The sequence below is a fragment of the Tamlana sp. I1 genome, assembly GCF_015355625.1.
In the GTDB taxonomy this organism is placed as follows: Bacteria; Bacteroidota; Bacteroidia; order Flavobacteriales; family Flavobacteriaceae; genus Pseudotamlana.
Genome location: NZ_JACLAF010000005.1, coordinates 1 through 115343 on the forward strand (window position 1 = coordinate 1; position 115343 = coordinate 115343).

Sequence of the window (115343 nt, forward strand, 5' to 3'; positions counted from 1 at the left end):
AAAATACTTAATAAGTATTTCTGGAAGTAATAAATTGGCTATGGCTAATAATGAATCTGATGGCATTAAAAATTTTTATTCAAAGGTCTTGCTTTTTTAGATGCTCCACAACTTTTGAGATTGACCCAAAAGAACACAACTTGACTTAAAACCTAAGCTCATTCTCTGGTTTTTCTTTTTTTGCAGACTTAAAATATAAAAAAATTGTACTTTTCGGTTTCAGTTGTAATTCATGAAACAGGCTATTGTTTTTCTATTTATTTTAACGCTCTCATCATGCGAGTACTTCAATGTAAAAAAAACATCTTCAGAAGCTATTTTAGATGAAGAGTTGAAGACTTTTAATTGGAATGATGTGGATGAATATCCTAGTTTTTCTAATTGCGATACATCCAACTCAAAGGATGAACGCAAATTGTGTTTTCAAATTACATTAACCAATCATATCACCAATTTTCTAAAAAAAGAAGTCATTATTGTGTCTCAAGACATTAACGATACCCTTTTGTTAGATTTTCAAGTTTCTAGAGCAGGTCATTTATCTTTAATGAAGACCAGTATTGATTCTTTAACGGTACATGAAATTCCGAATATCGAAGCCTTGCTTAGTGAAAGTTTAAAGGATCTGCCTAAAATTTTTCCGGCTATTAAACGCGGCCAACAAGTTACTTCTCAATTTCAACTGCCTTTAATTATAAGCGTAAATTAGTTAGCGTTTAAACGTTCGTCCTTTCCAACTGTAGTTTGAAAAAATCGCTAATGAAGCCACATAAACACTAAAAAAAGGATAAATAACACATCCTAAAATATAACTTTTTAAAGCGTGAACTTGGTTGAAAAAGTGAGCCGTTTTAAAAATTATATAAAAGTCGATGCTACATTTTATTATTAAAAGATAAAGGGCTGTTTTAAAAGGAAACAAACTAAAAATACTCAGAATTAATGCAGTAACAATCCAAAAATTCATAAGGAAAACTAGGACGCCTGCAAGTTTTCCGAAGACGTTTTTATAAGCCGTCGTTTTAGCTGCCCAACGCACGCGTTGTGACATAAGTTGCTTCCAACTGGGCTCGGCGTTTGTTTTAACAATGGCTTGGTCGCTTTTTAAATAGTGAACTTTTTCGGGATGGTTTTTTATTACTTTTTCCAAGAAAAAAAGGTCGTCGCCACTAGCGATATTGGTGTTGCCTTCAAAACCAGACAATTCAAGAAAGAGGTCTTTTTTATAAGCAAAATTGGCACCGTTACATAAAAATGGTTTTTTAATGCCAAATCCGCCAATGGTAGCGCCTTGTAAACTTAGGATATCCAACCACTGAAAACGATTTAAAAAGTTAGTTTCTAAATGGTAGGTTACGGGTGCTGCAATACAAAACGTTTGGTTTTGTTGAATAAAGGCATCGAAAGTATTTAACCAATATTTAGGCAATATACAATCGGCATCAGTGGTGATAATCCAATCGTTTTTTGCTTCTTTTATGGCCGTTGTTAGGGCGTCTTTTTTAGGCGAATTCGAGCTTCTTTGGTTTTGAATGATGCGGATTTTGGTATTCGAATTTTGATGCCATGATGAAATGATTTCAACGGAATGATCATCAGATTCATCATTAACTAAAATAATTTCAAAAAGTGATTTCGGGTAATTTAAATTTTCAATAGATTTTAATAAGTTCGGAATGTTTTCTGCTTCATTCCGAAAGGGGATAATCACAGAAAAAACTGTTTTTACGGGGATGTCTCGTAATTTAAAAGTTTCAATTTTATCGAAGCCATATACAAAACTTCCAATTAAAAACAGATACGTAAGCGTTATGGTAATACCAATCAAAACCATGATTAAACGATGCTGTTTTTAGAATTAAAGCGGAGCACGTAATAACTACCTAAAATGCTTGGTAGTACAAAATTTAGCAACCACATGAGGGTAATTATCGATAAAATAATAAGCTCGTTTACACCAGTTAACGCAAATAAATACACCGCAATACTGCCTTTTACAAGCACATCTAAAATAAATATAGATGGTATTATGGATGCTAACAAATACATTGAGGTTATTAGCGGTATGGCTTCAAAATAAGTCATGTTAATTTTATAAAGCTTCAGAAGAACATAAAATTGAAATGAAAATATAATGTAGCGTAACCCTGAAAAACCAAAAGCAGTCCAGAGGTTTGCTTTAGGGAATGTGCTTAAAAAATGTTTAATTTTTTCAAACGAAAACCCTTTAAAACTAAATTTACTTTTAAAAACTGTTACTACTATAAGGATTATTAATAGAACAAGGGTAGCCAAGTAAATTGAAAGTTTGTAAATATTAAAATCATTATTGTAGCGTTGTAATACGTAGAAAAGTCCAAAAAGACCTAAAATAATAGTGACTAACAATTGTAAAAGGTTACTAATTAGGTTTATTAAAACGATTTTTTTACGAAAATCAGATCTATAAAACAGAGCTTTTGCACCATATTCGCCAATTCTATTTGGTGTAAATAAAGAAGCGGTTAAGGCGCCTAAAGTTTGTTCGGAGGCTTGTTTTAAGCTTATGTTTTTGAAGGGGTTTATTAAGGTTTTCCACTTCAAAATCTCAAAAAACCAGTTGGAAATCGATAAAACTAGTAGAAAACTAACTGTTTTGTATGAAAAAATGTTATTTTCAGACAAAATAATTAAGAAGTCAGGGAAATCTAACGTAATATTGTTAGCTAATTTCTGGTATATAAAGTAAAAAGCAGCGCCTACTATGCTTAATTTAAGAAGCAAAAATAAGAAGTGTTTAGTTTTATATGGTAGGGTCTGTGCTTTGATGGTGCAAATTAAATCAATAATACGGAATGATTAGTTATTTTAAAAGTTTTAAGCGTTTATGGGTGGCAATCGTCCTAATTTTTAGCAGTGCTTTGTCTCAATCTCAAGGTGATCCTAAAACGTTTAAATTACAGTTTGCTACGGGTATTAATAGTCCCAGTAATGGTGGTTTTGTTGAGGATTTTAAAGCGAAACCTATTAACTTTCCAACCATTAACTTGGGCTTACAATATATGTTTTCTCACCAATACGGGGCCAAATTAGATTTTGGATATAACCGTTTTTCAAATAAAAAAGATACTCCAGAATTTGCCACTAATTATACACGAATCAATGCGCAATTGGTTTATGATGCTTCTAGTTTTGCGAGTTTAGGAGATAGAATGGGGACTTTTTTTCATGCAGGCCCAGGTATCTCTATGATAACGCCTTTAGGGAATTACGGCGCGAATAAAACAAATTTCATGAATGCCATGGCTGGCGTAGAATTTCATTACGGTATTAACGATGCTTTAACCATTTATATGGACGGTTCTTATATCTTTGGCTTCGGAAAAAGCTTTAACCCAATAACAGAAGGTTATGGTGCTTTTAACGGCAATTTGCTAACCGTAACAATTGGAGCGTCCATTTCGCTTTCTGGCTGTTATTATTGTGACTAATTCATGCAGGAAAAAATAATTTTAGGAATTGATCCAGGAACTACCATTATGGGGTTCGGACTCATAAAAGTGGTGGGTAAAAACATGCACTTTTTACAAATGAATGAGTTGGATTTGAAAAAATATAGCGATCACTACCTGAAACTGAAACTTATTTTTGAACGAACCGTCGAACTTATTGATACTTACAATCCCGACGAAATTGCCATTGAAGCCCCTTTTTTTGGTAAAAACGTACAAAGTATGCTAAAACTTGGTCGTGCTCAAGGTGTGGCTATGGCTGCAGGTTTAAGTCGAGAAATACCCATTACTGAATATTTGCCAAAAAAAATAAAAATGGCCATTACAGGAAATGGAAGCGCCAGCAAAGAGCAGGTTGCAAAAATGCTTCAAAGTTTATTGGGCTTAAAAACCTTGCCTAAAAATCTCGATTCTACCGATGGTTTGGCGGCTGCGGTTTGTCATTTTTACAATTCAGGAAAAGTAAGTGTAGGGAAAAGTTATTCGGGCTGGGATGCTTTTGTAAAGCAGAATCCTAACAAAATAGGTTAATCTCTAAAAATAATGGCTGGTATTTATATCCACATTCCGTTTTGCAAACAGGCCTGTTTCTATTGCGACTTTCATTTTTCAACCTCTTTAAAAAAAAAGAATGAACTTATTCAGGCTTTAATTGAAGAGTTGATGCTTCGGAAGGATGAATTACAAACCGAAACCATTGACACTATTTATTTTGGAGGCGGAACACCAAGTTTGTTGTCAAGTAAAGAATTGAATGATTTAATTGAAGCCGTGTATGCAAACTATAAAGTTTCTGATAATCCTGAAATTTCTTTAGAGGCTAATCCCGACGATTTAACAAGTTCCAAAATAAAAGAATTAGCAAATTCGCCCATTAACCGACTCAGTATTGGCATTCAATCCTTTTTTGAAGACGATTTAAAAAGTATGAATCGCGCCCATAATGCTAATGAAGCTAAAGCTTGTTTAGAAGAAGCTACACGTTACTTCGATAATATTACCATCGATTTAATTTACGGTATTCCTAATATGAGTATAGAAAAATGGCAGGCGAATTTAGAGCAAGCTTTTAGTTTTGGCGTGCAGCATATTTCAAGCTATGCCTTAACTATTGAACCCAAAACAGCCTTAGATACCTTTGTAAAAAAGGGCGTTTATCCACCTATTGATGAAGATTTAGCTTTACAGCATTTTAATCACTTAATTAAAAGCACTGTCGAAGCTGGCTTTGTACACTACGAAATTTCAAATTTTGGAAAACCCAACTATTTTTCAAAACACAATATGAGTTATTGGCAAGGGAAATCGTATTTGGGTATAGGGCCTTCGGCGCATTCTTTTAAAGGGAAACAGCGTAGTTGGAATGTTTCAAATAATAGTAAATACATTCAGAGCATTCAAAATAAAATCTTGCCAAACACTTCCGAAGTACTTTCAAAAGAAGATCAATTTAACGAATACATAATGACGGGGTTACGAACCATTTGGGGTGTTTCTTTAGAACGTATTCAAGCAGAATTTGGAGGAGATGTTCTTCAGCATTTAAAAACAGCTTCAAAACCATTTATTGATCAAGAGTTATTGGTTGTTTTATCCGAAGTAAATGAAAATCATACTCAAATCAATAAACTAGTCGCCACTCAAAAAGGAAAGTTTTTAATTGACGGGATTGCTTCCGAACTATTTATGATTTGATTATATTTGGGTATGATCGCTACAATTCAATACAAATCAAGAAATCGTCAAATCGATTTAACCCAGCCAATCGATATTTCTATCCCGCTTCGTGCGTCTAAAAACAATGTGAATGCTTGGTATGTTGATCCGCCAACAATTGCTCCTGTAAAAGACGGCGAATTTATGATTGCGGTAAAACACGGGGCTTGCATAAATTTTAATACCGTAAACTTTAATCCGCATGCCCACGGCACGCATACCGAATGTGTGGGGCATATTACCGAAGATGTACATTCTATAAACACCCATTTAAAGCAGTTTTTCTTTTTGGCTGAAGTTATTACAGTGGCACCAGAACGATTAAATGGCGACTCGGTGATTTCTAAAAAACAAATTCAGTTTGCCTTAGGGAACAAAAAACGCGATGCTGTGGTTATTAGAACCATACCCAATACTACCGAAAAACTCTCGGCGCAATATTCTAATACAAATCCTACCTATATGTTAGAGGAGGCCGCACTATATTTAAAGGAAAAAGGTATAAAGCATCTATTGGTTGATTTACCAAGTTTAGATAAAGAAAAGGACGAATGTATGCTTTTGGCTCATAATGCGTTCTGGAATACTAGCGGAAAGTTGCGTTTTGATGCCACCATAACCGAGTTTATTTATGTGCCAAATCACGTTGAAGACGGTACTTATTTTTTAAACTTACAAATTGCGCCATTTGAAAACGATGCTTCGCCAAGCAAACCTATTTTATATAAAATATTAGAATAATTTAAAGTGTCTTTTTCATTTTAACTTTTGAAAATACAAAGTAAAAATCATGGATATAGAGCAAATTAGAAGCTATTGTTTGAATAAAAAGGGTGTAACTGAAGATTTTCCTTTTGATGAACACACGCTTGTTTTTAAAGTTCTTGGGAAAATGTATGCCTTAATTTCTTTAAGCAAATGGGAAGCAGGTGAAGCTGCTATAAACTTAAAAGCAGATCCCGATTATGCTTTAGAGCTTCGTGAAACTTATTCTAGCATCCGCCCGGGATATCATATGAGTAAAAAACATTGGAATACCCTTTATCTTCATGAAGGCGAATTGCAAGCAGAACTTGTAAAAGCTCTCATCGATCATTCTTACGAGATGGTAGTAAAAGGCATGACTAAAAAAATGCAAGCCGAATTGAAGCAATTATAGCAAAAGTTATTACTTTTTTTCCTATCTTTAACATGCACTATCCCAAGGAGTTATTAATAGCATAATCACCGCCCTAAAATCTTAAAGTCATATTTACCTAATATTTTAACTTTAAAATTTTAACAGATTATGAAAACAACTAACTCATTATTTACAGCATTTGCGGTTCTGCTAATGTTGTTCAGTTCCGTTTCCGTTTTAGCACAAATGAAGCCCATTCCGAAGTACATGACTTCAACAACTTTACATTGGAATTCAGATATTGATATGGAGGCTTGGAAAGCCGTAGAAAAGGAATATCTAGAAAAGGTTACCAAAAAGAATCAGTACATTTTAAGTTCCTCGTATTATTTTCATCAATTAGAACCAGATAATCACGTAGTTATCTTAGTAAATGTGTACGATTCTTGGGAAGCTATTGAAAAAGCTGCAGAACGCAATACCGAATTAGAAAAAGAAGGCTGGTCCAACGAAAAGCACCTTAAAGATTTTAAGAAAAAAAAGCGTTCGTTTTTTGAGCGCAATCATTCCGATGAAATTTATTCTGTTTTACCCTTTACAAAGCCCTTAGAATCTGCCTCTAAAAACATGGTTTGTTATGTACGAACCAATCATATGGTGTTTCCTGAAGACGGCGATCTTAAGGAAGTTAAAGAATTGCTTGATGAAAATGTAGACAAATTGGTTAATCAAACCAATCTTATTAAAGGGTATTATACCTACCGCCACGCTTGGGGAGCCGATGGCAGTGAAATGAAAGAGGCTTTCTTTTTAGATTCAATGGACGATTTAGAAAAAATGCAACAAGGCTATGACGATTTGTTTAACAAAGCATGGCCTCAAGGGCATTTACGTAAAAAGCATATGGCTTTAAAGGATAAGTATTTCTCTAAAACGCGCGAAGATGCGATTTATGAGTTTATTGCTGAACTCTCCAAATATTAACAATTTTCTATTTTTAAAAAGTGACCTAAACCGTGAGTTTTTACAGTTTAGGTCACTTTTTTTGTTTCATAATGAAAGTTGTAAAAGGTTTTAATTAACTGTATTTTTGCAACATAAAATTTCACACCCATGAGCGTTTTACAAACACTAAAAGAGCGAAGCAATAATACTTGCGAATTATGTTCGGCAACCAACGATTTATCGCAGTACACCATTCCGCCGTCTTTAAATGAAAATGTTGCAAACGATATTTTGGTTTGTAAAACCTGTTTAGATCAAATTGAAGAAAATACCGAAATGGATGTAAACCACTGGCGTTGTTTAAACGACAGTATGTGGAGCGAGCATGTCGCAGTTCAAATTATGGCTTGGCGTATGTTACAGCGTTTGCGTAACGAAGGCTGGCCAAAAGATTTGCTAGACATGATGTTTTTAGACGATGAAGCTCTGGCTTTAGCACGGGCCACTGGCGAACATGAAGATGCCGCTAATAAAATTATTCATCGCGATGTAAATGGTGTAATTCTAGATAATGGCGATGCTGTTGTACTTATAAAAGACTTAAAAGTGAAAGGTTCTAGTATGGTGGCCAAACAAGGTACAGCTGTTAGAAATATTCGCTTGGATAGAGAAAATGATAAATATATTGAAGGCAAAGTAGGGGCGCAACAAATAGTTATCATCACAGATTATGTGAAGAAACTATAATTTTTTAAGTTGAAGTATCTGCAATAATTTTCCATTCGCCGTTTATTTTTTTGAAAACTAACATGAAAATACCATCGGCGTTTCCTAAATCTCGCTTTATATGATATTCGCCTAAAACAAAATACGCACCATCGCTTATTTTAGAAACATCATTTATTTTGAAGCTTAATTTCCCTGTATGTTTTTCGGTAGGATAAGCTTTTAAGTAGCGGTCTAAAGTCGCTTCCCAACCTTTGGTAATTCCATTTGGCCCATAAAATTTAAGCGCATCATTTTTCCAGTAGCCTTCCATGTAGCCCTCAATATCATTATCAGACCATGCAAGGCGTTGTTTTTTTAAAACTTTATGAATTGCTTTAATATCGGCTTCTTCATCAGACTGTGCGAATCCGGAAACAGAAGTGAGTATGCAAAGTAGAAGAATTAATTTTTTCATAAGATGAATTAAATGGTGCTTAAAACAGAATTAGTAGAAGTAAATGTAATAAAAACTTGTAATTAATTGGTTGTTCGTCGATAAAATTGAACCCTTCTAGTCGTTTAACAGAAGTTCAAATCTGTTAGTCGAATAAATAATAGACAAGATGGTTTTGTTTTCTATTTTTACCTCCCAATCGGGTGATTGGCTTCCTTATATTGATTGATAGTTTAACCATTTAAAAACATTTACTATGGATTTGAAAATTACCAACTGTAACAATTTTTTTAAAGTTAAAGGCAACTTAAACAAAAGTAACGTTAACATTTTTATGAATGAGTTTAACAACATTTTTGAAACTGTAAGCGATCTTACAATCAGTATCATGGATATTGAAAGTATGGATAAGCACGGTGTAGAGGCCATATCAAAATTACACAACGAAGCTTTAGTTAAAAACAAACGATTTTCTATTGTTGGATACGGTTGTAAAGAGCTTTACGATCATTTTAAAACTGAAGTAGCTGCTTAAATTAGTTTACTTTTAGTTTTAAACTTCTTAGAAAAACCACATGAAGCATTGTTAATTACAAGTTTTATGTGGTTTTTTTGTGCAATATTTTAGCAACAAGTTTAATAAAACAAACGTGCTTCTTGTATTCGCTCGAAGCCCGTAAAATTAAACCTATTCTTGTTAAACAGAGGGACAAGAAATTCTACATCTAATGTAGAAAGAAAATAAAAGGAACTGCCATTGAAAACATGGCATCTTGACTGTTTTCTTTTGTTTGAAATATATCAATCTTTTTTAGATCGAATACTTTCAATAATAACGGTTGCTAAAATTAGCGAACCTCCAATGAAGGTGTTTAGTGCGGGTCTTTCATTTAGGAAAATGAATGCGATTATAATTCCGAAAACGGGTTGGCTACTGCCTATAATACTTGCTGTGCTTACCGAAAAATGTTTTAAACTAGAAATAAATAAGGAATGTCCAATGGCAGTGGTAACCAAACCTAGTATAATAAGGTAGGGGAGCTGCGAGGGCATATTACTGCTGTCTAGAAAAAATAGAGTTGGTAATAAAATAACACTCGCAATAAAGGTTTGCTGCATCATTAGTACGGAACCTTCATATTTATGAACATGTCTTTTTAAAATAAGATTTCTTAAAGCATAACAAAAAGCAGATAACACACCAAAAAGAATGCCTTTTAAGTGGGTGTTTTCAAAACTAAAATCAGGAGCTAAAATATAAATGCCTAGTAAAACAATAAAGGCTAAAATAATATGAACGGGGTTAAGTTTTGTTTTAGTGAAAAAAGGTTCTAATAAAGCCGTGATAACTGGAAATGTAAACATAGACAGCATGCCTAGAGCTACGTTAGAAAGCTTTAAAGCATAAAAATAAGTTAGCCAATGTGCTGTTAAAAGCACGCCTCCAAGAATTATAGTTGGAAGGTCTTCTTTTGATTTTAATTTTATGTTTAGCTTTTTATACTTACAAAAAAGAAATAGAAAGATCGCTCCTAACACACCACGACTCCAAATAATTAAAGGGGTTGGTAAATCTATAAATCTCCCTAAGGATCCCGATGTACTTATTAATATGGTAGCTAGGGTGAGTAGTAAAAGTTGCTTGTTGTGTAGGTTTTTCATGGGAGCAGCTAATCTGTGTTAGCGATAGTAGTGGTTAGCTTTTGGCGAGCGGCCGCTTCGAGCCAAAACTAGTAACGGATAGCGCGACCACCTTTTACTCCTTAAAAGTAAAAGGTGGTAACACCCTAATTACTGTGTTCAATTAATTTTATTATTTTGATAGTTCGGTGAAATGTTTATAAAATAAAGGAATGGTTTCGATGCCTTTTAGGTAATTCCAAACGCCAAAATGTTCGTTTGGGGAATGAATGGCATCGCTGTCTAAACCAAAGCCCATTAAAATGGTTTTGCTTTTTAACTCTTTTTCAAAAAGGGATACAATAGGGATGCTGCCGCCGCTACGTTGTGGTAACGGGGTTTTGCCAAAAGTATGTTGGTAGGCTTTGCTTGCTGCTTGGTAACCAATACTGTCTATTGGAGTAACGTAACCTTGTCCGCCGTGATGTGGTGTCACTTTTACTTTCACGCCTTTTGGTGCGATGTTTTCGAAATGTGTTTTAAACAGTTTGGTGATGTTTTCCCAGTCTTGATTTGGTACTAAACGCATCGATATTTTAGCATAAGCTTTGCTAGCGATAACGGTTTTAGCGCCTTCGCCGGTATAACCTCCCCAAATGCCGTTAACATCTAAAGTTGGTCTAATGGAATTTCTTTCGTTGGTGCTGTATCCCGATTCGCCATACACGGCATCGATATCCAAGGCTTTTTTATAGTTTTCTAAGCTGAATGGTGCTTTTGCCATTTCGGCGCGTTCTGCTTCGGAAAGTTCTTCAACTTGATCATAAAAACCAGGAATGGTAATATGATTATTTTCGTCGTGAAGCGAAGCAATCATTTTACTTAAAATATTGATGGGGTTTGCTACGGCACCGCCATATAAACCAGAGTGTAAATCGCGATTAGGTCCTGTAACTTCAACTTCAACATAGCTTAAACCACGTAAGCCTGTTGTTATTGATGGTACATCGTTGGCAATCATGCCTGTATCGGAAATTAAAATCACATCGTTTTTAAGTTTTTCGTGATTGTTTTTCACGAAAGTGCCCAGGTTTACACTGCCTACTTCCTCTTCGCCTTCAATCATAAATTTTACATTACAAGGCAATTGGTTTGTGCTGGACATAAATTCCATAGCTTTTACGTGCATGTACATTTGGCCTTTGTCATCGCAAGCACCACGGGCAAAAATGGCGCCTTCGGGATGCTTTTCGGTGTTTTTAATTACGGGTTCAAACGGTGGTGAATGCCATAAATTTATTGGGTCTGGCGGTTGCACATCGTAATGTCCGTAAACTAATATAGTTGGAAGCTTTTTGTTGATAATTTTTTCGCCATACACAATGGGGTAGCCATCGGTTTGACAGATTTCAACCTTGTCGCAACCTGCTTTTTCTAAACGGGTTTTAACGGCATCGGCTGTTTTTAAAACATCGGTTTTGTATGCTGAATCGGCACTAATAGAAGGGATTTTAAGCAGCTCGATAAGTTCGTCTAAAAATCGATCTTTATGCTGACTAATGTATTGTGTAAGCTTTTCCATAGAAGTCATTGTTGTGTGTTTACAAATTTACAACTAATGTGCTGCATAAAAAAGAGTGTCGTGCAGGGAAAGGCTTTAAAATGTTATAAGTTTTGTAGCATATTTATGAAACTTTTGTTATGCTGATGGTGTAGAAATTCCATATCTAAAAGGAGTAGGGTTTGCTTTTTAGAAATGGAAATTTTAATGCTTTTAATTTCTTTGAACATTTTTAAAAAAAAGTAAAAAATATTAAAACTAATTTTTATATTTGCAGTCCTTTAGCGGGCGTGGTGGAATTGGTAGACACGCTAGACTTAGGATCTAGTGCCGCGAGGTGTGGGAGTTCGAGTCTCCCCGCCCGCACTAATAAAGGAAAAGCCAACTTAATTTTTTAAGTTGGCTTTTTTATTTGGTGAAATATTTGTGGATTTATTTGATTTTCAATTTAGTCCTAAACATAGCTTGCCATGGATCAAGAGCAAAAGTTGTGGGATTTTAGAATTAAGCAAAAATAGTCGTTAATCTATAAAGGAAAAACTCTACGTTCCTCACACCTCTAAATTGCGATCTAAAAGCTTTAATTTTAGCATTGAAAGATTCTGCTGAAGCGTTGGTACTTCTATTATCAAAATAGTTTAGAATGTTTTGATAGTGAATAGACATGGTTCTGGATATAGTATTAAAGCTTTTAAAGGCTGCTTGTCTAACTTTTTCATCCCATTTAGCTAATCGTGTTAGTGCGGAAGTTTTATCCTGAGTATTGTTAAAAATCCAAGATAAGTTCTGGCATAGTTTATATGCTTTTTCTATATCAGGATAGTGTTTAAATAGTATTACTGATCTTTTAGCTTGGTTTTCAGTCCACTTGTTGCTTGGCTTATAGAGTAAATACCTTCCTCTTGCCAGTAGTTGTTTTAATGTATCTCCGTTTGGAAGTATTTCAGGTATGTATTTTAAAGATTTACTTCTAGCGTCTTCTATGGCATCATTTTCTGCGTCAATGGCTTCCCATCTGTGTTTGATTCTTATTTCTTGCAAAGCGTCCAATGCTAATTTCTGCACATGAAAACGGTCTATCACTAAGGAGGCATTGGGGAATGATTTTTTAACAATAAGCCCCATATTTCCTGCCATATCTAGAGTCACTTCTTTAACTTTATTTCTTTGTTTTAAAGGAATTTTATGAAGTATTTTTATCACTGTTTCAGCTTTAGTTCCTTTAACCATAGCTACTATAGCGCCTTTCTTTCCTTTGGCATCTTTATTGGTTAAGATGGTGTAGAGTTCGCCATTGCAAAAAGCGGTTTCGTCAAGCGACAGGTAGCTTCCTAGATTCTCAGGGTACAATAGCCAATCTTTTGCATGGGCTTTTTGATCCCACGATTTAAAATCACTTAGGTAATCTTTGTACTGGCGTTGCAATTTCTTGCCGTTAACACCGTAGAAAAACCCAATGGTGTGGCAATCGGTAGCTTTAGTGTTGACTAATTTCTTTTAAAAAATCAGCAAACTCGGCGGTCATCCGTGTTCCCTGTGCTACTAAATTCCAATCTCTATGAACCACTTCATTAGTTTGCTTATTCAGCCATCTGCGGCGTTTTATATGAAGGTAAACATTTTTACCTCGTATAGGGAAGTCTTGAACGGTAGCCTCAGGAAAGAAGCCTTTAGAATGAAGTTTAGTTTCATTAAATTCTTCGGGAATCGTGTTTAGTTCTGTAAAATAAAAATGTAGTGCTTCTCCTTTAATTTCGTACTTGTCCAAATCAAAATACTTAATAAGTATTTCTGGAAGTAATAAATTGGCTATGGCTAATAATGAATCTGATGACATTAAAAATTTTTATTCAAAGGTCTTGCTTTTTTAGATGCTCCACAACTTTTTGACTTGACCCCTTGCCATATCTAGGACTACGTTTTTGAAACTTAATATTTCACAAATTTAATACTTGTGACTTGTTTTTGGTTTTTCGATTTTATTTTTAATACATAAACACCATCAGTTAATTGCGAAACATTAATAGCATTAGATTTAGGTTGTTTTAATGTTAAAACCTCTTGACCTAAAGTGCTATAAATTTGGATGTATTCTGAAGATTCCACAGCTTCTTTTGGGTGTAATGTTAATGTTTTAGTCGATGCGTTGTATGAAGTGTGTGCATTAGCTTCATTTTTTATTTCGGTATCTAGTGTGCTATCCTTTTGAAAAACAATCGAGAATTGATTAGCATCTGTATTAGCATCTAAAGTTAGTGCTACCTCTTTTTCTTTTAAATTGTAATAGGTGTTTTGGATGTTGTCTTTTAAATAGATATCCAGTGTGCTAGGAATATTATGCATATCTCTTATTGAAAACGCATAAGACCCAGCATGAGTCACTTTAACTTCTAAAGGTAGTTCATCTTGGATGTTAATTTCTGGCAAGGCTTGAATAACTAATTTTTCATTATTTGAAACCCAATACCAGTCATTATCTAAATTGTCGTAAGATTTGGCATCATAACCTTTATCAAAATTATGAGTTGCTTGGCTGTCGTAGCCCAAACCAATAGTTTTATGACGACCATTGGGTTCTGTAAGCTTAAACCATAGTTTCGGGCGATTATCTGCGTTTTGAGTTTGTTGAGTTTTAGATTTTGAGTTTGTTTTGAAAAACACTGTACCATTGGCTGAAGCTGTAGCAAAAGCACGTTGCGCATTGTTAAATATTAATGTGCCGGAATTTATTACGGTAACAAAAAAGCCTTGTCCTATAGGAATAAATTGTGTTGGCGCACCTTTATCAGGACTTCCAGAGCCATTATGCGGTACAGCTGCATTAGATACTGCAGGTGTCCCCATCATTTTAGTATAGGTAGCATATCCGCCTTCGTAGTCGGCTAATAAATGACTGTTAACCTCGCCGAATTGTTCCCAAAAATAGAGGGTTCCGTCAATAACAGATAAGTTATCTTCAATAAATTGATTGGCATCTAGCGCAGAAGGGTATGGGTTTCCTATTAAAATATCATTACCAGCAGTTGCAGAAAGGCTGTAGTTTCCATCATTTGCTGTGCCTCTAAAAGTATAACTTTGCAAGCTGGAACTGGCTCCAGATCCTTTCATAGTATAACCATATCCGGGTGGTAAAGCACTTGTTGGGCTTATTTGGTTCCAGTGCGAATAATTGTCTGAAAGGCCATTAAAACTATGCAACCAGTAGCTGCTTAAAGTTAATGGAGAGCCATAAACGGCGTCGTGGCTAGTTGTAAAATTTACAACAATACCATACTCGTCTTCTAAATTTTCGAGATGCCAATTGCCAGCTGTGTTTACAGGAGCCGACCAAAGGTTATAATTGTGCAAGTTGGCTGTGCCTTGCTGGGATACCGTTAAATTACCGCTGCCTGAGCTTTTTGATGTTTGATTGTGTTTTTGAATAAGTTGAGCTTCACCCAACAAATTAAGAGTTCCATCAATGGTAATTCTAGTTTCTGCTGTTATAAAAATACCGCTGGCTATATTTAAAATGGCACCAGGTTTTACTTCAATTTTGTCTACATGCGCATTTTCGGTAAGTGTTACTTCACCAGATTCGATAATTAATTTTTTACAAGTATCATTTATGTTATCTGGGGCGTTGTTAGTTCCAGATCCACCTGTAAAGTTTGCACCATCCCAAATAATTTCGTCTTGTTTCGCGTAGCGAAGCGTAAAATACCTTTTAGAGGAGACTTTAATTCCTGTTGCAATTGCCGTATTTCCTGTAATAGTTAAATCGAATATCTCGCTGCCAAGGATTGTGGAGAAATCTTCGTCGTTATCGTAAACTAATTGTAAAGTAGCACAACTAGGCATTTCAGATAAATCGATGCCTTTACTACCGTTTACACTAATATCGAATGAAATATCGATGTCTCCTACGCTTTTTTCTTCATCAAATCGCCAAGTTGAATTTAATTGTTCGTAATTATTGTCTGTGGTTGTAACAAATTGATAATTTGAACTGTTAGTTTTTTCACCCCAAAACAAAAATTCATCGTCGCCAGGGTCTAAATCGGTAGGGTTATTTATTCTCACAATCCCAGAACCTTGAGAATCGGTATGCGAAGAACCATCGGCAGCTTGTCCAATTCCTGCGACGTTAAAATCGAACTCACCATTTCCAAAATCATCCATTTTATAATAATCCTCTGAAGCCAATGCAATATTGTATTTAGCCGATAAATAATTGTTTACTATAATACGTTCTGCAGCATTAAGCGCATAGTTGTAATGAATAATCTCAGACATATCTGCTCCAAGATAGGTGTTGTAATTTAGGTTTAAAGCGCCTAGAACCAGGTTGGAATTACTGTTAATAAGCATTGTAGAAGTCTCTTTGCCTTCAGAAGTCATTGTTTGCCCGCTAAATGTTTTTAATCTTTGTGAAGCTGTTAAACTCCCATCAAAATGCATTTGCATGATGTAATTTGTATCATTTGAAAAGTTTATAGGCAGACTTTTAAGTCGGTCATTTTGGGTGTTAATATCTACATTAATGCCTTGCTGGTTATGAAAAAACCAAGTATAGGCATAATCTGTTGAAGTTGTGTAACTTATTCGTTTACCTAAAATACCACGAGGTGCATTGTCTAAATTGTTTGGTCTTATTACTGCAAAATAAGTCATGCCTTCCGTTCCATCTAATATATCGGCATCTAGTATAGACATTTGGTCGTTGGTGCCATCAAAACGCACAGTTGGCATACCGTTTAAATCACTAGAAGATTGAAAATTGGGCTGTTGTCCAGAAGTTGCAGTAGCGTTGTTGTTATTTCCAGATGCATCTAACCATGTGGGGATTGCAGCACCATCACTAAGATTAACATTTTCAGCTTTTAACCATAATCCATTAGAAGAGGTATTACCTACACCTCCAGGACCGGTTTGTGAGTAGGAAAAGTTAAGGCATAGTGATACCACAAGAATTAATAGAGATTTGGGGAAATCCATAATTTTGAGAGTTTGGTTTTATTTGAACTATTTACAAATGTATAAATTTTAAAGAAGCTTTAACTTAAATTTAAGAAAGATGCTAGACGCTATTTGTCTATACGTTTTAATAAATAGTGTAGTCGTGTATTTAGTTATCTGTTACACAGTGATTTAAATGATTTTTGGAATATCTTTAAATATTTAAAAGTATTATGTTTTTTTAAGCAAAGCTGTTTTAAAACTGAGAAAAGTACTGGTATACAATAAATTACCAATCATTGAAGTACACAAGATTAAAACACAATGCATATTTTAGAGTAGGATTATTTTTATGAAATTAATCAGGTGTTTTATATCTTTAATAGCGAAGAACAACTGTTTATAAATTTAAAATAAAATGTCATGTATACGTTTCAAGAGCAATTAGATAGAATAAGAAAAGGTAAAGGGTTTATTGCTGCATTAGACCAGAGTGGCGGTAGTACACCAAAAGCACTTTTAGGCTATGGTATTGATGAAAATCAATATAAAAATGAATCTGAAATGTTTCAACTCATTCATGACATGAGAACGCGTGTGATAACAAATAAATATTTTACAGCCGATAAAATATTAGGTGTTATTCTTTTTGAAAGAACAATGAAAGGTTTTGTTGATAAAAAACCAGTGCCGTCTTATTTATTAGAAAAACATATTGTTCCTTTTTTGAAAGTTGATGTAGGATTGGAAGCACTTCGCAATGGAGTAAAATTAATGAAACCGATTCCGAATTTAAAGTCACGATTAAATGACGCCAAACAATTAGGGATTTTTGGCACAAAAATGCGTTCGGTAATTTATGAAAATAATGCTGAAGGCATTTCTGAAATTGTAAAGCAACAGTTTGCTTTTGGTTCAGCTATTTTAGCCTGCGGATTAATTCCTATTTTAGAACCTGAAGTCGATATCCATGCCGAAAGCAAAGCTGAAATTGAAGTCGTACTAAAGAAAAATATATTACAGGAGTTAGATAAACTTTCTGATGACCAGTCGATCATTTTAAAATTAACTTTACCAACAGTAACCAACTTTTATGAAGATTTGGTAAATCATCCTAAAGTTGTTCGTGTTTTTGCGCTTTCAGGAGGTTATGATATGGAAACAGCAAATGCTTTATTGGCTGAAAATAATGGGGTTATTGCAAGTTTTTCTAGAGCACTTTTAAGCGATTTAAAACTTCAACAAAGTGATGTTGAGTTTTCTTCGGTTTTAAATACCGCGATCGATAGTATTTATGAAGCTTCTATAACTTAATATTTCATGAATTTGATGGGTGCAAATAGGTGTGTCTTTTAAAGTTAAATTCTGCTTATTAATACAATGATAAGAAAACATCTAATAACGAAGCTATAAATTTAATTTAGCACTACTACTGCGTTTGGTGTTGGAACGGCATCCATCCAAATTATTAAATCAATATAATCTTGAGTGAAGACTAGCTAAGTTTATAAAATAAAAAACCCGCAAACTTAAAGAAGTCGCGGGTTTTTTTTGGTTATTTAATTTGATTACCATCTTTATCGAAAAAGTGGTATTCTAGGTATGTGTAAGCATCTCTAGGTAATATTTTCACCCATTTTTTATGTTCAAAAAACCATTTTGAACGTATTGATGGAAAACCTTGTGTTAAGAAGGCTGCTATGAAAGGATGTGTGTTTAGGGTCACCTTTTTATAGTCTTTTTTAAATAGTTTTTCAAGATCGTGATTTATTTTTTGCACTATGCCGATAGGTGCTTCCACTTCGGCGCCATTAATAATCGCGTCGGGATTTTCCTCGCGCGTTTTAATGTTCATTTCTGGGCGTACACGTTGTCTTGTAATTTGTATTAATCCAAATTTACTTGGAGGCAGTATTTTGTGTTTGGCTCTGTCGTCCTTCATTTCATCACGAAGATGGTTGAAAAGTTTCTGCCTGTTTTCAGCATTCGTCATATCTATAAAATCGACTACAATGATGCCGCCCATATCACGCAAGCGTAATTGGCGCGCCATTTCTGTTGCGGCGATAAGATTAACTTCAAGTGCTGTGTCTTCTTGACTGTTGGCTTTGTTAGAACGGTTTCCGCTGTTTACATCTATAACATGCAGGGCTTCGGTATGTTCGATAACCAAATAGGCGCCTTTTGCCATAGAAACGGTTTTGCCAAACGAGGTTTTAATCTGTCTTTCAATTCCAAATTTCTCGAATATGGGAATGTTTGAATTATACAATTTAACTATGGATTCTTTTTTTGGTGCAATTTCTTGCACGTAATCTTTTATTTGATAATAAAGCGTTTCATCGTCCACATGTATGCTAGTAAAGGTGTCGTTAAATATGTCTCTTAATATTGAAGAGGCTTTATTCATTTCACCTAAAACTTTACTGGGGTGATGCGCTTTGTGTAGCTTTTTACACATTGCCGTCCAACGACTAAGCAAATTTTGTAAATCTTTATCTAGTTCTGCTACTTTTTTGCCTTGTGCTACCGTACGAACAATTACCCCAAAACCTGGAGGCGTAATGCTTTTTACCAGGCGTTTTAATCGGTCTTTTTCTTCGCGATCTTCTATTTTTTGTGAAATAGAAATGCGACTAGAAAAAGGGACTAAAACAATATATCTTCCGGCAATAGAAAGCTCTGAGCTTATTCTAGGGCCTTTGGTTGATATGGGTTCTTTTACAATTTGTACTAATAGCGACTGATTCGATTTTAAGGCGTCGGCAATTTTGCCGTCTTTCTCAATATCTTTTTCAAATGGGAAATTTTTTAAAGAAAAATCTTTTAGTTTACCTGTGCTTACACGTTTTGTGAATTTTAAAAGTGATGGTAGTTTTGGCCCTAAATCGTGATAATGCAAAAATGCATCTTTCTCGTAGCCCACATTAACAAATGCAGCATTTAGTCCAGGAACAGCTTTTCTTATTTTGGCTATAAACACATCGCCAACAGAAAAGTCGTTACTATCTTCATCCTTTTGTAATTCAATAAGTTTTCCATCTTTTAATAAGGCAAAATCAACATTGTCGGAACTAGATCGAATGATCAATTCTTTATCCATGGTGTTAATTTTTATCCATACAGTCTGGTAAGAAGTTAAAAGTTAGAAGTTAAAAGTTAAAAGTCAATAGTTTGAGGTTAGAAGTATAAGGTTAAAAGTAAATTAATATTTCACTTTAAAACCATTTACTAAAAACCAATAACTATTAACCAGTAACTAATAACTAGAAACCAATAACCATCAACCAAATGGTATAGATGGATTATACATTATTTTTATCTGATGTTTGCACACCAGACCACAGGATTTTTAAATCCGTGGAGTTCTATTGATTTTAAAATATGATTAAAAAATCGATGAACTCATTTCAAAGAACTCGTTGTTTTTTAAAACCAAAAAAAGTAGCTAATCTAACTACTTTTTTGATTTATTTTTTCTTCTTGTGACGGTTAGCGCGTCTACGTTTCTTACGTTTGTGCGTCGCTACCTTATGTCTTTTACGTTTTTTACCACTTGGCATAAATAGTGTCTTTTAAGATTAATAATTCGTTTTAATGCTGAAACAAGTTCAGCTTATGTATTCTTATTTTACGTCTACATTCGTTTTAACGCCTTCAACAAATACTTTTGCAGGCTTAAATGCAGGAATATTGTGAGCAGGTATTTTGATAGTTGTATTCTTTGAAATATTTCTACCAGTTTTTTCAGCTCTTGTTTTAATAATAAAGCTTCCAAAACCTCTTAAGTAAACATTATCACCAGCTTCTAAAGAAGTTTTTACTTCTTCCATAAATGTTTCAACAGTTGCTTGAACATCACCTTTTTCAATTCCTAATTTCTCAGAAATCTTTGCTACTAAATCAGCCTTCGTCATTTTTAATATTTTATTTTGGGTTACTATAAATTCTAAAAGGGATGCAAATATAGGAATTAAATATTCAATATTTCAAACCTAATTCACTAAAATTTAATATTATAAACGTTTATTTTTACGCCCTCTATTTAATTAATGAATGATATTTTCTAAAAAGCTAATCCATTGGTACTCAATTAACAAACGAAGCTTGCCGTGGCGAGAAACTAAAAATCCGTACCATATTTGGTTGTCGGAAATTATTTTACAGCAAACACAAGTGAATCAAGGGTTACCATTTTATGATGCTTTTATTAATAAATTTCCTTCGGTTTTCGATTTGGCCGCCGCAAAAGAGAGCGCTGTTTTAAAATTATGGCAAGGTTTGGGGTATTATTCTAGAGCCCGAAATTTACATGCTTCGGCAAAATATGTCGCTAACGAGCTTCAAGGAGTTTTTCCAGATACATATAAGGACTTGCTAAAGTTAAAAGGTGTTGGCGATTATACGGCAAGCGCCATTGCTTCCATTTGTTTTAATGAACCCGCTGCTGTGGTTGATGGGAATGTATATCGTGTTTTGTCGCGTTATTTTGGTATAGATACACCTATCAATTCTTCAAAAGGAGCAAAGGAATTTAAAGCTTTAGCTCAAGAATTAATTGATAAAAAAAATCCTTCCGATTTTAATCAGGCCATTATGGAATTTGGCGCCATACAATGCAAACCTAAAAATCCAGACTGTTCGGTTTGCCCGTTTCAGGAGCCTTGTGTGGCTTTCAATAAAAATAAAATAGCCGATTTACCAGTTAAAATTAAATCCGCGAAAGCGAAAAAGAAATATTTTAACTTCTTGGTATTTATATCGGAAGACGGTAAAACTATCTTGGAGAAACGCGAAGGCAAAGGTATTTGGCAAAACTTGTATCAGTTTCCGTTAATTGAAACCAGTAAAAACTGCGATGCGTCTCAATTAAAAGCTTTGTTAAAAACCCATGATTTACTAAAATCACATTCCTATACATTGAGTCTATACAATAAGACGCCCTTGGTGCATAAATTATCGCACCAACATTTGTACACCACATTTTGGATTGTTAATATAAAGGACTTGCCTATTGAAGGTGTTTTGTTTGATGATGTTAGAAATTATGCCGTACCTATTTTAATAGGAAATTTTATTGAAAGCTTTGATTTTTAAAATGTTTTATTGAAAATCAGGTATAGAAATGGTGGTTGGCATAGAATTTCTTATTTTCGAAGCCTATGGTTAAAACAATCATATTTTTTTATTAATTTTAAAATCATGTGAAGCATTTAAACTAATTTTGCTTTCTAATTTTTTAAGGAATTATGTCGGGAACTTTAAATAAAGTAATGCTTATTGGGCATTTAGGTGATGAGATTAAAATGCACTATTTTGAAGGTGGTAATTGTATTGGTCGTTTTCCTTTGGCAACAAACGAAACGTATACCAACAAGCAAACCAACGAGCGTGTAACCAACACCGAATGGCATAATATTGTAGTTAGAAATAAAGCTGCCGAAATTTGCGAAAAGTATTTAAGCAAAGGCGATAAAGTTTATATTGAAGGGCGTTTAAAAACCAGAAAATGGATGGACGATAAAGGCTTAGAGCGTTATTCTACCGAAATTCATTGCAACGATTTCACTTTTTTAACCACTAAAAAAGATAGTAGTTCGAACACCAATACGCCAGCGTCGCAAAAAACTGAAACGCCAACAAAACCAGAAAACATTTCGAGCCAAGAAGCCGAAGATGATCTTCCTTTTTAATATGAAATTCACGATGTTTCAAGATTTAAGTTTAACCAAACCAATAGCCATTGGATCCTGACCCTGCCAGTTTAGTCTCGTTAATATTTGCTATAGACCTACCTGTGGTTTTTAGCTTTGTCTTATTATTTGTGCTGCTTTTATGTTCGGCGCTAATTTCTGGAGCCGAAGTGGCTTTATTTTCATTAAATAGAAGTGATGTTGAAGCAGGTTTAGAGAACAAATCCAGACGCATACAAATTATTTCTAGACTTCTAGAGCGCCCTAAAAAACTATTGGCTACCATATTGGTAACCAATAATTTTATAAATATTGCCGTAGTTATTTTGTTCGCTTTTTTAGGCGACTTTATGTTTGGAAACCTGTCAAACCCAAAGATTAAATTTGTAATTGAAGTTGTAGTTGTTACTTTTTTAATTTTATTATTTGGTGAAATATTACCAAAAATTTACGCCAGCAGAAACAATTTAAAATTTGCCATTTTTATGGCTTATCCTTTAAAGGTTTTAGATTTTTTACTGTCGCCCATAAGTTTGCCTATGCGTAGTGTTACTTTAGGAATTCATAACCGTTTGGGGAAACAGAAATCTAATTTTAATGTCGATCAATTATCCCAGGCTTTAGAGCTTACTAGCGAAGAAGACACCACCAAAGAAGAGCATAAAATATTAAAAGGCATTGTGTCTTTTGGAAACACTGATACCAAACAGGTTATGCGTCCGCGAATCGATATTTTTGCATTAAATATCGACCAAAAATACGCCGATATTATGCCTGTAATTATTGCTAATGGTTATTCTAGAATTCCGGTTTATCGCGATAGTATCGATACCATTGAAGGGATTTTATACGTAAAAGATTTGTTGCCTTATATTGATAGAAAGCAATTTGATTGGACCAGTTTATTACGCGAACCGTTTTTTGTTCCAGAGAATAAAAAGTTGGATGATTTAATGACCGAGTTTCAAGATAAAAAAGTGCATTTAGCGGTTGTAGTTGATGAGTATGGCGGTACTTCTGGATTGATTTCTTTAGAAGATATTATTGAAGAAATTGTAGGTGATATTAGCGATGAGTTTGATGATGAAGATTTAACCTACTCGAAATTAGACGAACATAATTATGTGTTTGAAGGCAAAACAGCTTTAAAAGATTTTTATAAAATTATAAAGCTTGAAGACGATACGGTTTTCGAATCTAAAAAAGGCGAAGCTGAAACCGTTGCAGGTTTTGTTTTAGAAATTTCTAAAAGCTTCCCTAAGTTGAACAGTAAAATAAATTTTGAAAATTACGTTTTTACTATTGAAGCTTTAGATAAAAAACGCATCAAGCTTGTAAAATTCACCATAACCTAATGACGAAATTTGTTTACGTTTTAGTAGTGCTTGCCTTATGTTTTTCTTGTAAAGAAGATGTGGTGCCGAAACCCAATGCTTTTTTAAGGTTAGAATATCCAGAACCCAATTATAAAGAAATTAATTTCGATTTACCTTTCACTTTCGAAATTAACAAGCTTGCCACAAAAGTTAGTGTTAACGAAGTTAAAGCACCAACAAAAAGTTATGGGGTTAATTTAGAGTATCCAAGTTTAAGAGGGACGCTGTTTTTAACTTATAAATCTATTGATAACAGCGAAAAAAATCTGAATGATTTTTTAAGAGACGCCCAAAATTTCACTCAAAAACATACTATTAAGGCTGATGAAATTCCTGTTACAGCTTACTTAAATAAACAGCGAAAAGTGTATGGCGCTTTCGCGGAAGTTAAAGGTAATGTTGCTTCTCCGGCGCAGTTTTATGTAACCGATAGTGTACAGCATTTTTTAACAGGCTCTTTGTATTTCTACGCCAAACCAAATTACGATTCTATTCTTCCTGCAGCACAGTATATTGAAAAGGATATCAAGCACATTATGGAAACTGTAACTTGGAAATAATATCAATTACTAAATAATTGATACGAAAAAGGCTGTCTGAAAAGCTAATTACTTTGATGTATCAGGTTGAGCTTGTCGAAACCGGTTTTGATTAGCAATCAGATAAAAATATTTCGAGAGGCTGTTAGGACATCTCGTATGCTTTTCAGGCAGCCTCTTAAATTAAAGAATCTTATTTTAAATTTTAAGCTTCTTTCTTAGCGCAACAAGCTTCTTTACAGCCTGGTTTGCAAGTCATTTTTTCACCACCTTTACAGCAGTCTTTTTTACATCCTGGTTCGCAAGTTGTTTTCGTCGAAGTTGGAAAATCTTCAACAGTTTTCATATCGTGAACAGAATAGGTGTTCGATACTTTTACAACGGTTTCTTCTAAAGAAGTTGGTGTAACTTTTGCTTCATCATATTCAACCATGGCTAATTTTTTATCAAAATCTACTTTGGCCGATTTTACACCGTCCATTCTAGATATTTTCTTCTGGATTTGAGCCGCACAACCCATAGCACAAGTCATGCCTTCAATAGTAAATTCAGCTTTAGCATAAGTGGCATTAGGGTCAAGTTGAGTTGCTGTTTCTGTAGCAGTTTCTACTTCAACAGTTTTAACTTCTGGTGTTTTATTTTTACAGCTAAACGCAAATGAAACGATTAATGTAAGGACTAAAATATGTTTTATAGTTTTCATAATAATAGGTATGAGTTTCGTGTAGCAAAACTACTAAATAAAGTGGTTTATTGTGTTAAAAAACATGATTTTGTCTTTTATATACAAGCCAATAAATGAGGTGAATTACATTTAGATTATTTTAAATGATTATCGAAATATTTTAAAGTGCATTCCTGTATTAAAACGTATTGTCTATGGGTTTTAAGAATAATTAAAGGTTGCCTTATTTATTGATAATTAAGCGTTTGTAATTTTGTTTTTTGACTTGAAATTATTTTTATTCATAAATTTTCACGAAATTTAAGTGAATTAATTCCAAGTAAACATGAAAAAGACATCCGTTTCCATTCGTTTTGGCCTCGTTATTAGTGCCGTTTTAGTGGCTTATTTTTTAGTGTTAGCTCTAGTTGAAAAGCATACCAATCCGGCATTTAGTTTTGCCAATGCTATTATTACAGGGCTGGGAATTTATGAAGCTGTTCGATTAAGTAAACTAGAAGATCCCGATGGGTTTTCCTATGGTCAAGGCTTTAAAATAGGATTGGTTACAGGGTTTATAGCTACTTTAATATTTACTGTTTTCTTTCTGTTTTATACCACCGAAATTGATCCCGCATTCTTGCACAATATGCTTCTAAATATGCATGGTGGTTTTAATGCCGATATAGGTATGGTTACTTTTGTGGTAGCCGTAATGGGTATAGCAACAACGGTAGTTTCTTCGCTTACCGTAATGCAATTGTTTAAAAAAACAGGAAATATTCCGCAATAATATATAAAACATTTGTAGTTTAATTATTTAGCAGTATATTTGCACTCATTTTTGAACAAAATTAATAAATAAAAACGTTACGCTATGTACGCAATTGTAGAGATAGCAGGGCATCAATTTAAAGTTGAAAAAGACCAAAGAGTTTTTGTTAACCGTTTACAAACTGAAGAAGGTAAGGAAGTTTCTTTCGATAATGTTCTTTTAGTTGGTGATGGTGACAATGTAACTGTAGGCGCCCCGGCTATAGACGGAGCTCAAGTAGGAGCAAAAGTCTTAAAACACCTTAAAGGTGATAAAGTTATAGTTTTCAAAAAGAAAAGACGTAAAGGATACCGTGTTAAAAACGGTCACCGTCAATCTTTAACTGAAATTGTAATTGAAAGTATTACTGCTTCTGGAGCTAAGAAAGCTGCCCCAGCAAAAGCAGAGAAAAAAGCAGAGCCTAAGGCTGAAGCACCAAAAGTTGATGAATCTCAAGATTTGAGTAAATTAACTGTTTCTGAGTTGAAAACTTTAGCAAAAGAAAAAGGTGTTGAAGGAATTTCTTCAATGAAGAAAGCTGAATTAATCGCTGCTTTAAGTTAATTTTAAAATCTAAAATCGAAATAAAATGGCACATAAAAAAGGAGTCGGAAGTTCGAAGAATGGTAGAGAATCAGAATCGAAACGTTTAGGCGTTAAGATTTTTGGTGGTCAAGCTGCATTAGCTGGGAACATTATCATAAGACAACGTGGTAACACACATCACCCAGGTGAAAATGTGTACCAAGGAAAAGATCATACTTTACATGCCTATGTTGATGGTGTTGTAAAGTTTACTAAGAAAAAAGATAACAAATCTTACGTTTCTATCGAACCTTTCGAGGTTTAAGAAACAGTTCTTAAAGTACTAATTAAAGCCCTTTCTGTTTTCAGAAAGGGCTTTTCTCGTTTACATACTTCACGTTTTTTTAATCTAAACATGTTATTAAAATGATGTTTTATTAATGTTTGGCGCTTTATTTTACAGCTTTTTGTAATTTAAAAAAGCATTGTGAAATTTAATAAATACCTACTTTTAATTGTCTGCCTTGCTGTTGTGAAATTTGTTTATCCCCAAAAACAGACTTCAACTTCTCATAAAAACACAATCAATAAGATTAAAGAAGAACTTGCTAAAGCAGCGCATAAAAACGATTCTGTTAAAATGGCTGATGGCTATTTGCATCTCGCCGATTTTTATAAAAACTTAGGGTTAGATAGTGAAGCCTTAAAAAACTATAAAACTGCCCAGGAGCTTCACGTTAAAAAAGACACTTTTTTTATTTATGCTAATAATAACATGGCAGCTATTCATCATAAATTAAAGGATTTTGATGAAGCCAAGGGGTACCTAAATGAAAGTGTTATGGCTTCAGAAAAAATAAATTTTAAAAAAGGTTTAGCTACAGCCAATACCTTATTAGGTGGTGTTTCCGAAAAACTTGGCGACTACGATAAAGCTTTGTCTTATCAATATTTAAGCTTAGATATTTTTAAAACGCTTAATGATAGTACTGGTCTTGCCATTACCAATGAAAATATTGGTAGTATTTATGAAGATTTAGAAGACTATGATAAAGCCTATACTTACTTCAAAAAGGCATATGATTATGAGTCTAAAGAATCTTCAGACTTAAAAATTAATATTTTAAATAATTTAGGTGATGTTAATCGTAAACAAGGGCTTTACAAAAAATCTTTGGACTACACACAAGACGCGTTAAAACGAGCAAGGCGTACCCAAAATATCGAGCAGGAGGAAAGTGCGCTTAAAGATATGGCCAGAACCTATGCCGAAATGAAGGACTACCAAGAGGCTTATGGGTATTTATTTAAACAAAATGTTTTAAATGATGAAGCTTTTAAACGAAGAAATGCCGATTTGGTTAGTGCCATGCAAGTTTTGTACCATGTTAAAGAAAGGGAAGCCGAACTGAGCTTGCTTAATAAGCAAAATCAAATAAATAAAACACGCCAGATTGCCATTTTAATAGCAAGCTTTGCTATGTTTTTAGTTTTTGTTGTTTGGTTAGTGTATCTAAAAAAACGAAAAAGACAAGAGCAAAAAATCTTAAAATACGAACAGCAAATTCTTCAAGCCGATTTAGAGATTAAAATTGCTGAAGAAGCTTCCTTAAAAAGAGAAATTGATACAAAAATTTCAGCACTTACAAATTACAGTTTAAATATTGCTCATAAAAACAAAATGCTCGCCAGTGTTTCTAAAACCCTTAGCCATTTAAAAAGTAGAAACGGAGAATTTGTAAAGGCCAAAATTGAAGATTTGGCTAAAGAAATAGATTTTGATCTTGCTAGAGGAGATGAATGGACCGAACTTATGGGCTTTTTTGGTAAAATTCATCCCGATTATTTCGAAAATTTAAAAGCGCAAGTTAACACCGAGTTGTCGGCATCAGAATTAAGACTTTGTATGTTATTACGCCTTAATTTGTCTTCAAAAGAAATTGCTTCCATACTTCATATTACACCCGATAGTGTTCGTATTGCTCGTTATAGACTTCGAAAAAAATTACCGCTTGATGCAAAGGCCGATTTGCAAGCCTATTTACTCAATTTATAGTGGTGTTTATTTATTGTCACGCCAATGTTATCGACGTGTTAATGTTGCTATTCAATAACGCCATTTTTAGGGGCTAAGTTACCTTTTGTTAATACACATTTTAAAAATAAACCACCCTTGAAAATTAGTTTTGTCTCAAACAATAAATAATAAAATGATGAAAAAACAGTACGCATTATTATTAACTATAATATGCTTTTCATTTTGGGGTTTTGCTCAAAATGGAAATATTCAAGGAAAAGTGATCGACGAAAATGGTTTGTCTGTTCCTTTTAGTAACATAATTATTGAAGATTTAAACAAAGGAAGTTTATCTGATGCCGACGGAAAATTTACCATTTTAGATGTGCCAGAAGGTAAACAAGCTGTAAAAGTAACTTACATTGGGTATACAACAGGAGAAACTATGGTTAATGTTGTAGCCGGAAAAACAGTTGAAACTATAATTGTAATTAGACCTACATCGGTTACTTTAGATGATGTTCTAATTACAGGCTACAACAGCGGGCAAGCCAAAGCTTTAAGCGCTCAAAAAAATAAAGCAAACATTACTAATATTGTGTCTACAGACCAAATTGGTAAATTCCCAGACTCTAATATTGGCGATGCCGTAAAGCGTATTCCTGGTATTACCATGCAGGTCGATCAAGGAGAAGCTAGAAACATTATTGTACGTGGTTTAGCACCACAATTAAACTCGGTAACTTTAAATGGAAGTCGTATTCCATCGGCAGAAGGTGATAACCGTAATGTACAAATGGATTTAATTCCTGCCGACATGATTCAACTTATCGAGGTGAGTAAAGCAGTTACTCCAGATATGGATGCCGATGCTTTAGGTGGTTCTGTAAACTTAGTTACAAGAACATCACCAGAAGGTTTCAGATTATCTGCAACTGCTGGTTCTGGTGTTAACTTTATTTCTGGGAAAAGAATTTTAAACGGGTCATTTTTATTAGGTGATCGTAGTAAAAATGATAAATTCGGATGGATGCTTTCTGCCTCTATCAACGATAACGATTTTGGTTCTGATGATGTGGAAGCAGAATGGTCGAATGAATTTGAATATTTCAACGGAACTGATGTTGAAGCAGTTGATGTAGATCCTTACACTAACGTTTTTGAGCAACGAGACTACATCGTACAACGTATTCGTAGAAGTTTCTCAGCAAACTTTGATTACGATTTTGATGCTAATAACAGCATGTATTTAAAAACCATTTATAACTGGAGAGACGACCGTGAAAACCGTTATGTTCTAGAACATGGTATTTTAGATGGTGAAGATATCGAAATAGGTGATTTTGATATTGTTAACAATGTGCCTACACGTTTTCCAGTTGAAGTAAAAAGAGAAACTAAGGGTGGTATTGATAATAACCGTAACAAAAACACACGTTTAGAGGACCAACGTATGCAAAACTACAGTTTAGGTGGTGATCACTTAGTTGGTAAGTTAAAAGTGGATTGGATGGCGTCGTATGCTAAGGCTTCAGAAGAGCGTTTAAACGAGCGTTATGCGGTATTTCAGTCGGAGTATATTATTAATAATGATGATTCTGATTCAAGATATCCGATTTTCACAGCAGCAAACCCTGCCGATGCCGATGATTTATCTAATTTCGAATATGATGAAATCACCGAAGAAAATCAATACACCGAAGAGCAAGACTTCAATACCTTTTTAAATTTTGAATTGCCCGTAGATTTATTCGGTCAAGGTGACGGAACCATTAAATTTGGAGGTCGTGGTCGTTTTAAAAATAAAAGCAGAGATAACAGCTTTTTTGAGAATGATTTAGAAGCACTGTACCCAACACTTGCCGATGTGCCTACACAAAATTTAACAGATCCAGATTATTTAGCGGGTAGTAAGTATAAAGCAGGTTATTTTGCTTCAAATGAATGGTTAGGGAGCTTAAATTTAAATGGAGGAGACCCTGTTCCAGATGAATATTTACGTGAGAATTTTGATGTAAGAGAAGATGTTTATGCTGCCTACATTATGGCACATCAAAAGTTAACTGAAAAATTAAGCGTTATTTTAGGGGTAAGAGTTGAAAACACCAACTTAACGGCAACAGGTAACGAAATTGAAGATGAAGATACGTTTATTAGCGAAGTAACTAGAAAAAATTCATACACCAATGTGCTTCCTGGTGTGCATTTTAAATATGATGCTTCAGAGTCTACTGTATTGCGTTTTGCCTGGACGAACACTTTAGCGAGACCTAATTATGTGGATATTGTTCCTACGGTAGATATTGTTCATGGCGATTCTGAAATTTTCATTGGAAATCCAGACTTAAATCCAACAACTTCTATGAACTTCGATATCATGGCCGAACACTATTTTAAAAGTGTGGGTATCATCTCTGCAGGGGTGTTCTATAAAGACATTCATGATTTCATATATACTTCACAATATGAAACTGAAGATGATAACTTCGGAAATGGAACTACAGGTTATGATGTGTACCAACCTTTAAACGGCGATAAAGCTTCTGTTTTTGGAGTGGAATTCTCTATCCAACGTCAGTTAGACTTCTTGCCTGGTTTTGCTAAAAACTTTAGTGTTTATGCAAATTATACTCATGTGTCATCAGATGCTGAAGGGATTAAAAATGAAGATGGGGATGAGCGTTCAGATTTGGATTTACCAAACACGTCACCAAATTTAGTTAATGGTTCTTTAGGGTATAGCGACAAAAAGTTTAGCGCCAGATTATCGGCAAACTTCTCTGATGCTTATATCGATGAAATTGGAGGAAATGCTTTTGAAGATAGATACTACGATCAGCAGTTTTTCTTAGACTTCAACGTTGGTTTTAACATCAATAAAAACTTAAGTGTTTATGCCGATTTAAATAACATAACTAACCAACCTTTGCGTTATTTCCAAGGGCAAAAAGATAGAACTATGCAAGCCGAGTTTTATGGAAGACGTTTCACTTTTGGTATTAAATACGATTTATTTAAAAGAAAAAAATAATATATAAATAAGCCTAACCTTATTTTAAGAGATAAGGTTAGCTATTTAAAAATAAAATAATGAAGAAATTACTTTTTATAGGATTACTAGCTACAGCATATGCATGCGATAAAAAATTACCAGAAATTGCTCCAGATGTTATTACAGAACATACGTTGCACGATTCTGACGATCCAGCCATTTGGGTAAACCCGAACGACGCAGCAAAAAGCATTGTTTTTGGAACCGATAAAGATACCGATGGGGCTATTTATGCCTTTGATTTAGATGGAAAAATTATAGAAGACAAAACAATTAGAGGATTGAAACGCCCTAATAATGTCGATTTAGAATATGGGTTTAAACTTAACGATTCTACCCAAACGGCTATAATTGCTTTTACAGAACGTGAACGTCAAAAATTACGTTTGTATTCAGTGCCAGATATGAAACCTTTAGATAATGGAGGGTATTCTGTTTTTACTGATGCTAAAGAGCCTGAGGCAAATTTGCCAATGGGTGTGGCACTTTATAAATCGGCTAAAACTCAAAAAATATATGCTATAGTTGGACGAAAAAATGGTCCTGCCGATGGGTATTTACATCAATATGAATTGTCTAGCGATAGTTTAGGTGTGCAAGCAAAATTGGTAAGAGCATTTGGTAAGTTTAGCGGAAAAAAGGAAATAGAAGCTATTGCTGTTGATAATAAAAATGGTTTCATTTATTATTCTGATGAAATGCATTGCATTCGAAAATATCATGCCGATCCAGAAAAAGGTAATGAAGAGGTTTCATGTTTTGGTGGCGTAACCTTTAAGAAAGATATTGAAGGTATTGCTATTGCCCAGTATGAAAATAAAGGATTCCTTATTGTGTCAAATCAGCAAGCCCATACGTTTAATATTTTCGATTTAGAAACCAACGCCTTTATTAAAGAACTTAATTTAGGAACCAAAGAAACCGATGGTTGCGATGTCACTACCGTAGCTTTAGGTGATAAATTTCCAAACGGATTATTTGTTTCTATGAATGATGAAAAGAATTTCTATTTTCATGATTTAGCCAAATTGAAATTATTAGAATAAAGAACTCAGAGTAAACACGTTTAGTTTTTGTACCACATGATTTCACACCAATGTGGTTGAGTTTAGCCGAATAGTAACGGAATAACCTTTCGTTTTATTCGGCTTTTTTTATGATAAAAGGCTGTTAAAAGGGATAACCAATGGCAAAGTTTAAAACCGATTCCTGTGTTTCAAAGGTATAACGTTCTCCTTTTGGTAAAGAAGGGTCGTGAAATGGCGTTGCCAAATCAAAGCGAATAACAAAACCTTGAACATCTACACGTACGCCAACACCAACTCCCATACCTAATTCTTGAATAAAGGATTTTGAGAAAGTTCCGCCTGGTAGTGAAGGATTATCTTCAGAATTCCAAATGTTTCCAGCATCTACAAAGGCAGCGCCTTTAAAGAAAGAATAAATAGGGAAGCGGTATTCTACGTTAGCTTCTAATCGAATATTTCCTGTTTGATCATGGTAGGAGCCGTCGTTGCTAGTTCCGTTATAAGTTCCAGGGCCTAGCGATCTAATTCTAAAAGCACGTACACTATACGGGCCGCCAGAAAAGTATTGTTTTATGTTGGGTAATAAAACCGAGTTGCCATAGGGGATGCCGTAACCACCAAAGAGTCGTGAGGCTATAACATGCTCTTCATTAAATTTGTGATGAAAATAGACGTCTAAATCTAATTTAGCAAACTGAGCATATTCTAAACCTAGCACTTTGTTGGGCGTACCATCTTCATTTTTTTTGTTAAACAAACTAAGCAAATTTCCTGCTACCTCGAATTTTGTGTTCACATAAATTTGATTTGTTTTACGAGTTTCTAATAAACCATTATAGGTATAGCCAAAGGTGAGGCCGCTTATAAATTCTTGTTCAAAACTGTCGGCCAGATAAGGGTTGTTATCTAGAATAAGCTGAAAATCATCAGAGATATTAGATGGTTTTGTATAGCTTAAAGATATGGGGTTAATGTCGTAGGTTATAAATTTATTTGCATTCCAAGTGTAGCCAAAAAGTGCTGTATAAGATAATAAATCGTAGTAGCCTTTTCGGTTTAAATAATCTAAACTTAAAGAGGTTCTTGTTTTCGGAATGTCGTATTTAAAAAAATGAGAGCCTACTTTTATAGGGAAAATAATGCGCGGAAAAGCAACTTCGCCACTAATAGAAAATTGTGTACTGCTTAATTTGGGCTCATCGCTGCCCCTTGTAAACTGCGATTCATAAGAAAATTTGGTGCTTAGTTTTAAAACTTCCCCACCTTTAAATAAATTTCGATTAAGAAAAGAAACAGCAACCGCTGGACCTGTAAAGTTATTCGATTTGGTTACCGCCTGGAATTCAGTTTGTATGGCTCTTTTATTAAGCGGCGATAAGTAAATGTTTGCTTCAAGTTCCCCGATACTGTCCGTAAGCGCAGAATCTATTTCTTTGTACTGTATGTTTACAAATTTATAGGTTCCTATTTGAGATAAGCGTCTGGCTGTATTTTTAGAGGTTTCAGCGTTGTAATATTGTCCTTTGGATAAGGTTATAAAGGGGTCAAGATATTTTAGCTTGAAAAACAATTCATCTTGGTAATAGTTTTTATCCTCGTATATTTCGGCTTGAGTTGTATCTGTTTTTATATTGTAATGCGGGTAAACATTTACTTTAGATATTTTATAAGGAACAATAGCTTGTTTAGGGGTTTCTTCCTTAAGTTTTAAATATAAATCGAATCGTTTGTTTTTATATTTATTGGTATCGGCTTCAAATAAAATATAACGTTCATTAAAGTTATAATACCCTTTTTTCTTTAAATACACATCAATGCGTTTACGCTCTATTTGCATTAGTGGCAAATCAAAACGAATGTCTTTTTTTAAAACAGTATTTTTAACGCTTTCTTCTATTTTTTTAGAAATAGGATTAGGTAAGCTATCTAAAGTGAAAGTTTCCATGCGGTAGGGGCTGTCAACTTTTACTTTATACGCTACGGAAACTTCATCATCTTTTTCAATGAATTCCGATGAGGCAGAACTGTAAAAATAACCTCTATTGTCAAGTCTATTTAGAAATAAATTTTCAACGTCGTATGGCTTTACATCACTTTGGTAAACAGGTTCTTCACCAAACTTTTTATTAAGCCATGTATAAATAAAACTCGGGTGTATTTTTTGACTTTGATAGTAATAATAAAGTCCGAAATATGCACCTAATATTTTGGTGTTAGGTTTGGGAGCAATTACAGATTCCAGATTCTCTTTAATTAGTTTTTTTTCTTTTATTAAAGAGTCAGTTTCAATTTCAAGGGTGGCACCAGTGTACAGCCTTTCACCCTCCGGAAAGTGTTTTGCAACATTACACGCAAGTAATATTGCCATTAAAAGTAATAAGACTAATATATTTTTAAACGACATATTTAAGTTGATTCAATTTTTTGTTAGTCTTCAGTTTTAATAGTATCATCTTTTGAATCTTTCTCCTTTGCTTCAGTATCTTCTGTTTTTTCTTGATGTTCTTCTTGTGTTTCTCTAAACATAGCATCCCATAACTCTCTAAATTTATTAAACTCTCGTGTAAACAAGAGTGAAATTCCTGTAGTAATGGTTTGGCCATCTATAACATTTTCATATTCGTTTTTTCTAAAACCTTTTAATGTATAGCGTCCATCTTTGGTTAATAGATATTCTAAACTTACATTTCCAATTAAAGGGGCTGCTTCGTGGCTGCTATCTGATTTTCCTTCTACAGAAACCTCGCTACCAACTTTTACAATTAAGCGGTCGCTAAATAGTTTTTGCTGTGCAGCAACATTTAATTCTGTTCGGTCCATTGGGCTGTCACCTTGGTAATCTGTGAAACTATTCAGTTTAAAATCAAGGTTGAATCCAGAGCTATTTAATAGTTTATCTGAAAAGACATTAAGTTGGTCTGACAGGGCGCTATTTAAGTTGTCTCTGGCAATAGTATTAAAGCCACCTGCACTACCATCGCTATTAGAATCTGGATAAAAGCGGTTTAAAACTAAAAGCGAGAACACTTGTTTATTTAAGGCATCTGGTTCTTGATTAATTTGTTGTACACGCCCATAAACTTGTCCGTTGGCAATTCCACGATCGCTTTCTGGCATATCTAAACTAAAGGATATTTTTGGGGCGGAGAGTTCGCCGTCTATATTCAAATACACGTAGAAAGGAACGACTTGTTGAAATTTACTTTTATCAGAAATATTAGCACCCGAAGATGAAGATGCCATTAATCCAGTAGCTGAGGTTTCCAAATTGTAAATTGCTTTAATGTCCATTTCGGCATCAAAAGGATTTCCAGACCACGTTACTCGGCTTTCTGGAGCCAATTCAAAACGTCTGTTAACCAAGTGGTATAGGCTCATTTCGTAGTGCCCTCCAGAAACGTTATAAACCCCAGCAAGGTTCATTTGTCCATTTGGTTTCATTGTGAAATTAAATTCACCTTTACCGAAAACATTAAAATTATCGTTGGTTTTATCATTTAAAACCACGGTTAAAGTGGCATTATCGCCAATCTGTAAGAAGGTATTAACGTCTAATCCTGTAAATGTAGAAGTTTGTTCCTCCTCTTGAGTTAAAATATCATCTGGATGTTCGCGATTCACAAAAATGACAATACCGTCTCGTTTTTCTATATCAACTGATGCTGAAGGTAAAACATAGGTGACATCGGTTTCCGAATCGACATTAAGTTTCATGTCAATTTTAGGAATTTCTAAATCACCTGAAACATGTGCTTCTGCATCAAAAACAAGTTTGCCATAAATCAATTCGTTGTCATCTTTAGTCGCGTTTAAAACTTGGAAATTTTCTGCTTTTAAATTTAAATCGAAAGTTGGGTTAATATAAGATTCGGTGCCTATTTTACCCGAGACATCAAAGGTGTTACTTTTTTCATCGCGTATGGTGAAATTTGTAAAATACACTCCTTTGTTATCTACTTTTATAGATTCGTTACTTAAGGTAAAGGCGTTGTTTAATTTTGAGACATTAAATTTGGCGTTATTAAAGTTAAGGTTGCCATTATAATTGGGTTTTGAAGTGGTTCCTTTAATTTTAAAAACACCACTAAAGTCACCTTCTGTGTCCTTAACTTCTCCACCAGTAAAGCCTTCTAGGGCATGCATGTTAAATTTTTCAATATTAATATCAATATCCAAAAGAGCTAAGTCATTTTCACTTTTGTATTTTCCTTTAAGATTTAGCGTTACATCGCCACCTCCTAAATCGCTTTGAACGGCGTAATTATTCGAACCAAGTGATTTGCCATGAAGATTTAAGGTCCCCATATCGATGCCTTTTACTTTAAATTGAGAAACATCTAAATCGGCAATAATTCCGGGCTTATTAAGAGGGTCTTGCACTATAAAATCACCGTTTAAAATTCCTTCAGCCAAGGGGGTTTCTGGATTGAAATAATCTAAAATTTCATTTATTTTGAAGTTTTTATATTCAACAGCGATATGGTCTGTATGGACTTTGGGTAATTTGGCTGTGAGTTCGACCGATTGTTCGTCTTTGGTAATTTTAAAGTTGTTAAATGAAATTTTATCCTTTGTAAAAAGGATGGCGTTGTCTTCAGGAATATTCCAATTTTCTTTATTTAGTTTTAAACCTTCAGGAAAAACATGAAATTTTATATTGTTTTCAACGCCTGTAACAACAGCCCTAACATCTGAAATTTCGGTGTCCTTATAGGTGGCATTAAAATCCAGTTGCAATTCATTATTTTTTTGTACGCCAGTGATAAAGGTTTTGGGAAGTAACAGTGGCCCTGCGTTAATTTCATTAAATCCTAAATTAAAAAGAAATTCATCTTTATAGGTGTTAATTAATAGCGATAAACTGTCAATAGTATTGTTGCTGTAGTTTATATGAGGCGCGTCGACAATGGCCACTAACTGTCTATCAAGTTCTTTAAATTCGACATCTATTTTTACGGTATCAATCTCTTTTAAGTTTACTAAAAACACGTTATTTATAACGGGCGATTTCGAGAGTTGAGCATGTAATTTTAGTTCTACAGGGTTTTGAAGCGTATCGAAAGTCGCGCTTCTGTCTTTTCTGTAAAAGTAACTTAATACGTGGTGTTTTAAGGCTTTGCTAAATACGAGAGGTGTGGCATTAGATTGTAAATCCAGATTTAGTATTTTGTTTTCAACTTGTACTGATGTAGTGTCTTCTCTAACATGTGCATTGGCTTTTAGATCGCCTAATAAATAGGTTTTACTTTCGTAAACTACTACACCATCGCTTAACGTGGCGCCGGCGTCGTAATTTTTAGAGTCCCCTTTAAAATTTCCGCTTAGCGTAAAACCTGTTTTAATACTTTGTTCTGTTAACCCAAGCGCTTGGAGATTGGCTCCAGCTAAATGAAGGTCCATATCTAATTCTGGAGCTATAGAATCTAGAATAACAAAAGCATCTAAGTCGATATCAATATTTTGGTCTTTATAAACGGATGTAATTTCACCTTGTCCTTTTTTAATGTCGCCATCTATTTCCAGATTTTCAATTGGGTACTCATTATAGCTAAAATTATTAACCACAGCTTTAATTTTAGCATCTAAATCGTTGATGGTTTTTCCGCCGCCTTCGGCATCAACTGTAGCGGTTAATTTTCCTAGCTTTTCAATATTTAAAAGCTTGTTTAATTCGTATTCTTCAACCTTAATTTGAGTTTTAAATTGGATGTCGTTAAGGTTTTTAAAATTCCCGTCAACGGTTGCAATCCCTTGATTAGTTGTTAATGTACTGTTTGTTGAAATAGCATTAAGGCTACCTTGAAGGCGTCCTGATAAATTAATGTTATTTGGAAGGGTAACTGTTGAATCTTGAAGCGTTACAAAACGTGCGATATCCGATTTTTGAGTGATGAAAGTGTATTCCGGAATATCATATTTTATCGAGTCTGGCTTGGTCGCATTTTTAATGGTGCCATGAGCTGAAATTTTGGTTGAATCGCCCCAATAGACACTCAAATTAGGGATGTTAATATTAGAAACATAACCCGTAGCTTTTCCGTTTCCTGTAAGCTTTCTTTTGCTTAAAGCAAGCAGGTATTCATTGGTTTTTAAATCGGGTTGAAACAAAAACAAATCGTTTAAATCTAAACTGAAATTAGATAACATTAAGTCCATTTTAGATTTCTCTGGAGCCGACATTAGGGCATCCAATTCGGGATATGTCATCTCTAAATGCCCAGCAATTTTATCATGATTTAATGCTGCATCTAAGTTTTCAAGGGTTAAATTTTTATCTGTAATTTTTAATTGAAGCATTAAATGTTTCAAATTAAGCCCCGAGCCTTCTTGAAATTGTGCTTCTTCAACATTTAAACCCACACCGCTTTTATTCATGTAAATGCTATTTCCACTGAGGCTTAAATTTTCAAAAGCTAAAGCGTTAGGATTGAAACTTCCTTTTTTAACGGTATTGCCGTTTACAAAATAGTTAATCGTATTATTCTCTAAATGAGCTTCATTAAAATTAAAGGTAAAATCTGGCCATTCAAATTTTTCTGAAGGGTTGCTTGGAGCGCTTATAACTTGATTTCGAGCTATAGCAATTAGCGAATTATTAAGTGTGAATTCTTCGAAGGTGTAGGTGTTTGTGGCTATGTTTATAATGGATTCTTCGGCATTAAAATCGGCAATATTGGTGTTTAAATCTAAATGTTGTGTATTCGATTTAAAATGAAATTCCACTTCTTTTAAAATGAATGATTTTACCGATAAGGCCGGAAGTGTACTGCTTGTAGTATCGGCGCTTTTTGAAGGATTTTGAATCACGTTTATTCTGGCCTTTGTGATGCTTGCATCTGTTGCATCGAAAGCCATATTTTCAAGGTCGATGTTTTTTAAATCTAACAGAAGTTCGTCAAATTTTGCTGCTGTATCAATGCCGGTTACGTCATCGACATAAGTGATTTCAAAATCTTTTAAATCGAGATTTCTTAAAATTAAATTGATGCTGCTCGAAGTGGTGTCAACCGATGTTTCAGCAGGTTCATCGGAAGCAAAAGCATCAGCTAAAAAACCAAAATTATATCCTTGAATGGAATCTTTTCGCCAAATATGTGCACGAACACCTTCCCAGTCTAAACCATCAACGCCAAAGCTTTTTCCTGTAATTAAAGGTAAAAGTGCCAGATTGGCTTCTAATGATTTTGAATAAATAAGGGTGTCTTGTTGTTTGTCTTCTAAATAAACGCCAGTTATTTTTATATCGCCATCAAAAGTTAGAAACAGCGATTCTATACTAATTTTAGTTTCTGTTTTGTTGGACACATAATTAACCAACTTATTTTTTACGAAGTTTTGTACCCAAGGCGTTCTTATTAGTAAAACGATGGTTACAAATAGAAGAATAAATCCAATAAAAACCCGGCCAAGGCGTCTTAATCCTCGGTATTTCCTTTTCTTAGATGGACTTGGGACGCTATTTGTTGTTTCTTCTTTTTCTTTCAGGGTGAGGGCATTTTGGTTTTAAAGATTAAAAGTAATATTTTTTAACATTATTTTAAGGCTTGTAGCTTAATAAAATAGCGTTTATAATTTTAAAATGATGTTTTGTGTGTAGTTCTAAAAAATGAATGGTTTGATTTCTGGTTAATTTTCCGAAAATATGATGCTTAAAAAAGGCATGTTTATCTGCTTTTTCAATAAGTTCTAGTCCTGTTTTTGCCTGATTTAATTGTTCAATCAAGTTTGCTTTTGAAATATCTGGGGATTGTGAAACTACACTTTTTGGCGCTTTTACTTTACCTTTTGGAAAGCGGCCTATTGCAAATATAACGAGTCTTGTGGTGTTGAAATTCCAATGATAATCTTCGGGATTCGATTTTATTAAAGCGCTGCAAACCGCATGAATGACTTTTAAGGAATGATCGATTTGCCAACCAATGGTTGCCTTGGATATTTTAGGATTTATCAAGTCTTTTTGATCAACAAGGTCTTCTAATTTTGAAAGTAGTTGATGAAGTGATTTTAACCGTTTATTAGTCATGTTTAGAATTTAGTTTAAAAGGTATTCATTTAATCCTTAACTTTAAGCTATTGCAGTTGCAATTGACAAATTTTGTTTCATTTAAAATTAAACATTATGCTTCCATTTAGATCTGAAATACGAAACTCGCCATCGCACCCTACTATTAAAATATTTTTAAGTGATGAAACTTTAGTGCCTAGAATTAAAAAGCACTTAGATCATTTTAGTGATATTGAATTGACTGAAATTAGAGAAAGTCATGGGCAAAATAGGGAAGTTGAAAACATTACCATTTATTTAAAAGACCATGTGGATATTGATAAAATGAAATCGTCTATAGATTCCAGTTTATGGTGGTATTTTGAAGAGGACTTGGTAGATGAATAACAAGTGTTAAGAGTTAGAATATCAAGGTGTTCGAGCGGAGTCGAGAACAAAAAAATCTTATTAAAATCTCACTTCTCGACTTCGCTCGAAGATCCTTCTGAATAGCTGATTTTTGCTATTATAAAGATTACTTTTTTGGAGATATTTTAATTGAATTAGGTAGATGAATAGAGTTCTACATTTGCGTTAGGGTTTGAACGGCCTGTTTGAGCTCCCCGACCTTAGGAGGGAGCGAGTAGTGAAAGCCCGACCCCTTTTCGGGGTAACGCCCAACTTATTGATATTGTTTTTCTTGATTCGGAATTGAAATGATAAAAAAAATCCCAAACATGGCTGCTTGGGATTTTGTTTTATAAACCTATTTCTATTCTTGAGATTTCCGTCTACGCGGAAATGCAATATTAGTATCTGTAGTGTTCTGGTTTGTAAGGACCATCAACAGTTACGCCAATATAGCTCGCTTGCTCTTCGCGTAATTCGGTTAATTCTACACCAATTTTAGCTAAGTGTAATTTCGCCACTTTTTCGTCTAAAGCTTTAGGTAACATGTAAACCTTGTTTTCGTAAGCATCGGCGTTTGTCCAAAGTTCGATTTGTGCTAACGTTTGGTTGGTGAATGAGTTACTCATTACAAAACTTGGGTGACCTGTAGCACAACCTAAGTTTACTAAACGCCCTTCGGCAAGAATGATAACATCTTTTCCGTCGATTGTGTATTTGTCAACTTGAGGTTTAATGGTGTTTTTGGTATGTCCGTGGTTTTGGTTTAACCAAGCCATGTCAATTTCATTATCGAAATGTCCAATGTTACAAACGATCGCTTTGTCTTTTAAAGCTTCGAAATGACGCGCTTGAACGATGTCTTTATTTCCTGTAGTAGTGATAACAATATCAGTATTTCCAATAACAGTTTCTAGTTTTTTAACTTCAAAACCATCCATTGCTGCTTGAAGCGCACAAATTGGGTCGATTTCAGTTACTGTTACAATACTTCCAGCACCTTTAAAAGAGGCAGCTGTACCTTTACCAACATCGCCATAACCACAAACGGTTACACGTTTTCCGGCAAGCATGATATCTGTAGCACGACGAATGGCATCTACAGCAGATTCTTTACAGCCGTATTTGTTATCGAATTTCGATTTTGTTACCGAATCGTTTACGTTTATAGCTGGCATTGGTAAAGTTCCGTTTTTTACACGCTCGTAAAGTCTGTGAACACCAGTTGTTGTTTCTTCAGAAAGACCGTTAATTCCAGCAGCTAACTCTGGGTATTTATCTAATACCATGTTAGTTAAATCGCCACCATCATCAAGAATCATGTTAAGTGGTTTTCTGTCTTCACCAAAAAACAAAGTTTGCTCGATACACCAATCAAATTCTTCTTCGGTCATATCTTTCCAAGCGTAAACCGCAGTTCCAGCAGCAGCAATAGCAGCAGCAGCTTGATCTTGTGTAGAAAATATGTTACAAGAACTCCAAGTTACTTCAGCTCCTAAAGCTTGTAAAGTTTCAATTAACACGGCCGTTTGAATGGTCATGTGCAAACAACCAGCAATTCTTGCACCTTTTAAAGGTTGCGAGTTGCCGTATTCTTCGCGTAAACTCATTAGTCCTGGCATTTCAGCTTCGGCTAATTCGATTTCTTTTCTACCCCAATCGGCAAGCGTGATATCTTTAACCTTATTTGCTACGTATGGAATTGTTTTTGTACTCATATCAATTTTTCTTTTTGTTTAAAACCCAAACATCATTGTGAATAGTGCTTAAAATACTTAAATTCGCCTAAGAAAAAGCACTAAAATATTTAGGAGCTGCAAAGGTAATCAATAAGTTTTAGATTTTAAATGCCTCTTTATAAAACCATAACACCAAATTCGCAAACTACTGTTAAAATCTGGAAGATTGAAGAGTCTTACGATGATTTAATGCAAAATATGAGCCTGAAGCCAGAAACTTTAAAGCGTGTTTTGGGAATGAAAAGCGAATTACACCAGCGCGGTTTTCTTAGTGTACGTAAGTTGTTAGCCGAATTTGGGTATGATGATTTCGATTTGTATTACGATGAAAATGGGAAACCGCATTTAAAAGACGGTAAACAGATTTCGATAACCCATTCCTTTATTTTTTCGGCTGTGATTATCTCCGATGGTATTGTTGGTATTGATATTGAAAAGCAACGCGATAAAATAACGGTTATTGCTCATAAATTTATAGATTATGAGTTTAACTACCTTGATAAAAGAGCCGACGATTACATTAAAAAACTTACCACCATTTGGTGCGTGAAAGAGTCTTTGTATAAATTATTTGCCACGCCAGGATTGAGTTTTAAAGACTACTTTTTAGTAATTCCTTTTGAACTTAAAGATGAAGAAACCAAGGCTTGGATTGATTATAAAGACAAGAAGCATCCTTATAATATTCACTTTTTAGAGTTTGAAGGTTTTACCTGTGCTTATGCTGTTAATAGTTAAATTGTTATAAAGTTATAAAGTTAAAAGGTTGAATAGTTAGGGAGTTAAAAGGTAGTTAAGACTTTAGAGAAACATTTGTGGTGAATAACATATACCAAGACATATTGAAATCGGTTTTAGAACAAAAAAAGCTATTAGCGGTTTTAATCGATCCTGATAAATTTTTAGTTGAAAACACGGCTGCATTTTTCGGAAAAGTAAATGCTTCGGTGGCAACCCATATTTTTGTTGGCGGCAGCACGGTTGATGATTTTGCAACCGAAATTCTGGTTACTGAAATTAAAAAATACAGTCATTTACCCGTAGTTTTATTTCCTGGCGATGTGACACAAATCACTAATAAAGCAGATGGAATATTGTTTTTGTCTTTAATTTCTGGACGCAATCCAGAGTATTTAATTGGAAAGCATGTGCAAGCGGTTTCAAAATTAAAAAACTCGAATTTGGAAGTCATTCCAACAGGTTACCTTTTAATTGAAGGTGGAAAAATAACCGCAGTCGAAAAAGTTACTGGCGAAAAACCACTAGCACGTGAAAACCTTCAAGAAGTTATAGATACTGCAAGTGCCGGACAGTTGCTTGGCATGAAATTGATTTATTTGGAAGCTGGCAGTGGGGCAAAAGCACCCTTAACTCAAGACATGATTTTAAAAGTGAAACAGGCTATAAACATTCCGCTAATTGTGGGAGGTGGAATTCGCAGCAAAAAGCAACTTGATGCTGTTTACGAAGCTGGTGCCGATATCGCCGTTATTGGAACTGCTTTTGAAGAAAACGAACTGTTTTTTGAGGAACTAAAAGCAACATTAGCTTTAGGGAATTTGGCTTAATAGGTAAAAAAAATCAAGCGTTAATAAAATAAATCACGAATCAAGATGATAGCCTAGAAACAAAGCGTTTCGCTTTTTTTAGTCTATTTTCTGTTATATAGAAATTATGAAAATATCTGTAGAATTAACATTATCACCATTACAGGATGAATTTGAACTAGCCATCATTCATTTTATAAAGAAGTTAAGAGCTTCAAAATTAACCGTCCTTGAAAATCCGTTAAGCACGCAAGTTTATGGTGATTATGACGACGTGATGCATGTACTTACCGTAGAAATTAAAGAAGCTTTTGAGTTAATTGAACGCGGATTACTTTTTATGAAAATTGTAAAATCCGATCGCCACGATTATGAGCCCCATTTTTAATTGGTTTTTTTCGCAATACTACGATGTGCCAACACACCTTGTTGTTTTAGAACTTATAGGCGTGTTTTTTGGCTTTTTAAGCGTGTGGTTTTCTAAACAGGAAAATATTTTAGTCTACCCAACAGGCATTATAAGTACCGCAATTTTCGTGTATATTTTGTTTGTTTATAGTCTTTTAGGAGACATGCTAATAAACGCTTATTATTTTATAATGAGTATTTATGGCTGGTATTATTGGACACGAAAAGATGCCAATAATCACGAAGTTCCTGTTTCGGTTACCACAAAAAAAGAGCAGGTTTGGAGTCTAATCATCTTTTTGTTAACTATTGTGTTTATCGTTATTTTTTACAAGTTGAACGATAAATTTAATGGATGGACTGCTTATGTCGATACCTTTACTACTGCCATATTTTTTGTGGGCATGTGGCTCATGGCAAAAAAGAAACTTGAAAATTGGGTGTATTGGATAATTGGCGATATTATTTCGGTGCCTTTGTATTTTTATAAAGGATTAATTTTCACCTCGTTTCAGTATTTAATTTTTACAATCATAGCTATTTATGGCTATAAAGCATGGAAGAAAAGTATAAACAAGAACCCTCAAATTGCGTAAAAGTGGTGTTGTTTGGTCCTGAATCTACAGGAAAAACAACTTTATCTAAGCAATTAGCTCGCCATTATAATTCGGTTTGGGTGCCTGAGTATGCGCGAGAGTATCTTCAAAATAAATGGAATAACGAGCGCAAAACTTGCGAGCCAAAGGATATTTTACCAATTGCCGAAGGGCAAATAAAATTAGAAAATGAATTGGCTAAAAAAACAGATACGGTTCTATTTTGCGATACCGATTTGTTGGAAACCAAAGTCTATTCGGAAGTGTATTACATAGGAAGTTGCGACCCCATGCTTAAAAAATATGCCTTAAAGAATACCTATAGTTTGTATTTTTTAACTTACATTGATACGCCTTGGGAGGCAGACGATTTAAGGGATAAGCCTAATGAACGCGAGACGATGTTTGAAGCCTTTCAGAATGAATTAATAAAACATAAAAAACCGTACGTTTTACTTAAAGGAACCAAGCAAGAACGCCTTGAAACCGCCGTAAAACACGTTGATAAACTATTAAATGAAAACAATGTTTGTAGATAAAGATATTCAGCAGATCTATAAAAAGGGTATTACAATCGAGCAAATTAAAGCTCAAATAACACGCTTAAAAGATGGGATGACACACTCTAAATTAGTAGGTGCGGCAACCATTGGCAAAGGTATTGAAGCTTACGATGATGAAGAAACCAAGGCTTTAATTCAGTATTACGAAACGCATAAAAAAGACTTGTCTATTTTAAAATTTGTGCCTGCTTCGGGAGCGGCTACACGCATGTTTAAGTTTTTGTTTCTGTTTTTAAAAAACTATAATCCTTCAAAGGAAAATATTAACGATTTTATTAATAGACAAAACAATACCTTAATTGAAACTTTTATTTTAAATTTTGAAAAGTTTCCATTTTATAAGGAAGTACTTTCCAAAGCTAAAACAAGCATTTCTGGTTTTGAAGATTTATCTGAAGGTGAAAAATACGTGCATTTTGTAAAAATCATGTTAGATGAAGAAGGCCTTAATTATAGCTTTTTACCAAAAGGTTTACTGCCATTTCATCAATATGAAGATGAGAATGTTACGGCTTTTCAAGAGCATTTGTTAGAGTCTACTTTATATGCGTCTTCAAACGGGAATTCCAACCTTCATTTTACAGTTTCAGAAAAACATCACAGCCTTTTTAATGATGAATTAAGTAAAGTAAAGCCATTTTTAGAAGCCGAAACAGGGACTAAGTTTAATGTTACATTTTCATATCAGAAGGAAGAAACCGAAACCATTGCACTCACTGCAAAGGATGAGGTTTTTAGAAATGAAGACGATTCCATTTTGTTCCGACCAGCAGGACATGGCGCTTTATTAGAGAATTTAAACGATTTAGATCACGATATCATTTTTATTAAAAACATCGATAATATTGTTGTTGCCGATAAGAATATTGAAGTGTCTAATTATAAAAAATTGTTAGCTGGCGTTTTATTAGAAGCTCAAGAAAAAGTATTTGATTATTTACGCAAACTGGACTCGGGAAATCTAACTGAAGCAGATTTCAATTTAATGATATTATTTCTACGTTATCGACTTAATGTACCCATGAATGTTGAGTTTGATACCTTTTCAACTCTCGAAAAAATAGCCTATTTAAAAGATAAATTTAACCGTCCAATTCGTGTTTGCGGCATGGTTAAAAACGAAGGCGAACCTGGCGGTGGCCCGTTTTGGGTAAAAGGGAAAGACGGCGATGTATCCTTACAAATTGTAGAGTTTGCTCAAATAGATTTTAGTAAAACAGGACAGCAAGGCATTGTGTATAAAGCCACGCATTTTAATCCTACCGATTTAGTTTGTGGTGTAAAAAATTATAAAGGCGAGAAGTTTAACCTAAAAGAATTTGTCGATCACGATGCTGCTTTTATCACTATAAAAACGCATAATGGCATTGACATAAAAGCCTTGGAGCTTCCAGGTTTATGGAACGGTAGCATGGCTTATTGGAATTCTATTTTTGTTGCCGTGCCTTTAGAGACGTTTAATCCTGTAAAAATGGTTAACGATTTATTAAAACCTGCGCACCAAGTTTCTTAATGTTTGATAAGGAGAATGTCATAAAAGAATTAAGTTTTAAGGCTATTAGAAGCTCGGGTAGCGGCGGACAACATGTGAATAAAGTAGCTTCTAAAATTGAATTGACTTTTAATTTAAAAGAGTCTTCAGTGTTTTCCGAAGCTAAAAAAGAAAGACTTCTAGAGAAGCTTGAAAACCGCCTGACTAATGATGGTGTTCTAATTCTAACATGCGATGAAAGTAGAAGTCAGCATAAAAATAAAACCCTGGTCATCGAGCGCTTGTTTTCGCTTATTGAAGGCGCTTTAAAAGTAAGAAAACGCCGAATCCCTACTAAAATCCCGAAATCGGTTATTAGAAAACGTCTAAAAAGTAAAAAGCAACAGGCTGATAAAAAGGCAAATAGACGAAAACCAGACGTCGATTAAAAAAGCTAAATTAATGATTGGCAATTAGGAATTGCTTAGTACTTTTGCAGCGTTCTCATAAAAGGGGTGCTTTTTCAGTAACTCATTATCAGTTAAGAATATATGTTGTTTGTTCAGCAACTTAACTTTTAATTTTTTACTGCCAAATGCTGAGATCATACCCATCGAACCTAGAACAGATAATGCTGTTTAGGGATTGTAAAAAGAGTTGTAATTTATAATATTTTAAGCAGCTCCAAAAACAAACAAACCAATAACCACAAAGAATAATTCCCCTTTTTTATTCGATTATAATGATTAATCGACATGAAATCGACTTCAACAAAAAGTATCCTATCTCTAGTAATATTACTGTTTTCAATTAGCTTTTATGCTCAAGAAAACGATAAAGTAGTAGATTCAACAGTCACAGAAAAACTAGAAGAAGTTTTGGTAAAAGCGGTGCGTGTAAATGCCGATTCGCCAATCACACATTCCAATGTTTCTAAAGAAGAATTGGCAAAACGTAATTTGGGTCAAGATATTCCAACTTTAATAAATTATTTACCTTCTGTAGTTACAACTAGCGATGCTGGTGCAGGGATTGGCTATTCTGGAATTCGTGTGCGTGGTACCGATGCAACCCGAGTAAACGTAACCATTAACGGAATTCCTTATAACGACCCAGAAAGTCAGGGGACATTTTGGGTGAATTTAGGTGATTTTGCATCGTCTACACAGAGTTTGCAATTGCAGCGTGGTGTGGGGACGTCAACCAATGGTTCTGGTGCTTTTGGTGCGAGTTTAAATTTATTAACCGATAATGCTTCCGATATCGCTTCCGCGGAAGTTGCCAATAGTTTTGGAAGTTATAATACAAGTAAACACACGGTTAAAATGAGTACAGGACTGTTGAATGATCATTTTGAAATCTCCGGAAGGTTTTCTAAAATTCATTCCGATGGTTATGTTGATCGAGCTTCAACCGATTTAAAATCCTATTTTTTACAAGCGGTTTATAAAGATGATAATACCTTAATTAAAGCCTTAACTTTTGGAAACCAGGAGCGCACTTATCAAGCGTGGTATGGGTTAACAAAAGAACAGTTGAATGAAGATCGACGTCAGAATCCCTATACCTACGATAATGAAATTGATGCCTATTGGCAAGACCACTACCAACTGCACTGGAATGAACGTTTAGATAACAATTGGTCTACAACCCTAGGTTTAAACTATACCAAAGGGAAGGGGTATTTTGAACAATATGAAGGCGATACCGACGAAATTGATTTGTACAACGGTATTGTAGTTGCAACGGGTGTAAATGACGATGGTGAACCTATAACCGATGTGATTCGTAGACGTTGGTTGGATAACGATTTTTATGTAGTCAATGCCAATATTACCTATAAGAAGAATGCTTTGGAAATTATTTCAGGCATTTCGTTTAACACTTATTCTGGCGATCACTACGGAGAAGTGATTTGGGCAAGAGAATTTGCTCCAGATGCAGCAATTCGAGATCGTTATTATGAAGGCGATGCAACTAAAAATGATTTCAGTGTGTTTTCTAAAGCCACTTTTAAATTGGCTGAAAAATTTACAGGATTTCTAGATATGCAAGGGCGTTTTGTGCATTATAAAACAAACGGTTTAGAATCCGATCGTGCGCCGTTTGTCACCGATGCCCAATTTAATTTTTTCAATCCGAAAGTAGGATTAACCTACAAACACAGTAATTCGTCAAGTATTTACGCGTCGTATGCAAGAGCCAATAGAGAGCCTAATAGAGATGATTTTCAAGCCGGAGTTACCGAAAATGAAACCCTTAACGATATCGAAATTGGTTGGCGATATAACCGAGAAAAATTACACCTAAGTACCAATTTGTATTATATGTTTTATGAAAACCAACTGGTGTTAACTGGCGAGTTGGACGATGTTGGAAGCCCTGTTAGAGCAACTAGTGGCGATAGTTATAGATTAGGTTTAGAGGTAGATGCTAATGTGATATTTACCAACAAATTTAATATGAATACTAATGTTACGGTAAGCCGAAATAAAAACCGTGATTTCACCTCGTCTATAAATGGTGAACTGGTGAATTTAGGTGAAACAAATATTTCGTTTTCTCCAGATTTGGTGGTTGGAAACAGCTTTAATTTCTCGCCAATCCATAATTTGCAACTGTCTTGGTTAAGTAAATTTGTCGGGGAACAGTATATGGGGAATACCGATAATGAAGAATCAATATTACCAGATTATTTCGTAAACGATTTAAGTATAACCTATGAGATACAGCCCAAAAAACTATTTAGAGCCATTGTTTTCTCAGCTTTAGCAAATAACTTCCTAAATAAAAAATATGTTTCTAATGGGTATTTTGGTTCTTATGATTATGATGACCCAACAAGTCCTACAGGAATTACAACGGGTTATTATGCGGGCTATTATCCGCAGGCAACAGCCAATTTTTTATTGGGACTTAATTTGATGTTTTAGTGTTTGTCAGGTCTTGTCGAAACCCGTGTTGAAAATCACAACGTTTAATAGTATAAAAACCGTTTGTCAGACCTTTCAGGTTTTAAAAACATAAGTGTTCGGAACACAAAATTTTAATTAAAATAGATTAATTAGATTTAGTTTGTTCTATAAAACATTAATAAAACTGGCTCCTCCCTTCGTTTTGAAGGGAGGAAAATTTCGATGAAATCGAAATGAGGAGGGTTAAAACTATAAAAAAAACATATGAGCTTTCAACTTCCGAACACTTATGTTTAAAAAAAACTGAAAGGTCTTTTTTTAGCTATTTGCAATAAATAACCTAATTCGAAATATAAATAATATTTCCACTTCTATTGGCAGGGTAGAATTTTAGCGAACAGGTTAACGCATCGTTATTATCGGCTGCACCTGTTATAAAATTATAGCGGTTACCGTCATCACATCCGCATGCTCCAAAAAGACCATCTGGAATTATGGCAGAACAATCGTTTGGTGTGTGGTTAGGGTCGCTAGCATCCCAAGCTAAAATACTCGAGCCAGCATTGGCGACAATCACTCCTTTGTTACCAATATTAGGGATGTAAATGGAGTTGCCAACATTATTTAAAATGGAGTACTGCGGCAAGCTTAAATCAATGCTGTAATTAACCGTAACATCAAGAAGGTAATTACAGTTATTATCGGCGTCAGAATTGTTGCTGCAAGCGTATAATAAAGCGAAAAGAATAATGGTGTATATCGATTTCATAGGGTCTTAAAATATAACGGCAATTTACAACAAAAAGTAAATTGACTTAAATATTTTGTATATTTGTGTGACAATCTCGTGCAAACGGGATTTTTTTGTTTGCTGAATCCTTTAACATCATTTTGTTAAAGTTTGTCAGCATCTTTTATTAAGTAAAATAATGAAGTTATGAGTAAAGCATCGTACTATACACCAGAGGGGTTAAAAAAATTAAGAGACGAGTTAAGACAACTTAAAGATGTAGAGCGTGTAAAAGCGTCGAAAGCCATTGCTGAAGCACGAGATAAAGGAGATTTAAGTGAAAATGCCGAATATGATGCTGCTAAAGAAGCACAAGGGATGTTAGAAATGCGTATTTCTAAATTAGAAGATGCTTTGGCAGGAGCGCGTGTTATTGATGAATCACAGATGGATACTTCTAAAATTTTAGTATTATCGAAAGTGAAAATAAAAAATCAAACCAATGGTATGGAAATGAACTATACTTTGGTTGCCGATGGTGAAGCTAATTTAGCGGCAGGAAAAATTTCTGTAAACTCACCTATTGGTAAAGGTTTGTTAGGGAAAACGGTTGGCGATGTTGCTGAAATACAAGTGCCTAACGGGGTTATGAAATTTGATATTATTGAAATTTCAAGATAGATTTTATTAAAATAAAAATTAAGATTTCAATTTTAAGAATCTTCTAAAAGTTGAACGATTACAAGCGATAATTAAGGTTCCTGTTTCTAGTAAGCAGGAATCTTTTTATATTTACAAAGGCTCTCACAATTTAAAAAAGATATTATGGCATCAATTTTCACGAAAATAGTAAATGGCGAAATTCCTTGTTACAAGGTCGCCGAAACCGATGATTTTTTAGCTTTTTTAGATGTTAATCCCAATGCTAAAGGACATACGCTTTGTATTCCGAAGCAAGAAGTAGATAAAATTTTCGATTTGGATGAAGCTACTTATACGGGTTTAATGGCCTTTTCTAGAACGGTTGCCTTAGCGCTAAAAAAAGCCGTGCCGTGTAAGCGTATTGGCGTGAGTGTGATTGGTTTAGAAGTACCCCATGCCCATGTGCATTTAATTCCGTTGCAAACCATGGACGATGCACGATTTATTCAAAAAGTAAGTATGTTGCCAGATGAGTTTCAAGCTTTAGCCAAAGCCATTCATGCCGAATTATAGATTGAGATAAACGGCCAAAAATAGTGAAGCACTAATTAATGTGGTTGCTCCAATAATAAGCATCCAAGCCAACTTTTTTAGTTTTCTAAAAGCTGGTTTAGGCACGAAAGCCTTATTTTGGTAGTCTACCACACGATCAATATCGGTTGTCCATTGCCCCGGATAAATGGTCGTATTACAAGTTTTACAATTTAATTCATGGTTAATTTCCGAAGTTAAACCTTTGTATAACGAGGTTTCAACCGCTTTTTGTTTAAATAATAAATGCAATCCGTTTGTGTTATAACATTCCGGACAGTTGTTATTTAAAGGCACTTCTTTAATGTCTAGATATTTAAAAGGCATAATTAATTGGCGCGTTTTAATGTGATTTGAAAGGTGGTTCCTTTGTCTATTTCAGATTGTAAAACTTTAATTTTTCCATCGTGAAAATCTTCAATAATACGTTTTGTTAACGATAAACCCAAGCCCCATCCGCGTTTTTTTGTCGTATAACCGGGTTCGAAAATTTTAGTAAAATTCTTCTTAAGCAAGCCTTTTCCCGTATCAGAAACACAAATTTTAACCATATTTTCTAATTGTGAAATTTCAACAGTTAGTTTACCACGGCCTTTCATGGCATCAATGGCGTTTTTAACTAGATTTTCTATGGTCCAACTGTAAAGCTGTTTGTTTAAATTCACAAAAATTTCCCCTTTTGGGACATTAATTTCAAAGTCGATTAGGTTTGAAGACCGTGCTTTAAGATAGTCGTAAGACTCTAAAGTTTCTTTAATAATGTCTGCTTTTTCCAAGGTTGGCAACGATCCTATTTTACTGAAACGTTCGGTAATGGTTTTTAAGCGGTCAACATCTTTTTCAATTTCAACAATATAATCAGGGTTGGTGTTTTCGGCTTTTAAAATTTCTGTCCATCCAATTAAAGAAGATAAGGGCGTGCCAATTTGGTGAGCGGTTTCTTTTGCCATTCCCGACCATAACTTGTTTTGTGTGGCGTTTTTATTGCTTCGGTAGAAAAAGAAAATAACAGCTCCAAACAGAAAAACAATCAGTAATAAGGCTAATGGATAATATTTTAATTTGTTTAATAAAGGCGAATTTCCGTAGTAAATAATACTGTTAAGCTTGTTGTCGAAAATAACTTCAATAGGTTTATTTTCACTTTTAAAAGTGGCTACTAAATTGGCTACATATTTTTTATCCGAAAAATGTTTGTCATCAATATTCAGGTAACTTCCAATGCTGCCATCTTTGTTGATTTCAATAACGGGAGTGCTTTTATTACTATTTAATATTTTAAGTGTAAGGTCGAGATTTGTATTATCATCAGAGTTTATTAAATCGGTTTGTGCAAAGGACCAAATTTCCATTTTAGCACGTTCTTCATCTTTAAAATGCTGAAAAAACTCGTAGGTTTTCCATAAAATAAGCGTAACAATCGCAAATGAAGCGATGATAATTCCCCAACGAAATGTGTTACTGTATTTTGTGAAAATCATGACCATTAAAATTTTGATTGGTAATATAATGCAAATCTGTTTAAATTATTGCCATGCTTTGGTAAAATGATTTTTTAGCATGCTGTAGCAGAAGTGATTTTTAATTCATGAATCGATTTATGTATTTTTTAAAAACGGGTGTTAATGTTAATAACTAGCATTCGGTTTTAATGTTTTTTTGGTTAGTTTTGTAAATCCTGAAAATAGGAAACGCTGGCATACCTTTAAAAAGTTGTATTGTTCAGTAAATTAAGTGGTTATTGGTGGTATTTTTGTAATTTCAGCCAGACTAAGTAGCCAAAAATCACACGTTTTAAATTCAGCTTAGCTGAAAATAAATGCTGTGGTGCATATATTATTAAGATAAAGTAAAACTAATTAAATACTAGTACATGGAAGTTCAAGGAAGAATTAAGATGGTTGGAGAAACACAATCATTTGGAAGCAATGGATTTAGAAAAAGAGAAGTTGTTGTAACTACAGACGAGCAGTACCCACAACATATTATGGTGGAGTTTGTTCAAGATAAAACCGATTTGTTAAACAACTATCAAGTAGGACAACAAGTAAAAGTTAGTATTAATTTACGCGGTAGAGAGTGGGTTAATCCTCAAGGTGAAACTAAATATTTTAACTCGATTCAAGGATGGCGTATTGAGGCTTTACAAGCTGATGCCGGAGGAGCAAACATGCCTCCAGTTCCACCAGCTGATGCTTTCGAGCCTGCTGGAAATTTAAAAGAAGAAGATCACGACGATTTACCTTTTTAATTAGCAATTTTGATTTTCCGCGAAAGCGAAAACCTTATAAAAATAACCTCAATGTTGTATCTAACGTTGAGGTTGTTTGTTTTTATTACTTTTCTTTATGTACTACCTAAATGAAGATTTGTGGTTTCCCGAAGTTGAAGCAGCTACCCAAGATGGCTTACTAGCTGTTGGCGGAGATTTGTCTGTGCCCCGCTTGTTGTTAGCCTATAAAAGCGGCATATTTCCTTGGTTTAGCGAAGGCGAACCTCTTTTGTGGTGGTCGCCAGATCCCAGATTTGTCTTGTTTCCAGAGCAATTAAAAGTTTCAAAAAGTATGAAACAAGTCATGCGAAATGGGGGTTTTACTGTAACGGTTAACACGCAATTTAATGCCGTCATGCAAGCCTGTTCTAAAATTAAAAGAAAAGGGCAAGACGATACATGGATTACCAATACTATGATTGATGCCTACGCCGAACTTAATAAATTAGGCTATGCGAAATCGGTTGAAGTTTGGCAAAATAATAATTTAGTGGCTGGCCTTTATGGTGTCGATTTAGGAAATGGTGTGTTTTGTGGCGAAAGTATGTTTTCTACAGTAAGTAATGCTAGTAAAGTAGGGTTTATTAGTTTTATTCAGAATACAAATTACAAGCTTATAGATTGCCAGGTTTACACCAGTCATTTGGAAAGTTTAGGCGCCGAAGAGATGTCTAGAAAGGACTTTTTAAGGTATTTGTGAGTATGAAATGTAACACTCATTCCGAATATAGAAATAACACTTAAAGTTTAATAAACGCTGAAGTTAGTAAAAACAGCACGTTGTAAGCTTTTCGGTTAAAAGCTTCTAAACGATATTCTAATCCTGTTTGTAATTTGAGTTTTTTAGTGATTTTCCAGGCTATTTTGGCATTGGTTCGCATACTTACAATGGATTTTATATGCGGACTTAAACTTAAAAGACCTTCTAAACTACTTGTAAAATAACTTTCGCCAACATCAAAAGTATTACCTTTTAGTGGGAGACCAACTTCAAACAAATAACGCTCCCTGTATATGGTTAGGGTTTTTAAAAACCGTTGTTCAAGTCTTAATTTGTGGCGGTACCGTAGGCGGGAACGCTGATTAACAAAATTGTATTTTTCGGTAATTCTAATTTCTCCCGAACCGGTATCAAAAAAATCCCTATTTCGGTAATAAATCCCAAGGCTAACAATGTGTTTGTCGTTTAAATGAAAATTAGAAAAATGATAAAAATCAATTTGTTGTTGGTTATAATCCCAAGTGTGGTATTGGTATAAAAAGTAGCGTGATCGAAAAGCAAAATCGGCGCTGTATTTTTCAGAAAATTTACTTGTAACCCCAAGTGTAGTCTCTCCTAAAACGGTGGTTCTTTTTTGGGAGAAAGCCAAACAAAAGCACATGGTGAAAATAATAAGCAGGAATTTTTTCATTGGCCTTGCTAATTTTTCAAGTAGAATGATTTTCTTGATTTTTATTAAACTAATCGATTTTAAATGGGGTTGTCAAAAATAATCAGATTATATGTTTTGGACAAAAAATAGTACGAATTTACTATCTTCAATCTTTTAAAAAATCTAAGTTTTATGAAAATAGCTTTATTCAGTAGCAAACCTTACGATCAAGAATATTTTGAAAAATATAACCGAGATTATAAGTTCGATTTCACGTTTTTTGAAACGCCTTTAAATCAGCATACTGCCAATTTAACAAAGGGGTTTGAAGCTATTTGCACTTTTGTAAACGATAAGCTAGATGCTAAAACCATTGAAATTTTGGCTAAAAACGACATAAAATTAATCGCGGTTCGCTGTGCGGGTTTTAATAATGTCGATTTAGAAGCGGCAAAAGCGAAGGGAATAAAAGTGGTGCGCGTTCCAGCCTATTCTCCCGAAGCTATTGCCGAACACGCTGTAGCATTAATTTTAACTTTAAACCGAAAAACACATAAGGCTTATAATAGAATTCGAGAAGGAAATTTTTCTTTAAATAAACTTATCGGTTTCAACCTTAATAAAAAAACAGTAGGGGTTTTAGGAACGGGAAAAATTGGCGCAGCCTTTTGTGAAATTATAAAAGGTTTTGGTTGCGAAGTTCTGGCTTACGACCTCTATAAATCGGATGAGTTAATTGCTGAAGGTGTTACATACGTGTCTTTAGAGGAATTGTTTAAGCGTTCCGACATCATATCATTGCACTGTCCGTTAAACGAGGCGACCAGACATATTATTAATGAAGATTCTATTGCGCAGATGAAAACTGGTGTCATGATTATTAATACCAGTAGAGGCGCATTAATTGATACGGCTCAGGTTATTGATGCCTTATCGCAGGATAAAATTGGTTATTTAGGGATTGATGTTTACGAGCAGGAAGAAAATTTATTTTATGAAGATTTATCGGAAAGTGTTATTCACGACGATTTTATCATGCGTTTAAATAGTTATCCGAATGTGTTAATTACAGCGCATCAGGCCTTTTTCACTAAAGAAGCCATGTTTGAAATTGCAACAACAACTTTAAATAATATAAAAGCTTTTAAAAACGGCGAAAAATTATTGAATCAAGTGGTTTAAATCTCGTTATATCTAAAGCAGTTTTTCTCATGGTCGTTAACCATGCCAGTGGCTTGCATGTGTGCATAAACTACGGTTGAACCCACAAATTTAAACCCGCGTTTTTTTAAATCTTTACTAATGGCATCACTTAAAGGTGTGTTTGCTGGAACGTCTTTAATACTGTTAACTTTGTTTTTTATGGGTTTGCCTCCAACAAAGCCCCAAATGTATTTGCTGAAACTTCCAAATTCGTTCTGAATTTCCATAAAAGCCTGTGCATTGGTTACAGCAGCTTTCACTTTTAATTTATTGCGAATAATTCCAGCATCTAAAAGTAAGGCGTCAATTTTATCTTGTTTGTAGTGGGCTATTTTTTTATAGTCGAAAGCATCAAAAGCCTTTCTGAAATTTTCACGCTTCCGCAGAATCGTAATCCAGCTTAAACCGGCTTGAAAGGTTTCTAAAATTAAAAATTCGAAAAGGGTTTCATCATCAAAAACAGGTACGCCCCATTCTTCATCATGATAGGTTTCATATAGTGTATCGCCTTGGCACCAAGCACATCTTGATTTAGTATCCATTTGATATTGTAAGTTTTAAAAGTAAATTATGACAAATGTCATCTTAATTATCTTGTTAAGATAGTAATTTTGCCCTTCCAAGATATGATATCATTTAAAAAAGCGTCCATGAAAACGATTATAGAACAAAGTTTAGACCGCAGTATGACTTACGAAGCATACCGTGCATTAGTTAAACAATTGGTTGCTGAAAAATCCAATACAGGAACCGATAAATCGGAAGATTTGGCTAATTATACCAAGCTAAACGATAAACGTATGAATCGTTGGGACAAAACCATAAAGGTCTCTGAGGGGGCAATCCGTAAAATTTCAGAATTTAATCATCAAATTACATGGTTGATTATTACGGAAAGTTGGTGTGGTGATGCGGCGCATGTGTTGCCTGCGCTTTATAAAGTAGCGCAGCTTAATGATAATATCGAATTTAAAGTGGTGCTTCGTGATGAAAATCCAGACCTTATGAATCAGTTTTTAACCAATGGTAGCGCTTCCATTCCTAAACTGATTGTGATTGATAATGAATCTCGCGATGTTCTAAAAACTTATGGGCCAAGGCCTTCCGAAGCGGCAAATTATGTAAAACGATTTGTTGCCAAAAACGGTAAACTTACTCCCGAGTTTAAAGAAGATTTACAACATTGGTATAATAATGATAAAGGGCAAACGGTTATTCAGGATGTTACTTTAATGCTTTGTAAATTAGCGCTTAACGTTTGCCGACAAACATAAAAGTAATGGTGCCAATCTGGCTTTTTTGTGTGGAATCTTCGCTAAATCGAGATTGTTTGGCGTACTCTAAGGCACGTTCTACTAAACATTCATTATCCGACGAGGAAGCCGCTGTGTTTACATCGGTTTCCGTAACATCGCCATTGGCATTAACTGTAATGTTTATAACTATTTTTCCGTTTACTTCACAAAGGTAAACAGGAATGGGAATGTATTCTTTTTCACGGTTAAGCAATGAAAATCGAATAGAACTTTTTGAATTATTGTTAGCCTGCTGCTTTTTTAAAATCTCGTTAACTTTACTAAACTTCGATAATTCCTCTTGGTTTAATGCAGCATCTTCAGCAGGTTTAAAATCGTTTTTTTGTTGTTGCTCCTCCGCTTCGCCATGATCGTTAGATTTTGGCACATAGTCTTTTGGAGGCGCTATGCTTTTAAAAGCCTGAGCAAAATGCTTGTGTTCTTGGGCTTCATTAAAGGCTTTGTTGGTTTCGGCTTTAGCGTTATTCATTTGGTCTAAAGCTTCAAGTGTTTTTAATTCTTCAGGAGTTAATTCTTGTTCGGGTTCAATCTCATAATAACTTTCCGAAGCCAATTCATTTTGCTTGTTAAGACTTAAATTAAAGACCAATAAAAGGACTGTTCCAGAAATTAGAAGGGTGATAAGTAGGGCTCTATGTTGATTTGTTAGGTTCAAATCGTTGTTTTTTTACGTATTTGTTTGGGGGTAATATACGCAAAAAATAGTTAATTGGTTTTTAGGCTTTCTATAAAGGATTCAATGTTTGTGGCGTTTTCAACATGAAAATCGCCAATTTTGGTGCGTCTTAATACTGAAAGATGTGCGCCAGATTGCAAGGCTTTTCCAAAGTCGTTTGCTAAAGAACGTATGTAAGTGCCTTTACTACAAACTACTCTAAAATTAATGTTTAAATCTTCAATCTTAGTGATTTCAAATTCTGAAATGTTTACCGTTCGGGGTTTAATTTCAACATCTTCACCAGCTCTAGCAAATTCATATAAACGTTTTCCATCTTTTTTTAATGCTGAAAAAACAGGAGGATATTGCTGAATATCGCCAATAAATTGATGGGTTGTTTCATGAATTAAAGCTTCGGTAATATGGTTGGTAGGGAAGGTTTCGTTAATTTCAGTTTCTAAATCAAAAGAAGGTGTTGTGCTTCCTAAAACAATCGTTCCCGTGTATTCTTTAATTTGACCTTGAAAAGTATCGATTTGCTTGGTCATTTTTCCTGTACAAAGCACTAGTAAACCTGTAGCAAGTGGATCTAAAGTTCCGGCATGCCCAACCTTTATTTTTTTTATGTTGAAGGCTTGCCTAATTTCCCAACGCAGTTTATTAACCACTTGAAAGGAAGTCCAATGCAAAGGTTTGTCAATTAATAAAACCTGTCCAGATTGATAATCTTCAAGGGTTTTCATTAGGCATTTAACATTGAAAATATTACGGCAATAAGGCCCACAATAGCACAGTAAATAGCGAAATAGATGAGTTTGCTTTTCTTAACTAAAGAAATCATCCAGGTACAAGCAAAAATTCCAGTAATAAAAGCGGCAATAAATCCTATGGAAAGGGCTTTAAAATTACCACTATCATAAGCCAATTCCCCACTTAAAATGTCTTTTGCAATTTTTCCGAAGATTAACGGCACTACCATTAAAAATGAAAATCGTGCTGCTTTGGTTTTATCGTTTCCTAATAAAACCGAAGTTGAAATGGTTGCTCCAGAACGCGAAATTCCAGGAAGCATGGCAATGGCTTGAGAAATTCCTATAATGAAAGCATCTTTAAAAGATACTTTTTTATCGGTGTTTTTAGCTTTGTCGGCAAAGTATAAAAGTATGGCCGTTATAATAAGCATAAAGCCAACAAGCATAACATTTCCACCAAATAACTGTTCTAATTGTTTTTCAAAAAACAAACCAACAAAAACTGCTGGAATCATGGAAATGGCAATTTTGGTAATGAATTGTAAATCGTCATTCCATTCAAATTTAAGAGCACCTTTGATGAGGTCGAATATGTCTTTTCTAAAAACGACAAGCGTACTTAATGCTGTTGCAAAATGTAAAACTACTGTGAATAGTAAACTTCCTTCGGCTTCTAAATCATCGCCTAAAATAGCTTTTCCTATTTCTAAATGACCACTTGATGAAACAGGTAAAAATTCAGTAAGTCCTTGAATAATACCTAATATAATTGCGTCTATAATTTCCATGGCGCAAAAATATTAAAATACTAATACATTCGACATGAGTTGCCAAATAATAAAAGGTTATTTTAGAATCTGTTATCGATAAAATTTTCTATCGAAAATTACTCGAACTTACCTTTTAGAGTTTCAAAATAAATTCAATTAAATAAACGAGGTAAGTTTTAAATGAACATGAATATAGATCATCCGATTAGTTAGCCTAAAGTTTATTTTTAATTGGAACATATAAACAATAAAATCATTAAATTATCTTTGTATTATAAAAATGAGGCAATTATGGATTTACAAGCAGATTTAAAGTGGATACAACAGGAGTTGAGCAATGTAAAAGACCCGATATTTATTGAGGCTATTAAAAATATGTTGAAATATAGAAAAAAAGTGTCATCAGAGCGCATTAGTATTGAAGAATACAATGCAGAAATTGATGCTTCGATTTCGCAAATAGAAAGCGGACAAACATATACGCATGAACAAATGGGAGAGCGCATTAAGCAATGGGGAAAGCAATAATTTGGACGCATAGTGCAGATGCAGATTTAAGCGAAGCATTTTTAGAATTATTGGAACAATCTAAATCGATTGAAACGACTACAAGAATTATCACCGAAATTTATGAATCAACTTCAATTCTAGCTGACAATCCAGAGATTTATAAATTAGATACACTCAAAGAAAATAATAAGGGGAACATTAGAGCTTACGAAAAACACACTTACAGAATATCGTACTTAGTTGAGAAAAATGCTATTTATATTATTCGCGTTCGATACGCTAGAAAAGAGCCTCTAGAGTATTAAAGAACTCCTATATTCAACAGATGTTCCTCAGTAATAATGGAATATTTTAGAATCTATTCAATATTTTGATTTTACACCTCCCTTAGTCCCTCCTTATTAGGAGGGAAACTCAATCGTAGCAGTTCTCTTCTAGTAAGAAGGGATTAAGGGGTGTGTTGTTAATATTGTTTATTTTTAAGTAATGAAAATAATACTAGCACCAGATAAGTTTAAAAATTCGGTTTCAGGATTTGAATTCTGTAAAGCCGTTGAATCTGGCTTGAAAGAAATGCATCCAGATATTAAAGTTGTAACGTTACCTCTTGCTGATGGAGGCGATGGCACCATTGATATAATCAATTTTTATTTAAAAGGGGAGTTTGTTTCTGTTCAAGTTCATAATCCGTTTTTTGAAAGGATTTATGCTTCTTATTTATTTGCTGATGAATCTAAAACAGCTTTTATTGAAATGGCTGAAGCTTCAGGAATAAAACTATTGAAACCTGAAGAATTAGATTGTAAAAATGCCACCACTTTAGGAACCGGAGAACTGATTGTTAATGCTTTAAATCGAGGCGCTAAACAGATTATTTTAGGTATAGGAGGAAGCGCGACAAACGATTGTGGTATTGGTATGGCAACGGCTTTGGGTTATCGGTTTTTAGATAAAAACGAAAAAGAGGTAAAACCTATTGGCGCCAACTTATCTAAAATTAAAAAGATTGATGCTTCTAACATTCATGAGCAATTAAAATCTGTAAAGTTTCAAATAGCTTGTGATGTTGAAAATCCTTTATATGGGGAAAACGGAGCCGTTCAGGTTTATGCCAAACAAAAAGGTGCAAACAAAAAAGATAGGGTATTGCTAGAACAGGGTTTGCAAGATTTTTCAAAAGTTCTCGAAAATCATTTTAATGTGGATGTGCAATCCGTAAAAGGAGGTGGTGCAGCAGGAGGTATGGGCATCGCATCCAAGGTGTTTTTTAATGGTATTTTGGAGCCTGGAATTACTTTGGTGAAGGATTTAGCAGATTTCAATAATCAAATACAAGGTGCCGATTGGCTAATTACTGGTGAAGGGAAGTTGGATGTTCAAACCTTGTCTGGAAAGACGATTCGTGGCGTGCTCGATTCCGCGAAAGCGAAAAAAATAAAAGTCGCCGCATTATGTGGAGCCATCGATTTGGATGAAAATAAATTAAAAGACTTCGGAATAGATTACGCAGATGCCGTTTTAAACTACTCGGAAAATTTAAACGATGCCATGGAAAATGGTAAAGCGTATCTTGAAGAAATGGCTAAAGTATTTGCTGAAAAACACCTGTAATTTACTCTTTATCCGGATTTAAAAGAATGGCATAAATTTGAATTCCAAACCCGATAAGCACTAAAGTTGGTGCTAAACGAATACGTCGCCAGCTAAAAATTTCTGGATTAAAAACGTTGGGATCGTCGCTGCCACCGCCAGCCATTAAAATAAACCCAAGAGCGATAACGGCTAAACCAATAAACATGAATTTATAGTTTTTCTTTCCAAATACAAAAACTGGTTTTGTTGCTTCTTTTCGTTTTTTCTCTCCCATAATTGTAATTCTGCCGAATATTTAGTGCAAAGTAAAAGATTTATTTAAAATTAACGTGTTAATCTCTTTCTAATATTTTGCTTATCAGATTTAATAATATAATTGATCGGTTTTTAAATTTAAGAAACGCTGGGTTGCAAAATGGGTGCTAATCCAAGTGATTATAATGCCTAATCCGAAAATAAAAGCAAATAGCATAGCTACAAAAATAGGCTGCCCTAAGAGGTTGAGTTCTATAAAGGTTTTGTTTAAATAGTAAAGTACTACGGCCATTCCTATAAGCGCTAAAATAGCACCAATAATACCTAGTTTTACACTTTGCCAAACAAATGGTCGTCTAATAAATTGTTTGGTTGCGCCAACCATTTGCATGGTTTTAATAGTAAAACGCTTGGAGTAAACCGCTAATCTAATGGAACTGTTAATTAATAATACAGCAATTAAGGTGAAAATACTACTAATAATGAGTACCCAAAAACTGATTTTTTTAACGTTATCGTTCATTAAATTAACCAAATCATTATCGTAAGTTACCTCTTCTACGAAGTCTTTATTTAAAGCTTCGGCTGAAATTTTTTCAAGATGTTCCGAGGTCACATAATCGGCTTTGAGGTAAACATCTATAGAGTTTTGTAATGGGTTATAGCCAACAAAATCCATAAAATCTTCGCCGTTTTCAGCCTTCATAAACTCGGCAGCTTCTTCTTTTGAAACGTATTTGGTGGTTTTAACATATTCGGCCATAGCCAAACTTTTCTCTAGTTGTTTGGTTTCAACATCTTTGGCAGTGTCTTTTAAATATATGGTAACTACCACTTGTTCTTTAAAGTGATCGGAAACCTTCTTCGCATTAAGGATCAACAAGCCTAGTAGACCTAATAAAAATAAAACCAGAGCAATACTTAAAACTACAGAAAAGTATGAGGAGATAAGTCTGCGTTTTTGGTGCCTTTCAAAAGATGAACTCATAGAAGAATTTGGATTAATGATGTAAAAATACTAAAGTATTATTAATCTGTATTTATATAAACCAAAACAAATTAATAATGTTGTAAAACCATTAAATAATTATGTGGTTGACTTCGTTTTTTTACTAATCAAATACACACCAATAATTACAAAAAGACAGGAAATTATCTTTACAATATTAATGTCTTCAGTATAAGTGTCGTTGTTAAAAAAGTGAGCTAACATCAAGACGATGGCAAAACTAACCGCAGGTTGTATATAGGTGTAACTTCCTGCCACCGATGGAGACACTTGGCGTAATGCATAGATGTTAAATAGAAAGGTTAAAAAGGTTGTAAACACGATAACATAGCCAATAACCAGAAAGGTGTTTGTGGTAAAAAGGCTGTAATCTGTATTAAATACAGCATCGTTTAAACCAACTGGAAGCATAAACAGAAGTCCGAATAGAAACACCCAACTAATAATGGTTATAAAATGGTATTTCTTCATCAATGGTTTTACAATTACTTGATAGAGCGAGAAGCATACTACATTTAGAAAAACAAAGAGGTTGCCTAAAAAACTACTAGTGCCTTCGGCTATTTGACCATACCAAACTAAACCAATAGCACCTATGGCACCAATACTTAAGCCTATGAGTTTGTTGGTTGTTGTTTTTTCTTTTAAGAAAATCATGCTCAAAATAAATACAACGGTAGGTGAGGAGGTCATGATTATCGACGTGTCGATAGGCGATGTAATACTCAGCCCTTCAAAGAAAAACAGTTGGTTACATGAGGCGCCAAAAAGTCCGCAAAGTACGAGTCGGAAAAAGTCTTTCTTTTCAACCTTTTCTTTAATAAATAATTTAATGCACCAAAACAAAATGCCTGCTCCTAAAACACGAAATAACACAAAGGGTCTAGGGTCTAGTTTTTCGGGCATGATGCCTTTTGCAATAAAATGATTGGCGGCATAAATAACATGGGCGCCAAATAAGGCAAGATGGGCTTTTATAATGTTTGCTTTTATCAAAGAAATATGTGGTTTTAGGGAGTAATTGAATAGCGTGCCAAAAGTAATTCTATTAATTTAAATGATTAAGGAAAGTCATTTTTTATTCATTAAGACCTCCTGTTTCTAATTAAAACGTAAATTTGCAACTTCTTAAAATAAGGATGATAATGACGTATAATTTCAACGAAATCGATGCCAAGTGGCAAAAATATTGGGCCGAAAACCAAACGTTTAAAGCCGAAAATAATAGTGACAAACCAAAGTATTATGTTTTGGACATGTTTCCTTACCCTAGTGGTGCTGGATTGCATGTTGGGCATCCATTAGGTTATATCGCTTCCGATATTTATGCGCGTTACAAACGTCATCAAGGATTTAACGTTTTACATCCGCAAGGTTACGATAGTTTTGGTTTGCCTGCCGAGCAATATGCTATTCAAACAGGGCAACACCCAGCTATTACTACTGCTGAAAACATAAAAACGTATAGAAGGCAATTAGATCAAATAGGATTTTCATTCGATTGGTCGCGTGAAGTGAGAACTTCCGATCCGAGTTACTATAAATGGACCCAGTGGATTTTTATCCAATTGTTTGAATCGTGGTATTGTAAGCGTGAAAATAAAGCTTTTGCTATTTCCGATTTGATAAAAGTGTTTGCTGGAGAAGGTAACAAAAATGTTGAAGCTGTTTGTGATGATAACGCAGGAGTTTTTACTGATGAAGAGTGGAATTCATATTCTAAGAAAGAGCAAGAAGAAATTTTATTACAATATAGATTAACCTATTTAGCTGAAACTGAAGTAAACTGGTGCCCTGCATTAGGTACTGTTTTAGCTAACGATGAGATTGTAAACGGTGTTTCCGAACGTGGTGGACATACGGTGATTCGTAAAAAAATGACCCAATGGAGTATGCGGATTTCTGCTTATGCCGAGCGTTTACTACAAGGTTTAGAAACAATTGATTGGACCGATTCTTTAAAGGAGAGTCAGCGTAACTGGATAGGGAAATCGGTTGGAGCGAGTGTTTCCTTTAACGTGTTACCAACAACCAATAACCAAAAACCAGCAACCATATCTGTATTCACAACGCGTCCTGATACCATTTTTGGAGTAAGTTTTATGACTTTAGCGCCAGAGCATGAATTGGTATCACAAATAACCACGCCCGAGCAAAAGGAAGAAGTAGAAGCCTATATTTTAGCGACTGCTAAACGTAGTGAGCGTGATAGAATGGCTGATGTAAAAACCATTTCTGGTGCTTTTACTGGCGCTTACGCGGAACACCCTTTTACAAAAGAGCCGATTCCAGTTTGGATTGGTGATTACGTTTTAGCTGGCTACGGTACAGGAGCTGTTATGTCGGTGCCATGTGGTGACCAACGTGATTACGATTTTGCGAAGCATTTTAATATTCCGATTCCGAATATTTTTGAAGGTGTCGATATTTCTGAAGAAGCTTTTTCAGATAAAGATAAAACAGTAATTGCTCATAGTGATTTCCTTAACGGGATGAACTATAAAAAAGCTACCAAACGCGCCATTTACGAATTGGAACAATTAGGCGTTGGCGAAGGAAAAACCAATTACCGTTTACGTGATGCGGTATTTTCACGTCAGCGTTATTGGGGTGAGCCGTTTCCTGTGTATTATGATGAGGATGGCATGCCAAAAATGATAGACACCAAGTTTCTGCCTATAGAATTACCTGAAGTTGAAAAGTACTTGCCTACAGAAACTGGCGAGCCACCATTGGGTAACGCTTTAAAATGGCATTGGTTACAATATGGTGATGAGGCTAAAATAGTTTCTAAAGAGGAGTTTGAGAATTCCTCCCCTTCGGGGAGGCTAGGAGGGGCCTTAGAACTGAACACCATGCCAGGTTGGGCAGGGAGTTCTTGGTACTTTAACCGCTACATGGATCCAACCAACACTGACGAATTTGCTAGTCAAGAAGCCTTGAATTATTGGAAAGATGTTGATTTGTACATTGGTGGAAGTGAGCATGCAACCGGACACTTATTGTATTCGCGTTTCTGGCAAAAATTCCTGTTCGATAAAGGCGTTGTGCCTGTTGATGAGTTTGCTAAAAAACTGATTAATCAAGGGATGATTTTAGGAACAAGTGCTTTTGTTTATAGAGAAGAAGGAACGAACACCTATTATTCAGCGGGATTAGCAAAAGACAAAAATGTGCAACCTATTCACGTGAAAGTAAAATATATAAATGCTTCCAATGAATTGGATATTGAAGGTTTAAAAAATGATAGTGAGTTTGGTGAAGATTATAAAGATGCCGAATTCATTCTAGAAAATGGTGTTTACAAAGTAGGTCGCGATGTGGAAAAAATGTCCAAATCGAAATACAACGTCGTAAATCCAGATGATATTGTTGCCGAATATGGTGCCGATAGTTTAAGACTTTACGAAATGTTCCTTGGACCATTAGAGCAATACAAACCATGGAATACAGCTGGTATTACAGGGGTGCATAACTTCCTTAAAAAACTATGGAAATTGTATGCCGATGATAACGGTTTAAAGGTAAACGACGCTCCTGCAACTAAAGATGCTTTAAAAACATTACATAAAACGATTAAGAAAGTTCAAGAAGATATTGAGAACTTTTCGTTTAATACGTCGGTATCAACTTTTATGATTGCGGTGAACGAATTAAGTACTCAAAAATGTACTAGTAAAGATGTTTTAGAACCTTTATTGGTTTTAATTTCGCCGTATGCACCACATATTGCTGAAGAATTATGGAGTCAGTTAGGTCATGAAACGTCAATTTCGACAGCTGCTTTCCCAGAATTTGATGCTAGTCATTTGGTTGAAAGTGCTAAAAATTACCCGATTTCATTTAATGGTAAAATGCGATTTACTTTAGAGTTACCTCTAGATATGAGTAAAGAGGATATCGAAAAAACAGTCATGGCTCACGAAAAAACACAGGAACAATTACAAGGTAGAACGCCTAAAAAAGTGATTGTGGTGCCTGGAAAGATTGTGAATATTGTAGGGTAGGTTGAAGTTAGATATTAGATATTAAAAGTTAAAAGTTAGAAGTTAAAAGTGAAAAGTTGACTTTTTCATTTGTATTGTTGAACTAACGAACCTGAAGTCGATGGCTTCTCGATACAATTTCGAAGAAAAATCGAAATCACTCGAAGAGACAAAAATATAGTTTTATGTCTGTTCGAGTGATGCGACGGTAGGAGCATTGTATCGAGAACTTGTTTTCTTAAATAGGCATAATTAGAATATAAAAGCATCATATCCATATTTATTTTGGTATGATGCTTGTAATCTTTGAAACTGAAATATATTTAAAAACACCAAACCCGAAGTCAGAGGACTACGGGTTTGGTGTTTTTATGATGTTGTTTAATTGAAGAAATAACCAATGGAGAGTTGGAGAGCTCCTATTCTATTTTTATCTGTTGCACCATCGATGTTATTAATGTTGGATAAGCCAAAATTGTATCGAGCTCCAAAATTAATGCCGTTGTTTAACTTGTAGCCTACACCAGTAGTTATACCAAAATCTACATTATTGTATGCGTCTTTAACATCAAGGTCTTCATTTTTTGCAGAAAGCAAAAAACCTATTTGTGGCCCTGCTTCAAGACTCAAACCTTTTATAATATAATATTTTGCTATTAGCGGAATGTTTAGATAGTTTAACGCTGTAGTATTGTCGTCGATGCTAAATCCAGTTCCAGAAAATATGATTTCAGGTTGAACCGATAATTTTTCAGAAACCGGAATTTCTACCATACCCCCAATATTAAAAGCTGTAACCATATCGATGTTTTCCGTGTGGTCTCCAGAAATTGTGGCGAAATTAAGTCCGCCCTTTACACCAAATTGAATGTCTTGCGCGTTCAGATTTGTAACACCTAGAAGGATAATTGCAGTAACTAATAATAGTTTTTTCATGATTTAAAAGTTTGATTTATTTTATTCAAAACAAAGTCTTTTAGCAATGTAATCAGCTCTAGTTGGGATAGTATTAACCTTTTTAACCAATTTTAACAAGAAGTTATAATTAATGGGTAATGAGATTTTTGTTTTGTGTAATAATGTAATTTTCAATAGCAGGTGTTCGCGTTAAGGATAGCAGTGGAAATCCTTTTTTATAACCAATAACTAAAAACCACCAACCAATAACCAAATAAAAAAGATTGTAACGGATAGCCTGACCCTTGTGGTAACCTGCCTGCCGGCAGGCAGGCGCTCAAAAAAACATTCAAGAAATTTAAATATGGAATGTGTAATAAATTCCTAGTAAATCAGTATGTTTTATGTAATTCTTAACAAAACGTTAAATTTGTTATTGAATTTTTAAGAAAAATTAGATTTTTCAAAATTTACTCAATCATTTACTTTAATTTTGCTTGGTACTAAATACTAACTTTTAAAATAATGCGCTTATGAAAATTGGTGTTCCTATTGAGATTAAAAACAACGAAAACAGAGTGGGGATGACGCCTTCTGGGGTGTTTGAATTAACAAAACGTAATCACGAGGTTTTTGTTCAAAAAAATGCTGGTTTTAACAGTGGTTTCTTAGATGAAGATTATATGGAGGCTGGGGCTAAAATTCTTGATACTATCGAGGAAGTTTATGCTGTTGCTGAAATGATTGTAAAGGTTAAAGAGCCTATCGAACCGGAATACAAATTAATTCAGCCTAACCAAGTGGTGTTTACTTATTTCCACTTTGCATCAAGCGAAGCGTTAACAAACGCGATGATTGAAAGTAAATCCATTTGTATTGCTTACGAAACAGTTGAGGATGCCGATGGTACGTTGCCATTGTTAATTCCGATGTCGGAAGTAGCAGGTAGAATGTCTATTCAACAAGGTGCTAAATATTTAGAGAAACCAATTAAAGGTCGTGGTATTTTATTAGGTGGTGTTCCAGGAGTGCCTCCTGCAAAAGTACTTATTTTAGGTGCTGGTATTGTAGGCTATCAAGCGGCTAAAATGGCGGCAGGATTAGGAGCTCACGTTGTAATCATGGATATAAACATGAAAGCTTTACGTTATGTGAGTGATTCGATGCCAAATAACGTTATTAGTGAGTTTTCTAGTGAATACAATATTAGAAAACATATTAAAGATGCCGATTTAATCGTTGGTGGTGTATTAATTAAAGGTGCCAAAGCGCCTAAGTTAATTACAAGAGATATGCTTAAAGAGATGCAACCAGGAACTGTTATGGTTGATGTTGCTGTAGATCAAGGTGGATGTTTTGAAACAACAAAGCCAACAACCCACCAAGACCCAACTTATATTATTGATGAGGTGGTACACTATACTGTAGCAAATATGCCAGGTGCTGTACCTTATACGTCTACAATGGCTTTAACCAATGTTACGTTACCTTACGTAGTTAAATTAGCGAACGAAGGATGGGGAAAAGCTTGCGAGAATAACCCACCATTAGCAAAAGGTTTAAATATTGTTAAAGGAGAAATCGTTTATAAAGAAATTGCTGAAGCTTTCGATATGGAAATGGCTTAAGTCATTTAAATTTCAATAAATCAAACGTCTAGTACTTCTTTAAAAAGTCTAGACGTTTTTTTTGTTTATAATCTTATGTTAAACTGAAAAAGTCTGACAAATTTTCACAATACCTTTATGGCGTTATTTTTGCTATATTTACTATAGAAATCAAAACTTAAAAAAGAAATCATGTTAGGATATTATATAATTATTGGTGCTATAGCTTTAGTGAGCTGGTTGGTGAGTAACAAGCTTAAAAGTAAGTTTGAAAAGTACTCTAAAGTACATTTACGTAATGGCATGAGTGGTGCCGAAATAGCACAAAAAATGCTTGCCGATAATGGTATTTACGATGTGGAAGTTATTTCTACGCCAGGACGATTAACAGACCATTATAATCCTAAAAATAAAACGGTTAATTTAAGTGAAGCCGTTTACAATCAACGAAATGCAGCAGCGGCTGCAGTTGCTGCTCACGAATGTGGGCATGCAGTGCAACATGCTCAGGCCTACAATTGGTTGCAAATGCGTTCGGCTTTAGTGCCAATTGTGAGTGTAACTTCAGGTATGTCGCAATGGCTTATTATTGGCGGACTCGTTTTAGGAGGTGCTGCTGGTATTGGTTTAGGTTGGTGGGTTGCCGTTTTAGGTGTGGTGTTTATGGGCTTTGCAACTTTGTTTAGCTTTATCACTTTACCTGTTGAATACGACGCGAGTAACCGTGCCTTAGCTTGGTTAAAAAACAGACATATGTTGGCTCCAGAAGAATATGCTGGTGCCGAAGATTCTCTAAAATGGGCGGCTAGAACCTATTTAGTGGCTGCTATTGGTGCTTTAGCGAACTTGCTTTATTGGGCGCTTCAGCTTTTTGGAGGAAGAGATTAATGTCTACTAAAAATTAAAATACAAACCTAAAGCTCTGAACTATTTCAGGGCTTTTTTGTTTCTTTATGCCTAATTAATTCATGATGACATCACCTTTAGATTATTATAAAAAACATTTAGAAATTTATCAAACCGAGGTGAAGCGCCTTTTTAAACAAATGGCAAGTATAAGTTTGCTGCGTTTATTAGTTTTTGTGCTTACTGGTTTTGGTATTTATCTGTTTATAGAACAATGGAAAATTGCTGTAGCTATTGCAGCTTTAGGAATTGCCATATTCGTTTATTTGCTATCTCGATACACCGATGCGAAACATAACCGCGCGTTTAATAAAGCCTTGGTTACTATTAATGAAGATGAAATTAAAATGGCTTCTGGCGATTTTCATGATCGTGATCAAGGGCTTCAGTTTCAAGATCCGAAGCATTTTTACAGTTTGGATATCGATTTGTTTGGACGTGGTTCCTTTTTTCAATTTATGAATAGAACCACAAGTCAAGAAGGTGCTAAAAAACTAGCCGATGCTTTAAAAGCGAATGACATTTATAATATTGAATCACGCCAAGAAGCTATTAAAGAACTTTCTGAAAAGCCAAAATTCCGACAGTTTTATTCGGCGACTTCAAATTTAGTTCACGTTGAAACGCCTGCGAAATCTATTTTAAATTGGCTAAAAAACCATCAATTGTTCTTAAATAAAACCATCTATTGGGTAGGGGTTATTTTTGGAGTTATCTCCCTTTTAATTCTTGTGCTTACTTTTTTAGAAGTGATTTCCAATAAAGCGTTAATTGGTTACTGGTTGTTTTTAGGATTAGGAATTTCAAGCATTTATCTAAAAAAAGTTAACATATTGGCTTCAAATACCGATAAAGTTCGAGATACGTTTAGGCAGTATGCGACCTTGTTGGATTTAATTGAAAAGGAAATCTTTACTTCGGATTTATTGCTAGAAAAGCAAAAAATGATTCAATTTGAAACTGAAAAAGCATCAGCGATTTTTAAGTCGTTTTCAAAGTCATTAGATGCTTTAGATAATCGAAACAATCTCATAGGGGCTTTATTTGGCAACGGTTTATTTCTAACCGATATTAAAAACTCCTATAAAGTAGAGCAGTGGATTGCTCAATATGGCGAAAAAGTAACCGATTGGTTTGAAGTGGTTGCCTTTTTTGATGCTTACAATTCGTTAGGGAGCTACAGCTACAATCATCCAGAATTTGTGTTGCCAGAAATTGTAAAAAATGGTCCTGTTATAAAAGCGGAAGGTTTAGGGCATCCGTTATTGAATAAAACCAAGCGCGTAGACAGCGATGTCATTATAGAAAATGAACAGTTTTTTATTGTAACAGGAGCAAACATGGCAGGGAAAAGTACTTTTTTACGAACCGTGTCTCTGCATATTGTCATGGCAAATACAGGTTTGCCAATTTGTGCAAAGAAGAGCCAGTATGCGCCTGTAAAACTGATTACAAGCATGCGTACAACAGATTCTTTAGCAGACGAAAGTTCGTATTTTTTCTCGGAATTAACCCGTTTGAAATATATTGTAGATGCCATTAAAAAGGAGCCGTTTTTCATCATTCTCGATGAAATTTTAAAAGGAACAAATAGCACCGATAAGGCCATTGGTTCTAAGAAATTTGTTGAAAAACTCGTGGCTTCAAACGCAACTGGGATTATTGCAACACACGATTTAAGTTTGTGTGAAATTGAGCAAGAATTAAATGAGGTGAAAAATTATTATTTTGATGCTGAAATTATTAACGACGAATTGTATTTTGATTATACTTTGAAGCATGGTGTTTGTAAAAATATGAATGCTTCATTTTTATTAAAAAAGATGGATATTGTTTAGTTTTCAATTGAAATAAAAAGCGAATAAAAAATTTTATAAACCCTGCAATCATGCAAAAAGAGCTAAAAGTAACTTGGATTCAAAGCGATTTGGTTTGGGAAAATCCGAAACAAAATAGAGCAGCGTTTAGCAATCATTTTGAAAGCCTTTCAGATGATACAGATCTTGTTATTTTACCTGAAATGTTTACTTCAGGTTTCACCATGAATGCTGCTTTGGTGGCCGAAACCATGCAGGGCGAAACTGTATCTTGGATGGTAGAAATGGCTAAATTTCATGACATAGCTATTACAGGAAGCTTAGTGGTTTCAGAAAATGATAAGTACTACAATCGCCTTTTATTTGTTAAGCCTTCAGGAGAAATAATACATTACGACAAACGCCATGCCTTCACTTTAGTTGGCGAAGAAAAAACATATACAGCAGGTACAGAAAAAATCATTGTAGATTATAAAGGCTGGAAAATTTGTCCGTTGATTTGTTACGATTTGCGTTTTCCTGTTTGGGCACGTAACACCGAAGATTATGACCTTTTAATTTATGTAGCCAATTGGCCAAAACCTAGAATTTCTGCTTGGGATACTTTGTTAAAAGCCAGAGCTATCGAAAATATGAGCTATTGTATAGGTGTGAACCGCGTTGGTGTTGATGGTGTAAATAGTGTGTATTCTGGGCATTCGGCCGCTTACGATGTGTTGGGGAATTTAATTTCTACCCTAACACCAAATGCCGAACAAGTTGAAACCGTAACCTTAGAAAAACGACATGTTGAAGCTTATAGAAATAAGTTTAAATTTTTAAATGATAGAGATTCTTTTACAATTATTTAAATGTAAGCGTTTCAGGAATACCCCAGTCGGCTCTAATTTCAACATCAGGAAAATGTATCACATTTTCAGGTTGTCGTTTTTGCAAAAAGTTTCCTGTGTCGTATTTTTTATTGCCGTTTGTATCTTGAATAGTTCTTATGCTGTACACAGCAGGGTCTAAGTCTAAAAAGTCTACGGGCTCGTCTTTAGTGACGTAGTTTTCATATTTTACTTCACCGTCTTTGCTGGTTAGTTGAATAATTAACGGGTAGGTTGCATTAATTAAAGTAAAACGTATGTATCCAAAATCGGAAGATTTCTTAGTCTTCATCGAAACATTTAAGGTGTCATTTTTATTATCAAAAAGATCGACAAAAGTTTCTGGTAGCAGCTGCATTCTATAGCTGTTGTCTTCCGTTTTATCAAAATTGAAAGCGTAAGTGTTTGTAATGGTATCAAATTGACTGGTGAATTTTACAGCGACCGAGTCTTTATCCATCAACGTTATTTTTGAAGGATCCAGTTTAACCAAAGGGGTGTTTCCTGTTATTTTCAGGGCTTCTTTCAAGCCAATAGCATTTCCAGAAACCACTTTTATGGTTAATGAGTCTCTTGTTTGGTCTTTAATTCTAACGGTGAATTCTTTTTCAAAATCAGGATGACTCACTTTAAAAATTAAAGAATCAACTTCCATTTTTGGGGTGTACCAATAAAACAAAGTGTCTTTTTGTGGGTCTTTGGTAATGCGGTGTTTAAATTCTTCCGGAGTATCCGATAAAATTTTTATCGACATATCTCTGTAGTCGCCTTCATAACCAAAAGCAATTTTTTCGCCAGCAAGTAATTTAGGTCGTGTGGCGTTAAAATTGAGTTCTTCATTAAACAATTTTAAAGTGTATGTGGTGTCTGTTGGAACTTGAATAAACGTATTATGAAAAGCAATTTGATCTGTTTTTTGCTGAAATTTATTATCGCCATTACCGTCTTTTAAAGCCATAAGCATATAGTTGCCAGCTTTTATGTTTTCAATAGAAAACGTGGTAACACTGTCTAAAGTATTTGTAATGTATTTTGGTGTTTCTTTAAAAACAATGGAATCGGTATAGGTTGAATCCACTTCGTAAAGGGCTACGTTTACAAAGGTTTCAGGTTGTTTTTTTAGTGCATCAACAATTTTACCGGTTACTTTTAAAGAATCAATATGGTCGCCTGTAGAAAAAACATAGCGGTAATATGGGTACGGGTTGCCTTCATTATTATCGGTAATACTGTTTCCAAAATTAAAAGCGTAAGTAGAATTTGGTTGTAGGGTGTCTATAATTTTAATATAAATGCGTTTGCTTGCCGAACCAAGAGGCGTAACCTGTGGCGGATTTTTCATTGGTGGCGAAATGATAAGCTGTTTATTTAAATCTTTAATTTTTATGAATTCATCAAAATAGATTTCAATTTCATTGCCTTCAAAATTTGTCGTATAATTTTCTGGAATAGACTTAATAATACGAGGAGGTGTTTCATCTTTAGGTCCTCCTCCAGGAGTGCCTTTGTTGGCGCAATTAATAAAAATAGTACCTATTAAAAGGGCTAAAACAAAATTAGAAACAGTCTTTTTCATCAAAAATTCAAAATTTTTACAAACCTACATAATTTTAAAGATATAACAGATAACTGTTTAAGCTATTGCCATTGTAGCGATGCTTATTTTAATATTTTTAGCTCGATTTAAAACTGTAGCACAAGATTCAAGGGTTGCGCCAGTGGTTATAATGTCGTCTACCAATAAAATATGTTTGTTTTCAAGCGCATTTATATGGGTAATTGTAAAATGTTCGCTGTTGTTTTGCCATCTAACTAAGCGTTTTTTAGTAACCTGCGATGTGGTGTTGGTCACTTTTAAAAGAACATCGTCTTTATATTCAGCGTTTAAGGCTTTTGCGATTTGTTGACTGAATTTAGCAACTTGATTAAAGCCTCTTTTTTTAAGTTTATTTTTATGAAGCGGTACAGGAATAACCAAGTCTATAGTGTTATAAGCTTCAATCGTTTTTAATTCGGCGCCAAGCCAATCACCCAAAACAACACCAATTTGTTCTTGGTTTTTATACTTTAAATGATGAATTAGTTGTTGTACAAGTCCGCGTTTTTCAAATCTAAAAAGCGCAGTGGCGTTTTCAATTTGGGTTCTTCCGTAAAGGACTTTTTCAACGGTTTTATCAGCATTAAAATGAAAGTTTGTTACAGGCAAATGGTGCCGGCAATCCAAACAGATGGTTTCTATGTTATCACTTAATAAATTTAGGCAGGCATAACAAATTTTTGGAAAAAATAAATCAACTAGAGGTTTAATCATATGTATGAAAAATCGTTCTTGTAAACTTAAATAAAAAATGCATGATTTTCATGCTTATTTTTTAATAAACACGCTATTAGTTTAATGCGGTTTTATATTTTTGCATCATGGCAAATCAAGATGATCAATTTAAAAAGGTAGTCTCTCACGCAAAGGAGTATGGCTACGTATTTCAGAGTAGTGAAATCTACGACGGACTAAGTGCAGTTTACGACTATGCTCAAAATGGTGTTGAGCTCAAAAAAAATATACGCGACTATTGGTGGAGAGCCATGGTGCAAATGAATGAGAATATTGTTGGCTTAGATGCGGCAATATTTATGCATCCAACAACTTGGAAAGCTTCTGGCCACGTTGATGCTTTTAACGATCCTTTAATTGATAACAAAGATTCGAAAAAGCGTTATAGAGCCGATGTTTTAATTGAAGATTATTGTGCTAAAATTGAAGCTAAAATAGATAAAGAAGTTGCTAAGGCGGAAAAACGTTTTGGAGATGCTTTTAATAAAGAAGAATTTGTTTCTACTAACGGACGTGTTGTTGGTTATCAGGAAAAAATAAATACCATTCTTTCTCGTATGGCAAAATCTCTAGAAAATGAAGATTTAGCCGATGTGAAAGCTTTAATTGAAGAGTTAGAAATTGCTTGCCCGTTAACCGGAAGTAAAAACTGGACCGATGTTAAGCAGTTTAATTTAATGTTTGGAACCAAGCTTGGCGCTTCCGCGGAAAGTGCTATGGATTTATATTTACGTCCGGAAACAGCTCAAGGTATTTTTGTTAATTTTTTAAACGTTCAGAAAACAGGACGTATGAAGATTCCTTTTGGTATTGCACAAACAGGAAAAGCTTTTAGAAATGAAATTGTAGCAAGGCAATTTATTTTTAGAATGCGTGAGTTTGAGCAAATGGAAATGCAATTTTTTATTAAACCAGGCACACAACAAGAATGGTTTAAACATTGGAAAGAAACACGTATGAAATGGCATTTGTCATTAGGTATGGGTGAAGATAATTATCGTTTCCACGATCATGAAAAGTTAGCGCATTATGCCGATGCAGCAACCGATATCGAGTTTAAATTCCCGTTTGGTTTTAAAGAATTGGAAGGGATTCACTCTAGAACCGATTTCGATTTATCGCAGCATGAAAAATTCTCTGGAAAGAAATTACAATATTTCGATCATGAAGAAAATAAAAGCTATGTGCCTTATGTGTTAGAAACTTCTATTGGTTTAGATCGTATGTTTTTAGCGGTATTCTCAAATGCTTTACAAGAAGAAGAATTAGAGAATGGTACCTCAAGAACTGTATTAAAATTACCAAGTGTATTAGCGCCAGTAAAAGCAGCTATTTTACCATTGGTTAAAAAAGATGGATTGCCAGAAGTCGCTAAAGAAATCATTGAAGATTTAAAATGGGATTTCAATGTGGTTTACGATGAAAAAGATGCCGTTGGAAGACGTTACAGAAGACAAGATGCTAACGGAACACCATTTTGTATTACTGTAGATCATGATACTTTAGAAGACCAGTCGGTTACTATTCGTCATAGAGATTCTATGGAACAAGAACGTGTTAAAATTTCAGATTTAAGAAAAATTATTAAGGATGCTGTAGATGTGCGTTCTTGGTTATTGAAAATGAAATAATAGTATAATTTGATTTTTATTTGAAATCAACTATAAAAAAAAGAGGCTTTTTTGAAAGCCTCTTTTTTTATACAAGAATTTGTCGGTCTATTTGTTGGTCTAACGAAATAAGCGATTCGGTTCTTAAAACACCTTCAATAGATTGAATGTTTTTATTAAGCAAATGCATTAAATGCTCATTGTCTATCGATAATAATTTGATGAATAAATTGTAATTTCCTGTGGTGAAATGACATTCTAAAACTTCAGGGAAACGCCTTAAAGCCTTAACAACATCGTCTGTGTTGGCTGCTTTATCTAAATAAACACCTACAAAGGCCATAGTAGAATAGCCTAATATTTTTGGGTTAATTACAAATTTTGATCCAGATAAAAGTTTAGATTTTTCTAACTTTTTTAAACGTTGATGTATGGCTGCTCCCGAAATTCCAACATTTCTGGCAATCTCAAGTATAGGCGTTCTAGCGTCTTCCGTTAAAACACGTAGAATTTTTTTATCTATACCATCTATGGCTAGAGTTTTTGGTTTTTTGTTCATTGGTGTTATAGTTTAGAGCATAAAAGTAAACATTTGATTTTAAATTGTAACTATATTTTGTTTCTAAGTATAATTGTGCAATGAATTTTAATTTGTAAGTACTTGATTTACAAGGCTTCTAGAAATTGAATTATTGGAATAAAACAAAGGTATTTTAAGTTTTGCGCGTGTAAATCGCTTTGTTTCAGGTGTTTAGATAAGTAAAATCTTACTTAAAAAATTTCTTTTTCTTGAAAAATGATGCCGTATTGTTGAAGTTCTTCTAGGATGGGTTGGTATATGTTTTTAGCAATAGGAATTTGTACACCCGGCGAGGTTATTTTTCCGTTTAAAATAGCGAGAGTTGCTATGGCTACTGGTAGGCCTACGGTTTTTGCCATGGCTGTAAAAGTTTGGGTTTCGCCAAGAATAACCATACTGGCATTTGTTTGATGACTTGTGTCATGGCGTTTATATCCAAATTTATGGTACATAACAACCATGTCTTTATCATATTGAGAAAGCGACCAAGGTTCACTTAGTATTTTTTGAAGTATTTGTGCAGGAGTTGCGTTTTTAAGTTTCACGCGTTTGTTGGCATTAAATAAATCGAGTTCCAGAAGTTTGTTCCAAAGGTTTTCATCGTTAATTTTTAATTGATGCCTTAGTTTTTCTTCAATAGTATTAGTGTTATGGTATGGTAAGTAAGCATTTGTAAAATCGCGGTAACTCATGTGTTCGCTATCTTCAATGGTATAGCTGTCATCGGTCATGCCAAGACTAACAAAAACATCCCAAGCTTTGCAAAATCCAGCACGACGTATAGTGCCTCTGTAAAGTGTTTTAATGTTTTTTAGTCCATAAATGGCTTTGTATTTTAAAGAATCGCGATTGGCATAAACTTCAAAATCACCAAAATTATCAATTTGTAAAGGTTTTGTTTGCTTAAATAATTGGTTATATGCCATGTATTTAATGCTCCCTTCATCTAAAAATTTTGCGGCAGCGCCTTGTCCTGCAAGTACAACATTTCGTGGGTTCCATGTAAATTTATAGTGCCAAAGGTTGTCGTCGCTCTCAGGAGCAATAAGTCCGCCTGTATACGATTCGAAGGTGTTAATTTCAGCGCCTTCACTTCGAAGTCGGTCTAAAATTTGCATGGCGCTCATATGGTCTAGTCCTGGGTCTACGCCAATTTCATTCAGGAAAATAAGCCCTTTGGCTTTGGCATCTTCATCTAAAAGCTGCATTTCGGCACTCACGTATGATGCTGTTACTAGGTGTTTTTCGAATCTAATACAATCTTTAGCAATTTCAATATGTAAGTGCGCAGGGAGCATCGACACCACAATATCTGCGTTTTTAATAAGATTGGTTCTTAAAGCGTCATTGCTTATGTCTAGCTGAATTGCTTCGGCGTTTGGATTATTTCCAATTAATTGTACCGCTTGTTCAATATGGATATCGGCAACAGTAATGAATAAAGATTCTAAGCTAGCCTTATCTAATAAATACTTTAATAGATAGGAGGTTGATTTTCCAGAACCAATGATTAAAATCCTTCTCATATTGATTATTGTTGAGTAATTTTGTTTCAGCCCGTATAAAATAGTGGCTGTTACTAAATTATAAATATTAAAAGTATTTGTTAGAATAATTTAAACTTTATGAATAAAACAATTTTAATAACCGGTGGCGTATTTGGTGTGTTAAGTATAATTTTAGGGGCTTTTGGGGCTCACGGATTAAAAGCGTTAATTTCTGCAGAATCCCTACAAACTTTCGAAACTGGTGTACGTTACCAAATGTACCATGCTTTTTTACTACTATTTATTGGGGCAGCTTCCTTTGTTAGCGAAAAAACTAAAAAAATCGCATACTATTTAACGGTAATTGGTGTGCTCTTTTTTTCTGGGTCTATCTATGGATTGGCTACAAATTCGTTGTCGACTTTCAATTTTAAAAGTATTGGTTTTATAACCCCAATAGGCGGATTGTTTTTAATAGTAGCATGGATTTTAATAATTATGGATATAATAAAAAACTATCCTAAAAACGATTAAAATTAATGAATAATGTAAAATAATTATTCTAATTTTGTTGAATAACTAATTTTGTTGTCAACAATGGAAAATCTAAAACAAGTTAAAAAAACGATTTCTCTAGATCAATACGGTATTAAAAATGCCAAGATTAATTATCAATTAGAACCCGAAGAGTTACAGGCCATTGCCATAGAAAAAGGTCAAGGTGTCGAAGCCGATTCGGGGGCATTGGCGATAAATACTGGTGAGTTTACGGGGCGTTCTCCTAAAGATCGCTTTATTGTTAAAGATGATGTTACTAAAGATCGGGTTTGGTGGGGAAACATAAATATTCCATTTGAACCAGAAAAATTTGATAAACTATACAATAAAGTAGTAAACTATCTTTCGAATAAAGAAGTTTTTGTGCGTGATAGTTATGCGTGCGCCGACGAAAATTACAAACTTAATATTCGCGTTATTAATGAATTTCCTTGGAGCAATCAGTTTGCATATAACATGTTTTTAAGGCCGACTGAAGATGAGTTAAAGCGTTTTAATCCAGAGTGGACCATTATAAATGCGCCAGGATTTATGGCAGATCCTGAAGAAGATGGCACTAGACAACATAATTTTGCGATTTTAGATTTTACAAAAAAGATTGCTTTAATTGGTGGAACAGGATACACTGGAGAAATTAAAAAAGGTATTTTTTCGGCATTAAATTTTATTCTGCCTGTATTTAAAAATACCATGCCCATGCATTGTAGTGCTAATGTTGGAGCAGATGGCGATACCGCAATTTTCTTCGGATTATCGGGTACAGGGAAAACAACACTTTCGACAGACCCTAATAGAAGTTTAATTGGCGATGATGAGCATGGTTGGACCAAAGAAAACACGATTTTTAATTTTGAAGGCGGATGTTATGCTAAGGTGATTAATCTTTCTAGAGATAACGAGCCCGAAATTTACGACGCGATTAAAAAAGGAGCTATTCTTGAAAATGTTATTTTAGATGCTGAAGGCAAAGTTGATTTTACAGATACTTCCATAACACAAAATACCCGAGTAAGTTATCCGATTCATCATATAGAAAATATTCAAGAGCCTTCAATAGGAAAGAATCCTAAAAATATATTCTTTTTAACGGCTGATGCTTTTGGGGTGATTCCGCCTATTTCAAAATTAACGCCAAGTCAAGCAGCTTATCATTTTATTTCGGGTTATACGGCTAAAGTAGCAGGAACCGAAGCGGGTGTGGTAGAACCTACGCCATCATTTTCAGCATGTTTTGGGGCGCCATTTATGCCTTTGCATCCTGCTAAATATGCCGAAATGTTAAGTGCAAAAATGACCGATGCTGGCGTAAATGTATGGTTGGTAAACACAGGTTGGACGGGTGGTCCTTATGGTGTTGGAACGCGTATGAAATTAAAATACACAAGAGCTATGATTAATGCCGTACTTAATGGCGATTTAGGATTGTATAATTACGACGATTATCACATTCACTCTGTTTTCGGAGTGGCGCAACCAAGAAGTTGTCCAGGCGTGCCAACCGAAGTTTTAAGTCCGCGAACCACATGGAATGATGATGAGGCCTATTACACAACAGCATTTAAATTAACCAATGCTTTTCGTGAAAACTTCAAAAAATTTGAAGCGCATTGTACCGAAGAAATTAGACGTGGCGGTCCGCAACGTTATGCATTTTAATGTCAATTCTAGTTTAAATTTTTGATAAAAGAAAAGCGGGATGATTTTTTAAAATCATCCCGCTTTTTTATGAATTAAAAGGTTTATATAATTATTTCCCTTTGTTTGCTTTTTCAATATATTTCTCTAAAGCCATAGTCATTGAAGGTGTTTCTGGCGTTGGTGCAGCAATATCCACACGTAAGCCTTTTTCTTCAACAGCCTTAATCGTTGTGTTTCCAAATACCGCAATACGGGTGTCGTTTTGTTTGAAATCTGGAAAGTTTTGAAATAATGATTCAATTCCTGAAGGACTAAAAAACACTAAAACATCGTAAGATACATTAGCCAAATCAGATAGATCACTCACTACTGTTTTGTAAAAAGTAGCCTGTTTCCAATCTACACCTAAAGTATTTAAAGTATCTGGTACTTCTGGTTTAACTTTGTCTGTGTTTGGCAATAAGAATTTTTCGTCTTTATACTTCTTAATCAAAGGCGATAATTCTGAAAATGTTCGTTTTCCAACATAAATTTTACGTTTTCTATACACTACATATTTCTGTAGATAATAGGCAACGGCTTCAGACTGACAAAAATATTTCATCGTGTCTGGAACTTTAAAGCGCATTTCGTCTGCAATTCTAAAAAAATGATCTACAGCGTTTCTACTTGTTAAAATAATAGCTGTGTAGTTTTTTAAATCAATTTTTTGTTGTCTAATTTCTTTAGCAGACACCCCTTCAACATGAATAAAAGGTCTAAAGTCGATTTTTACGCGTTGCTTTTGTTGTAAATCAAAATATGGAGAGTTCTCTATTTTAGGTTCCGGCTGAGATACTAAAATTGTTTTTACTTTCATAAGGGACTTTGGGTTTGTCTTTATTTTGAAACAAACACCTTGTACAATATTATGTAGGGTGCGATTTCAAGTGTGCAAAGATACAAAATAAAATAGAACAAGTTTGATTTTATTAAACTTTGATGTGTTTTAAATGAACTGATTAACCCAATAGCGTTTAGAATTAATAATAAAATAATGATACCGTAAATTACGGGTAACGTAGGTTGGAAGCTAAATAGTAGGAGTGTGTTTATGGGTAATAATAGCACACCTAAAAAGTTTTTAAACGTTATTTTTTGAAAAAGATAGTGGTCTGTAATTCTATCAATTTCAAAAATACTACCTATTAAACGCTCAATAAGTACTTTTATTAATGCAAAAACGGCCAAACAAATAATAAGCTTCAGCATGCCGTTTATGGGAATACTGTTTATATTATTTATTTGTCGGTATATAATTAGGCAAAATAAAGATAGCGAGACGGTTAGGTTGCCAAAAAGTAATGCGTCAAATTGATCGAAAAACTTTTGGTCTCTAGCATATATTTTAAGATAGCGGTCGTTCCCTAAAACGAGCATGAAGTCATGAAACCGTTTAGGAGCTATTATTTTAGCGGCAGCAACGATGGCTAATCCGATAAGAATTAGTATGGTAAATATTTCGTTTGAAACTATGTTACGAAGCATGGCATAAAATTATTATAAATTTTAGTTTTATACGGTATTATTAAGGAATATTTAAAAAAAATAATCGCTTAATAATGTACATTTGTCAAACCAAAAAAGGTTGCGATAAATTAGAAATATGCCTGATACTGTTGTTATTATTCCAACTTACAATGAGATTGAAAATATTGAAGCCATAATTAGGGCTGTATTTTCTCAATCAGATCATTTGCATATTCTTATTGTTGACGATAATTCGCCAGATTTAACAGGTTTAAAGGTTAAGGCATTGCAAGATGAATTTTCTGGGAAACTTTTTTTAGAAACGCGTCAAGAAAAATCGGGTTTAGGAACTGCCTATATTCACGGTTTTAAATGGTGTTTAAAAAGAAGTTATCAGTATATTTTTGAAATGGATGCCGATTTCTCGCATAATCCAAACGATATCATTAAACTGTATAATGCCTGTCATATAGATGGCGCCCATTTATCTATTGGCTCGCGCTATATTACAGGAGTAAATGTGGTGAATTGGCCAATGAGTCGTGTATTAATGTCTTATTTGGCATCAAAATACGTGCGTCTTATTACGGGCATGAACATCCAAGATACCACAGCGGGTTTTGTGTGTTATAAACGTGAGGTTTTAGAAACCATCGATTTAAATAAAATTAAATTTATAGGTTATGCGTTTCAGATTGAAATGAAATTTAAAGCCTATTTAAAGCAATTTAAAATCACAGAGGTGCCTGTTATTTTTACCGATAGAACACGCGGCGAATCTAAATTGAGTTCAAGCATTATTTCCGAAGCCATTTTTGGTGTTATATCCATGAAACTTAAAAGTCTATTTGAAAAGTAGAAGCATATGAAAGAGAAAACTACCCTTATTAAAAACGCTAAAATTATTAATGAAGGCAAAGTGTTTGCTGGCGACATATTAATTGAAGGCGAGTACATTAAACAAATTGACAGTTCTATTAGTCCGAAATCTTCCGAGGTTAATGTTATCGATGCCGAAGGAAAATATATTTTGCCAGGCGTTATAGACGATCAAGTACATTTTAGAGAACCGGGTTTAACCGAAAAAGCCGATATTGCTAGCGAATCTAAAGCAGCTATTGCGGGCGGTATCACTTCTTTTATAGAAATGCCGAATACTAATCCGCAAACCACAACCATTGAAAAATTAGAAGAAAAATTTGAAATTGCAGCACAAACATCTTCAGCAAATTATTCTTTTATGTTTGGTGGTACCAACGACAACTTAGATGAAGTTTTAAAGGTTGATAAAAAGAATGTTGCAGGATTAAAATTATTCTTAGGGTCTTCAACTGGAAATATGTTGGTTGACAATCCAGAGGTTTTAGAGAAAATTTTTAATAGTACCGATTTGCTTATTTCGGTGCACTGTGAAGATGAAGGGACCATTAAAGCAAATTTCAAAAAGTATCACGATGAGTACGGCGATGATATTCCTGTGAAATATCACCCTTTAATTAGAAGTGAAGAAGCTTGTTATATCTCCTCTTCAAAAGCCATTGAATTAGCTAAAAAAACGGGGGCAAGATTGCATATTTTTCATCTTTCAACAGGAAAAGAAACCAAATTGTTTTCTAATAAAATACCTTTAAAAGACAAGAAAATTACTGCCGAAGTTTGTATACATCACTTATGGTTTACAGACGAAGATTACGAAAATAAAGGCACGTTAATTAAATGGAATCCTGCGGTGAAAACTAAATCGGATCGCGAGGAATTATGGAAAGCTTTGTTGGATGGCAGAATAGATGTTATTGCAACAGACCATGCACCACATACTAAAGCCGAGAAAAACAACGTTTATACAAGCGCACCTTCAGGCGGGCCTTTGGTACAACACGCGTTACCTGCCATGTTGGAGATGCACCATAGAGGCAAAATTTCTTTGGAAAAAGTGGTTGAAAAAATGTGTCATAATCCAGCAATTTTGTTTCAAGTTGAAAAACGTGGTTATATTAAGGAAGGTTATTTTGCCGATTTAGTTTTGGTAGATTTAAATAATCCGTGGACCGTTAATAAAGACAATATATTATACAAATGTGGCTGGTCGCCATTTGAAGGGACAACCTTTAAATCGAGAATTACACATACTTTTTTAAATGGTAGTTTGGTGTATCAAAACTCGGAATTTAAAAATGTAAAAGCGGCAAAGCGATTAACTTTTAATAGATGATTTTAAAACGATATATACTGTGTTTAGTAATTTTAATGTCAGTCTTGGCTTGCAATAGATTTAATGGTCCAGACAAACCAGATAATTTAATTTCTAAAGACAAAATGGTTGATATTATGATTGATACGAAAATATTAATATCATCCAATTCTACCGATAAGCGTGTAATGCGGGATTCGAATCTCGATATGGATACCTATATTTTTAAGAAATATAATATTGATAGTTTGCAATTTGCATTAAGTAATGCTTATTATGCGTTTCATATTGAAGATTACGAAGAAATTTATACTAAAGCGATAGATAGCTTAGAAAAATTGAATATTGAGTTAAAAGCCATTCAGGCTGAAGAATGGAAAGCACAAACCAAAAAGGAGGAAGAGGCATTGCTTAAATCGAAATCTAGTGAAAAAGAGCTGGATTCGTTAACGCCAGCTGTTAGAAAAGATTCTATTAGAAATGCGAATGCTAAAAAGGATCTTGAGTCTAAAAAAAGTTTGCTTACCCCTAATTAGATTGTGTAAGGTATAAACGCCCAATTTCAGTGATAGATTTATCAATGGCTTTAAATTTGTAATTTAAGGCCATTTTTATTTTATCACTATTATAATTTGTTTCAGAATCTAAGCTTCGGGATACATACTTTGTTAGTTGGCGTTTTTTTCCAAAAAGTGTGTGTCTTAGCCAGTCCAATCGCCATGCAATATGGAGTAAGTTTTTATTGGCTAATTTTTTAGGAACTTTAGCATTTACAGCTTGTGCCAAGGCTTGAATAAAGGTTTTGTAGGTCAAATTTTCAGAAACCAAAACAAAGTTTTCATTCTTAATACTGCTATCGGTGAGTTGAATCATTATAGCTACCACATCTTCAACATCAACTAGAGCTACGGTTCCGGCGGTATAATATTTTAGTCCTTTGTGCGCTTTTTTAAATAAATTTCCTGTACCGTATGTCCAAATGCCTGCGCCTAATATCACGCCAGGGTTTACAATTACGGCATTTAAGCCTTCTTGTGTGCCTCGCCAAACTTCCATCTCGGCTCCATACTTTGTAATGGCATACAGATTATTATCTTCTTCTGGATTCCAAGCGGTTTCTTCATTAATAGGTGCATTGTTTAGTGTGCTTCCTAAAGTCGCAATCGAGCTTACATAGCAAAATTTTTCAACGGGATTAGTTATCGAAAAATTTACCATATTAGCGGTGCCTTCAATATTAGTTCTTCTTAAAAGTTGGTATTTATCTGGGTCAAAAGTTACTAATGCGGCGCAATGGTAAACTTGGGTAACGCCCTTAAACGCTTCAGTTAAAGAAGGAATATCTAAAATATCGGCTTTAACCCATTCAATAGCATTAAAGAGAGGTTTGTAATCTTCAGTATAACACGAAAACACACTTTTGGTGTGCTTCAGTTTGTTTTCATTGCGGTATAGCGCTCGAACTTCTTTTCCACTTGTGATAAGCTTGTAAAGTAAATGCGCACCCACTAAACCTGTTCCTCCTGTTACTAAAATCATGCAACTAAAGTAAAGAATTATTCATAATTGCTGCCTTATTATACATGTATTTTTATCTTTGCTAAGGTTTTTAAAATTGAGCTAAAATGATAAAGAATTTTGTTGAAGAATTAACGTGGAGAGGCATGATACAAGATAGTATGCCGGGAACCGAAGAACACTTATTAGAGGCGATGCGATTGGCGTACGTGGGGATTGACCCAACGGCCGATTCTTTGCATATTGGCCATTTGGTAGGGGTTATGGGATTGCGACATTTTCAGTTATCTGGGCACAAACCCGTAGCGCTGGTAGGTGGTGCTACAGGAATGATTGGCGATCCTTCGGGGAAATCTGCAGAGCGTAATTTGCTTAATGAAGAAACGCTTCAACACAATCAAAACGCCATAAAAGAACAATTATCACGATTTTTAGATTTTGATAGCGATGCTGAAAATGCTGCTGTTATGGTGAATAATTATGATTGGATGAAAGAGTTTTCATTTCTAGAGTTTATTCGTGATGTAGGCAAGCATATTACGGTTAACTATATGATGGCTAAAGATTCGGTTAAAAAACGTTTGTCTTCAGAGTCTGCTGTAGGGATGAGTTTTACCGAATTTACATACCAACTTGTTCAGGGTTACGATTTTTTACATTTATATCGCGATAAACAGTGTACCCTACAAATGGGCGGAAGCGACCAATGGGGAAACATCACTACAGGAACAGAACTAATTCGTCGCGTAGATTCAGGAAAAGGTTATGCCTTAACTTGGCCGTTAATTACAAAAGCCGATGGGACTAAATTTGGTAAAACCGAAGGCGGAAATATTTGGTTGGATTCCGAAAGAACCTCGCCGTATAAATTCTATCAATATTGGTTAAATACGAGTGATGTTGATGCTGAAAAATACATCAAAATTTTCACGTTTTTAACTAAAGAAACGATTGAATCTTTAATTGAAGAGCATAAAGAAGCACCACATTTACGTTTGTTACAAAAGCGTTTGGCTGAAGAAATTACCACGATGGTACACTCTAAAGATGAGTTAGATAATGCTATTAAAGCAAGTGAGATTTTATTTGGAAAATCTACGGGTGAAGATTTAAAAGCGCTTAACGAAAAAACGTTTTTAGATGTTTTTGATGGGGTGCCACTAACGCAAATTGCTCAATCGGAAGTTGAAAATGGATTGGATATTATTGCAGCTTTAGCCGAGCAAGGCGGTTTTTTAAAATCGAATGGTGAAGCGAGACGCGCTTTAAAAGAAAACTCGATTTCGGTAAATAAAGAAAAAGTAAAAGACGATTATAAAATTACTACAGCCGATTTAATTAATAATAAATTCGTGCTTTTACAACGCGGTAAGAAGAATTACTTTGTGTTGCAAGTGGTATAATTAAAAGGCCTCAGTATCTGAAACACGCTTTTTACAAGAATTACAGAACAAGAACGCCTGATTTTTTAAATCAGGCGTTCTCTTTTTAACCAATAAATATTAATTTTTCTTTTTCTAGCTGTTGTTTTAGTCGTAGATAATTTCTAAACCTTTCAAAGAGTTGGTTTTTTATAAAACCATAAGATTACAACCGCGAATATCCGAATTATCAAAACGGCCTATCACTTCAAAAGCACCGTTTATATTAACACGTCCCAAATCTTGAGTGGCAATAAACGAACAGGAATTAATGTTCACTAAATCGATAATATTTATGCCACCTGCTTTTCCTGGTTTCTGTATGCTAAGTGCGTCTTCGGTGTCTCGTGTTAGTATTTTCATCCATGGCGGACACTCAAAAATACCGTTTCCAGTGGAGTAGGCCTGACTTAGTAGTTCCGTCATGCCGTATTCGCTATGAATGTGTTCAACACCAAAACCTTGTTTTAAAATAGAATGTAACTCGCCTCGAATCAGTTCTTTGCGTTTGCCTTTCATACCACCAGTTTCCATGATGATGGTGTTTTTTAGTTGAAATTGAAACGATTCAACCAAATCTAGCAAGGCAAAAGAAACACCAATTAACAATATTTTTTTGCCTTCAGCATCTAGCTTTATTAAGTGGTCTTTTAATTCCGAAAGGTTGTTTAAGTAAAAACCGCTTTCAGGATGTTTTGATGTTTTTATCATGGCATCAACCATGTGAATTAGCGAGGAACCTTGTCGTTCTAGATAGGAAGGCAGTAAACCTAAAATAACATAGTCTTCAATTTTTCCGTAAAAGTGTTCGAACCCTTTGGTAAAACTTTGGTTGTAAATATTGATGTCAGTTACATGATGTTTGCTCGTTTCATTTCCTGTAGTTCCAGAACTTGTAAACGTGGTTTGAATTTTATCTTTAGAGCTTAAAATATCACGAGTTTTAAAAAACTGAATAGGCAGAAAAGGAATGGCTTCTACAGTTTTTATCTCGCTAGGATGTTTGTATAGTAAGTCGCAAAACGAGCGATACACCCTGTTGTTTTCAAATTGAAATTTAAAAACCTGTAAGGCTAAATCTTCAAATTCAGATTTGGTTTTTATGTCGAAAATGGAATTTGTGTCAATCATACCTTGATAAAGCACAAAAGTATGTAAAATAAAAAAGCGCTGCTAGTAGTAATTTTTTAATTGCAAAGAGAAACTTATTTAACAACCAGCTTTCTGGTTTCGCTACTCTTGTTTTCGGTAATTCTTAGTAAGTAAACCCCTTTAGAAAGCTGAGAAATGTTTAATTGTTTGCCTGTTATTTTTGTTGAAAATAATCGCTTACCTAAAACATTATAAAACTCGATGGTTTTAGTAGCATTTTCTTTAGAAATGATGTTTACAAATGTATTTTGACTGCTAACAGGATTGGGATAAATAGTTAAATTTTCTATTTTTTCTTCCATAAAGTTTGTTGTACCTTTATTTTGAGCGCCTATATATTGGCTTGTAAATAAGGTGATTGAAAGAAATAAATAGAAAATGTAATTTTTTTTCATTTGTTTTGTTTACTAAAAAATAAAGATAAAACAAAACCATCAAATTTAATGCCATAAAACTGTTAAACATTGCCGTTTTTGGTCGAAACATTAAATTCATGTAAGTGTATTGTTATGTTAATGTTATTAAATATTATTAATTTAATTAAGTTGTGTTATTAGTTTTATCTTTACTTCAATAAACGTTGTAAAAACAATGAAAAAGAAGGATATTAAAATTTTACTGGTTGATGATGAGCCAGATATTTTAGAAATAGTGGGCTACAATTTAACGGCCGAAGGTTACCAAGTAATCACTGCCGAAAATGGCCAAGAAGCAGTTAAAAAGGCTAAAAAAGAGTTACCTCACTTAATTATTTTGGATGTGATGATGCCTGAAATGGATGGTATTGAAGCATGTGAAATAATTCGTAAAAACCCAGATTTAAAAAACACCATCGTAACATTTTTAACCGCTAGAGGCGAGGATTATTCGCAAGTTGCAGGGTTCGATGCTGGTGCCGATGATTATATCACAAAGCCAATTAAACCAAAGGTTTTAGTTAGCAAGGTGAAAGCACTTTTAAGACGTTTTAAAGAGGAAGATGTTGCCGATACTATGAAAATTGGGAATTTAGTTATTAATCGTGATGAATATAAAATTGTTTCTAAAGGTGTAGAAATTGTATTGCCTAGAAAGGAGTTTGAGTTACTTTCATTATTAGCTTCAAAACCAGGAAAAGTGTTTAAAAGAGATGAGATTTTAGATGCGGTTTGGGGTAACGAAGTGGTTGTTGGAGGACGAACTATCGATGTTCATATTAGAAAATTACGTGAAAAATTAGGCGACGACAGTTTTAAAACAATAAAAGGAGTAGGCTATAAGTTTGTAGATTAATGCAGTCTAAATTTAAAAAATCATACCGTTTTGCGTTAAGAACGTCGCTTTTTATAACCCTATATACAACACTCGTAATGGGTGTTTTTTTATACTATCTATACGGCTTACAATGGCATTGGTTAGTTTTGTTTGCTGTTTTTGTGTTTTTGTTCTCTTTTGTTATTATTCAAATTAGTGTAGAGCGCTTCATTTATAAACGTGTTAAAAAAATATACGACGACTTAACACTTTTAGAATCTGCAAGTTTAACAAAAGGTCCTATTACGACTAACATGCAAACCCTTACCGAAGATATTGATAGGTTTGCTAGAGATAAAAAGATTGAAATCGAAACCCTAAAAGTGAGAGAAGAATACCGAAAAGAATTTATTGGTAATGTGTCTCACGAATTAAAAACGCCATTATTTACCGTTCAGGGTTACATTTTAACTTTATTAGATGGCGCTATTGAAGATAAAGTCATACGCGATAAATATTTAGAACGTGCTAGCAAAGGCATCGAGCGACTGGGTTATATTGTGAAGGATTTAGATATGATTACCAAATTAGAGGTTGGTGATTTAAGCTTGCAAATTGAAAAATTCGATATCGTCGAGTTGGTTAAGCAGGTGTTTGATATGTTGGAAATGAAAGCGCATAAAAAACGCATTACCCTCACTTTTGATCGTATTTATGCTCAGCCTGTTTATGTGAAAGCTGATAAAGAACGTGTTCAACAAGTTTTAGCCAACCTAATTGTCAACTCTATAAAATATGGAAGCCTAAAAGGGACCACCGAAATTAGTGTTGAAAACCTAATAAAAAATAAAATTATTATTCGAGTAACCGATAACGGTGAAGGCATTGCGCAAGCACATTTACCTAGGCTGTTCGAGCGTTTTTATCGAGTTGATAAAAGTGGTTCTAGAAGAGAAGGTGGTTCAGGTTTAGGTTTATCTATCGTGAAACATATTATTGAAGCACATCACGAAAAGATTTATGTTGAAAGTGAGTTTGGTGTGGGTAGCGAATTTTCATTCACATTAGAAAAGGCTGAATAACTCTGTGTAATCAGGTGTGAAATCAAATGCCTTTAAGCCTTCATAAGCAACAACGTCATTTAGTTTTTCTAAAGTAAAATCATCTTGTTTGCAGGTGGGCACCATGCTCATTTCCCAAAGTCTATGGGCTAAATATTCTTGTTCAAATTGCCCTGGCGTTGGAATAAAGTATGCTTTTTTATTCAACTTCGCTAAATCCATCACGGTAGTGTACCCAGATCTTGAAATAATTAAGGCACTCTCGTTAATGGTTTTTTCTAATTCTTTGGAAGTCATGAAATTATAAACACTAAGATTTTCAGAAACCTTTTTGCTTTGTTGTTCTTCCATTAAACCTCTAACAAGAACAACTTTTCCCTTATAGTTTTTAAAACTGTCTAAAAGTTTTTCTTCCAAAAGTGTGCGTTGGGGTTCTGGGCCAGATATTAAAGCCAAAATATTGTTTTTAATATCGAGTTCTTCCGTGTTAAATCGGCTTAAAGGACCAATGTATTTGGTGGGAATATCAAAAGTTTTTACATGCCCTAATTTTCCGCTTAAATTGGGTTCGCCTGGTACATCGGGAACCCAGCACATATTAAATTTTTGTATAAATTTTTGATGCATTTTGGTACTTAACCACGAAGTGCTTCCGCTTAAAACATACAATTGATGTGTTATAAAAACAGATGGTACTTTTTTATTTCGAACCCCCATTCGGTTGTCTGAGATAATTCCAGCAATATCATGTTCCTCTAAAATTTTTGCAATAGCTTTTTTTTCAGCTTTAATCGCTTTTAATAATTTAGGGGAATCTTTAAGAAGTTTCAGCTTAAAATGTTTCCCTTTTTTTGCATAAGTCACATTATATGCGGGTAATTCGATTGAAGATAAGGTTGGGAATTCCTTTTGTAATAAGGCTAAAGCAGCGCCATCACTAGCTATTATTGGAATAAAACCTTCGGTTATTAAAGCGTTTATAATAGGAATACATCGGGTAGCATGCCCAAGTCCCCAATTTAAAGGGGCTACTAAAATTTGCTTCTTCATATCGTGATTTACCAAGATTGTAGTTAATTTTTACACGTGCTTAAATATGTGTAAAGATTTTAATAAAATCAAAGATAAGTGTATTAATGCTCATGTATATTTCCTTAATTTTACCAAATCTATTTTAAACACTAATTAATTGTTAATTCGTTGTTTTAAAATAGCTTATCTCGGTCTTGTTTTTATGTTTGAAACAGTCGTGAAATTAAATAATTATAAATAGTAAACAGAGTTGGGAAGTAAAAATAAACTTAGACGATTTAGAGAAAACGAAACATTTTCAAACGTAATTCAACCAAGTAGAGACGAGCTTGTAGGTTCTAAATTCAAATTAAAAGGCCACTGGCGTACCGAAGTTTTTAAAAATGACAATCCGTTAGTTTTAGAATTAGGTTGCGGAAAAGGAGAGTATTCCGTTGCTCTGGCTCAAAAATATCCAAATAAAAATTTTATTGGTGTCGATATAAAAGGGGCTCGTTTTTGGCGTGGTGCTAAAACCGCTATTGAAGAAAATATTCCTAATGTAGCTTTTTTACGCACACAAATTGAATTGATTGATCACGCTTTCGCAGAAGGTGAAGTTGATGAAATTTGGATTACTTTTCCAGACCCACAAATTAAATATAAGCGCACTAAACACCGTATGACGAATGCACAGTTTTTAGAACGCTATAAAAAAATATTAAAACCTGATGGTGTTGTAAACCTAAAAACGGATAGCGAATTTATGCATGGTTATACTTTGGGTTTATTACATGGCGCAGGACATGAAGTGCTTTATGCAAACCATAACGTGTACAAGCAAGAGGGGAGCCCAGAAGAGGTAACCGCTATTCAAACGTTTTACGAGTCGCAGTATTTAGAACAAAACAAACCGATTACCTACATTAAGTTTAAAATTAAATAACTGTGGAGATAACCATTGTCTTTTTATTAGGGTTTGTTTTCGCATTTCTAGGCGTTATTCCTCCAGGTTTGTTAAATATGACGGCTGCAAAAATTAGCCTAAAAGAAGGTCATGTGCGTGGTCTCATGTTTTCAATTGGCGCCTGTGCCGTGGTTGTAGCACAAACCTACTTAGCGGCTATTTTTGCTAGTTATTTAAGTCAGCACCCAGAGGTAGTCGATGTCTTGCGTCGCGTTGCTGTAGTTATATTTATTTTAATTACCATTTACTTTTTATTTATTGCAAAGTCTAAGCAACCTAAACAAGTTGAGCCTAAAATTAGAAGCAAGCACAGCCGCTTTTTTCAAGGTATTTTATTGTCTGCATTAAATGTGTTCCCGATTCCTTATCAGGGATATATCACGATTATGTTAGCGTCTTATGGATGGATGACTTTTGAAAGACTAGACATTATTTCTTATGTAGCCGGATCTGTTATGGGGACTTTTGTGGTGTTATATTTGTATGTTTTCTTTTTTGAAAAAATACACAGCAAAACCCTAACCTCTCAAAAAAACATGAATCGTATTATTGGGGGGATTACGTTAATTATCGCTATTATCACCTTAATAAACATCATTTTTAAAGACTAAATGAAGCCGGAAACACTTAATTTTTTTGATAAAGTTTATGGTGTGGTAAAGCAAATTCCGTATGGTCGAGTAACCAGTTACGGCGCTATTGCGAAATATTTAGGCGCTGCAAGAAGTGCCAGGATGGTTGGCTATGCCATGAATAATGCGCATGGCAAAGACGTGCCTGCGCACCGTGTTGTAAACCGTAAAGGTTTACTAACGGGGAAGCATCATTTTGAGGGTACAAACTTAATGCAACAGCTTCTTGAAAATGAAGGTGTCTTGGTTTTAGAGAACCAAATTCAGAATTTTGAAACCGTATTTTGGGATCCTTCGATAGCATTACAAAAGTTTTAGCTCGATTTTAAATTCGGTGTGATAGTAAGCGGTTTTTTCTTCCTAGCCGAAAGATTCAAAATCTTATCTAGTAAATTAATTTCGTTCTTAAAGAGCGTTTTTTTCAGCTCCTGCATTTCGCTTTCCATTTGCTTTTTAATAATCTTTTTAAGATCGCTAGTAAACGCTAAATTGAAGGACTTTTTGTATAAATAAATGTGGTTTGCAAGTATTATTTCATCATCGGCAATACAAATTGAAACTTGGTTTTTTTCATCTAATAAATAATATTCATCAGAAATAGGAGAAATTAATTTTTTAATGGCTTTATCTTCCGAATAATTCTTTATAATATCAATTATGAATTTACAATCCTCGCGCGTAGCCTCACTGTCAAAGTTAAACATCTTAAACATAATTAGTCATATTAAAATTCGTGAAATTATGTAGGTGTCTTAGGTCTTAAAGCCTATTTTGGTAATAATTACGCCAAAATGCGATTGGGATCATTTGGCAATTTGTAGTCATTACACTAATTTGATCATTACCAATATACAAAATTCTAGAAACAAGTGTGTTATGGCTTCGTTAAAATCACGATAACTAAGATGAACGTACTTTATCATCCTTGAAATTATTAAATTGGGGTTTTTTATGCCTTCAAATTATTAATTTATTACAGGTTTGGTATGTTTTAAACACTTTATTTTCTTCTGAATAAATGAAGTATAACATAAAATAGACTAGCGCTACATCCTTAAATGAAAGTTAATTATAAACAAAACTTCTATAGAGTAACTTCCATGTTACAGCTTTATTAATTATCTTTGTCTTTAGATTTAATTTGAATAAATGAAGCTGAATAAGAAAGATATTTTAAACGCTCTTGAAAGCATTACAGTTCCTGGTGAAGGACAAAATATGGTAGAAAGCGGAGCGGTTAAAAACGTAGTTGTTTTTGGTGATGAAGTAGTGGTAGAAATCACTATTAAAAACCCAAGTTTACAAGCTAAAAAACGTACTGAAGTTGATATTTTAAAAACCATCCACGAGCAGGTTTACGAAAAAGCAAAAATTACAGTTAATGTAAAAGTTGATGCTCCCGAAAAATCAAAACCTAATGTAATAAAAGGTAAAGCGGTTCCTGGAATTAAAAATATAGTGGCTGTAGCCTCTGGAAAAGGCGGCGTAGGGAAATCTACGGTAACTGCAAATTTAGCCGTTTCCTTAGCAAAAATGGGCTTTAAAGTTGGTGTTTTAGATGCCGATATTTATGGGCCATCAATTCCAATCATGTTCGATGTGGTTGCCGAAAAACCTTTAGCGGTTACCATTGAAGGGAAATCTAAAATGAAACCAATCGAGAATTACGGCGTAAAAGTCTTATCTATTGGGTTTTTTACACAGCCAAATCAAGCGGTAGTTTGGAGAGGGCCTATGGCTGCCAAAGCCTTAAATCAAATGATTTTTGATGCACATTGGGGCGAATTGGATTTCTTATTACTAGATCTTCCTCCTGGAACTGGCGATATTCACTTAAGTATCATGCAATCGCTACCTATAACAGGGGCTGTTATTGTAAGTACGCCTCAAAATGTGGCTTTAGCCGATGCTAGAAAAGGTGTGGCTATGTTTCAGCAAGAAAGTATAAACGTGCCTGTTATTGGATTAATCGAAAATATGGCTTATTTTACGCCTGCTGAATTGCCTGATAACAAGTATTTTATATTTGGAAAAGAAGGCGCTAAAAACTTAGCTTTAGATTTACATGTGCCATTTTTAGGCGAAATACCTTTAGTGCAAAGTATTAGAGAAGCGGGTGATTTTGGTCGTCCGGCAGCTTTACAAACAGGAACTCCGTTAGAAAAAGCTTTTGAGAAATTAACTCAAAATGTGGTTCAAGAAGTGGTGAAAAGAAATGATGATTTACCGCCTACAGAAGCTATTAAAATTACAACAATGGCTGGTTGTGCAGCGGTTAAAAAATAAGATATGACATCAGAAGAATTAAAAATAAACGTTGAAAAAGCCCTTGAGGAAATTCGCCCTTTTTTACAAAGTGATGGCGGCGATATTTCATTGTTATCTATTGAAGATGATAATGTGGTAAAAGTACAGTTAAAAGGAGCTTGCGTAGGTTGTAGTGTGAATCAAATGACACTAAAATCTGGTGTTGAAATGACTATTAAAAAATATGCACCTCAAATTGAGCAAGTTATTAATGTTGAAGAATAATTTAGATGAACTATTAAAGTTTTAATTAAATTATTGTTTCAATGCAAAAGGTTTCAAAAAAATATAGAATTTTAAAAATCTGATATTTTTTTGAAACTTTTTTCAATTTATACCGTAAAACAGCATAAAATATAGACACTTCACTTAAATTTGTGTCTCGAATAAAGATCTGCTTTTTAAGCGAACAAAAATCAAGTAATGGAAGATATTAATATCAAAATCACAGATAGAGACGGTGTAACTCACGAAATTGTAGCACCAACAGATATGGGCATGAATCTTATGGAAGTGGTAAGATCGTACGAGCTTGCTCCAGAAGGAACTATCGGTGTTTGCGGCGGAATGGCTATGTGTGCCTCATGTCAATGTTATGTGATTAGTGACACGGTTTTGCCAGACATGGGCGATGATGAAGAAGCGATGCTATCTGAAGCTTTTGATGTTAAAGACAATAGCCGTTTAGGATGCCAAATACAAATGACTCCCGATATGGAAGGTCTTGAAGTAGAATTGGCTCCAGAGAGTTAATTGGTTTTGTAATCAATAAGTTTACGAGGGCCTTCTAAGAGTACGCGTACTATTTGTAATGTACCATCTTCTTTCGTGGCAATTAGCCATTTAATTAAGGAAATCGCACCATTTTCTATTTCTAAACCTGTAATACTTCGTGGGTGCACGCAGCATCCATCATTAAAATAAGCAATTTCGCCAGGATTAGGAAAGCGTGGTCTGTGAGTATGTCCTACAATAGTAAATAAATTATTGTTGTTAATAATCCATTTTTTTGTTCGACGTTCTATTTTAATAAGTTCCTTGTAGTTTTTTGCAGGACTTGTAGGGTCTGAGATCCCCATAATATTTAAAGGTTTCCATAGAATACGTACTAAAAACCGACTCCATTTCCAGAATAAAAAATTCCAAGAATCGGCTTGATGGCCGTGTGTTAAAAATAGTTCTTGCCCACTAGTTTTATGTTTTAATACAAGGCCTTCATGGTATTTGAGGTCTTTAAATAAAGGGACTTCTTCTCCTGTTTGATGATCGAAATAAGTAGACAAATGCTTTTTTACATATTCATCATCTCTGTACACCATGTCGTGGTTGCCCCAAATCATATGCAATTTGTTGTTTACATGAAACACCTTTAAAAGCAAATAGATGTTTTTATGAGCGTTAAAAATCGACTCAAAAGATAGGTTCTCCCAAAGTTCATCACCGTCACCAAGCTCACAATAAGCAAAACCTTCTTTTAGATAGTGTTTTAAAGCATGAAAGTAAATGTTACGGTTGTTCGCAAAATCGTCGGCAAAACTATTATCGCCACGATGGCAATCACTAAAGAGTATAAACTTACAGCTATCATCAAAATCAATGATTTTAGCATTTTTATAAGCTTGATCGAGTCGTTTTGTAGATGAAAACATAATAGCGTAAATGTAAACAAAAAAAGCCCCTTTTTAAAGGAGCTTTTTAATGCTTAAACAAAATATAAGTATATTCTTATTTTGTAGTAATAACGATGTTTGGATCAACTCTTTTAAGTGAATCAGAAAGTTTTTTTACAGCTGCTTCAACTTCTTTTTGGTGTCCCATAAAAGTTTTAGATCCAGATACTTCTTTCCCCATAACTTTGTATGTGTAAGATACAACAACAGTTTCGTCATCTTTAGGAATTACATCCGATCCTTCTTCTTTAGATGAAGCATGGCTGCTAGATGTAGATGCGCTTTCAGTAGCTACAACATCTTCTTCAGTAACTTCAATTACTTCAGTATCATCTGCAGTGTCATCAGCATCAACTTCTTCTACAATAACCTCTTCAACAATAACATCTTCTGTTGGAGTAGCATCAGATTCTTTTGCTTTGTCTTTACAAGATGTGAAAGAGATAAGTAAGGCAACCATAGCTAAAGTGCTTAAAATTGATTTTTTCATGAATGTTTGATTTTTAGTGTTAATTGATTATTAGTTAAGTACGAATTTAACAACTTTTTGATAGATTTTACTCTGTTGTTAAAATTTTTAATGATTTTGAGGTGAAATGACTATTTATATAGGAGTTTACGTGTTTTTTATTCCTTTTTTTATGAAAAAACACGATTTTCATATTTAAAATTAGTAGTCATACTGTTTTAAAGAATAAATTAAAATGGTATTTAATTTTCAATTTTATCAACTTCTTTTTTTACTTTTTTAGAAGCATCATCTATAGCCTCTTCAGTTGCATCGGCTGCATTTTCAATGGCTTCTCCGGTAGCATCTGCGGCGTTTTCTAGAGCTTCACCTGTAGCATCAACAGCGTCTTCAACGGCTTTTCCTGCTTTGTCAGCTGTGTTTTCAATGGCTTCTTCAACAGAGTCTGCTTTTTTACTATCTCTACATGATGTAAAGCCGAAACTTAAAATGACCATAGCCAAGGCACTTAATACTAAATTTTTCATTGTTTTTGGTTTTTGTTTGGTATTGAATGATGTATTAATTAAAATTACATAATTAACTCATTAATATACGTAGATAATTTAAGATTTGGACTACGGCACCTTTGTTTTTTTTAATGAAGGCTTCATTTTTACTGCCCGCAGTCATGCGTTTATCGCTATTCTCAATCAATTCATTTAGAATGGAATCGAATTCATTTTGATTTGAAATTGAAAACATGCCACCGTTTTCAATCAACGCCGAGGCTTCTGGGAATTTATCGTAACGATTTCCAATAATAATAGGAATACCAAAAACAGCAGGTTCTAAAGTGTTGTGAAGCCCTGTGCTCCCTAAAGCGCCACCTACATAAGCAATATCGGCATAGTTGTAAATTTTGCTTAGAATGCCAATGGTATCCACTATGAAAACTTTGGATTCGGCTAAGGGTTTGTTTTCCTTTTCGGAAAATAATACGGTTTTAGAACTAATTTGGTTTTGTATATTTTTTATTTGAGTGGCTTTTATATTATGCGGTGCAATAATAAATTTCACATCTTTTGAAGCGTTTTTATTAATGTAATTTATAAGAAGAGTTTCGCCTTCAGGCCATGTACTACCTGCAACAATGCAGAGTTTGTTGTTTTTAAATGCTTCAATAAAATCTAAAGTATTATCAATGTTTAACTGACTTGAAACACGGTCGTAACGCGTGTCGCCAGAAACTGTTACATTATTGTAATTGATAGATTTTAGTAAGGTTTTTGAAGCTTCATTTTGAGTGAAAATATGTTCGAAAGCAAATAAAGCACGTCTTAGGCTTGTGCCATAAAATTTAAAATACGATTGGTTTTTTCTAAAGGCTGCCGAAATTAAAATGGCACGACCTTTTCTTCGTTTTAATTCATTTAAAATATTGGGCCAAATATCATATTTAACAAAAATGCTAAGTTCAGGATTTACAAGGTTTAAAAAGCGTTTGGCATTTTTGTTGGTATCTAGCGGAAGGTAAACCACCACATCGGCAATAGGTGTGTTTTTTCTAATTTCGTAACCCGAAGGTGAAAAGAAACTAAGCACAATTTTATGGTTTTTATAATGTGAGCGTAAAGCTTGAAAAACAGGAAGGCCTTGTTCGTATTCGCCTAAAGAAGCACAGTGAAACCAAAGTGTTTTATCGGAAGGTTTTAAATTTTCTTCTAAAATTTTAAAGGTGTTTTTTCTACCTTCAACCCCTTTTTTAAGTTTATCATTAAACAACGCGCCTAGGCTTAAAGCCATCCTAGTTAGTTGTATGCCTATGTTATAAATAAAACTCACTCTTTTTCTTTATGCTAAAATACGCCGATTATATTTAAAATTTAAAGCATTTAGGTTAAGATTATTCGCATAGGTTTGATTGGTAAACGGCAATCATTTTTGTAAATTTGTTACTTCGCAAACCCGCTTTGGGTTTTCATTAAAATTAGTCTTCGCTAAGCTTAAATTTAGCAGACTTTAATCTTTTTTAGATGAAAAAAATTCAAATGGTAGACCTTAAAGGTCAGTACAATGAGATTAAAGACGTCGTTAATCCTTCCATTCAAGAGGTTATTGAAACCACAGCATTTATAAACGGTCCTAAAGTTCACGATTTTCAAAAGCATTTAGAACAATATTTAGAGGTAAAACATGTTATACCATGTGCAAATGGTACCGATGCTTTGCAAATTGCCATGATGGGCTTAGGTTTAAAACCAGGCGACGAAGTAATTACAGCCGATTTTACATTTGCTGCAACTGTTGAAGTTATCGCGTTATTGCAATTAACCCCGGTTTTGGTAGATGTAAATCCAGATGATTTCAATATAAATATAGATGCCATAAAAAAAGCAATTACGCCTAAAACAAAAGCGATTGTTCCTGTGCATTTATTTGGGCAATGTGCTAATATGGAAGCTATTATGGAGATTGCCAAAGCGCATAATTTATTTGTAATTGAAGATAACGCCCAGGCTATTGGTGCAAATTACACTTATAAAGATGGTACAAAAGTGAAAGCTGGAACTATTGGTCATGTAGGAGCAACATCATTTTTTCCTTCTAAAAACTTAGGATGTTATGGAGATGGTGGAGCAATTTTTACTAACGATGATGCTTTAGCGCATACCATTCGTGGTATTGTAAATCATGGAATGTACGAGCGTTACCATCATGATGTAGTTGGTGTGAATTCGCGATTAGATAGTATTCAAGCAGCGGTTTTAGATGCTAAATTACCGCTTTTAGATGCTTATAATAAAAGGCGTATTGAAGCTGCGAATAAGTATGATGCTGCTTTTAAAAATCATGATAAAATTGAAACGCCTTATAGATACGGCACTGAAGACAATCATGTGTTTCATCAATATACTTTGAAAATTAATGGTGTAGATCGCGATGCTCTAGTGAAGCATTTAAATGAAAACGACATTCCTTGTGGTGTGTATTACCCGATTCCGCTACATAGACAAAAGGCATACTTGGATGAGCGATATAATGAAGCAGATTTTGAAGTTACCAATCAGTTGGTGAAAGAAGTGATTTCATTGCCCATGCATACCGAATTAGACAACGAACAAATTGAATATATAACTACAACAATTACAAACTTTATTAATGGATAAAATACTAGTTACTGGTGGCTTAGGGTTTATAGGATCTCACACCGTAGTGGAATTACAAAATGAAGGGTATGAAGTCGTCATTATTGATGATTTATCAAATTCTTCAGAAAAGGTTTTAGACGGCATTACTGCCATTACAGGAAAAACACCAATTTTTGAAAAATTAGATTTAAAAGATAAATCAGGTGTTGAAGCATTTTTCGCAAAGCATAACGATATAAAAGGTGTTATCCATTTTGCAGCCAGCAAAGCTGTTGGCGAAAGTGTCAAAGAACCTTTATTGTATTACGAAAACAATATTGGAACTTTAGTCTATATTTTAAAAGAACTAAAAAAACTACCATCTGCAGCCTTTATTTTTAGCTCGTCTTGTACGGTTTACGGTCAAGCCGATGAATTGCCAATTACAGAAAATGCACCTGTAAAACAAGCTGAGTCACCTTACGGAAACACCAAACAAATAGGAGAGGAGATTATAAAAGATACATGTAAAGTCGTGCCAACATTAAAAGCCATCGCTTTACGTTATTTTAACCCTGTTGGTGCACATGAGTCTACCGAAATTGGCGAATTACCAATTGGAGTACCTCAAAATTTAGTGCCATTTATTACGCAAACCGCTATTGGTTTACGTGATGAATTATCTGTTTTTGGAGATGATTATCCAACACCAGATGGAACTTGTATTAGAGATTATATTCATGTAGTCGATTTAGCAAAAGCTCACGTTGTAGCACTTGGTCGCTTACTTAAAAACAAGAATAAATCAAATTACGAAACTTTTAACTTAGGAACAGGTAAAGGAAGTTCTGTTTTAGAAGTTGTGAATTCATTTGAAAAAGTTTCAGGAAAGAAACTTAATTATAAAATTGTAGGCCGAAGAGAAGGTGATATTATTTCAGCTTACGCCGATACCAACAAGGCCAATAATGAATTGGGTTGGAAAACAAAATTATCTTTAGATGACGCGATGCGTTCTGCTTGGAAATGGGAGCAGAAAGTAAGAGCTTCAGAATAAATAATAAGATTTAAGTATAAAAAAGGGTTGCTAAATTTGGCAACCCTTTTTTGTTTTTTGAATATTATATTTCCACGGTTTAATTCATTTTGTAGAATTTATATAAAAAGACCCTTCAGGTTTTAAAAAACTGAAGGGTCTTTATTTTATTGTAAAAATTTAATTATGAGTAATATAAAATTTTTAAGTAAAGCCAATAATTTGAAGTATGATTATGCCGTTTTTTTCTTTTTAAAACTTACAAAAAGCAAAATAATCATGCCTGCTGTTACCGACATGTCAGCCAAGTTGAAAATACCTGTTCTAAAAATACCGCCTAAATCAATATATAAAAAGTCGGTTACCGAACCGTAAACAATTCTATCGTAAACATTCGCAATACCGCCGCCAATAATACTTGCAAAGGCGAATAAAGACCAATTGTCTAGGGTTTTGTCCTTTAAAATATGACGTAATACAAAGCCTAAAACCAGAATAGGAAGTATTAATAAAAAGATAAGTCGCAACGTTGGATTTAAATCGCTGCCCATACCAAGAAACGCGCCTGTATTTTCAACATTCATTAAAATGAAATAGTCTCCAATTAAAGGAATGCGTTCGCCAGGATGCACATCGGTTCTTCCAATAATGTTCGCTCGAACAATAATTTTAGAAATCTGATCGGCAGCAATACTTAAAATAATGACTAAATAAATGTAGATGGAGCGTTTGGTAAGTTTCATTTAGCTGTTGGTTTCAAAAGTTGCAGAAACTGTTTCAGAAGCTCTGTTTATTTTTTTAACTAAACCTTGTAAAACTTTTCCAGGACCAACTTCAGTAAATAAAGTGGCACCATCTGCAACCATTTGTTGTACAGATTGTGTCCAACGTACAGGAGCTGTTAATTGCGAAATTAAGTTTGCTTTTATTTCCGATTCATTAATAACAGCATTTGCAGTAACATTTTGATAAATAGGGCAATTTGGTTTGCTAAAGGTTGTGTTTTCAATAGCGGCAGCTAATTCTTCACGCGCTGGTTCCATTAAAGGCGAGTGAAAAGCGCCACCAACAGGGAGTACTAAAGCGCGTTTTGCACCTGCATCTTTTAACGATTCGCATGCTTTGTTAATCGCTTCAATTTCACCAGAAATAACCAATTGTCCTGGGCAGTTGTAATTTGCAGCAACAACAACACCTTCGGTTTGTTTACATATTTTTTCAACAATAGCATCCTCTAAACCTAAAACTGCAGCCATGGTGCTTGGTTGTAATTCGCAAGCTTTTTGCATGGCTAAAGCGCGCTGAGAAACAAGTTTTAAGCCGTCTTCAAAATTTAAAGCGCCGTTTGCAACCAAGGCTGAAAATTCACCTAAAGAATGTCCAGCAACCATATCGGGTTTAAAACTATCACCTAAAGTTTTAGCTAAAATAACCGAATGTAAAAATATAGCTGGTTGAGTTACTTTGGTCTCTTTTAAAGCTTCAGCAGTACCTTCAAACATGGTGTCGGTAATATTGAAACCTAAAATTGAATTTGCTTGTTCGAATAATTGTTGTGCTAAAGTTGAGTTTTCGTAAAGGTCTAAGCCCATTCCTGAAAATTGTGCGCCTTGACCAGGGAAAATATATGCGTTCATTGTATTTGTTTTTTTAGTGCTGCAAAAATAAGAATTATAAATTTAGCTGTTATCTATGGTTTTAATAATTTTAGCAGGGTTTCCTGCAATCACCACATTGTCTGGGAAACTCTTGGTAACAACAGCGCCAGATCCAACGACTACATTATTTCCTAAACTAACACCTGGGCAAATGGTAGCGTTGCCACCAATCCAAACATTATCGCCAATGGTAATCGGTTTTGCATATTCTTTGCCGCTGTTTCTAGCTTTAAATTCTAAAGGATGCGTAGCGGTGTATATTTGTACATGAGGCCCAAACATGCAGTTGTCTCCAATGGTGACTTCAGCAACATCTAAGATGCAGCAACTAAAATTCATAAATAGGTTTTTGCCTGCTTTAATATTGCTACCATAATCGCAGTGAAAGGGTGGTTCAATAAATAAATTTTCACCAGCATCAGGAATAATTTTATATAAAACTTTTTGGCGTCTTTCTAAGTCTTTTTCACTCAAGCTATTAAATTCATGAAACAGTAACCTTACGGCATGACGCTCTTTTACTAAATCAGGATCGGTAGGAGCGTAAAGTTCTCCAGCCAACATTTTTTCTTTTTCAGTCATAATTCAAATACTTTAAAGTCCAGCAATGGCAGCTTCAGCGCAACGTTCACCATCCATAGCAGCCGAAACAATTCCTCCTGCATAGCCACCGCCTTCGCCACAAGGGTATAAGTTTGAAATTTGAGGATGTTCTAAAGTTTCAGTTCTTGGAATGGAAACAGGGGATGAGGTTCTCGATTCTACACCCACGATATTCGCTTCGGCAGTATAATAACCCTTCATTTTTTGTCCGAATGCTTCAAAACCTTTTCTTAATCGTCCGCCTATAAATTTTGGCAATAACGAATGAAGTGGTGCAGAATTTAATCCGGGTTGGTATGAACAATCATTCAGCGTGTTAGACAATTTACCTTCAACAAAATCGGTTAAGCGTTGTGCTGGAGCAACTTGAGTTCTTCCGCCTGCGGTAAAAGCCAAGCGTTCTAAATTTTTCTGATATTCTAAACCTTTTAAAACACCAAATTTTTCATATTTAGCCAAATCGGTTTCAGCATTTATTTCAACAACAATCCCGGAATTTGCAAATAAATTATTTCGTTTTGAAGGCGACATGCCATTTACAACCACTTCGCCATTGGCTGTGGCAGCAGGCACTATAAAGCCGCCTGGGCACATGCAAAAAGAATAGACACCGCGGTTATTTACTTGTTGTACCAAGCCGTAAGATGCTGCGGGTAGTAATTCACTTCTTTCTCCCGAGCAGTGGTATTGTATGGCGTCGATAATATGTTGCGGATGTTCTACGCGAACGCCCATAGCAAACGATTTGGCTTCAAGAGCGATTTCTTTGCCGTGTAGGAGATAAAAAATATCTCTTGCAGAATGTCCTGTAGCTAAAATAACTTTGTCTACAGCCATTTCATTTCCGTTTTGAAGCAGAATGGCTTTTATTTTATTATTGGTAATTTTAAAATCAGTTACTCGGGTTTCAAAATGAATTTCGCCACCGTATTTTAAAATGGTTTCACGAATGTTTTGAACCACCTTAGGCAGTTTGTTTGTGCCAATATGCGGGTGGGCATCAATTAAAATTTGGTCGGTAGCGCCATGAAAAACAAGATTTTCAAAAATACGTCTTACATCACCTCGTTTTAAGCTTCGCGTGTATAATTTACCATCGCTATAGGTTCCTGCGCCTCCTTCTCCAAAGCAATAGTTGGAATCTTCATTCACGAAATGGTCTTGGTTTATGGCTCTTAAATCTCTACGACGGTCTTGTACATTTTTTCCGCGTTCTAAAACTATAGGTTTAAAGCCAAGTTCTATACAACGTAAAGCTGCATACATGCCTGCTGGTCCAAAACCAATAATGTGTACAGGCTTAGCTTTTGAAACATCTTTATAATCAAACTGGTATTCGGAAGTTTTAGGTAAAGCTTCTCGAATATAAACAGCGACTTTGTAATTGAAAATAATCTTAGGTTTTCGAGCATCAATAGATTTTCGAAGCACTTTTACGCCTGTAATATCTGCTTTATCAATGTCTAGTTTTAAAGCCGATTTTAAGACTAAAATATCACTGCGCTCTTCTTCTTTTAGTGTAATCCGAAGTTGAATTTCTTTTACCATGCTGCGAAATTAATGAAAATAGTATTGTGATTTTAAAAATGATGAATTGCAGATTAATTTATAATGGTGTGTTTTAAAAATGGAGCATAAAAAAAGTCCAAGTGATTATCTCGGACTTTCATTTTATAATTGGATTATACTATTATACGAAGTTACCTTTTTAATGCTCCTGATGTATTTCCACCCATTAAACTGGTTATGTTTTCTAAAGAAACCATATTAACATCGCCAATAACGGTATGTTTTAAAGCGCAAGCAGCAGTGGCAAAATTTAATGCTTGTATTTCATCTTCGTAATGCAGTAGGCCGTAAATTAAGCCAGCAGCAAATGCATCGCCTGTACCAACACGGTCGATAACGTGAGAAATGTTTAGGGTTTCTGTTTTAATATATTCTTTTCCTGTCCAGAATCGTCCTTGAATGGCTTGTTCGGAAGCACTAATAGATTTTCTTTTTTTACCTACAACCTTTTTAATTCTAGGAAAAGCATCCATTAATAGGGAAGCAGAATCTTTAAATTTACCACCCGCTTCACCAAGTCCAAACATTTCATTAATGCCTCGCGGACTAGTAATAACAATATCACAGTGTTCAACTAGAGTCGGGATAACTTCCTGCATGGTTTTACCATATTTCCACATGTTTTTTCGCGAATTAATATCGCCAGACACGGTAATGCCCATTTTGTTTGCTTTTTTAATAGCTTCTAAACAACATAAGGCAGCACCTTCAGAAATGGCAGGGGTAATGCCTGTCCAATGAAACCAATCGGCATCTTTTAAAACATCTTCCCAGTCAATCATTTCGGGTTGTATTTTTGAAAACGCCGAATCTTCTCTTTCATAAACAACCACGCTTGGTCGGTGTACCGCACCTCGTTCTAGGAAGTACATCCCTAATTTATTGTCGCCATAAATAATTTGATCGGTACTTAGCCAGTTTTTACGTAAAAACTGAGTGGCTGCTTTTCCTAAAGCGGTGTCGGGAAAACGGGTCATGTGTGCTGCTTTCATGCCAAGATAAGCGCATGAAATAGCAACATTTGCTTCGCCGCCGCCGTAAACTAGATCGAAAGAGTTTGCTTGTGAAAATTTTAAATATCCAGGTGGTGATAAGCGCATCATGACTTCACCAAATGTTACTAATTTTTTAGCCATATTTTAATTGTATTATTTTAGTTCTCTTAAACCGTATGCTGGTTAAGGTTCTTTAATTTTTGAAATTATGTGAATGTGAACTGAAAAATACAATTTTATTAGTGAAAACCGTGTTGTGAAGCTGTTTTTTAAGTCTGCTTCTGAAACAACGCTTGTAATTTAATATGATTTTTTAGTAGCGATAAGCATAGAAACTAGTAATCTTTAAATTTGTTTTTGATATACTTTGATTACTTTCTTATATAAGTTATAAACGAAAACTCGTGGTCGTTTTTTTCGTCTTTCTTATGAAATGTATTGCTAGCTTCTTTCCAAATTGAGTGATCAATTTTAGGGAAATAAGTGTCTGCTTCAAAATGATCGTGAACTCGAGTGATTTCAATTTTATCAACTATTGGTAAAGCTTGTTTATAAATTTCACCACCACCAATAATGTAAGGCTGTGGATCGTTTTTGCAGGCATCAATAGCATCATCTAGATTGTTAACCACAATAACACCTTCAGGAGTTTTGTAATCCTGTTGTCTAGTAATCACAACATGAGTTCTATTTGGTAAAGGTTTAGGAAAACTTTCAAAAGTTTTACGGCCCATAATAATATGGTGCCCGTTAGTTAAGGCTTTAAAACGCTTTAAATCGTCACTTAAATGCCAAATTAATTTATTGTCTTTTCCAATGGCATCGTTTTCCGCGGCAGCGACAATAATAGTCAGTTCTTGTTTTGGCTTTTGGGTGTTTTCCATTAAAACTTCCTGAGTTTGAATAGGAGCGATTTTTTCTTCTTCTTTAGGTAAGCTAGCGTTTAACTTTTCGATGCGTTTTTTTTGTTTGTCAACAAGCTTTTCTAATTGCTTTTTCTCCCAATCTTTCCCCATGAATTTATGGGTAACATACACGTTAAAAATGTGGTAAACTAGAAAGAATAACCAGATTAAAATAGCAAGCACAAACCATTCTTGTCCTAAAATGGTGAATTCCTGTCCGAACCCTAAAACCGTATTCGCAAGAATTAAAAAAGCACCTCCTATTAAAAATAAGACAAAATGAAAGTATAGTCTCTTTTTTTGTTTAATGCGTTTTTGTGCATTTTTAATAAGCTCTAATTGCTCTTTATCAATCTCTGGAATGTTTTTCTTTTTTCCGAACATAGGTGTAAAATATCGATTGTAAAGTTAAAGATTTTTTATGGAGATTGAAATGTTTAATTAGATGCTAAAGTCATTTCTGTAAAAACAGGAGTTGTTTGGTAAAAGCTGTTGAAAATCAATATATAAGCATCTGTTTTTATTACTAATACCATAAAATTATGGTTTAAATATTTTGTAGGCATTATTTTTTTTCTTCTGAAATTAACAAAATGATAATTATTTCATTGTAGGTTAGTTGGATGGCCGATTGTTGGAAATTCTTTAATAAATTTGTTGCACAACAACACAGTAAATAAAATTGAATTATGGCTATTAAAAAACAATTCTTAAAGACAAAACCAGTATGTAAAGTCACTTTTGCTATAGAAGCAGAGGATGCTAAAAAAGTATCTGTTGTAGGAACTTTTAATGATTGGAACGGTAAAAAAGCAGTCTTGAAAAAGTTGAAGAACGGTACGTTTAAGGGGACAGTAGATTTAGAAACAGGAAATTCTTATGAATTTAAATATCTAGTTGATGGCGTTTATGTAAACGATGAAGCTGCCGATGCATACGCTTGGAGTGATTATGCAGGCGCAGAAAATAGTGTTTTAAATTTATAGGACACTATTTCGATATAAATTGAAATAAAGCAGGCTGTTTAAAATTTTTAAACAGCCTGCTTTTTTATATCGCTACAGCACCTTTAATATGTGGGTGCGGATTGTAATCTACTAATGTGAAATCTTCAAAAGTAAAATTGAAAATATCTTTTACTTCAGGATTTATAAGCATTTTTGGTAGTGGCCTAATATCCCTTGAAAGTTGAAGCTCTAACTGCTCAAAATGATTGCTATAAATATGTGCATCGCCAAAAGTGTGAATAAATTCACCTGCTTCATAACCACAAACTTGAGCCATCATCATAGTGAAAAGCGCATAAGATGCAATGTTAAAAGGTACGCCTAAAAAGATGTCGGCACTTCTTTGGTAAAGTTGGCAAGACAGTTTTCCGTTGGCCACATAAAATTGAAAAAAGGCATGACAGGGTGGTAATGCTGCTTTTCCGTTGGCTACATTTTCACTAAAGGATTTTGAAGTATCTGGTAAAACCGAAGGGTTCCATGCCGAAACAAGCATGCGTCGGCTATTTGGGTTGTTTTTTAAAGTGTCTACAATCTCTTTAATTTGATCAATTTCATCATCATTCCAATTGCGCCATTGGTGGCCATAAACAGGTCCTAAGTCGCCATTTTCATCGGCCCACTCGTTCCAAATTCTAACCCCGTTTTCCGTAAGGTATTTTGTGTTTGTATCACCATTTAAAAACCACAACAATTCATAAATAATAGATTTTAAGTGTAGTTTTTTAGTAGTTACCATAGGGAAACCTTCACTTAAATCGAAACGCATTTGATAACCAAAAACACTTTTTGTTCCTGTTCCTGTGCGATCTCCTTTTTCGTTTCCGTTTTCTAAAACGTGTTTTACTAAGTCGTGATATTGTTTCATAGGCCTATTCCTGCGTAGGCAGGAATCTCTTAAAAGGTGAAAAATTCCGTAAAAAAATTGAATAAATTCTGCAATGGCGAATTTAAGGAAATTGAAAGATTCTAAATAGATTTTAACAAACTTAGATGTTAAAAGTTATTAACGCCATGGCTATTTAGATGGAATTCTATAACCGTAATGGGCTAAATTAAACTGTTTTTAGACGAAGCAATTTGGATGATTTACTTAGATCTTTCAGGTTTATTTGATAGGAAAGGAAATTCAGTTTGAAAACTGTAATGCAAATTTATGGTGATTGTTTTTTTTGTAAAAAGTATGATATTCCTGATTTCAAAGGAATGAGTTACCCAATAATCATTCCCGCAATAGTTGCCGAAATTAAAGAAGCTATCGTGCCGCCAATAAGGGCTTTCATGCCAAATTGCGATAATGTTTTTCTTTGTCCGGGTGCTAAAGAGCCTATGCCTCCAATTTGTATACCAATAGATGCGAAATTTGCAAAACCGCAAAGCATGTAGGTTGCCATTATTACAGATTTCTCATAATTAAGATGCACGACATTTGCGGTATCTTTTAATGCGGCCAGTTGGATGTAACCAACAAATTCGCTGGCAGCTAATTTAATACCTAGTAGTTGCCCCATCATCATCACGTCTTCTTTGGCAACGCCTATAAGCCACATTAAAGGTGAAAAAACAGTGCCTAAAATGGCTTCTAAAGACAGGGCTTGATACGGTGAATTTTCGCTTACCCATTGGTTTAAATTTCCAATGGTTCCTAGTTTTAATAAACCGTAATTTATCATGGCAATAAAAGCCACAAAAACTAAAAGCATGGCTGCTACATTGGCAGCGAGCTTAAAACCTTCGGTGGTTCCTGTTGCAATGGCATCTAAAATGTTATCGCCAATTTTTTGTTTGGAAACGGTTACTTCGGTATCTACGGTTTCAGTTTGGGGATACAATATTTTTGAAATCACAATTGCTCCTGGTGCTGCCATAACCGATGCTGCCAATAAGTGTTTGGCAAAATATTCTCTTAAAACCATATCATCGCCACCTAAAAACTGGATGTATGCTGCTAAAACGCCTCCGGCTACGGTAGCCATACCGCCAATCATCACCAAAAGCATTTCAGATTTATTCATCTTTTCTAGATAGGCTTTAATCATAAGCGGCGCTTCTGTTTGGCCTAAAAAAATATTTCCAGCAACACTTAAACTCTCAGCACCAGAAATACCTAATAACTTGGAGAGTAACCAAGCCATGGCTTTCACTACTTTTTGAATAACGCCCAAATAAAATAATACAGAGGTTAGGGCAGAGAAGAATATTATGGTTGGTAGAATAGTAACCGCAAAATTAATAAGCGGACTTTCAATTTGGTTTGTAATGAATGAGCTGAAAAGAAATTCGGTGCCTGCTTCGGTAAAAGTTAAAATTTTATTGAAGGCTTTACCTAAATATTTAAAGGTGTTTTGAACAAAGGGCACTTCTAAAACCCCAATAGCAATAATAAGCTGAAAAGCCAACCCGATGCCTACAGTTTTCCAGTGTATGGCTTTGCGGTTGCTACTAAATAAAAAAGCAACAAAAATTAGCGAAATCATCCCTAAAATACCACGCCATAAACTGTTAAATGAAAAGCCTTCGCTTGGATTTATGGCAGTTGTTTTTTCGTTTGCAACGGAAGTTGCTAGAGGTGTTTCAATAATTTTTTCTTCAACAACTGTTTTGGTTGCGTCTGAAACTAAAGTGTTTTGAATGGTATCTACAACGACTAATGTTTCTGTTTCTTGGGCAATAGCATTTAATGATGATACTAAACATATTGCGGCAACAAACAAAAACAACTTTTTCATAGTCTAATAATAAGTTTTATTCACGTTTTGAAATCTCATCTCGAATATGCGCTGCTTTTTCATAATCTTCGCTAGCAACAGCTTCTTCTAATAATTTTTGAAGTTCTTCAAGGGTTTTTCCTTTAAAGGTTTCACGCTTATCGTCTGGTTCAATTTCGTTTGCAATTAATTCGTCTAACAACACGCTATCTTCAGTTTCCTCATCTTCCTTTTTAGGATTCACTTTTAAGTAAATGCCCGCTTTGTCTAGAATGTTTTTATAGGTAAAAATAGGCGCTTGAAAACGCAGAGCTAAGGCAATAGCATCGCTGGTTCTCGCATCGATAATTTCTTCAATTTTATCGCGTTCGCAAATTAAACTTGAATAAAAAACGCCATCAACAAGTTTGTGAATAATCACTTGTTTTACAACGATATCAAATCGATCTGCAAAGTTTTTAAATAAGTCGTGTGTTAATGGTCTTGGCGGGCTAATTTCTTTTTCTAAAGCAATAGCGATAGATTGCGCCTCGAAAGCACCAATCACAATAGGGAGTTTTCGGTCGCCATCAACTTCATTTAAAATCAGTGCATAAGCACCGTTTTGTGTTTGGCTATAGGAAATCCCTTTTATATTTAATCTTACTAAACTCATATGTAATAAAAACGCAAAGAACTGCTTAATTTAGAACTTAACCAACTGCCTAGACAGATTTAGGTTTAAAATGCTAAATTAAGCAGTTCTTTAGGACTACACAATTTATAAAAAATAAATTATTGTTGTGCTTTAAAAGCTTTTAATTTTTCGATTAGGGCAGGAACCACTTCAAAAGCATCGCCAACAACACCGTAATCTGCTGCTTTAAAAAATGGCGCTTCAGGGTCGGTGTTAATCACCACTTTTACTTTTGACGCACTAACGCCAGCTAAATGCTGAATGGCTCCAGAAATACCAATGGCAATGTACAAATTGGCAGCAACAGGTTTTCCTGTTTGCCCCACGTGCTCGCCGTGCGGACGCCAACCTAAATCGGAAACCGGTTTAGAACAAGCCGTAGCAGCACCTAAAACTTCAGCCAATTCTTCAATCATGCCCCAGTTTTCAGGACCTTTTAATCCACGACCTCCCGATACCACAATTTCAGCATCAGCAATGGTTACTTTGTCTGTGGCTTTATCAACCGATTCAACGGTAACTCCTAATTCTGGTAAGGTAGGCGAAAATTCTTCCGCGGAAGCGCTTCCACTATTTTCAACCAATCCGAAAGCATTATTTGAAACCCCAATAATTTTAACTTCAGTATTAATTTGCGTTAATTCGAAAGCTTTATTGGTGAATGCTGTACGTTTTACGGTAAACGGACTCGTGTTTGTTGGAATTTCAACAACGTTTGATGCATATCCAGCCGATAATCCAACGGCTAAAAGTGGTGCTAAATATTTGCTGTTTGCGCTAGAGCTTAGCACGACAACTTTAGTACCTTCCTGGTCTGCCGCTTGTTTTATTGCCGAAGCATAAGCGTTGGCATTGAAATTATCTAACTGCGAATTTGTTACATTTAATACTTTGTCTACGCCATAATTACCCAACTCCGCGGTGTCGTTTGCGTTTATTGTAATGGCTGTAACGGTTGTTCCTAATTGATTAGCAACGGCTTTGGCATAAGAAGCCACTTCGAAAGCGGCTTTTTTAAAACTGCCTTTATCTGATTCTGTATATACTAAAACGGACATAAATATACTTTTTTTCATTTCCACGAAGGTGGAAATCTCATTAATGAATTTTATTTTTAACCGTATCCCTTCTTAATTATTTCCCCTCTTCTGTAGGGGTTAGGGGAGGTCTATATTACTTTCGCTTCGTTGTGAAGTAAGTTTACGAGTTCGTCTAAATTATCTGGTGATACTAAAGTTACGGCACCTTTTGGCTTTGGTTTTTCGAAAGATACCGAAGTTGTTTCAGCATCTACAGCTATAGGTTCAACAACTGTTAGCGGTTTTTTACGCGCCATCATAATCCCTCTCATGTTTGGAATGCGTAAATCACTTTCTTCAACCAAACCTTTTTGACTTCCAATAACTAAAGGAAGTTTAGTAGAAACGGTTTCTTTACCACCATCAATTTCTCTTATCGCTTTCGCGGAAGTACCATCAACTTCTAATCCTATACAGTTGTTTACAAAATTAGCTTCAATTAAGCCAGCAATCATCCCAGGAACCATACCACCATTGTAATCGATAGATTCTCTTCCGGCAATTACTAAATCGTAAGCTCCTTCTTTAGCAACATTCGCCAATTGTTTGGCTACCGAAAAACCATCGGTTGCAGCGGTGTTTACACGAATAGCTTCGTCAGCACCAATAGCAAGCGCTTTACGTAAAGTCGGTTCGGTTTCTGCTGTTCCTACATTAACAACAGTAACTGTTGCGCCTTGTTTTTCTTTAAACCACATGGCACGCGCTAGGCCAAAATCATCATTAGGATTAGGGATAAACTGAACGCCATTACTGTCAAATTTCGAGTTGTCTTCAGTAAAATTAATTTTTGAAGTTGTGTCTGGAACATGACTTATACATACTAATATCTTCATTTGTATAATAATTTATGTTTGTTAGGTAAGATGAGAAACCGAAAATTTGAGTGGAATACACGTAAAAATTAAGGTTAAAATCTTAAGTTTTTCTGTAAAAAAATAGTCTGAAATCTTTCAGGACACGAAGTTAATTATTTTATTCTGAATATTTACTATGCGTGCAT

General features: G+C 34.5%; 114 protein-coding genes and 1 tRNA gene. 62 read left to right on the forward strand and 53 right to left on the reverse strand.

Features of this window, described 5'->3' with window-relative positions:
• The first annotated feature begins 232 nt into the window (after nt 1-232).
• Complete coding sequence (locus H6X70_RS05170) at nt 233-709, forward strand: hypothetical protein (RefSeq protein WP_194766609.1); 477 nt, start codon at nt 233-235, stop codon at nt 707-709.
• On the opposite strand, the gene H6X70_RS05175 is transcribed toward H6X70_RS05170, so the two are convergent.
• The gene (locus H6X70_RS05175) at nt 710-1834 is read right to left on the reverse strand and encodes a glycosyltransferase (protein ID WP_194766610.1); all 1125 of its coding nucleotides are present in this window, start codon (nt 1832-1834) and stop codon (nt 710-712) included.
• 2 nt (nt 1835-1836) lie between these two features.
• Nucleotides 1837-2763, reverse strand: a complete 927-nt coding sequence (locus H6X70_RS05180; RefSeq protein WP_228530276.1) for a lysylphosphatidylglycerol synthase domain-containing protein — start codon at nt 2761-2763, stop codon at nt 1837-1839.
• Nucleotides 2764-2834: 71 nt separating this feature from the next.
• On the opposite strand from H6X70_RS05180, the gene H6X70_RS05185 reads away from it, so the two are divergent.
• The 7 genes from H6X70_RS05185 (at nt 2835) to H6X70_RS05215 (ending at nt 8019) form a co-directional block, all read left to right on the forward strand.
• The gene (locus H6X70_RS05185) at nt 2835-3470 is read left to right on the forward strand and encodes a cell envelope biogenesis protein OmpA (RefSeq protein WP_194766611.1); all 636 of its coding nucleotides are present in this window, start codon (nt 2835-2837) and stop codon (nt 3468-3470) included.
• Between the two features lie 3 nt (nt 3471-3473).
• Entirely contained in the window at nt 3474-4022 is a 549-nt protein-coding gene (ruvC, locus tag H6X70_RS05190; RefSeq protein ID WP_194766612.1) for a crossover junction endodeoxyribonuclease RuvC, read from the forward strand.
• A gap of 12 nt (nt 4023-4034) precedes the next feature.
• Nucleotides 4035-5186 carry a radical SAM family heme chaperone HemW gene (gene hemW / locus H6X70_RS05195; RefSeq protein WP_194766613.1) on the forward strand — a complete coding sequence of 384 codons (1152 nt, stop codon included), beginning with the start codon at nt 4035-4037 and terminating at the stop codon, nt 5184-5186.
• Between the two features lie 12 nt (nt 5187-5198).
• Complete coding sequence (locus H6X70_RS05200) at nt 5199-5948, forward strand: cyclase family protein (protein ID WP_194766614.1); 750 nt, start codon at nt 5199-5201, stop codon at nt 5946-5948.
• A gap of 49 nt (nt 5949-5997) precedes the next feature.
• Nucleotides 5998-6366, forward strand: a complete 369-nt coding sequence (locus H6X70_RS05205) for an MmcQ/YjbR family DNA-binding protein (protein WP_194766615.1) — start codon at nt 5998-6000, stop codon at nt 6364-6366.
• Nucleotides 6367-6495: 129 nt separating this feature from the next.
• On the forward strand, nt 6496-7311 hold the full coding sequence (locus H6X70_RS05210) for a hypothetical protein (protein ID WP_194766616.1): 816 nt from the start codon (nt 6496-6498) through the stop codon (nt 7309-7311).
• A gap of 129 nt (nt 7312-7440) precedes the next feature.
• Nucleotides 7441-8019 (forward strand): PhnA domain-containing protein, encoded by a 579-nt coding sequence (locus H6X70_RS05215; protein WP_194766617.1) that lies wholly within the window; start codon nt 7441-7443, stop codon nt 8017-8019.
• Between the two features lie 4 nt (nt 8020-8023).
• Here the strand turns inward: H6X70_RS05215 and H6X70_RS05220 are convergent, their stop codons facing one another.
• On the reverse strand, nt 8024-8455 hold the full coding sequence (locus H6X70_RS05220; protein ID WP_194766618.1) for a YybH family protein: 432 nt from the start codon (nt 8453-8455) through the stop codon (nt 8024-8026).
• 235 nt (nt 8456-8690) lie between these two features.
• Here H6X70_RS05220 and H6X70_RS05225 point away from each other — a divergent pair, with 235 nt between their 5' ends.
• Nucleotides 8691-8969, forward strand: a complete 279-nt coding sequence (locus H6X70_RS05225) for a hypothetical protein (protein WP_194766619.1) — start codon at nt 8691-8693, stop codon at nt 8967-8969.
• Between the two features lie 266 nt (nt 8970-9235).
• On the opposite strand, the gene H6X70_RS05230 is transcribed toward H6X70_RS05225, so the two are convergent.
• Complete coding sequence (locus tag H6X70_RS05230; protein ID WP_194766620.1) at nt 9236-10096, reverse strand: DMT family transporter; 861 nt, start codon at nt 10094-10096, stop codon at nt 9236-9238.
• 151 nt (nt 10097-10247) lie between these two features.
• Nucleotides 10248-11636, reverse strand: a complete 1389-nt coding sequence (locus tag H6X70_RS05235; protein WP_194766621.1) for a dipeptidase — start codon at nt 11634-11636, stop codon at nt 10248-10250.
• Between the two features lie 263 nt (nt 11637-11899).
• On the opposite strand from H6X70_RS05235, the gene H6X70_RS05240 reads away from it, so the two are divergent.
• A tRNA-Leu gene (locus tag H6X70_RS05240) sits at nt 11900-11981 on the forward strand.
• A gap of 138 nt (nt 11982-12119) precedes the next feature.
• Here the strand turns inward: H6X70_RS05240 and H6X70_RS05245 are convergent.
• The 3 genes from H6X70_RS05245 to H6X70_RS05255 form a co-directional block, all read right to left on the reverse strand.
• Nucleotides 12120-13040, reverse strand: coding sequence for a transposase (locus H6X70_RS05245; protein WP_228530277.1), 921 nt, complete (start codon nt 13038-13040; stop codon nt 12120-12122).
• Nucleotides 13041-13092: 52 nt separating this feature from the next.
• Nucleotides 13093-13452 (reverse strand): transposase family protein, encoded by a 360-nt coding sequence (locus tag H6X70_RS05250; protein WP_194766622.1) that lies wholly within the window; start codon nt 13450-13452, stop codon nt 13093-13095.
• A gap of 92 nt (nt 13453-13544) precedes the next feature.
• Complete coding sequence (locus H6X70_RS05255) at nt 13545-16592, reverse strand: T9SS type A sorting domain-containing protein (RefSeq protein WP_194766623.1); 3048 nt, start codon at nt 16590-16592, stop codon at nt 13545-13547.
• A 384-nt stretch (nt 16593-16976) separates the two neighbouring features.
• Between H6X70_RS05255 and H6X70_RS05260 the strand changes: the two genes are divergently transcribed.
• Complete coding sequence (locus H6X70_RS05260) at nt 16977-17867, forward strand: fructose bisphosphate aldolase (RefSeq protein WP_194766624.1); 891 nt, start codon at nt 16977-16979, stop codon at nt 17865-17867.
• A 241-nt stretch (nt 17868-18108) separates the two neighbouring features.
• Here H6X70_RS05260 and H6X70_RS05265 read toward each other — a convergent pair whose 3' ends face one another.
• Nucleotides 18109-19656 (reverse strand): ribonuclease E/G, encoded by a 1548-nt coding sequence (locus tag H6X70_RS05265; RefSeq protein WP_194766625.1) that lies wholly within the window; start codon nt 19654-19656, stop codon nt 18109-18111.
• Between the two features lie 523 nt (nt 19657-20179).
• Nucleotides 20180-20470, reverse strand: a complete 291-nt coding sequence (locus H6X70_RS05270; RefSeq protein WP_013869848.1) for an HU family DNA-binding protein — start codon at nt 20468-20470, stop codon at nt 20180-20182.
• 139 nt (nt 20471-20609) lie between these two features.
• On the opposite strand from H6X70_RS05270, the gene mutY reads away from it, so the two are divergent.
• The 4 genes from mutY (at nt 20610) to gldD (ending at nt 24182) form a co-directional block, all read left to right on the forward strand.
• On the forward strand, nt 20610-21650 hold the full coding sequence (gene mutY / locus H6X70_RS05275) for an A/G-specific adenine glycosylase (protein WP_194766626.1): 1041 nt from the start codon (nt 20610-20612) through the stop codon (nt 21648-21650).
• Between the two features lie 152 nt (nt 21651-21802).
• The gene (locus H6X70_RS05280) at nt 21803-22246 is read left to right on the forward strand and encodes a single-stranded DNA-binding protein (RefSeq protein ID WP_194766627.1); all 444 of its coding nucleotides are present in this window, start codon (nt 21803-21805) and stop codon (nt 22244-22246) included.
• A gap of 50 nt (nt 22247-22296) precedes the next feature.
• Nucleotides 22297-23601 (forward strand): gliding motility-associated protein GldE, encoded by a 1305-nt coding sequence (locus tag H6X70_RS05285; protein ID WP_194766628.1) that lies wholly within the window; start codon nt 22297-22299, stop codon nt 23599-23601.
• The gene (gldD, locus tag H6X70_RS05290) at nt 23601-24182 is read left to right on the forward strand and encodes a gliding motility lipoprotein GldD (protein WP_194766629.1); all 582 of its coding nucleotides are present in this window, start codon (nt 23601-23603) and stop codon (nt 24180-24182) included. The genes H6X70_RS05285 and gldD overlap by 1 nt, the downstream gene beginning before the upstream one ends.
• A gap of 184 nt (nt 24183-24366) precedes the next feature.
• Here gldD and H6X70_RS05295 read toward each other — a convergent pair whose 3' ends face one another.
• Nucleotides 24367-24864, reverse strand: a complete 498-nt coding sequence (locus H6X70_RS05295; RefSeq protein ID WP_194766630.1) for a heavy-metal-associated domain-containing protein — start codon at nt 24862-24864, stop codon at nt 24367-24369.
• 307 nt (nt 24865-25171) lie between these two features.
• Between H6X70_RS05295 and H6X70_RS05300 the strand changes: the two genes are divergently transcribed.
• From H6X70_RS05300 to H6X70_RS05325, 6 genes are all read left to right on the forward strand, one after another.
• Nucleotides 25172-25618 carry a DUF4199 domain-containing protein gene (locus H6X70_RS05300; RefSeq protein WP_194766631.1) on the forward strand — a complete coding sequence of 149 codons (447 nt, stop codon included), beginning with the start codon at nt 25172-25174 and terminating at the stop codon, nt 25616-25618.
• An 84-nt stretch (nt 25619-25702) separates the two neighbouring features.
• Complete coding sequence (gene rplU, locus H6X70_RS05305; RefSeq protein WP_194766632.1) at nt 25703-26203, forward strand: 50S ribosomal protein L21; 501 nt, start codon at nt 25703-25705, stop codon at nt 26201-26203.
• Between the two features lie 25 nt (nt 26204-26228).
• Entirely contained in the window at nt 26229-26489 is a 261-nt protein-coding gene (gene rpmA / locus H6X70_RS05310; protein ID WP_194766633.1) for a 50S ribosomal protein L27, read from the forward strand.
• Nucleotides 26490-26651: 162 nt separating this feature from the next.
• Nucleotides 26652-28220, forward strand: a complete 1569-nt coding sequence (locus H6X70_RS05315) for a tetratricopeptide repeat protein (protein ID WP_194766634.1) — start codon at nt 26652-26654, stop codon at nt 28218-28220.
• A gap of 154 nt (nt 28221-28374) precedes the next feature.
• On the forward strand, nt 28375-31212 hold the full coding sequence (locus H6X70_RS05320) for a TonB-dependent receptor (RefSeq protein ID WP_194766635.1): 2838 nt from the start codon (nt 28375-28377) through the stop codon (nt 31210-31212).
• A 59-nt stretch (nt 31213-31271) separates the two neighbouring features.
• The gene (locus H6X70_RS05325) at nt 31272-32279 is read left to right on the forward strand and encodes a phytase (RefSeq protein WP_194766636.1); all 1008 of its coding nucleotides are present in this window, start codon (nt 31272-31274) and stop codon (nt 32277-32279) included.
• A gap of 124 nt (nt 32280-32403) precedes the next feature.
• On the opposite strand, the gene H6X70_RS05330 is transcribed toward H6X70_RS05325, so the two are convergent.
• The 3 genes from H6X70_RS05330 to H6X70_RS05340 form a co-directional block, all read right to left on the reverse strand.
• Nucleotides 32404-34629, reverse strand: coding sequence for a BamA/TamA family outer membrane protein (locus tag H6X70_RS05330; RefSeq protein WP_228530278.1), 2226 nt, complete (start codon nt 34627-34629; stop codon nt 32404-32406).
• 59 nt (nt 34630-34688) lie between these two features.
• On the reverse strand, nt 34689-39566 hold the full coding sequence (locus tag H6X70_RS05335) for a translocation/assembly module TamB domain-containing protein (protein WP_317171453.1): 4878 nt from the start codon (nt 39564-39566) through the stop codon (nt 34689-34691).
• A gap of 232 nt (nt 39567-39798) precedes the next feature.
• Nucleotides 39799-40284 (reverse strand): DinB family protein, encoded by a 486-nt coding sequence (locus tag H6X70_RS05340; RefSeq protein ID WP_194766638.1) that lies wholly within the window; start codon nt 40282-40284, stop codon nt 39799-39801.
• 96 nt (nt 40285-40380) lie between these two features.
• On the opposite strand from H6X70_RS05340, the gene H6X70_RS05345 reads away from it, so the two are divergent.
• Complete coding sequence (locus tag H6X70_RS05345) at nt 40381-40653, forward strand: hypothetical protein (RefSeq protein WP_194766639.1); 273 nt, start codon at nt 40381-40383, stop codon at nt 40651-40653.
• 401 nt (nt 40654-41054) lie between these two features.
• On the opposite strand, the gene ahcY is transcribed toward H6X70_RS05345, so the two are convergent.
• Nucleotides 41055-42371: an adenosylhomocysteinase gene (ahcY, locus tag H6X70_RS05350; protein WP_194766640.1), complete on the reverse strand. Its 1317-nt coding sequence runs from the start codon at nt 42369-42371 to the stop codon at nt 41055-41057.
• A gap of 129 nt (nt 42372-42500) precedes the next feature.
• Here ahcY and H6X70_RS05355 point away from each other — a divergent pair, with 129 nt between their 5' ends.
• From H6X70_RS05355 to H6X70_RS05390, 8 genes are all read left to right on the forward strand, one after another.
• The gene (locus H6X70_RS05355) at nt 42501-43130 is read left to right on the forward strand and encodes a 4'-phosphopantetheinyl transferase family protein (protein ID WP_194766641.1); all 630 of its coding nucleotides are present in this window, start codon (nt 42501-42503) and stop codon (nt 43128-43130) included.
• Nucleotides 43131-43210: 80 nt separating this feature from the next.
• A complete protein-coding gene (locus H6X70_RS05360) occupies nt 43211-43960 on the forward strand; it encodes a geranylgeranylglyceryl/heptaprenylglyceryl phosphate synthase (RefSeq protein WP_194766831.1) in 750 nt (249 codons plus the stop codon).
• A 106-nt stretch (nt 43961-44066) separates the two neighbouring features.
• Nucleotides 44067-44327, forward strand: coding sequence for a thiamine-binding protein (locus H6X70_RS05365; RefSeq protein ID WP_194766642.1), 261 nt, complete (start codon nt 44067-44069; stop codon nt 44325-44327).
• Nucleotides 44311-44943, forward strand: coding sequence for a nicotinamide riboside transporter PnuC (gene pnuC, locus H6X70_RS05370; RefSeq protein ID WP_194766643.1), 633 nt, complete (start codon nt 44311-44313; stop codon nt 44941-44943). Before H6X70_RS05365 ends, pnuC begins: the two co-directional genes overlap by 17 nt.
• A complete protein-coding gene (locus tag H6X70_RS05375; protein WP_194766644.1) occupies nt 44904-45482 on the forward strand; it encodes an AAA family ATPase in 579 nt (192 codons plus the stop codon). Before pnuC ends, H6X70_RS05375 begins: the two co-directional genes overlap by 40 nt.
• Nucleotides 45460-47019, forward strand: a complete 1560-nt coding sequence (locus tag H6X70_RS05380; RefSeq protein ID WP_317171454.1) for a DUF4301 family protein — start codon at nt 45460-45462, stop codon at nt 47017-47019. The genes H6X70_RS05375 and H6X70_RS05380 overlap by 23 nt, the downstream gene beginning before the upstream one ends.
• Complete coding sequence (gene arfB / locus H6X70_RS05385; protein WP_194766645.1) at nt 47019-47426, forward strand: alternative ribosome rescue aminoacyl-tRNA hydrolase ArfB; 408 nt, start codon at nt 47019-47021, stop codon at nt 47424-47426. Before H6X70_RS05380 ends, arfB begins: the two co-directional genes overlap by 1 nt.
• A 306-nt stretch (nt 47427-47732) precedes the next feature.
• Nucleotides 47733-49910, forward strand: coding sequence for a TonB-dependent receptor (locus H6X70_RS05390; RefSeq protein ID WP_194766646.1), 2178 nt, complete (start codon nt 47733-47735; stop codon nt 49908-49910).
• Nucleotides 49911-50232: 322 nt separating this feature from the next.
• Here the strand turns inward: H6X70_RS05390 and H6X70_RS05395 are convergent, their stop codons facing one another.
• A complete protein-coding gene (locus tag H6X70_RS05395) occupies nt 50233-50661 on the reverse strand; it encodes a hypothetical protein (RefSeq protein WP_194766647.1) in 429 nt (142 codons plus the stop codon).
• A gap of 168 nt (nt 50662-50829) precedes the next feature.
• Here H6X70_RS05395 and greA point away from each other — a divergent pair, with 168 nt between their 5' ends.
• Nucleotides 50830-51303, forward strand: coding sequence for a transcription elongation factor GreA (greA, locus tag H6X70_RS05400; protein WP_194766648.1), 474 nt, complete (start codon nt 50830-50832; stop codon nt 51301-51303).
• Nucleotides 51304-51447: 144 nt separating this feature from the next.
• Nucleotides 51448-51837 (forward strand): HIT family protein, encoded by a 390-nt coding sequence (locus tag H6X70_RS05405; protein WP_194766649.1) that lies wholly within the window; start codon nt 51448-51450, stop codon nt 51835-51837.
• Here the strand turns inward: H6X70_RS05405 and H6X70_RS05410 are convergent.
• Nucleotides 51832-52182, reverse strand: coding sequence for a hypothetical protein (locus H6X70_RS05410; protein WP_194766650.1), 351 nt, complete (start codon nt 52180-52182; stop codon nt 51832-51834). The genes H6X70_RS05405 and H6X70_RS05410 overlap by 6 nt on opposite strands.
• Before the next feature lie 2 nt (nt 52183-52184).
• The gene (locus H6X70_RS05415; RefSeq protein WP_194766651.1) at nt 52185-53336 is read right to left on the reverse strand and encodes a sensor histidine kinase; all 1152 of its coding nucleotides are present in this window, start codon (nt 53334-53336) and stop codon (nt 52185-52187) included.
• Between the two features lie 392 nt (nt 53337-53728).
• Between H6X70_RS05415 and H6X70_RS05420 the strand changes: the two genes are divergently transcribed.
• Nucleotides 53729-54106 carry a DUF3127 domain-containing protein gene (locus tag H6X70_RS05420; protein WP_194766652.1) on the forward strand — a complete coding sequence of 126 codons (378 nt, stop codon included), beginning with the start codon at nt 53729-53731 and terminating at the stop codon, nt 54104-54106.
• 97 nt (nt 54107-54203) lie between these two features.
• Nucleotides 54204-54827 carry a leucyl/phenylalanyl-tRNA--protein transferase gene (aat, locus tag H6X70_RS05425; RefSeq protein WP_194766653.1) on the forward strand — a complete coding sequence of 208 codons (624 nt, stop codon included), beginning with the start codon at nt 54204-54206 and terminating at the stop codon, nt 54825-54827.
• 40 nt (nt 54828-54867) lie between these two features.
• Here the strand turns inward: aat and H6X70_RS05430 are convergent, their stop codons facing one another.
• Nucleotides 54868-55539 carry a DUF2490 domain-containing protein gene (locus H6X70_RS05430; RefSeq protein ID WP_194766654.1) on the reverse strand — a complete coding sequence of 224 codons (672 nt, stop codon included), beginning with the start codon at nt 55537-55539 and terminating at the stop codon, nt 54868-54870.
• A gap of 153 nt (nt 55540-55692) precedes the next feature.
• Between H6X70_RS05430 and H6X70_RS05435 the strand changes: the two genes are divergently transcribed.
• Nucleotides 55693-56682 (forward strand): 2-hydroxyacid dehydrogenase, encoded by a 990-nt coding sequence (locus H6X70_RS05435; RefSeq protein ID WP_194766655.1) that lies wholly within the window; start codon nt 55693-55695, stop codon nt 56680-56682.
• On the opposite strand, the gene H6X70_RS05440 is transcribed toward H6X70_RS05435, so the two are convergent.
• Nucleotides 56679-57245 carry a DNA-3-methyladenine glycosylase I gene (locus tag H6X70_RS05440; RefSeq protein ID WP_194766656.1) on the reverse strand — a complete coding sequence of 189 codons (567 nt, stop codon included), beginning with the start codon at nt 57243-57245 and terminating at the stop codon, nt 56679-56681. The genes H6X70_RS05435 and H6X70_RS05440 overlap by 4 nt on opposite strands.
• A 108-nt stretch (nt 57246-57353) precedes the next feature.
• Here H6X70_RS05440 and H6X70_RS05445 point away from each other — a divergent pair, with 108 nt between their 5' ends.
• Nucleotides 57354-57977 carry a thioredoxin family protein gene (locus tag H6X70_RS05445; RefSeq protein WP_194766657.1) on the forward strand — a complete coding sequence of 208 codons (624 nt, stop codon included), beginning with the start codon at nt 57354-57356 and terminating at the stop codon, nt 57975-57977.
• Here the strand turns inward: H6X70_RS05445 and H6X70_RS05450 are convergent.
• From H6X70_RS05450 to uppP, 3 genes are read right to left on the reverse strand one after another with little or no spacing between them, the layout of a single operon-like run.
• Entirely contained in the window at nt 57955-58674 is a 720-nt protein-coding gene (locus H6X70_RS05450) for an energy transducer TonB (RefSeq protein WP_228530280.1), read from the reverse strand. The two genes, H6X70_RS05445 and H6X70_RS05450, sit on opposite strands and share 23 nt — an antisense overlap.
• A 50-nt stretch (nt 58675-58724) precedes the next feature.
• Nucleotides 58725-59420 (reverse strand): tRNA pseudouridine(55) synthase TruB, encoded by a 696-nt coding sequence (gene truB / locus H6X70_RS05455; RefSeq protein WP_194766658.1) that lies wholly within the window; start codon nt 59418-59420, stop codon nt 58725-58727.
• The gene (gene uppP / locus H6X70_RS05460) at nt 59420-60217 is read right to left on the reverse strand and encodes an undecaprenyl-diphosphatase UppP (protein ID WP_194766659.1); all 798 of its coding nucleotides are present in this window, start codon (nt 60215-60217) and stop codon (nt 59420-59422) included. Before uppP ends, truB begins: the two co-directional genes overlap by 1 nt.
• Before the next feature lie 273 nt (nt 60218-60490).
• Here uppP and H6X70_RS05465 point away from each other — a divergent pair, with 273 nt between their 5' ends.
• The 3 genes from H6X70_RS05465 to H6X70_RS05475 all read left to right on the forward strand — a co-directional run bounded on the left by H6X70_RS05465 (nt 60491) and on the right by H6X70_RS05475 (nt 62320).
• On the forward strand, nt 60491-60727 hold the full coding sequence (locus H6X70_RS05465; RefSeq protein WP_194766660.1) for a hypothetical protein: 237 nt from the start codon (nt 60491-60493) through the stop codon (nt 60725-60727).
• Nucleotides 60712-61014 (forward strand): type II toxin-antitoxin system RelE/ParE family toxin, encoded by a 303-nt coding sequence (locus H6X70_RS05470; protein ID WP_194766661.1) that lies wholly within the window; start codon nt 60712-60714, stop codon nt 61012-61014. The genes H6X70_RS05465 and H6X70_RS05470 overlap by 16 nt, the downstream gene beginning before the upstream one ends.
• 181 nt (nt 61015-61195) lie before the next feature.
• Nucleotides 61196-62320: a glycerate kinase gene (locus H6X70_RS05475; RefSeq protein WP_194766662.1), complete on the forward strand. Its 1125-nt coding sequence runs from the start codon at nt 61196-61198 to the stop codon at nt 62318-62320.
• 1 nt (nt 62321) lies between these two features.
• Here H6X70_RS05475 and H6X70_RS05480 read toward each other — a convergent pair whose 3' ends face one another.
• The 3 genes from H6X70_RS05480 to H6X70_RS05490 form a co-directional block, all read right to left on the reverse strand.
• Entirely contained in the window at nt 62322-62576 is a 255-nt protein-coding gene (locus H6X70_RS05480; RefSeq protein WP_067144842.1) for a DUF3098 domain-containing protein, read from the reverse strand.
• Between the two features lie 90 nt (nt 62577-62666).
• Nucleotides 62667-63545 (reverse strand): cell division protein FtsX, encoded by an 879-nt coding sequence (locus tag H6X70_RS05485; RefSeq protein ID WP_194766663.1) that lies wholly within the window; start codon nt 63543-63545, stop codon nt 62667-62669.
• A gap of 99 nt (nt 63546-63644) precedes the next feature.
• Nucleotides 63645-64562: a DMT family transporter gene (locus H6X70_RS05490; protein WP_194766664.1), complete on the reverse strand. Its 918-nt coding sequence runs from the start codon at nt 64560-64562 to the stop codon at nt 63645-63647.
• Between the two features lie 149 nt (nt 64563-64711).
• Between H6X70_RS05490 and leuS the strand changes: the two genes are divergently transcribed.
• Nucleotides 64712-67573, forward strand: a complete 2862-nt coding sequence (leuS, locus tag H6X70_RS05495; RefSeq protein WP_194766665.1) for a leucine--tRNA ligase — start codon at nt 64712-64714, stop codon at nt 67571-67573.
• Between the two features lie 360 nt (nt 67574-67933).
• Here leuS and H6X70_RS05500 read toward each other — a convergent pair whose 3' ends face one another.
• Nucleotides 67934-68488: a porin family protein gene (locus tag H6X70_RS05500; protein WP_194766666.1), complete on the reverse strand. Its 555-nt coding sequence runs from the start codon at nt 68486-68488 to the stop codon at nt 67934-67936.
• 494 nt (nt 68489-68982) lie between these two features.
• Here H6X70_RS05500 and ald point away from each other — a divergent pair, with 494 nt between their 5' ends.
• The 4 genes from ald to H6X70_RS05520 all read left to right on the forward strand — a co-directional run bounded on the left by ald (nt 68983) and on the right by H6X70_RS05520 (nt 73630).
• Nucleotides 68983-70077 carry an alanine dehydrogenase gene (gene ald, locus H6X70_RS05505; RefSeq protein ID WP_194766667.1) on the forward strand — a complete coding sequence of 365 codons (1095 nt, stop codon included), beginning with the start codon at nt 68983-68985 and terminating at the stop codon, nt 70075-70077.
• Between the two features lie 171 nt (nt 70078-70248).
• On the forward strand, nt 70249-70944 hold the full coding sequence (locus tag H6X70_RS05510; protein WP_194766668.1) for a zinc metallopeptidase: 696 nt from the start codon (nt 70249-70251) through the stop codon (nt 70942-70944).
• Between the two features lie 83 nt (nt 70945-71027).
• Complete coding sequence (locus H6X70_RS05515; protein ID WP_194766834.1) at nt 71028-72800, forward strand: MutS-related protein; 1773 nt, start codon at nt 71028-71030, stop codon at nt 72798-72800.
• A 50-nt stretch (nt 72801-72850) separates the two neighbouring features.
• A complete protein-coding gene (locus H6X70_RS05520; protein WP_194766669.1) occupies nt 72851-73630 on the forward strand; it encodes an amidohydrolase in 780 nt (259 codons plus the stop codon).
• Here the strand turns inward: H6X70_RS05520 and H6X70_RS05525 are convergent.
• Nucleotides 73623-75224 carry an Ig-like domain-containing protein gene (locus H6X70_RS05525; protein ID WP_194766670.1) on the reverse strand — a complete coding sequence of 534 codons (1602 nt, stop codon included), beginning with the start codon at nt 75222-75224 and terminating at the stop codon, nt 73623-73625. The genes H6X70_RS05520 and H6X70_RS05525 overlap by 8 nt on opposite strands.
• A 57-nt stretch (nt 75225-75281) precedes the next feature.
• Entirely contained in the window at nt 75282-75959 is a 678-nt protein-coding gene (locus tag H6X70_RS05530; protein WP_194766671.1) for a ComF family protein, read from the reverse strand.
• A gap of 107 nt (nt 75960-76066) precedes the next feature.
• Between H6X70_RS05530 and H6X70_RS05535 the strand changes: the two genes are divergently transcribed.
• Nucleotides 76067-77611: a glycine--tRNA ligase gene (locus H6X70_RS05535; RefSeq protein WP_194766672.1), complete on the forward strand. Its 1545-nt coding sequence runs from the start codon at nt 76067-76069 to the stop codon at nt 77609-77611.
• A 67-nt stretch (nt 77612-77678) separates the two neighbouring features.
• Here the strand turns inward: H6X70_RS05535 and H6X70_RS05540 are convergent, their stop codons facing one another.
• Nucleotides 77679-78149 carry an Lrp/AsnC ligand binding domain-containing protein gene (locus H6X70_RS05540; RefSeq protein WP_194766673.1) on the reverse strand — a complete coding sequence of 157 codons (471 nt, stop codon included), beginning with the start codon at nt 78147-78149 and terminating at the stop codon, nt 77679-77681.
• A gap of 212 nt (nt 78150-78361) precedes the next feature.
• Complete coding sequence (locus tag H6X70_RS05545) at nt 78362-79696, reverse strand: saccharopine dehydrogenase family protein (RefSeq protein ID WP_194766674.1); 1335 nt, start codon at nt 79694-79696, stop codon at nt 78362-78364.
• 99 nt (nt 79697-79795) lie between these two features.
• Here H6X70_RS05545 and H6X70_RS05550 point away from each other — a divergent pair, with 99 nt between their 5' ends.
• Together H6X70_RS05550 and pckA are read left to right on the forward strand one after the other, a co-directional pair.
• Nucleotides 79796-80191, forward strand: coding sequence for a DUF423 domain-containing protein (locus tag H6X70_RS05550; RefSeq protein WP_194766675.1), 396 nt, complete (start codon nt 79796-79798; stop codon nt 80189-80191).
• Nucleotides 80192-80254: 63 nt separating this feature from the next.
• Entirely contained in the window at nt 80255-81871 is a 1617-nt protein-coding gene (gene pckA / locus H6X70_RS05555; protein ID WP_194766676.1) for a phosphoenolpyruvate carboxykinase (ATP), read from the forward strand.
• A 91-nt stretch (nt 81872-81962) separates the two neighbouring features.
• Here the strand turns inward: pckA and H6X70_RS05560 are convergent, their stop codons facing one another.
• Together H6X70_RS05560 and H6X70_RS05565 are read right to left on the reverse strand one after the other, a co-directional pair.
• The gene (locus H6X70_RS05560; RefSeq protein WP_194766677.1) at nt 81963-82712 is read right to left on the reverse strand and encodes a uroporphyrinogen-III synthase; all 750 of its coding nucleotides are present in this window, start codon (nt 82710-82712) and stop codon (nt 81963-81965) included.
• Between the two features lie 20 nt (nt 82713-82732).
• Entirely contained in the window at nt 82733-83380 is a 648-nt protein-coding gene (locus tag H6X70_RS05565) for a DUF4271 domain-containing protein (protein ID WP_194766678.1), read from the reverse strand.
• A 118-nt stretch (nt 83381-83498) separates the two neighbouring features.
• On the opposite strand from H6X70_RS05565, the gene H6X70_RS05570 reads away from it, so the two are divergent.
• Genes H6X70_RS05570 through H6X70_RS05580 form a run of 3 tightly spaced genes read left to right on the forward strand, consistent with a single transcriptional unit; the run spans nt 83499 to nt 86089 of the window.
• A complete protein-coding gene (locus H6X70_RS05570) occupies nt 83499-84221 on the forward strand; it encodes a polyprenol monophosphomannose synthase (protein ID WP_194766679.1) in 723 nt (240 codons plus the stop codon).
• 6 nt (nt 84222-84227) lie between these two features.
• Entirely contained in the window at nt 84228-85574 is a 1347-nt protein-coding gene (locus H6X70_RS05575) for a dihydroorotase (protein ID WP_194766680.1), read from the forward strand.
• A 44-nt stretch (nt 85575-85618) separates the two neighbouring features.
• Nucleotides 85619-86089, forward strand: a complete 471-nt coding sequence (locus tag H6X70_RS05580; protein ID WP_194766681.1) for a DUF4296 domain-containing protein — start codon at nt 85619-85621, stop codon at nt 86087-86089.
• Here the strand turns inward: H6X70_RS05580 and H6X70_RS05585 are convergent.
• Nucleotides 86082-87092: an NAD-dependent epimerase/dehydratase family protein gene (locus H6X70_RS05585; RefSeq protein WP_194766682.1), complete on the reverse strand. Its 1011-nt coding sequence runs from the start codon at nt 87090-87092 to the stop codon at nt 86082-86084. The genes H6X70_RS05580 and H6X70_RS05585 overlap by 8 nt on opposite strands.
• 86 nt (nt 87093-87178) lie before the next feature.
• Here H6X70_RS05585 and tyrS point away from each other — a divergent pair, with 86 nt between their 5' ends.
• Entirely contained in the window at nt 87179-88474 is a 1296-nt protein-coding gene (gene tyrS, locus H6X70_RS05590) for a tyrosine--tRNA ligase (RefSeq protein WP_194766683.1), read from the forward strand.
• Nucleotides 88475-88642: 168 nt separating this feature from the next.
• Here the strand turns inward: tyrS and H6X70_RS05595 are convergent, their stop codons facing one another.
• Complete coding sequence (locus H6X70_RS05595) at nt 88643-89623, reverse strand: acyl transferase (RefSeq protein WP_194766684.1); 981 nt, start codon at nt 89621-89623, stop codon at nt 88643-88645.
• A 74-nt stretch (nt 89624-89697) separates the two neighbouring features.
• Nucleotides 89698-90039 carry a T9SS type A sorting domain-containing protein gene (locus H6X70_RS05600; protein WP_194766685.1) on the reverse strand — a complete coding sequence of 114 codons (342 nt, stop codon included), beginning with the start codon at nt 90037-90039 and terminating at the stop codon, nt 89698-89700.
• Between the two features lie 196 nt (nt 90040-90235).
• On the opposite strand from H6X70_RS05600, the gene H6X70_RS05605 reads away from it, so the two are divergent.
• Both H6X70_RS05605 and H6X70_RS05610 read left to right on the forward strand, forming a co-directional pair.
• A complete protein-coding gene (locus H6X70_RS05605) occupies nt 90236-90916 on the forward strand; it encodes a response regulator transcription factor (protein WP_194766686.1) in 681 nt (226 codons plus the stop codon).
• Nucleotides 90916-91959 (forward strand): sensor histidine kinase, encoded by a 1044-nt coding sequence (locus H6X70_RS05610; RefSeq protein ID WP_194766687.1) that lies wholly within the window; start codon nt 90916-90918, stop codon nt 91957-91959. Before H6X70_RS05605 ends, H6X70_RS05610 begins: the two co-directional genes overlap by 1 nt.
• On the opposite strand, the gene H6X70_RS05615 is transcribed toward H6X70_RS05610, so the two are convergent.
• Nucleotides 91942-92988, reverse strand: a complete 1047-nt coding sequence (locus tag H6X70_RS05615; RefSeq protein ID WP_194766688.1) for a glycosyltransferase — start codon at nt 92986-92988, stop codon at nt 91942-91944. The genes H6X70_RS05610 and H6X70_RS05615 overlap by 18 nt on opposite strands.
• A gap of 232 nt (nt 92989-93220) precedes the next feature.
• Between H6X70_RS05615 and trmB the strand changes: the two genes are divergently transcribed.
• Genes trmB through H6X70_RS05630 form a run of 3 tightly spaced genes read left to right on the forward strand, consistent with a single transcriptional unit; the run spans nt 93221 to nt 94866 of the window.
• Entirely contained in the window at nt 93221-93895 is a 675-nt protein-coding gene (gene trmB / locus H6X70_RS05620; protein WP_194766689.1) for a tRNA (guanosine(46)-N7)-methyltransferase TrmB, read from the forward strand.
• A gap of 2 nt (nt 93896-93897) precedes the next feature.
• Entirely contained in the window at nt 93898-94527 is a 630-nt protein-coding gene (locus H6X70_RS05625; RefSeq protein WP_194766690.1) for a LysE family translocator, read from the forward strand.
• Nucleotides 94528-94866, forward strand: coding sequence for an MGMT family protein (locus tag H6X70_RS05630; protein ID WP_194766691.1), 339 nt, complete (start codon nt 94528-94530; stop codon nt 94864-94866).
• On the opposite strand, the gene H6X70_RS05635 is transcribed toward H6X70_RS05630, so the two are convergent.
• Entirely contained in the window at nt 94863-95252 is a 390-nt protein-coding gene (locus H6X70_RS05635; RefSeq protein WP_194766692.1) for a hypothetical protein, read from the reverse strand. The genes H6X70_RS05630 and H6X70_RS05635 overlap by 4 nt on opposite strands.
• A gap of 445 nt (nt 95253-95697) precedes the next feature.
• Here H6X70_RS05635 and H6X70_RS05640 point away from each other — a divergent pair, with 445 nt between their 5' ends.
• From H6X70_RS05640 to H6X70_RS05650, 3 genes are all read left to right on the forward strand, one after another.
• Entirely contained in the window at nt 95698-96834 is a 1137-nt protein-coding gene (locus H6X70_RS05640) for an Mrp/NBP35 family ATP-binding protein (protein ID WP_194766693.1), read from the forward strand.
• Between the two features lie 3 nt (nt 96835-96837).
• Nucleotides 96838-97080, forward strand: coding sequence for a NifU family protein (locus tag H6X70_RS05645; protein WP_194766694.1), 243 nt, complete (start codon nt 96838-96840; stop codon nt 97078-97080).
• Between the two features lie 198 nt (nt 97081-97278).
• The gene (locus tag H6X70_RS05650) at nt 97279-97608 is read left to right on the forward strand and encodes a 2Fe-2S iron-sulfur cluster-binding protein (protein ID WP_194766695.1); all 330 of its coding nucleotides are present in this window, start codon (nt 97279-97281) and stop codon (nt 97606-97608) included.
• Here H6X70_RS05650 and H6X70_RS05655 read toward each other — a convergent pair.
• From H6X70_RS05655 to H6X70_RS05670, 4 genes are all read right to left on the reverse strand, one after another.
• Nucleotides 97605-98504 carry a metallophosphoesterase family protein gene (locus tag H6X70_RS05655; RefSeq protein WP_194766696.1) on the reverse strand — a complete coding sequence of 300 codons (900 nt, stop codon included), beginning with the start codon at nt 98502-98504 and terminating at the stop codon, nt 97605-97607. The two genes, H6X70_RS05650 and H6X70_RS05655, sit on opposite strands and share 4 nt — an antisense overlap.
• Nucleotides 98505-98580: 76 nt before the next feature.
• Complete coding sequence (locus H6X70_RS05660) at nt 98581-99015, reverse strand: hypothetical protein (RefSeq protein WP_194766697.1); 435 nt, start codon at nt 99013-99015, stop codon at nt 98581-98583.
• Between the two features lie 221 nt (nt 99016-99236).
• Nucleotides 99237-99521: a hypothetical protein gene (locus H6X70_RS05665; protein ID WP_194766698.1), complete on the reverse strand. Its 285-nt coding sequence runs from the start codon at nt 99519-99521 to the stop codon at nt 99237-99239.
• Nucleotides 99522-99573: 52 nt separating this feature from the next.
• The gene (locus H6X70_RS05670) at nt 99574-100779 is read right to left on the reverse strand and encodes a 3-deoxy-D-manno-octulosonic acid transferase (protein ID WP_194766699.1); all 1206 of its coding nucleotides are present in this window, start codon (nt 100777-100779) and stop codon (nt 99574-99576) included.
• A 230-nt stretch (nt 100780-101009) separates the two neighbouring features.
• Here H6X70_RS05670 and H6X70_RS05675 point away from each other — a divergent pair, with 230 nt between their 5' ends.
• The gene (locus tag H6X70_RS05675; protein ID WP_194766700.1) at nt 101010-102143 is read left to right on the forward strand and encodes a DegT/DnrJ/EryC1/StrS family aminotransferase; all 1134 of its coding nucleotides are present in this window, start codon (nt 101010-101012) and stop codon (nt 102141-102143) included.
• Nucleotides 102136-103161, forward strand: a complete 1026-nt coding sequence (galE, locus tag H6X70_RS05680) for a UDP-glucose 4-epimerase GalE (RefSeq protein ID WP_194766701.1) — start codon at nt 102136-102138, stop codon at nt 103159-103161. Before H6X70_RS05675 ends, galE begins: the two co-directional genes overlap by 8 nt.
• A gap of 212 nt (nt 103162-103373) precedes the next feature.
• On the opposite strand, the gene lspA is transcribed toward galE, so the two are convergent.
• The 6 genes from lspA to H6X70_RS05710 form a co-directional block, all read right to left on the reverse strand.
• Nucleotides 103374-103883: a signal peptidase II gene (lspA, locus tag H6X70_RS05685; RefSeq protein WP_194766702.1), complete on the reverse strand. Its 510-nt coding sequence runs from the start codon at nt 103881-103883 to the stop codon at nt 103374-103376.
• Nucleotides 103884-104777 carry an ACP S-malonyltransferase gene (gene fabD / locus H6X70_RS05690; protein ID WP_194766703.1) on the reverse strand — a complete coding sequence of 298 codons (894 nt, stop codon included), beginning with the start codon at nt 104775-104777 and terminating at the stop codon, nt 103884-103886.
• A 42-nt stretch (nt 104778-104819) separates the two neighbouring features.
• Nucleotides 104820-105380: a sugar O-acetyltransferase gene (locus tag H6X70_RS05695; protein ID WP_228530281.1), complete on the reverse strand. Its 561-nt coding sequence runs from the start codon at nt 105378-105380 to the stop codon at nt 104820-104822.
• A gap of 12 nt (nt 105381-105392) precedes the next feature.
• Complete coding sequence (locus H6X70_RS05700) at nt 105393-106949, reverse strand: NAD(P)/FAD-dependent oxidoreductase (protein ID WP_194766704.1); 1557 nt, start codon at nt 106947-106949, stop codon at nt 105393-105395.
• 152 nt (nt 106950-107101) lie between these two features.
• Nucleotides 107102-108106, reverse strand: coding sequence for a sugar kinase (locus H6X70_RS05705; RefSeq protein ID WP_194766705.1), 1005 nt, complete (start codon nt 108104-108106; stop codon nt 107102-107104).
• 230 nt (nt 108107-108336) lie between these two features.
• Nucleotides 108337-109254 (reverse strand): dihydrofolate reductase, encoded by a 918-nt coding sequence (locus tag H6X70_RS05710; RefSeq protein WP_194766706.1) that lies wholly within the window; start codon nt 109252-109254, stop codon nt 108337-108339.
• Nucleotides 109255-109559: 305 nt separating this feature from the next.
• Between H6X70_RS05710 and H6X70_RS05715 the strand changes: the two genes are divergently transcribed.
• On the forward strand, nt 109560-109856 hold the full coding sequence (locus tag H6X70_RS05715; protein WP_194766707.1) for an isoamylase early set domain-containing protein: 297 nt from the start codon (nt 109560-109562) through the stop codon (nt 109854-109856).
• 64 nt (nt 109857-109920) lie between these two features.
• Here the strand turns inward: H6X70_RS05715 and H6X70_RS05720 are convergent, their stop codons facing one another.
• The 5 genes from H6X70_RS05720 to H6X70_RS05740 all read right to left on the reverse strand — a co-directional run bounded on the left by H6X70_RS05720 (nt 109921) and on the right by H6X70_RS05740 (nt 115176).
• On the reverse strand, nt 109921-110745 hold the full coding sequence (locus tag H6X70_RS05720) for a thymidylate synthase (protein ID WP_194766708.1): 825 nt from the start codon (nt 110743-110745) through the stop codon (nt 109921-109923).
• 343 nt (nt 110746-111088) lie between these two features.
• Nucleotides 111089-112606, reverse strand: coding sequence for a NupC/NupG family nucleoside CNT transporter (locus H6X70_RS05725; RefSeq protein WP_194766709.1), 1518 nt, complete (start codon nt 112604-112606; stop codon nt 111089-111091).
• 16 nt (nt 112607-112622) lie between these two features.
• Entirely contained in the window at nt 112623-113240 is a 618-nt protein-coding gene (locus H6X70_RS05730; protein ID WP_194766710.1) for a bifunctional nuclease family protein, read from the reverse strand.
• A gap of 119 nt (nt 113241-113359) precedes the next feature.
• Nucleotides 113360-114319: an electron transfer flavoprotein subunit alpha/FixB family protein gene (locus H6X70_RS05735; protein ID WP_194766711.1), complete on the reverse strand. Its 960-nt coding sequence runs from the start codon at nt 114317-114319 to the stop codon at nt 113360-113362.
• 110 nt (nt 114320-114429) lie between these two features.
• Nucleotides 114430-115176 carry an electron transfer flavoprotein subunit beta/FixA family protein gene (locus tag H6X70_RS05740; protein WP_194766712.1) on the reverse strand — a complete coding sequence of 249 codons (747 nt, stop codon included), beginning with the start codon at nt 115174-115176 and terminating at the stop codon, nt 114430-114432.
• Nucleotides 115177-115343: the final 167 nt, after the last annotated feature.

Coding starts and splice junctions, on each gene's coding strand:
- H6X70_RS05170 (WP_194766609.1), top strand. CDS start 233: ATGAAACAGGCTATTGTTTTTCTATTTATTTTAACGCTCTCATCATGC.
- H6X70_RS05175 (WP_194766610.1), bottom strand. CDS start 1,834: ATGGTTTTGATTGGTATTACCATAACGCTTACGTATCTGTTTTTAATT.
- H6X70_RS05185 (WP_194766611.1), top strand. CDS start 2,835: ATGATTAGTTATTTTAAAAGTTTTAAGCGTTTATGGGTGGCAATCGTC.
- ruvC (WP_194766612.1), top strand. CDS start 3,474: ATGCAGGAAAAAATAATTTTAGGAATTGATCCAGGAACTACCATTATG.
- hemW (WP_194766613.1), top strand. CDS start 4,035: ATGGCTGGTATTTATATCCACATTCCGTTTTGCAAACAGGCCTGTTTC.
- H6X70_RS05200 (WP_194766614.1), top strand. CDS start 5,199: ATGATCGCTACAATTCAATACAAATCAAGAAATCGTCAAATCGATTTA.
- H6X70_RS05205 (WP_194766615.1), top strand. CDS start 5,998: ATGGATATAGAGCAAATTAGAAGCTATTGTTTGAATAAAAAGGGTGTA.
- H6X70_RS05210 (WP_194766616.1), top strand. CDS start 6,496: ATGAAAACAACTAACTCATTATTTACAGCATTTGCGGTTCTGCTAATG.
- H6X70_RS05215 (WP_194766617.1), top strand. CDS start 7,441: ATGAGCGTTTTACAAACACTAAAAGAGCGAAGCAATAATACTTGCGAA.
- H6X70_RS05220 (WP_194766618.1), bottom strand. CDS start 8,455: ATGAAAAAATTAATTCTTCTACTTTGCATACTCACTTCTGTTTCCGGA.
- H6X70_RS05225 (WP_194766619.1), top strand. CDS start 8,691: ATGGATTTGAAAATTACCAACTGTAACAATTTTTTTAAAGTTAAAGGC.
- H6X70_RS05230 (WP_194766620.1), bottom strand. CDS start 10,096: ATGAAAAACCTACACAACAAGCAACTTTTACTACTCACCCTAGCTACC.
- H6X70_RS05235 (WP_194766621.1), bottom strand. CDS start 11,636: ATGGAAAAGCTTACACAATACATTAGTCAGCATAAAGATCGATTTTTA.
- H6X70_RS05250 (WP_194766622.1), bottom strand. CDS start 13,452: ATGTCATCAGATTCATTATTAGCCATAGCCAATTTATTACTTCCAGAA.
- H6X70_RS05255 (WP_194766623.1), bottom strand. CDS start 16,592: ATGGATTTCCCCAAATCTCTATTAATTCTTGTGGTATCACTATGCCTT.
- H6X70_RS05260 (WP_194766624.1), top strand. CDS start 16,977: ATGTATACGTTTCAAGAGCAATTAGATAGAATAAGAAAAGGTAAAGGG.
- H6X70_RS05265 (WP_194766625.1), bottom strand. CDS start 19,656: ATGGATAAAGAATTGATCATTCGATCTAGTTCCGACAATGTTGATTTT.
- H6X70_RS05270 (WP_013869848.1), bottom strand. CDS start 20,470: ATGACGAAGGCTGATTTAGTAGCAAAGATTTCTGAGAAATTAGGAATT.
- mutY (WP_194766626.1), top strand. CDS start 20,610: ATGATATTTTCTAAAAAGCTAATCCATTGGTACTCAATTAACAAACGA.
- H6X70_RS05280 (WP_194766627.1), top strand. CDS start 21,803: ATGTCGGGAACTTTAAATAAAGTAATGCTTATTGGGCATTTAGGTGAT.
- gldD (WP_194766629.1), top strand. CDS start 23,601: ATGACGAAATTTGTTTACGTTTTAGTAGTGCTTGCCTTATGTTTTTCT.
- H6X70_RS05295 (WP_194766630.1), bottom strand. CDS start 24,864: ATGAAAACTATAAAACATATTTTAGTCCTTACATTAATCGTTTCATTT.
- H6X70_RS05300 (WP_194766631.1), top strand. CDS start 25,172: ATGAAAAAGACATCCGTTTCCATTCGTTTTGGCCTCGTTATTAGTGCC.
- rplU (WP_194766632.1), top strand. CDS start 25,703: ATGTACGCAATTGTAGAGATAGCAGGGCATCAATTTAAAGTTGAAAAA.
- rpmA (WP_194766633.1), top strand. CDS start 26,229: ATGGCACATAAAAAAGGAGTCGGAAGTTCGAAGAATGGTAGAGAATCA.
- H6X70_RS05320 (WP_194766635.1), top strand. CDS start 28,375: ATGATGAAAAAACAGTACGCATTATTATTAACTATAATATGCTTTTCA.
- H6X70_RS05325 (WP_194766636.1), top strand. CDS start 31,272: ATGAAGAAATTACTTTTTATAGGATTACTAGCTACAGCATATGCATGC.
- H6X70_RS05330 (WP_228530278.1), bottom strand. CDS start 34,629: ATGGCAATATTACTTGCGTGTAATGTTGCAAAACACTTTCCGGAGGGT.
- H6X70_RS05340 (WP_194766638.1), bottom strand. CDS start 40,284: ATGACTAATAAACGGTTAAAATCACTTCATCAACTACTTTCAAAATTA.
- H6X70_RS05345 (WP_194766639.1), top strand. CDS start 40,381: ATGCTTCCATTTAGATCTGAAATACGAAACTCGCCATCGCACCCTACT.
- ahcY (WP_194766640.1), bottom strand. CDS start 42,371: ATGAGTACAAAAACAATTCCATACGTAGCAAATAAGGTTAAAGATATC.
- H6X70_RS05355 (WP_194766641.1), top strand. CDS start 42,501: ATGCCTCTTTATAAAACCATAACACCAAATTCGCAAACTACTGTTAAA.
- H6X70_RS05365 (WP_194766642.1), top strand. CDS start 44,067: ATGAAAATATCTGTAGAATTAACATTATCACCATTACAGGATGAATTT.
- pnuC (WP_194766643.1), top strand. CDS start 44,311: ATGAGCCCCATTTTTAATTGGTTTTTTTCGCAATACTACGATGTGCCA.
- H6X70_RS05375 (WP_194766644.1), top strand. CDS start 44,904: ATGGAAGAAAAGTATAAACAAGAACCCTCAAATTGCGTAAAAGTGGTG.
- H6X70_RS05380 (WP_317171454.1), top strand. CDS start 45,460: ATGAAAACAATGTTTGTAGATAAAGATATTCAGCAGATCTATAAAAAG.
- arfB (WP_194766645.1), top strand. CDS start 47,019: ATGTTTGATAAGGAGAATGTCATAAAAGAATTAAGTTTTAAGGCTATT.
- H6X70_RS05390 (WP_194766646.1), top strand. CDS start 47,733: ATGAAATCGACTTCAACAAAAAGTATCCTATCTCTAGTAATATTACTG.
- H6X70_RS05395 (WP_194766647.1), bottom strand. CDS start 50,661: ATGAAATCGATATACACCATTATTCTTTTCGCTTTATTATACGCTTGC.
- greA (WP_194766648.1), top strand. CDS start 50,830: ATGAGTAAAGCATCGTACTATACACCAGAGGGGTTAAAAAAATTAAGA.
- H6X70_RS05405 (WP_194766649.1), top strand. CDS start 51,448: ATGGCATCAATTTTCACGAAAATAGTAAATGGCGAAATTCCTTGTTAC.
- H6X70_RS05410 (WP_194766650.1), bottom strand. CDS start 52,182: ATGCCTTTTAAATATCTAGACATTAAAGAAGTGCCTTTAAATAACAAC.
- H6X70_RS05415 (WP_194766651.1), bottom strand. CDS start 53,336: ATGATTTTCACAAAATACAGTAACACATTTCGTTGGGGAATTATCATC.
- H6X70_RS05420 (WP_194766652.1), top strand. CDS start 53,729: ATGGAAGTTCAAGGAAGAATTAAGATGGTTGGAGAAACACAATCATTT.
- aat (WP_194766653.1), top strand. CDS start 54,204: ATGTACTACCTAAATGAAGATTTGTGGTTTCCCGAAGTTGAAGCAGCT.
- H6X70_RS05430 (WP_194766654.1), bottom strand. CDS start 55,539: ATGAAAAAATTCCTGCTTATTATTTTCACCATGTGCTTTTGTTTGGCT.
- H6X70_RS05435 (WP_194766655.1), top strand. CDS start 55,693: ATGAAAATAGCTTTATTCAGTAGCAAACCTTACGATCAAGAATATTTT.
- H6X70_RS05440 (WP_194766656.1), bottom strand. CDS start 57,245: ATGGATACTAAATCAAGATGTGCTTGGTGCCAAGGCGATACACTATAT.
- H6X70_RS05445 (WP_194766657.1), top strand. CDS start 57,354: ATGAAAACGATTATAGAACAAAGTTTAGACCGCAGTATGACTTACGAA.
- truB (WP_194766658.1), bottom strand. CDS start 59,420: ATGAAAACCCTTGAAGATTATCAATCTGGACAGGTTTTATTAATTGAC.
- uppP (WP_194766659.1), bottom strand. CDS start 60,217: ATGGAAATTATAGACGCAATTATATTAGGTATTATTCAAGGACTTACT.
- H6X70_RS05465 (WP_194766660.1), top strand. CDS start 60,491: ATGGATTTACAAGCAGATTTAAAGTGGATACAACAGGAGTTGAGCAAT.
- H6X70_RS05470 (WP_194766661.1), top strand. CDS start 60,712: ATGGGGAAAGCAATAATTTGGACGCATAGTGCAGATGCAGATTTAAGC.
- H6X70_RS05475 (WP_194766662.1), top strand. CDS start 61,196: ATGAAAATAATACTAGCACCAGATAAGTTTAAAAATTCGGTTTCAGGA.
- H6X70_RS05480 (WP_067144842.1), bottom strand. CDS start 62,576: ATGGGAGAGAAAAAACGAAAAGAAGCAACAAAACCAGTTTTTGTATTT.
- H6X70_RS05485 (WP_194766663.1), bottom strand. CDS start 63,545: ATGAGTTCATCTTTTGAAAGGCACCAAAAACGCAGACTTATCTCCTCA.
- leuS (WP_194766665.1), top strand. CDS start 64,712: ATGACGTATAATTTCAACGAAATCGATGCCAAGTGGCAAAAATATTGG.
- H6X70_RS05500 (WP_194766666.1), bottom strand. CDS start 68,488: ATGAAAAAACTATTATTAGTTACTGCAATTATCCTTCTAGGTGTTACA.
- ald (WP_194766667.1), top strand. CDS start 68,983: ATGAAAATTGGTGTTCCTATTGAGATTAAAAACAACGAAAACAGAGTG.
- H6X70_RS05510 (WP_194766668.1), top strand. CDS start 70,249: ATGTTAGGATATTATATAATTATTGGTGCTATAGCTTTAGTGAGCTGG.
- H6X70_RS05515 (WP_194766834.1), top strand. CDS start 71,028: ATGACATCACCTTTAGATTATTATAAAAAACATTTAGAAATTTATCAA.
- H6X70_RS05520 (WP_194766669.1), top strand. CDS start 72,851: ATGCAAAAAGAGCTAAAAGTAACTTGGATTCAAAGCGATTTGGTTTGG.
- H6X70_RS05525 (WP_194766670.1), bottom strand. CDS start 75,224: ATGAAAAAGACTGTTTCTAATTTTGTTTTAGCCCTTTTAATAGGTACT.
- H6X70_RS05530 (WP_194766671.1), bottom strand. CDS start 75,959: ATGATTAAACCTCTAGTTGATTTATTTTTTCCAAAAATTTGTTATGCC.
- H6X70_RS05535 (WP_194766672.1), top strand. CDS start 76,067: ATGGCAAATCAAGATGATCAATTTAAAAAGGTAGTCTCTCACGCAAAG.
- H6X70_RS05540 (WP_194766673.1), bottom strand. CDS start 78,149: ATGAACAAAAAACCAAAAACTCTAGCCATAGATGGTATAGATAAAAAA.
- H6X70_RS05545 (WP_194766674.1), bottom strand. CDS start 79,696: ATGAGAAGGATTTTAATCATTGGTTCTGGAAAATCAACCTCCTATCTA.
- H6X70_RS05550 (WP_194766675.1), top strand. CDS start 79,796: ATGAATAAAACAATTTTAATAACCGGTGGCGTATTTGGTGTGTTAAGT.
- pckA (WP_194766676.1), top strand. CDS start 80,255: ATGGAAAATCTAAAACAAGTTAAAAAAACGATTTCTCTAGATCAATAC.
- H6X70_RS05560 (WP_194766677.1), bottom strand. CDS start 82,712: ATGAAAGTAAAAACAATTTTAGTATCTCAGCCGGAACCTAAAATAGAG.
- H6X70_RS05565 (WP_194766678.1), bottom strand. CDS start 83,380: ATGCTTCGTAACATAGTTTCAAACGAAATATTTACCATACTAATTCTT.
- H6X70_RS05570 (WP_194766679.1), top strand. CDS start 83,499: ATGCCTGATACTGTTGTTATTATTCCAACTTACAATGAGATTGAAAAT.
- H6X70_RS05575 (WP_194766680.1), top strand. CDS start 84,228: ATGAAAGAGAAAACTACCCTTATTAAAAACGCTAAAATTATTAATGAA.
- H6X70_RS05585 (WP_194766682.1), bottom strand. CDS start 87,092: ATGATTTTAGTAACAGGAGGAACAGGTTTAGTGGGTGCGCATTTACTT.
- tyrS (WP_194766683.1), top strand. CDS start 87,179: ATGATAAAGAATTTTGTTGAAGAATTAACGTGGAGAGGCATGATACAA.
- H6X70_RS05595 (WP_194766684.1), bottom strand. CDS start 89,623: ATGATTGACACAAATTCCATTTTCGACATAAAAACCAAATCTGAATTT.
- H6X70_RS05600 (WP_194766685.1), bottom strand. CDS start 90,039: ATGAAAAAAAATTACATTTTCTATTTATTTCTTTCAATCACCTTATTT.
- H6X70_RS05605 (WP_194766686.1), top strand. CDS start 90,236: ATGAAAAAGAAGGATATTAAAATTTTACTGGTTGATGATGAGCCAGAT.
- H6X70_RS05610 (WP_194766687.1), top strand. CDS start 90,916: ATGCAGTCTAAATTTAAAAAATCATACCGTTTTGCGTTAAGAACGTCG.
- H6X70_RS05615 (WP_194766688.1), bottom strand. CDS start 92,988: ATGAAGAAGCAAATTTTAGTAGCCCCTTTAAATTGGGGACTTGGGCAT.
- H6X70_RS05630 (WP_194766691.1), top strand. CDS start 94,528: ATGAAGCCGGAAACACTTAATTTTTTTGATAAAGTTTATGGTGTGGTA.
- H6X70_RS05635 (WP_194766692.1), bottom strand. CDS start 95,252: ATGTTTAACTTTGACAGTGAGGCTACGCGCGAGGATTGTAAATTCATA.
- H6X70_RS05640 (WP_194766693.1), top strand. CDS start 95,698: ATGAAGCTGAATAAGAAAGATATTTTAAACGCTCTTGAAAGCATTACA.
- H6X70_RS05645 (WP_194766694.1), top strand. CDS start 96,838: ATGACATCAGAAGAATTAAAAATAAACGTTGAAAAAGCCCTTGAGGAA.
- H6X70_RS05650 (WP_194766695.1), top strand. CDS start 97,279: ATGGAAGATATTAATATCAAAATCACAGATAGAGACGGTGTAACTCAC.
- H6X70_RS05655 (WP_194766696.1), bottom strand. CDS start 98,504: ATGTTTTCATCTACAAAACGACTCGATCAAGCTTATAAAAATGCTAAA.
- H6X70_RS05660 (WP_194766697.1), bottom strand. CDS start 99,015: ATGAAAAAATCAATTTTAAGCACTTTAGCTATGGTTGCCTTACTTATC.
- H6X70_RS05665 (WP_194766698.1), bottom strand. CDS start 99,521: ATGAAAAATTTAGTATTAAGTGCCTTGGCTATGGTCATTTTAAGTTTC.
- H6X70_RS05670 (WP_194766699.1), bottom strand. CDS start 100,779: ATGGCTTTAAGCCTAGGCGCGTTGTTTAATGATAAACTTAAAAAAGGG.
- H6X70_RS05675 (WP_194766700.1), top strand. CDS start 101,010: ATGAAAAAAATTCAAATGGTAGACCTTAAAGGTCAGTACAATGAGATT.
- galE (WP_194766701.1), top strand. CDS start 102,136: ATGGATAAAATACTAGTTACTGGTGGCTTAGGGTTTATAGGATCTCAC.
- lspA (WP_194766702.1), bottom strand. CDS start 103,883: ATGAAACTTACCAAACGCTCCATCTACATTTATTTAGTCATTATTTTA.
- fabD (WP_194766703.1), bottom strand. CDS start 104,777: ATGAACGCATATATTTTCCCTGGTCAAGGCGCACAATTTTCAGGAATG.
- H6X70_RS05695 (WP_228530281.1), bottom strand. CDS start 105,380: ATGACTGAAAAAGAAAAAATGTTGGCTGGAGAACTTTACGCTCCTACC.
- H6X70_RS05700 (WP_194766704.1), bottom strand. CDS start 106,949: ATGGTAAAAGAAATTCAACTTCGGATTACACTAAAAGAAGAAGAGCGC.
- H6X70_RS05705 (WP_194766705.1), bottom strand. CDS start 108,106: ATGGCTAAAAAATTAGTAACATTTGGTGAAGTCATGATGCGCTTATCA.
- H6X70_RS05710 (WP_194766706.1), bottom strand. CDS start 109,254: ATGTTCGGAAAAAAGAAAAACATTCCAGAGATTGATAAAGAGCAATTA.
- H6X70_RS05715 (WP_194766707.1), top strand. CDS start 109,560: ATGGCTATTAAAAAACAATTCTTAAAGACAAAACCAGTATGTAAAGTC.
- H6X70_RS05720 (WP_194766708.1), bottom strand. CDS start 110,745: ATGAAACAATATCACGACTTAGTAAAACACGTTTTAGAAAACGGAAAC.
- H6X70_RS05725 (WP_194766709.1), bottom strand. CDS start 112,606: ATGAAAAAGTTGTTTTTGTTTGTTGCCGCAATATGTTTAGTATCATCA.
- H6X70_RS05730 (WP_194766710.1), bottom strand. CDS start 113,240: ATGAGTTTAGTAAGATTAAATATAAAAGGGATTTCCTATAGCCAAACA.
- H6X70_RS05735 (WP_194766711.1), bottom strand. CDS start 114,319: ATGTCCGTTTTAGTATATACAGAATCAGATAAAGGCAGTTTTAAAAAA.
- H6X70_RS05740 (WP_194766712.1), bottom strand. CDS start 115,176: ATGAAGATATTAGTATGTATAAGTCATGTTCCAGACACAACTTCAAAA.